Raw genomic sequence first — 109,135 nt, 5'->3', positions numbered from 1 at the left:
GCCGATGTTGAGAAAAGCGGCGCCGGGTCGCCGCACTCCAAAAAAGAACAGGATCTATTAAAAGTTTTTTGTGGATTTTCGAACGAGGACGGCGCCTAGGTAGCTGATCCAGAAGCCCGTTGCAAAGCCAAGTAAAAATTTTAAGCTGGGGTAGAGAGTAGTGCCCATCTCTCCGAACCAGACCCCCAGAAAAACAACGATCAGCTGGGCAAGTCCTATCCATAGGATCTTCTGCTGCTTCTCGCCAAGAAGAAGTCCGCAGCCTATCCCCAGAGAGTGGCAAGCGAGATAGAGAGCCCCCAGCTGCCCAATGGCAAGAAGCAGAAGCGGAAATGCGAAGATCGCCACCTTCCACTTCTTCTCTGCAAGCGGAAAGAGCTTCCAGTAGATAAGCAGAAGTCCCGCCCCGACAGCTAGGCCACCTAGAATGTCTGTGAAGAAGTGCACTCCGAGGTAGACTCTTGAAAAGCAGAGCATAAGAGCAAAGATAAGCGCACTCCATCGAAAGAGCTGGTTTTTGCACTCGATGAACGCAATGCCAGCATAGAGCACCGCCGTCTGCGCAGCACCGCTTGGAAATCCCGGAGTCGAAAAACAGAGAACACCCACTGATGGATCGAGCTGACACGGCCTTGGAAGATCGAAAAACCCCTTCAACACCTTGCTCACCACCGCGCTTAGAATTAGAATGTAGGCCATCTTAATCCCCACGCGCCGGCTTACCAGATACCAGATAGTCGCAATAAGCACGAAGACGAACGCGTGAGAGTCCACATAGTTCCAGCAGATGAAAAACTGATCCATCCAGGGCGATCTCATCCACTCTTGCAGCTTGTGAATCCACTGCAGCTCTTCAGCGTACATATTTGATCTGCCACCCCTCTCGCATCACCGTCTTTACCCTCTCATACTCCAGCCTGATTTCCTCATCAATAGCTGTGAGCCTCACCAACCGGTCTCCCATTCTAATCCAGGGGTCGACCCCTCTGAATTTTCTCTTCACATGTAGATCGGCCTCTCCCCTCTCTACTAGAGTAAAGTGGCTTTCTGCAGTTGCGATCTGTGCCATCATTTTTTGGATGTGGGGATCTTCGGCATTTTGAAGCTTCTCCCAGACTTGATCATCTGTACCGAAAGAGATCTCCTCCGAGGAGAGAATCTTCTCGGCTAAAGCTCTGTTCAGTGCATCTGCAAGCCAGAGCGAGGTTAGGTAGCTACGCGCCGATCCCCAGCAGCTGTGCGTCATTAAAAGCGAAAAGAGAGCCACCTTTCGCATCAGGGCTGGCTTTGTCGATATCCACCTTCCTTCAGAAAACTCTAGATCCTCAACGATCTCAAGAGCCTCCTCCTTCGTTATCATCCCGCGCAAATAGGCCCCTTGGATGTTGTAGTCGATGCGGTCAGCGCATAGGTTAGGAAGCTCCTGTTCCAAAGCTTGAAAGCCCCCATGCTTATGGTGGATTTGCGAAATAGTAAGACCATGCCTCTCCAGAATCTCCCCTACTCCATACCTCTTTAAAAACCATTCATGAACGCTATCTTGATAGGCGTCCTTTTGCGATTCGAAGTTAAATAGAAAATCTCCGACATGTGAAAAGACAGTGTGTGAGGCGTCGTGGAGAAGACCTGCGATCTGCTCTTCGAATGAGGCGCCCTTTAGACGCAAGATCGCAAAAACTCCCACGCTATGATCGTAGCGTGAGTACTCCTCTCTGTGGGTTGTGTAGTAGGAGTCTCCATACTGGTGCACGGCCTTTAGCCGCTGCACCGCCGGGCTATTCAGAAGCTCTAGAATGAGGGGCTCTTCTACCTCAATTGGACCGTAAAAGGTCTCAATCTGCTGGCTCAAAAGAGTCAGCTGAGCAAAGAGTGTGAGTGCGAAAAAAATTTTCCGAAACATGTTATTTGCTAAACCAGGAGCTTCTCATGCTCTGGCTATATGTTTTTGCCAGATCATACTCTTGAAACTCTTTTTCTCGCTGGATGAAAGCGGGATGGTGGATTCTTCTCGTATGCCTCCTGCTCTTAAGCGGAGGAAGAACGTGATGCAGCATCTCGTGATAGATCACGTAGGAGATGAAGTGTTCTGGGATGTGCGCTTGATCGAGACGCCTGTGGATGTGAATGCGCTTGTCGCGCTGATTGTAAGAGCCGAACATCACGCGCCGCCTTGGCATCGAGCTCTTATCTCCCACCCAGGTGATCGCAAGATCGAGCTTTCCCTCAAAATAGTGCGCGTTTAGCCTGTCGTAGATCTCTTTGAGGTTATAGCACTCGCCCTGAGGCGAGGAGAGCGCGCGGCTCCGGCTCTTCTTCACTCCTACAAACGCTCGAAAAAATCTCTTAATCGACATCAGTTTATTCTGCTGCGGACTTTTCGAAAGAACTCATCGACATCGATCTCCGCTTGAGGGTCGATCAGAAATGTTGCGCTTGAAAGGTCGTGCTGGCTTGTATAGGCGTTCGGAACAGCAAAGGTGATAAGACCTGCACTGACAGCTGCAAGCACGCCTGTGCGGCTATCTTCAAATGCCACGCAGCGCGAAGGCTTAAGGCCGAGAAGCCCTGCTGTATGCAGGTAGATGTAGGGCTTAGGCTTATTCACGCCTTCTGGATCGGAAATATGCGAAAGATCATCCTCGCCTGAAACGATCGCTTCAAAGGCGTGTGTGAGCCCCAGATGCTCGAGGTTGTTTAGCAGCTCTCGTTTAGGTGCTGCAGAGGCCACCGCAAGCTTGATCTGAAGCTCCTCTCTTCTTTCGATGAGCACACGCAGAAAGCGAACCGTGCGCTCGATTAAGGGGATTCCGCTTTTATGAAACTCTTGATAGGCCTGGTGCTTGTCGTGGTAGATCGCCTCGGGAGAGTCCGTCGGCAGCTTCTCCTGCAGCTTGCGAGAGACGTGAATCGCATTATTGCCCGCAAATGGCGCATACTCCTCTTTCGAGAAGGGCATCCCCCGTTTATGCACAGCCTTCTGCCAGCTTAAAAAGTGAGCATGCTCCGTGTCGACCAGCGTCCCATCGCAGTCAAAAATAATTCCTAAAATATTCTCTTTCAAGCGACCTCTTTTTTAAGAGCAAATCATGAATCGAATTAGGCTAATTCTCAATAGATTTTTGGTCAAAAATAAATTATCACCCATGAAAAATTTAATATATCTCATCCCGTAGAGTTCAGCCCTATTAAGCTCGTAATATTTTCTATTTTATTCTCTCTGAAATACAGATTTTTGTTATAATTTAGGACCACTTTAAATTGAGGATCGTTGCATGGCAGTATCACTTACAGCGGAGTACCTGTACCAAGGTTCTAAATTTTTAAGTAGCGATCCCGTGACTGCAGCTACCTCTGTTTTAAGAGGAGAAGAGCCTCCTCTTGAGTGTCCAGAGCTCTTTCTGGGCATAGGCCGTGGAATCTACGGCCTTGGCACGGTGATCATCGCCCCCACGGGCCTCGCCTATCACATCTGCATGGCAGCCTACAGAGGAATCGAGAGTCTCTGTCAGGAAGATGATAAGGCCGCTGAAACGCTTAGAAACCACTCCTGGCAGCACCTCAGCGCAGCAGGAATGGACGCCCTCGCTTGCGGCATGGTTCTTCTTGGTCTCATCGTTATCCTCGCAGTAGCCGAATTCTTCTTCTCGGGTGAGCCTATTTTTGTAGCTCCCATGTTTCTGTTCTTTGCTGAACTCTACCTGGTCGATAACGAGAAGCCCCACGAGTGGGCTCTTCCTTTTAACTACATGCTCAGCGCAGCCGCTTGGGTGAAGCTTCTCTCTGATGTGAAGATCAATGGGGTAAGCGACCAAGAGCGCTATTCGGCAGAGTTTGCCTACTCTAAAGCTGTTTCTAAGGGATGGGCTATTGATACTCCGCTTTCTGAGAAGGAGATTCAAGACTACAATGAAGAGGTGCAACGCATCGCTAGATCCTACGAAGCAGAAGATCTTTTTTCAAAAGCTATAGAGCTCTCTCTCTTCTATCCGACACTGCTCAGCCGTTACAATAAGCTCACTCCTGAATACCAGCAGAGATTTACGGCGTTTGCTGCAAAAAAAGATGAGATTATGCAGCTGAAGGCAGCTGTAATAGCCCTGACTCTGTCCAGTACCGAGCAAAATCGTAATGGTCTATCGAAGGAGGAGTATCTCATCCGTGAGTTCACAAGAAGATATAAATCCATTCATGACGCACTTCCGCCTGTAGGCGCGCCGGCTCCTGCTCTTCCTGCAGCTGCGGCAGCTGCTGCTGCGGCCGCACCAGGCGGACCAGCTTAAAAAATTTAAACAAAACTAAGGAGATTACCCATGTCAATAGAAGCCCTTTCACAACACTACCTTAACTATGGCGTGGAGGTAATTGGCAAAGAAGAAACCACAGAGAAAGAGGTCACTCGCGGCGTCTACGCCCTGGGCCTCTGCGCTGTTGCCCCTGCCGGATTCCTCTATCACATCTCTGCTGCTGCATACTATGCGCTTCAGACGCTATGCGAAAACAATGCATCCGCTGCAGAGAGTCTAGGAGCAAGAGCAGTTGACCATCTTGCCGCAGGTGCTCACGACCTTTTAGCTGCTGCTCTCACTGCAGTCACACTCATTTTTATCGTGAGAGTCTCTCTTGCAATCTTCCTACTCGATCCTGTCCATCTGATAATGCCTGCAGCGATTATTCTAATGCCTCTCTTTGCGGACTTGGATCACGAATATCTCTCCATCCAGCTGCTTTTTGCATTAAAGCCAACGATGGCGCTTCTTGCGCTCGATTCAGAGCCCCAGCTCTACTTCGGCAAGATTCTATATGCAGCGTGTGTGCACGATAAAATCGCAGTAGAGGAGATTCCTCCTTCTCACAGAGGGTCTCTACTGAAGGTTTTACACTCTCTATCTATGGAGATGGGAAGTGATGTTGATAAGGGCAGAGGAACTGCTCAAGAAGTCTTTGTTAGAAAGATTCCAGAGCTCCACAGAGCTCTCCTCCAGCACAATGCCTTAGCAAACGGCGGAAAAGCGGCACTTGAAGCACAATACGGCCAGGCTCTACCAGCTCTAACTTAAGGAAGCACCCATGACACCAGCTTCTTTTACAGCCCAGTATCTGCATTTTGGTGCAAGGATGATGGAGCCTCCGCGCGAGGAGGTGGCCGAAGGGCAGGCTCCTTTTAGTTGCGAAGAGGGGCTTCTAGCGATGGCTAGGGGAGCCTACTCCCTCGGTGTGTGCGTCGCGGCACCAGCGGGCATCCTCTACCATATCTCTTGCGTGGCCTATATCGCACTTGAGCAGCTCTGTGCACCCGAGCCAGCTGCTCTCTCCACAAAAAAGCATGAGCATCTGCTCGCAGCGGGATATGATCTTATCGGTCTCTTGACTCTTACGATCAGCGCGCTGCTAATCGGCACAGTTGCACTTGCACTCTTAGCTGAAGAACCACTGCTACTGCTCTATCCCCTTCTCGTCATGCTAGGCATAGTTGCAATGGATGCCAATCCTGAGACGCGACCTCTGCTGCAATATAGCTGCCTGCCCTACGGCTACGCCACAAACCCACTTCAAACAGTTGAAATGCTTGACCTTTCTCCTACATAACAGCTCTATGAGTTTTTCTTTTTTGGAGTGCGGCGACTCGGCGCCGCTTTTCTCGGGCGACTCGGCGCCGCTGTTCTCGAGATCGACCTGGCGATCTCTCTTAACTTCTAACAAAATCGACAAGTCGATTTTAAGAAAAAGCGGCGCCGAGTCGCCGCACTCCAAAAAAGAACCTATCTACAAGGAATTAATATGGTTACGGCGATCGGTTCTGCGAATGACTTCATCTGGGAGGCGTTCGAGGAGAGCTTAACACCTCTTCCTGCGGACTCGGTTGATTCGAGGGTGTGGCATGCGCTCCCCTCTCTCCTTCTTCTACCTGCAGGTCTGGTCACGGGCTGCCTTGTTATCATCATCAAAGCTGCAAACTATGCACTTAGCTTCTTCGTTGCGGAAGAGGCGCAAGACCCCAGTCAGAACTTTTCGGCAGTTGCAAGAGATGCGCGCCTCTGGGATCAGCTTGGAGATCTTGAAGGGCAGATTGCGCTCGGCCATGACGATCCTACATTTTTGTATGGCACAGCCACCTGCACCTATCAAGACTCGGGAAGTGAAAACTGTCCCGCCTCTCAGTGGGCTAAGTGGGAGAGAAGCTGCATTCCCGACGAGAGCAACCGCTCTGGAAAGAGCAGCGATTTTTTCAGCCTCTATCAGACGCCTGCAGGACGCAAAGAGATCACAGACCGCCTGCACAAGCTGGGCGTTAACTCCTACCGCTTTTCAATCGAGTGGAGCCATATCCAGCCTGACCAGAACATCTTCAATATGCATGCGCTGCAGATCTATATCGACCTCTGCAAGCATCTGCGCGATGAGGGAATCGCCCCCATGGTCACACTCCACCACTTTTCCGAGCCGCAGTGGTTCCACGATTTTGGAAGCTTTGAAAGAGAGGAGAACATCCAGCTCTTTGTAGATTATGCAGTGCCAGTATTTACCCATCTTGCTCAGCCTTACAAAGGCAGACCCCTTGTCGAGCACTTCTGCACGATCAATGAGCCGAATATCGAGGCCTTCTCGCGCTACGTGCGTGGCTCCTACTCCCCTGGAGTGGTCATGGACTTCGAAAGAGCTGGCATCTTCCTTAAAGGTGCGCTAAAAGCCCACTGCGCCGTATACGACGCACTAAAAAGAATAGAGCCCAATGTGCAGATCGGCATCGTGCACCAGCGCCTCTCATTTAAGCCCACAAATCCGCTACTATTTTTAGTAACGCGCTACTTAAATCGCCTGATCAACGAGAGCGTTTTAAACTTCTTTAAAACGGGCGACTTTGAATTCAAGTTCCCGCTAATCTGCAACATTGTGGAGAAGAACCTCCATCCGCCGACCGATTTTGTCGGCCTGCAGTACTACGTGCGTCCAAAGATTGGCATGCTTGGGCCCACGAGCGACGGCGAGGCGATGACAGCGATGCCCTTTCATGAAGATCCAGAGGGGCTCTACGAGGCTGCACTAGAGGTCTATGACGCCTTCAAGAAGCCGATCATCATCACAGAGATGGGCATCTCCACTCATGACAACGCTCAGCGCTCCAGATTTAACCAGAGAGCCCTCTACACAGCAGAGAGGGTGCAGCAGGCGATTGGAAAGGAGAAGCTCAGAGGCTACCTCACCTGGTCGATTGGCAATAACTTCGAATGGGATATGGGAATGCAGCCTCAGGCGTTCGGGGCCTATCCTGTAACAGGTGGAAGCATCGCTGCAGATCCAAAACCCGGCATGGATACCTTCATCCGTGCCACTCAGGCCTGGAGAAGAAGCCTCCTGGCAGCAGACGCCGCTGCTTAATTGTGCTCGACCTCGAGGATGATAGAGTAGTGATCGCTTATATCCAGTGTGTTGACGAGGCGAGCTGATAGATTTAGAGGGTGTTCGGCTAAAGATCTCTCATCCACCAGTGCGTAATCGACAGCCTGTCCAGATGGCACGGGCCTCTCACGGCCCATCACCCGTGCTGTGTGTAGATCGGTGCAGGTGTCATGATCCTCTGGCTGCGTAAGAGGATTGAAATAGTTCTCTTGAAGCCCGGATGCGAGATACTCGCTCCCCACATCCAGTGTGCGGTGGATGTTTAAGTCACCGAGAAGGAAGCAGGGCTTGTTTGAGAGCTGCTTTAGTTCGGGAATCTTCTGAGTGATGAGTGCAAGCTGCGCCCTACGCATCTCTGGATTATTTCCAGCTTCCATGTGAGTTGTAATAACCCAGCTTTTAGGTGTCTCAACGCAGAAAAACCCGCGCTTAATTCCATTCTGATCGGGGAATTCGACAAAGATAGGCTCTCTAAGGATGGGCTGTTTCGACGCCAAGAAGAGGCAGCTCTCCATCCGCCCCGTGTTCGGGCCGATCTGCGTGTAGAAGTGGGCGTAATCGCCTTTCAACTTCTCAATCAAGGCGCGCGCAGGACCAAAAGAGACCTCCTGCATCACAACAAGATCTGAATTCATATATTTTAAGAAATCTGCAACCTGCTCAACTCGTTCAGAAGCGGGTCTTACTCCTCCAAATGGAATGGGAAGGCCTCCCCAGAACATGCACGCATTCAGCGTGAGAAGACGGTACTTATTTTTTGGAGCTTCCCCTTCACTCTCGCCTTTGATGTAGGTGCAGGGCGAGCTCTTGAAGCAGTTAGCAACGAGCTCTAACGCAACTCCGCAGAATGTTAAGGCAAGGGTTAGAGGGGCAAAGAGTACCGTGAGTGCCACACGGGCGACGCGGACGAGCATCTCGATCTCTTCACTCTCAAAATTTCCAAATTCTCCTGGAAGTATGGCTGAGTAGGCGTGGAGAACTTGTTCTGAGGAGTAGTGCATCCCCCACTGAAGCTTAAGAGCAACCCAGCTGAGCGCCTGCCCGACCTGATCGTTCCAAGAGATGAGCATAGGGTTAAATGTAACTGGCAGTGCAGCGGGGATTGGTTCTGACATTCAATAACTCCACATAATTATGGAGAAATTATAGCAGATCGAAAAATAAAAAAATGTGGATTAAAAATTTTACTTAAAGAGAAGCTTTCCAGGCGCTGATCATCTCGACAAAGGGCTGAACCCCAGGCTTATACTCTTCACTAAGGGTGCGCTCTTTTGTAAGTGAGAAGGCGCCAAATCGGGGCTTCCAGCCGAGGAACCACTCGAAGTTATCGCTAAACGACCAGATGATGTAGCCCAGCATGTTTTCAGGGCCAATCTTCTCTCTTGCCTGTTCGGCTGAGTAGAGCGCGCGGGAGAGGTATCTCGCCCTCTGTTCGTCGCACTCTGTGGAGATCCCATTCTCGGAGACGATCACAGGTGCATTAAACGCTTCGTGAACTGAGACGATCGCTTCAAAGAGGCCTTCGGGATCTTCGTAGATGCCTTGCATCGTCGTCTGCGGCTTGTTAAGAGAGAGTACCCCCTTGAGTCCCAAGTAGACCCTACCGTAGAACTGCACGCCTGCAAAGTCCGCCTTTGGCTTCAGCGTTTCTGCACACTCTTCAACGACGTTGCAGAGAAGCGGAATTTTGCACTCGAATCTTCCCGTCTTAAAAAAGTTGAGTACCGCCTCGTGAAACTTGTTGAGAGACGAAGTGACGGGCTTCATAAAAAAGCTCTGGGGAGAGAACTGGAGGTACTGGTGGGTGATACCGATCTTAATCCCCTCTCGCTTCTCTTCTCTTGCGATCTCTTTTAAGTCGGCATAAACGCAGCAGTGTGCTTTCAAGAGATTTAAGAGGAAGCGGGCGGCTCTGGAAAAGCGGCAGTAGAGGCCTGGAGAGAAGTAGCCGACGACGTAGCGGCAATTTGCCTCAATGCTAGGCTCGTTGATCGTGCAAAAGAGCTGAACCAGCGGAGCTCCCTTATACTCCTGAACGAGCTCTTTAAACGCCCATTTGCAGAAGGTCCGGAAGTATTCGATATTCTCCTCTTTTTCAAAGCTGTCCATCTCGTGGAACCAGCGGGGCTCTGAAAAGTGGTGGAGCGTGATGAGTGGTTGAATCTCATGGTCGCGTAAGGCCTTACAAAACTCGACGTAGGTTTGCAGCTTCTCGTGATTGAACTTTCCCTGTTCGGGCTCTAAGTGGGACCATTCGATGCTAAAGCGGTAGGTGTTTACGGTTAAAAGCTTCAGGCGTTTGATCACCTCTTGGGGAGCGGTGCGGTAGAGCTCAAAGAGGTTTACTGCAGCACCCGATCGATTATTCACAGGTAGGCAGCGGCTCTCCCAATCGCTCCACTGCGACTCTGGACAGTGCGTTGCGCCTGAGTCTTGGAACATGCTTGTTGCTACCCCGAATAGAAAGTGGGGATTGCCGTGGCCGAGAGGGGGCGCGTTTTTAAAATCTCCAAAGCTATGCCATAGAGTTGGATCTTCTAAAACTTTATGAAAGTCGCCAAATTGTTGTTTAGTCATATATAAATATTAATTTTAAAATAACACTCTATGTGCAAAGTTTCAAGCATTCACTCTCTTTAAACCTAGCAGCCAGCTGCTCCCCTGCGCAAAGCAGGAGCTTAAATAGAAGCGGCACTAGAATCAGAAAAGCCATTGAGACCAGCGGATGAATTCCATGCATCCAGAGAGAGTTGAAATCGTGGCCTGGTGATTTATCAAAAAAAGCGGACGCGGCGTAGATAAGACTCTGCACCAGACTAAAAAGGGCCATCATATGCAGGTAGGTGCTAAGTTCCGGATGCGACTCTTGTGTGAAGTGGGCTGCACTTAAAAGAGCAAGAGTGGCAGTGAATGTAGCCGCAGTCCCAGCGCCGCTTACCAATAGACGGGATAGATCTATTCCGTAGTACCTTCCCAATTGTGACAGTTTGTAGCTCCAATGGAAGGTAACGGCGTGGTCCCAGTAGATGCGGATCTCGGGTCTTGAGTCTTGAAAAAGGGCCTGCGCGGCAGTCGCATGTCCCTGTTCATGAATAAGGGTCATCGCAGTCATCTCAAAAAGGGTAGCGAAGCCGACGGCCGATAGGCAGTGCAACACCTTTTGCGTGAACTGATTGGTCTCTAGATCGAACTGCGCCTCTTGTGTGCCAAGCTTCTTAAGCCTCTCATTCTCGTGAGTCAAATAGACCACAGCAGATCGGATACCTAGGTTGATTAGAGCGACAAGTCCGAAGATCTTCGTGTAGGTGCTAGGCAGGGACGTTGGGACCATAAATGGAGCCGCAACACCTATGCTAGCCAGCATTAGAGCGATCTCCTGCAAGCCCGTAACGACCACCTGGGCATAATCAAGCGCCCGAACCATCTGCTGCTTCCGGGCCAGCTCTACAGCAGCCTCAGGAGCAGCCTCAGGAGCAGCCTCAGGAGCAGCCTCAGGAGCAGCCTCAGGACCTTGCAGCTTCTGGCACTCTTGATTCAAATAAAGTTTTACACCATGCATTAACGCATTTACAAAGACCATGGTAACGAGGGCTGCCCCGTAGGAGACGAGGGTAGAGGAGGGAAGCACGATCAGGCAGGAGAGGAGCGCAAGGCCCCCTAGGCCTAGTGCCAGCTCTTTGAGGCTCCTGAGAGCCACCTGGGTGACTAAACTACCCTCTTCTGAAGGCCTTTCTGGCACGCCAGCTGGTATAACTACTGGTGCAACTGGAGGCTCTAAACTTAATGCGGTCATAGAATTCTCATATTTAAACTTAAATTATACGCAAATTAAAGTTTAAATACAATTAATAGTTAAAATTTTAATTTAACTATTAATTCTACCAGGTAAAGTCTAGGCGCACATTACCCTTTTGACCAAAAAAGTGGTTTCCAATCTCCGCAGTATACTGCATCGTGAACGCAAAGTGCGGCAGCGAGAAGCTAAGGCCAGCGCTCGGCGCAAAGAGGTTCCAAGTGTGATCCCAGCCCACGACTTTAAATGGAATCGTCTGGTCTACAAATGTTGAGGTGTACTTATCGCGGTGTAGCGGCACATCAGCGATCCATGCAAGCGCAACAAGCGGCGTGATGCAGTAGGGCTTATCTCTATCGCCTACGCGGTAGCGGAAGCTCATGCCCGTCTCACTTCTAAACGTTCTACTGTTATATTCAGAGACGTTCAAGTTAAGGCCGCCCGCTTTCTTCTCAGTGAATCTATTCTCATGGAGGTAGAGATAGTCGAGGTTCACGTAGGGAGAGGCAACAAAGCGAGAGCGGCCCCAGAAGAGTCCCGCTGAGAGCTGGCCCGCGATATTGTAACCATTAAAGCGGGATACAGCGTGTCGATTGATGGTTAAAAAGTTGATTCCACGCGTTACGTGGTATCTATCGCTACCGGCGAGCAGCGTTGCTCCAAGATAAGCCTTTGACGTCTTGTAGTCGGTGTAGATCGCGCCGTAGTAGCTATTTACATTTGCATGACCGCGGTTCTCTTTCCACTTTAACCTGCTATGGTCATAAGCTCCCCCAACTCCGACAACCCAGTTGCTTGCGACTTTCGCATCGAATCCGCCAGCCACACCACCTATTGTTGCATGGAAGCCGGTCTGCTGTCCTAGATTATCCACTTCAAATACGTTTCCGAAGGGCTCTACCCAGATATCGAAGGGTTTGAATTCGCTACATTTTCTATTGGGTCTATTGTGGAAGATAGAGACGAGTTCGGCCCCCACCTCAGTATTGAGCTCTTCCATAGAGCTATACTGCGATGGCTCCATCTCAGTTAAGGCGTCATTCACAACAGCATCGCTCTGACCTGCGAGAGAGTTTATCACGTTGGCCAGATCGGTATCGGGTGCGAGATCTCCAGAGGCGTTTATCGCGTTGATATTATTCGCAACACTTATCGTGTTGGATCCTGAGAACATGACACCGTTAAAAATGTTTCCCTGACCTGCAGTTGTTAGCGTGATCTGCACGGAATTGGCTAGAATGCGTCGAGTTAACATAAAGTTCGGATTGGTGATCACGAGTGAGGAGAAGTCACCAACTACGCCGCCTCCAGCTGTAATAATCGTATAGGTTTGCGTTTGAGCATAGGTGCCTGATAATGGAATCACCTCAAGTTCACCACCTAGAGTTGCAACGCCAGAGGCTGCTATCAGATCGGTTGTAAGGGGTGTGACCTCGTTTTCAAGCACAGATGAGCCCGTGAGCGTTAAGGGACCACTCACAGTCAACGTGCCGATCGAATTACCAGGCGTTAATGTTCCATTATTTGTTACACCGCCAACGCTACCCGTACCGCTTAAAATTCCACTCACACCTATCGTCACGGCGCTTGTAAGCGAGCCCTGCACATTTAATTCTCCTGCTGAGACTGTTGTTACGCCTGTATAGGTACTAGCTCCAGTTAAAGAGAGTGTACCCGTTCCAACTTTTGTAACTGTCCCTCCAGCTCCTCCACTTATGCCGCCATCTTGCAACGCTCCATTAAATATAGTTAAAGGTGTTGCTGTTCCGAGCGTGAGGTTTTTGCTTCCAAGGCTCACTGTGCCGGAGCTGGTCAGATCCCCTATTTGAGAAGAAGTTGTAACTCCGCTGATATCGAAAAAGCCTGGACTTGTCACGGCCAGAGGAGCTGCACTGTTCAAACTACCGCTGCCAGAAAGAGCAAGCTTACCAGCATTGATTGTGGTTCCTCCTGTGAAGGTATTTGCACCCGTAAGCACAACGTTTCCAGAGCCTGTTTTGGTGATGCTTCCACCAGTTCCTGCAGTGATTCCTGCATCTTGAATGACACCGCCGAAGGTCGTAGATGCCGTTGCTGTGCCGAAGGTAAGGGCTTTACTTCCAAGGCTGACACTTCCCAATCCACTTAGGTCACCCACTTGGGTAGAGGTTGTAACGCCGCTGACATCAAAGAAAGTAGAAGCTGCAACGGAGACCGGGCCCGAAGAAAGTAAGCTTCCGCTTCCAGAGAGAGCGAGCTTGCCTGCGCTAATTGTGGTTCCGCCAGTAAATGTGTTGGCTCCTGAGAAAACGGCATTTCCAGATCCTGCTTTGGTGATGCTTCCACCAGCTCCTCCACTAATGCCACCATCTGCAATTGCCCCACTAAAGGTGGTGGATGCAGTCGCAGTTCCGAAGGTAAGAGCTTTGCTTCCGAGGCTGACAGTTCCCGCGCCGCTGAGGTCACCGACTTGGGTAGTTCCTGGGGTAATTCCGCTGACATCAAAAAAGCTCGAGCTACCGACAGCCATAGCTCCGGTAGTTGCGATACTACCACTGCCAGAGAGAACAAACTTACCTGCATTGATTGTGGTTCCACCTGTATAGGTGTTTGCACCAGTAAGCACCGCGTTTCCAGATCCTGCTTTGGTGATGCTTCCACCTGTTCCTGCAGTAACTCCTGCATCTTGAATGACACCACTAAAAGTCGTGGACGCCGTTGCAGTACCAAATGTAAGAGCTTTGCTTCCAAGGCTGACAGTTCCCGCGCCGCTGAGGTCACCCACTTGAGTTGAACTTGTAATGCCGCTGACATCAAAGAAGGTTGATCCTGCAACAGAAACCGCACCCGCACTACTTAAGCTTCCGCTGCCTGAGAGCAGAAGTTTTCCTGCGCTGATTGTGGTTCCGCCTGTAAATGTATTGGCTCCTGAGAAAACGGCATTCCCAGATCCTGCTTTCGTGATGCTTCCAGCGGTTCCTCCGCTAATGCCACCATCTGCAATTGCCCCACTAAAGGTGGTGGATGCTGTCGCAGTGCCGAAGGTAAGAGCTTTGCTTCCGAGGCTGACTGTTCCTGCGCCGCTTAGGTCACCCACTTGGGTAGAGGCTGTGACACCACTGATATCGAAAAAGCTTGAGCCTGCAACCGAGACTGGTCCAGTAGAAAGAAGGCTTCCACTTCCAGACAGAGCGAGCTTGCCTGCGTTGATTGTAGTTCCGCCTGTAAATGTGTTTGCCCCTGTAAGCACGGCGTTTCCAGACCCTGCTTTGGTAATACTTCCGCCAGTTCCTGCGGTGATTCCGGCGTCTTGAATAACACCATCGAAGGTAGTGGATGCTGTTGCGGTACCGAAGGTAAGAGCTTTGCTTCCAAGGCTGACTGTTCCTAATCCGCTTAGGTCACCCACTTGAGTAGAAGTTGTGACGCCGCTGACGTCAAAGAAGGTTGATCCTGCAACAGAAACCGCACCTGCGCTATTTAAGCTCCCACTTCCAGATAGAACGAGCTTGCCTGTGCTGATTGTAGTTCCACCTGTAAATGTATTTGCTCCGGTAAGCACAGCATTGCCAGACCCTGCTTTGGTGATGCTTCCTCCAGTTCCTGCTGTGATGCCGGCATCTTGAATGACACCATCGAAGGTCGTAGATGCTGTTGCGGTACCGAAGGTAAGAGCTTTACTTCCAAGGCTGACACTTCCCAATCCGCTTAAGTCACCGATTTGAGTTGAACTTGTTACGCCGGTGATATCAAAGAAACTTGAGCTAGCAACGGAGACTGCTCCAGTAGAAAGGAGGCTGCCACTTCCAGAAAGAGCCAGCTTGCCTGCGCTGATTGTAGTTCCGCCAGTAAATGTGTTAGTTCCAGAGAACACAGCATTTCCAGAGCCTGCTTTGGTGATGCTTCCACCAGCTCCTCCGCTAATGCCACCATCTGCAATCGCGCCACTAAAGGTGGTGGATGCTGTCGCAGTTCCGAAGGTAAGAGCTTTGCTTCCGAGGCTGACTGTTCCTGCCCCGCTTAGGTCACCCACTTGGGTAGAGGTTGTGACACCACTGATATCGAAAAAGCTTGAGCCTGCAACCGAGACTGGTCCAGTAGAAAGAAGGCTTCCACTTCCAGACAGAGCGAGCTTGCCTGCGTTGATTGTAGTTCCGCCTGTGAACGTGTTTGCCCCTGTAAGCACGGCGTTTCCAGAGCCTGTTTTGGTGATGCTTCCACCAGTTCCTGCAGTGATTCCTGCATCTTGAATGACACCGTCGAAGGTCGTAGATGCTGTTGCTGTGCCGAAGGTAAGAGCTTTACTTCCAAGGCTCACAGTTCCCAATCCGCTTAGGTCACCCACTTGAGTAGAAGTTGTGACGCCGCTGATATCGAAGAAAGTTGAGGCTGCAACAGAGACCGGGCCTGAAGAGAGGAGGCTTCCGCTTCCAGAGAGAGCGAGCTTGCCTGCGCTAATTGTGGTTCCGCCAGTAAATGTATTGGCTCCTGAGAAAACGGCATTTCCAGATCCTGCTTTCGTGATGCTTCCGGCGGTTCCTCCGCTAATGCCACCATCTGCAATTGCCCCACTAAAGGTGGTGGATGCTGTCGCAGTTCCGAAGGTAAGAGCTTTGCTTCCGAGGCTGACAGTTCCCGCGCCGCTTAGGTCACCAACTTGAGTAGAGGTTGTGACACCACTGATATCGAAAAAGCTTGAGCTGGCAACAGAAACTGCACCAGCGCTATTTAAGCTGCCACTTCCAGATAGGGCGAGCTTCCCTGCATTGATTGTAGTTCCGCCTGTAAAGGTGCTTGCACCGGTAAGTACCGCGTTTCCAGATCCTGCTTTTGTGATGCTTCCACCTGTTCCTGCAGTAACTCCTGCATCTTGAATGACACCGTCGAAGGTCGTAGATACTGTTGCTGTGCCGAAGGTAAGAGCTTTACTTCCAAGGCTAACAGTTCCCGCACCGCTGAGGTCACCCACTTGAGTTGAACTTGTAATGCCGCTGACATCAAAGAAGGTCGATCCTGCAACAGAAACCGCACCAGCGCTATTTAAGCTTCCGCTGCCTGAGAGCAGAAGTTTTCCTGCGCTGATTGTGGTTCCGCCTGTAAATGTATTCGCTCCCGAAAAAACGGCGTTTCCAGATCCTGCTTTGGAGATGCTAGCTCCTGTGCCCCCGCTAATCCCTCCATCTGCTAGCGCTCCGGAAAATGTTGCTGTTGCGGTAGCAGTGCCAAAGGTAAAGCCTTTACTGCCGAGATTTCCGGTTCCTGAGCCAGTCAAGTCCCCTACTTGTGTTGAACTAGCAGTAAGCCCGCTGATATCAAAGACGCCTGGCGACGTAATTGTTAATGCTCCACCCGTATTAAGACCTGCAGCTAATGTAAGCGCAAGAGTTCCGCTATTAATCGTTGTACCACCAGCATAGGTGGTCGATGCGGTAGTGAGAGCGAGAGTTCCTGTAGTTGTACCATCATTGACCTGCAAGGACGCCCCGGCCAAACCGTCAAGCGTTCCTGTTTCAGTCAAAGTCTTTCCAGCGGTAACGCTCACTGTGCTAGCAGCACCAATCGTAATATTTTTTGCTGTTGAAAAAGTTCCATCTGCAATGAGCGCCTTTGAAGCCGCAATGGTGATTCCCGTCCCCGTTCCAAGCTGGTTATCAGCGCTGACTTGCAGAGATCCCCCGTTGATGAGCGTATTTCCATTATAACTACTTGCAGTAGAGAGAGTGAGTTTTCCAGCGCCATTCTTATTAAAGCTGCTTCCAGGAGTTAGACCAAGGCTCTTTGTAAAGATCGTATCGCTAGAAAAGGAGAGGTTACTAGATGTTGTGCTCTGAGCATAGAGATCTTCTCCTTTTGCTTGTCCAGCTACACCATTCGGAGAACCTCCGGATCCCGCACTTACAGAGCTCGAAGCAAAAGTAACTCCATCGATAGTAAGAGAGCCTCCCGTGCGCAGAAAGATCGCTCCGCCAAGACCCGCACCACCACCGCCGCCTCCTCCAACACCACTACCTTCAGCTCCTCCATTTCCGCCTTCTGTGCCTCCTGTTCCACTGGCACCGCCACCCCCGCCGCCAAAAACGCTTGTTCCACCAAATACATTCGATCCAGAAGCGCCTCCGCCTCCGCCTCCACCAAAACCTCCGCTGCCAGTAGCCACACCACCATTACTAAAACCACCGGCGCCACCGCCTCCGCCAAAATCACCGCCAGCTCCGCCGCCTGATGCAGCTCCTAGAGAAGCCCCGCCACCGCCAGCAAAAGCACCGCCTACCCCTCCTTTCCCCGCACCAGGAGATAGACCATTGTTTGTTCCCGAACCACCACCACCTCCACCAAAGCCCCCAGTTCCGCCCGAGTTAATAGCGCCGGAGCCTGAGCCTCCGCCCGAACCGCCGCCGCCACCGCCTGTAGCGTTTACTCCTGCACCAGTGGTAGCTGCACCTCCATTTGCCGATGCAAAATTATTTCCCCCAGCTCCGCTAGTTGTACCGCTGCTAGCAGCACCGGACGTCAACGTACCGCCGCCGCCACCACCAGAGTTGCCAGATGCACTGCCTCCTTTCGAAGCGGTGACGTCTAGCTTTGGAATCCAGTTTCCACCGCCGCCGCCGCCTCCGCCTTCGACACTACCCGATCCCCCGATGCTGCCAAATCCGCCACCGCCACCGCCTCCCCCGTTGTTTCCACCTGATGCCGAGCCTCCATTACCACCGCGGTAGCCTCCTCCACCCCCTGAGCCCGGGGCATTACCGCCATAACTTTGTCCAGTACCTCCTGCTCCGCCCGCCGCTGCACAGCTTGTAAACGAGCTATTAGAAACTGTGACAGAGGCTCCCGCATCTACGAAGAGACCACCACCCGCTCCCATACCGCCGCCGCCGCCATCGCCGTTTGAGCCACCATTACCGCCCGAAATTTTACAGTTCTGAACGTGAAGGCCATCGATACCCACAGTGATGCTAGTGCTAGTGTTGCTGTAGCTAAAAACGGGTGTTACAAAAAAGGCTTGAAAGCTCGAAGCTCCATCGATCGTGTTGCCATTACCTGTGATTGTGATCGAGGAAGAGGTTGCAGGAACCGCGTTTGTCGCAAGAATTGGAAGGTGATCTGACAGGGTGATCGTGGGAAGACTTGGATTAAAAGTAATCGTAACAACAGGATCGGTGTTAACTCGAACAACTTGATCCAATACGTAGCGCAGCGATCCCGTATTTCCTGAACCATCAGTGATGGTGTCGCCACCTCTATCAACAGTAAAGGCATTTACTGCATGAACAGCGGGCATTGCAAAGAGTGAGAGGTACGCATAGCCGAAAGCCCTAACCCAGTTCTCTCTTCTCATATCTTCATCTCCAAAAAAACTTATGGTTAAAACCGCTTATTAACAAATCAAGATAAGAGATCAAGGAGAACTTTTAAGGATCTATCGCTAAAGAAGCCCGCCGAGGAAAAATGGACGATAATGGACGATAATGGACGATAATGGACGAGGAACGGACGGGAAATGGACAGGCGGGCAAGAGAGAGGGAAAGAATTTCTTTCTTTGGCGCGTGTCCGTTTCTCGTCCATTAACGTCCATTAACCTTTTTCCGAGCGCCTCTTCTAAGGGCTCCCCACTTTTTTTTGCGAGGAAGTGGAGAGATGAGTTATAAGGGGCAGCATGAAACTGCCAACTTTTAAACTTGAGAAGTACTTCGATAGGCATGAGTTCCATGCCCCCTACATCCTTTGTGGATCCGATAATGAGCCGCTGAAGATGAGGGAGCTGCTTGCCATGGCAGACGAGGAGTCTCTGGAGCTGTGGGAGAGTTTAAGCTTGGGCTACACGCCCGTGCCTGGCGCCCCGCTCCTGCGCAAAGAGATTGCGAAACTCTACCAGAACATCGGAGAGCGCGAGATCGGGACCTTCGCAGGCGCAGAGGAGGCGATCTTTGCTGCGATGAGCGTGATTGTGCGTCCTGGCGACCATGTGATCGTTCCCACTCCCTGCTACCAGTCTCTTAGCACGCTGCCGAAGGAGCTGGGCGCAGAGGTCTCTCTTCTTCCTCTCAAAGAGCGCAGCGGCGGGTGGGTCTTTGAAGTGGAAGATCTCATTAAACTTGTCACTCCAAAAACGCGTCTGATTGTCATCAACTTTCCCCACAACCCGACGGGCGTGCATATCGACCGCAAGACTCTGGAGAGGATCGTCGAGTGCGCAAAGAGCACAGGCGCCTATCTCCTCTCCGACGAGGTCTACCGCTTCTCCGAACACCGCTCCCCTACTTCACTCATCGCAGCTGCCGATCTCTACGAGAAGGCGATAAGCCTCGGCGTCATGTCCAAGACCTTTGGCCTCGCGGGCCTGCGCATCGGCTGGCTCGCCACAAAAGATAGCGAGCTTCTCGAGGAGTGTCTGGATTATAAGTTCTACCTCTCGATCTGCAACAGCGGCCCCAGCGAGATTCTCGCACTCATGGCTCTGCGCGCAAAAGAGAGGATTCTGGAGAGAAATTTAAATATCATCCGAAGAAATTTAGAGCTTCTCGACCGCTTCTTTGAGAAGTATCCAAAGCTCTTCGCCTGGAAGAGGCCCACAGCTGGATCTACAGCTTTTCCCAAGCTACTGGCACAGATGCCGATCCGCGAGTTCACAGACGATCTCGTGAGCCGAGAGGGCGTCATGCTTCTGCCTGGTTCTGTTTATGAAATTTCTGGAAACTACTTCCGTCTGGGATTTGGAAGAAAGGATATGCCCGAGGCGTTAAACCGCTTGGAGCGGTACGTTAAGCACCGCTTCCAAGACAGATCTGACTACTAGAGATTAGACAGCATTAGGATTGTGCAAGATTCCCATGTCGAAGAGCATCGCGGCGATGAAGCCCGGTTCAACTTTCCCGAGGCCTCCATCGTCTCTTCTCCTTTGAACAGGCATACCGAAAATCTTTGCATCATCCGTGAGCTCCGCTTTAAGAAGCTCTTTGGTTTTGGCTAGAGTTCTCTCCGAACCTTCCCAATCTTGCTGGCTGGCCCAACCTCTCCACTCATTGAGGTCTATCGCTTCCTGCTTATCGATCCAGTCGAGCCACCACTGAGTGATGTCGGGAAATGGAAGTTCAGGTGTGCCGCTGGTCTCCTGAAGCGTCTCAACCATTGATGAGAGCGTATGACCGCGCATCATCCCGGGATCCTCACCCCAGAAAATCGTTTGAATTAAAGGCGCAAGAGTCAGAGAGACTCCCATTTTCATTAATGGGTCGATCACTGCTAGCTGATCGTTATCTGCCCCTGCTTTTCTTAAGCCCAGATCGCCCCCGTACATGTTTATCACGATATTCTTATTATGTCTGTCATGCCAATCAACAACGTTTCCCATAAGACCTATCATGGGGTTCGGGATCTGGTCATTACCCTGTAGGTTCATCATCACGGCGTAGAGCCCTTCGAAATCCCTGTTGCGTTGACTCTGCAAGCTGGTTAGGACCTTCTTCCTTACGCTAAATAGATCGCTTTCACCTACACAGCGAACGAATGCAGCTTCTGCGGCATCAAAAATACCGGGGCCGCAATACTCTCCACCTTCAACGGCAATGAGAAGAAGAAGATCCATGCGCTCCTCTTCCGGCTTTCTTGCAATCTCATGCACAACAGTTTTTAGATAGTCTTCGAGTAGATCGTAACTTAGAGGCTCTCCGTTCAAAATCTTGTGACCTTTGACTCCATCTACGCACGAGGCAAGACACTTTTTAACATGCTCTACTAGCTTTGCATCTGAGAGGAGATACTCTCCCGTGCTCTCATCTCTCTTCATCGGATCCGTATTGCGTCCAAGGTAGCGTTGATCGGCTCCCAGCTTCTGGCGCATGAGCTGGATGTTCTCTTCAGACCAGTTGATGCGGTCAAACTCAGCTTTTAACCCTGCGATATCCACATTAGGAACATTGTCTAAGGAGGTTTTGCAGTGAACATACTTTCTGTTCATATGAAGATTCCGAGGAGGCATAAAAACGTATCTTTCCAAGCCAAAATCCCATTCCATCCTAGATCTTTGTACGATGTCTTTGAGAGTGCTTGGGGTTAGCAGCCCTTCCGTGAGGTTGGGATCTGGCATCTTCACTTCGCTCCAGGAGAAGTACTTCTGGATGAAGAAACAGACTAGATTGAACCCGGCAAAGCAGGTGTCAAAAACTTGACCCGACATAAGACCCGTTGCAATCATGATAGGAGCGCTAATGAGGTGAACAACTTGTCTTACATACTCAGGAAGAACTCCATTTCGATCGAGGAATCCAACGCCTAAAACAACAGCAGCTGTGACTCCAAAAACCATGCTGCCAAAGTAGATCTGAACAACAGAAGAGACCATCGCTGCGACGTGGCAGAGAGTGCCGAGGTAGTCCTGGGCAAAGACGATGATCGCTTTAAGCGTCTCGTCGCTGACCCCGAACATCTCACTTGTCGCAAGAGCGAGTAGAATGGGAGTGAGATAGATCGCATAGCAAAGAGCTTGAGGAACCGCCTCATGGCCCGTTATTTGTAGCGCCTTATCGACAAACCCTAACGCCTGCCCCGCTTGGCCCATCTGCAGCATCGCAGTGAAGTAGCCGTTTCCGCCCGCGTGCACCGAGTCCTCGAGCCTCTTGGTCTCGGTCATCATGATCCCAGAACCTAGACCATTTAAGAATGGAACGATGTCTGCTACTCCTAACCCTGCTGTACTCATTGAATTTCTCTTATTTTAACTTGTATGCTTCATCTCGCCATTACCGCCACCGCTCGCAGCAGCACCGCTGCTGTTCCACTGCTCACCAATAAGACCTATCACCGTAAGAGCGGCAACCATAGTGTCTATATATAAGCCCGATACAAGACCGGTTCCGATCATGAGAGGAAGAGCGACATATTCAACGCCCTCTTTTACACACTCGGGAAGGAGATCGTATTCGTATAGAACTCCCACTGATAGAGTCGCAAAAGCTACAGCTCCGAAAATCATGTTTCCAAAAATGATCTGGACAACAGAGGAGACAAGCGCTGCAACATGGAAGAGAATACTAATGTTTTGCTCCACAAAATTGGCAATTGCAGTGAGCGCTTCACTTTCGATTCCAAATTGTGGAAGCTGATCCCTTGCCAGCACAAGCAGAATAGGGGTGAGGCAGATGACGGCATGAACTAATTGAGGAAGTGGCCCCCGCCCTACTACGCGCAGAGCACCTTCAGTAAATTCTATTGCCTTCACCTGTTGAATGAGCTGCACGAAGAGAGTATCCCAGCCCGAGCCACTTTTCTTATATCCATCAACCTCTGCTACTCTCAACGTAGCCATTATTACGCCCGATTCGAGACCGCTTAGAGCTGCTCCTAAACTTGCTGCACTCATTGAATTTCCCCTATTTTAACTCTCAAGTTCCCGTTAAACGCGAGTCTTCACCAGCGCCGCCCATAACACGTCCGGAGTGCGTACGCGTACCTGGTTTACGCCTCTGAGTCACAAGAAGATCATCTACGGCATCCTCCATCGCGGCAAAGGCACCATCAAGGGAACCATCTCCTCCGGTTACTTTTTCAACTCCAGATCTACGTCTGACAGTCGTAAGAAGCTCACCAGAGTCTGCTTTTGCAGCTGCTAAATCTTCCAATGTGTCAAAATGACCAGTCTCCTCAGCTCCTTCTTCAACTTGAACATCGCCTTCATCGCCTTCATCGCCTTCAACGCCTGCAGCGCCGTCGTCATCATGGACGCCTAAAGCCGCTCGAGCTCTCTCTAAATCCACTCGACCTCTTGGATGCTCTCTTCCTTCGCTGCCGCTGCAGCACTCTTGAATTGCTGCGAAAGCCCCTTGAGCGAGAGGAGTCCAACAATCCGCGGTAAGAGCTGCAAGTGCAATAGCACCAATGATAGTGTCTATCCAGAGGCCCGATACGAGGGTGGTTACAAGGAAGAGAGGAACAGCAACATCTCCGGCGATCTCTTTTACAGACTCTGGGAGGAGGTTGTGCTCATAGAGAAGCCCCACCCCTAGAACTGCGAGAGCTGCCACTCCAAACAGAGCGCTGCCAAAGAGGATCTGGACAAGAGATGAGACAAGCGCTGCCACGTGGCAGAGGGTGCTAATGTTCTTTTCTACAAAATCGACAATCTCTTTGATTATTTCACTTTCAAGGCCACACACTTCGGGAAGGATATCTCTTGCCGCGAGAAGGAGAATAGGAGAGAGGTAGATCACAACGTGAGCGAGCTGAGAAAACGGCTCCCGACCCACGACCTTCATGGCACCTTCAACAAACTCTAGAGCTTTTGCTTGCTGCAAAAACTGGAACCCAATGGTGAACGGAGTTGTCTGGCCCTCTTTTCTGAATTCATCAGTCTCCGCTAGCTTCACTACCGGCATCCACACACCAGAACCGAGACCACCTACAACTGCTCCTAGACTTGATACGCTCATTTGAAACTCCCTTGTTTTAAAGCAAAAAGTGTAACAGAAAAATGTTTTCGAGAAAAACAAAAAAGCTCTTTTATTCAATTTAAAAATCTAGTTTTTTACTTTTATTAATTAATAAAAAATTCAATATTTACATTTCTGAATTTCTAAAAAAATGTATTGCATGCTTTTTTCTTATTCATTATCACTGCGTTTTTATAGGTGTAACTATGATGATTGGCGTTTTCACTCTCTATCTGTTGGCGATGGCCTTCATCGTTGTAAAGAAAAGAGGAGTTGCAATCTTTAGCATCACAGCAGGGCTGCTCTTTGCGATTCTTACCCTCTGGTATCACGCAACATCAACGTTGAATATTAATCTATGAACTCAGCGCTCATGAGGCCGCAGGCGTTAAGTCGCCTGATCTCTTCTCTTCTGGTGATCGTCCACTGCGGGATTATTACTGCCGCATTCGTCTATCAGTACACTACGAATCAGGCCCCCTGCCCTCTCTGCTTTTTGCAGCGAGTGGCGATGATTGGAATTGCAGTGGGCCAGCTGCTGAACTTCCGCTTTGGCATCAAGATGTCCCACCATGCGATCTCCCTCTTCCACTGCGTCTTCGGTGCGGGGGTCTCGCTCAGGCAGATCAGCTTGCACGTCTGTCCAGGGTCTCCTACCTTTGGAACGCCTGTACTGGGGTATGGCCTCTACACCTGGGCGCTCATCTCTTTCGTCTGCTCTATCATCGCGATTGGCGGCCTGATGCTGCTCTACAATCCATCATGGAAACCCTTTCATTCTAAAGCACTTACACTCATGGAGAGGTTCGCCTTTCTCTTCACTCTTGCAATCATCATCGCAGATATCGTCAGCATCGGTATGATCTGCGGATTCACCCCCTGCCCCGACAACCCTTAAGCAAGCCCTCAGAAAAGCACTCGAAAGAAGAAATGGGCGAAAATGACCACACGCCAAAGAGAGAAATTCTTTCCCTCTCTCTTGCCCGCCTGTCCACTCCGTGTCCATTTCCTGTCCGTTCCTCGTCCATTAAAGTCCATTTTCTTCGGCGGGCTGCAGCACTTCTAAGAATCAAAATATTATTTAATAATTTAAATTAAAATTATTTCGACTATTTGAATAATTGTTTTATTTTGATAAAATTATTGTTTTATCAAACTAAATAAATGGTTATTTAATATGGCAGTTATTGCAGCACCTACAATTACATTTGTTCCTCCTCAACACGGGATTGGAGAGCACAAGATCGGTCACCACTGGGTTGATCTTCCAGGAGTCGAAAAGGCTTGGCACACTGCAAAGGCCCTGTTCAAAATCCTGGCTACTGCCGCTCTTGCCGGCACAGCCACCTTTTATGCGGTCCCAATTGCTGGCGTTGCTACAACTGTCGCTTTTACCACTGCTGGGCTGACTGCCGCGCTTGGCCTCGCGCTTCTAGCCTATACATTCTACCGCATCTACCATGTAGACCAGAACGCTCCTATCCCCTTTTTGGATGGGACTACGCCACTTGGCGCATGGGCAGATAACTCGGTATTCATCACGGAGAGCTCTACAGAAACGATGGAGATGAAGTCTCGTCTAATTGCAAGCGCACAGCACTCGATTGAGATCTCGGGCAGCTACTGCGGCGGGGCGATATTCGACCGCATGCTCATCCAGATTCAAGAGAAGCTTGAGCAGAATCCGGCTCTACAGGTCAAGATCATCGCAAACGACGATCTTCTCACACCTTCTAACTACGAGAAAATTAGAGACCTAGCAGCGAGATACCCCAACAACTTCTTCCTGCTTGAAACAAAGCAGCAGTACCTTCTACTGCCATCGCTTAGAACGATTTCAAACCACACCAAAATGGTGATTGTGGATGGAGTGAGATGCATCACCGGCGGAACGGGAATACAGGACGTACTCTCCAGAGAAGGTGGAGATAATGTAGGCCAAGGAGCTTCGCTTCCGGAGAGAGTTCTCGGAAGAGGCGCGCGCGATATGGATGCACTGGTCACGGGCCCTGCGGCTGAGACCCTGCGCCATGAGTACTACCAGCTTCTCGCCAAGTGGCAGTCACTTACCCCCGAAAGAAGACAATATGGAAATTTAGCCGCTCAAAGAGGCTACGAGAGGATTCCAGCCAACGTGAAACAGGCATCTCTCGAACAGCACGATGAGATTTTTCAAGATAAAGCCCGAGATAGGATCGTCACCTCGCCTACAGCTGTGATTACAGGATCCTACGAGCATGGAGATGCTCACGGCTGCCGCATGGCTTATCAGCAGATGATTCGCAGCGCTAAGAAATCGATTGCAATTGCTCACATGTGCCTCAACCAGCCTGAAGTGATTAGAGAACTTGAAGGCGCAGCAGCGCGAGGAATAGAGATCACGATCATTACAAATGGAAGTGCTACGCACTCCCCTCTCAGCTCCCGCTTCTTGGCTCCTGCCAACCGTTCAGCGCTTGAAAGGCTGATGCGATTTGGCAACGTGAAGTGTTACGAGTACACGCAAGAGTCGACCCTCTACCACAAGAAGGTCATGGTCATCGACGAGCAGCTCACAACAATGGGCAGTTACAACATCAGCTTCTGCGCTGAGACGGAAGATGAAGACATGGTCGTTTTTGATTCAGCGGAAGTGGCTGAGCAGACCCTTCGAGTTCTTCAAGAAGACGCGCTGCGCTCAAGAAGAGTGGGCCCTTCAACAACTTTCTACTACTACTTAAATGAATTTTTGAAAATGCTGACGCTTCAGGCCTCGGCCCACATCTCTCAATAGATTTATTAATCTCCGAGCAGTTATAATGTTTGGAGATTAATAAAGGATTTTTTATGGCACATGAAGTTAAGGGTCCTGCAGTTTCCTCTGTCCCACACCATGCACAGTTAGCAGGTGGTAGCGGATCCGCAGCGGGAGCGCCGGCAGGCGTTGGAGCAGCTCCTACTCGCCTTGCCACCGCAAACGAGGCTGAAGCGACATGCTCCTGTTTAGAGGCTCTCCTCCCCGACTGCATCATGGAGTGCATCAGAGGGCTCATCGCCTGGTTTACAAATCTTCTTTCAGAGGCCTCCCCCTACCCCGCGCTACTCCCCTTGTCTGCACTGGAACAAGAGGCGATCGCCTTCGCAGAGGCTGAACTCCAAGCTGCTGGCCCTGAAACACTATGCACCATTGTCGGGAAGCCCGCATATGTTCCCATCGGTAATAGCGGCATGAGAGACGATCCTTTAACTCTAAAAATTCACCAGCTACTTACCTTGTATGGAAATGCTCTCACTGCATTTGAAAGCCCTCTTGCAGGTCGAAGCGTCACAGATGAGGCCTCAAAAGCGGCTTGGAAAAAATGTATCTATCTCGCCTATGCAATAGGCTACTTCACTCTGCAAGATCTTCCAAGCTTCATCAATTGGCATTATGAGTGGAGCAAGGGCACCACCTTTCCCGTGGAAAAGCGTTATACATCTACCGGTATGATCACAGATGTTCGAAGCTACCAGAAAATAGCACTCTCTCTTGTTGGGCAGATGTACCAGCGCATGAGAGGCCATCTCACTTGGGACAGACCGAGCACCTCTTTCATCTACCCTCAAGAAGTTCCTGAAGAACACGCTGCTCGCTTCTATCAAGAGGGAACGCTTGAAAATAGCTGCAGGGAGCTGCACAATAATTTGTGCAAGCAGATAATGCAGTTTATCTCGCCAGCTGAAGTGGATGAGTGGCACCGGTACCATCTCGATCTTCTCAAAGAAGACCACCAGGACTTACCCTTCCGGGCCGATATAAAACTCCTCGCAAAGGAGCACGACCCTTTCTCCTTGATGTCTTACAGAAACAACTACCTCTCAGCATCGCTAACAGCTGCAATGTTAAACCCGCAGCTCGCACCTCTGGGCATGCAGATCCGCGTCCCCGGCAGCGAAGGACTACTCAGCCAGTAGATCTATCGCTTCTTTTAGCTTCGAGACGGTCTCTTTCATCTCCTGAGGGTCGATGGGCCCTTGCATATTTACAAAATACATGCGCCAGAAGAACTTAAGCGTAGAATCATCCCCCTTCATACGCGGGATGTAGTGAAAGTGCACGTGGGGAACGCTCTGTCCCACCTCCTCTCCATTCTTTTGCAGTAGCAGATAGGAAGAGGTCCCAAAGACCTTTGAAACAGCGAGATTCACCTTTCTGATGGTCTGAGCGATATGCAGACACTCCTGGTCGGTAAGCCCCTCAAAGCGCGGCACATGCCGTTTGGGAATGATCAGGCAGTGGCCCGGAAAGATCGGCTTATGCGTGTAAAGCGCAAGGACTAGCTCATCTTCATAGAAGGTCTGAGCGTCCAGCACCTTCGGATCACAGAAGGCGCAGTAAGCCTCCTCCTGCACCGGAGAAGAGGCACAGGCCGGCCCTACCAGAGCAAACAGCAGCGCTACTAAACTAATCATCCTTCTCATTGGCAAACCACCCGTTCAAGTTGCATGAAATTATGCAGCAAAACTTCAGATAACGCAAATTCTCTTCTCATCTGCTATTTAGGCTTCCATCGAGAGCATTAAAAAGAAATCTTGTTAAGTTAGTAAGTTTCAAATATTTTGTTCTATTCTTCAAATTTACCAAAAGCCCTATCAGGTAGCCTCCTCATGCGAAAAAAAACAAGCCTAACTCGAAATGGCACCTTCACTCTTTTTCTCCTCACTTTGTCGGCTTTTAATAGTCAGGTCTTTGCCGATTTTGCATATGTGACCAACAATAACGACACAGTTTCTGTGATCGACACGAGTTCTAGCACTGTCATTGCAACAATTCCCGTTGGCCAAAATCCGGTTGGTGTTGCGATTACCCCCAATGGCCAATTTGCATATGTGGTCAATAATAGCGACCAAGACGTCTCTGTAATCAATACGAACACCAACACAATCGTTGCAACAATTCCCGTTGGCCAGGGCCCAATAGGAGTTGCGATTATCCCCAACGGACAATTTGCGTACGTAGTTAACAATGCTACCTTTTTTGAAAGCGTCTCTGTAATTGACACGAGCACTAATACGATCGTTGCAACGATCCCAGTGGGCACCGCTCCATTTCAAGATGCAGCTAACCCAAATGGACTATTCGTATATGTGGTTAACAGCGTGGATGGCACCGTGTCTGTGATTAATACGTCAACAAATACAGTAGTAGCGACAGCCTCTGTCGGTGGCAACCCCTACGGAATTGCGGTTACTCCCAATGGGCTTTTTGCATATGTGACCAATTATGGTATCAATCTCGTAAATGTGTTGGATACGAACACCAACATGGTCGTTGCTACAATTTCTGTGGGCATTAATCCTCAAGGAGTTGCAATTACTCCCAATGGACAATTTGCTTATGTAACAAATTTTAACAACACGTCCGTATCTGTGATCGATACGAGCAGTAATATGGTCATTGCTACAGTTCCTGTTGGCTCTTTTCCGGGAGGAGTTGCGATTACCCCCGATGGGCAATTTGCATATGTGGCAGATAGTAAAATTACCATAATCAATACCAGCACCAACACCGTCGTCGGATCAATCACAGTTGGTTTGCTTCCTCAAGAAATTGCATTTAGAGAAGGCACCTCTCTGTTGCCTCCTAACAATCTTTCAGGACATCAGAAAAAAAATGACTTTGGCTTGTTATTCGAGCGGTTCAATCTTCTACAGTGGGAGGCAAGCCCATCTGCTTCGCAGGTTGCAGGTTATTTTGTTTATCGCAATGGCGTCAAGATCGCGACATTGAGCGCCTCTACATTTGAATATGAAGACCATAACAGAAAAAAGGGTGTGACAACTAGCTACTCAGTGACTGCGTTTAACAGCTCAAACAGCGAGAGCGCAGCGACCACCATCCAAATTAATTAAAAGCGTTGCTAACTTATTAGCATTCAAACTATACAACGCATTTCAACTCGCTCTTCAGGAGAGTGTTAGCAATGAGCAAAAAGATAAGCCTCGCTTTAAATCGTTCCTTCTCTCTTTTTCTCCTCACTTTGTCGGTTTTTAATAGTCAGGTCTTTGCCGATTTTGCGTATGTGACCAACAATGACGACACCGTTTCTGTGATCGACACGAGTTCCAACACTGTTGTTGCAACTATTCCTGTCGGCAATGCCCCTCAAGGAGTTGCGGTCACTCCCAATGGGCAGTTTGTATATGTCTCCAATGGTGGCGATGATAACGTCTCTGTGATCGATACGAGCTCCAACACCATAGTCGCGACGGTTCCCGTTGGTTTCAGTCCAGTAGGAGTTGCGATTACTCCGAACGGCCAATTTGTCTATGTAGTCAACAACCTCAGTTTTAGTCACAATGTCTCTGTTATCAATACAGCGACTAACACCGTCATTGCGACAGTTCCAATCGGCACTGCCCCATTTGGAGATGCGGCTAATCCCAACGGACTTTTTGTCTATGCCGCAAACAGCGTGGACAATACTGTGTCTGTAATCAATACAAGCACGAACGCAGTAGTTGCCACAACTGCTGTTGGGAGTGGTCCAATAGGAGTTGCAGTGACTCCGAATGGTCTATTTGCTTATGTAACTGATATTGGCGATGCTACAGTGAGTGTGATCGACACAAGCACGAATGCAGTTACGGCAATAATTTCTGTTGGCACTAGCCCGAGAGGTGTTGCAGTCACACCAAATGGGCAGTTTGCTTATGTGACAAATAATGGCAGCGCGTCCATATCTGTGATCAATACGAGCAGTAATACAGTCGTCGCTACAATTTCTTCCGTAGGTAGTTCTCCTCAGGGAATTGCATTTACACCAGATGGCCTGCTGGCCTATGTAGTGATTAGAGGAGATGACACCGTCATTACAATCGATACTAGCACGAACACTATCGTTGGATCCCCAATTGCAGTTGGCTTGTTCCCTCAAGAGATTGCGATTAGAGAAGGCACCTCTCTGTCGCCTCCTAACAATCTTTCAGGGCACCAGAAAAAAAATGACTTTGGCTTGTTATTCGAGCGGTTCAATCTTCTGCAATGGGAAGCAAGTGCATCTGGTTCGCAGGTTGCAGGTTATTTTGTTTATCGCAATGGCGTCAAAATCGCGACATTGAGCGCCTCTACATTCGAATATGAAGACCACAACAGAAAAAAAGGTGTGACAACCAGCTACTCAGTGACTGCATTTAATGCCTCCAACAGCGAGAGCCCAGCGGCTACCATCCAAATTAATTAAAAAAATTGGAACTATGAAAAAATATTCAACAGTACGTACAGGGCTTTTTATCTCCGCCCTACTCTCAGCTGCTCTTACAGAAGGATTCTGCGACAGTTCAGGTTCAGCAGATAACCTTTCAAAAGCCTCCTCCTCTATCCCCCCTCTCGTAGAAGCCAAAGTGGGCTACTTCTTTTTTGCAGATAGCAAAATGCGCAAAATCTACGATCGCGGGGGATTGGATCTTCAACTTAGCGGATCTTATCCCGTGTGGAGATGGCTGCAGGTCTATGGCAGCATCGAGTACCTAGAGCGCCATGGCAGGTCATTAAACGACCATCAGAGGACGTCGATCTGGGAGATCCCCTTGAGTTTAGGACTCAAACCCGTTCTTAAGATCTGCCCACAAGTACACGCCTACTTCACTGTAGGCCCTAGATATTTCTTTGTGCACCAAGATAACACCTCCTCTTACGTTGACAGAGATGTAAACAGCAATGGCTTGGGAGGCTTTGTAAACACGGGATTTAACTTCTTCCCGATTCCTCATCTACTCCTGGACGTCTTCGGAGAGTACTCCTATAAACGAATCCACGCCCACTCTTCAAAAAGAAATGTTTATACTAGAGAGATTCAAGTTGGGGGCTTCGCTTTTGGCGTAGGCATAGGTTACGCCTTCTAAGAGGGTGTCTACAAAGGCAGCAACATGCTTTTTTAGTCTTTCCGGCAGACTTTAAATTCTCTTTCTTGGTCTACTTTCTCAAGTATGTCCTGCAAAATAGAATTTAAATTCTACCAAAAACTCTTAAAAAATCAAAGTTTCTGACTTCGTAGATACCCTCTAAATACCTTTCATTTTTCTAGAGGAGCCGCTAACATCTCCGCCTAAAAATGGAGATTTTATGACCTCAACAGCAGTTTCTAGAGCAGCAAAAGTTCGGTGTGTAGCAGTAGAGAGAACACCACAAACAGGATTGGGCAGACTGCCCGATGCTCTCGTGGTTCTATTTTTCCAATATCTAAGCCCGACCAGAGACACAGGATGCGCAGCAAGGGCCTGCTTTTTTTGGAGCAATAAACGCGCAGGAATCACTCTGCTTGCTCTGAGGCGCCAGTTTGAGAGCTCTGTACCAGAACCATTTGCAACAGTGGTTGCACTTAGCGATCGCATAAAAGCCAGATGGCCTTACCTGAAAACCATATCCAGATCGAGCATGTTTGACAATGCTTCGTACGGTAGAGAGTTCATGCATTTAATCCCTCTTCTAAATCCTAAAGCGGTCTCCTTTGAGCGCAATGTTGATGAATCAATAGGAGAGCTGATAAGTGAAGACATGATAGTGCCTACAACCCTTGAATTTTGCACCTTCCCGAGCAAGATCACTTCAAAAACCGTTACTTCTTTAACACTAAACTTAGAAGACACGGAAACGCTAGGCAGAAAAGAGTGCGCTATATTGAGAAAGAACTTCCCGAATTTAACCGCTCTTGCCATCAACTGCATCAAGGTGAAGATAGATGTAAGAGCTCTTCTCAAAGAACTTCCAGCTTTGACAGCTCTTAAATTACATAATTTTAATTTTTCACAGCAGACAGGCGGCGCTTTTAACAAATTTAGCACCCTAGTTCCATCTTCTGTGGCGGTACAACACCAAAGGCTTAGAGAGCTAAGCTTTGATGACTGCACTGTGGATTTTGGTCTGCTTTCTGCTCATCTAGCGCTTGCTCCAAACCTTGAGAGAATTACACTTGGGAAGTGCTCTGTTACTGGAGCGGTTGCACCTGCTGCTGCACCAGCTGTAGCGAGCATGGTAATGAATGCACCTAAACAGGTCCATGATGTGAGCGTGATCATCCCCCCAGCTGGCTGGCAGCTTAATACCAGCTACTCCGTCGGAAAGGTCTCACGATCTCGATCATTTTTTTCGACCGAGGAGATCGTTCGCATTGAAGGAGAAGTTACCATGCGCAGAACAACTGGCGCTTAGACCGGCTGAGAAGTAGCGCCGGGCGTTAAGCCAAGTATCTCAAGCTTTGGGTTTTCTCTTTCCATGGCACCCTTAAGACCTATCGGGTCGGGAATGTGCGCGTAGCTGGTAAGATCCATTTTACGAAGCGCTTGGCATGCCCTAGCAATTGGAAGGAGATGTTCTGGGCCGAGACCAGTAAGGCTCAAATTTAGATCCGTTATTCTAGATCCTCTTTTCGCTATCTCTCTGGCGATTAACCTCTCCTCATTTTCTGACACAGGCAGCATAGATAGCTCTAAGGAAGTTAGGCTTGGTAGCGCAAAAATGGTTTTTACAGCTTTGCGGGTAATGTTCACACAATGTACGAACGAAACTTCTGTAAGAGTAGGGATTTTTGAAAGAGTTTTAGCCGCTTCTTCAGAGATGTTAGAACAAGAAAAAAAAGTGATACTCCGCAATCTTTTTAAGCTCGTGAAATCGCGCAGCGACTTATCGCGCAGCGCATTGCAATGAAAAAAGCTGAGAGTTCGAAGGTTAGGGCACGCCTCAGGAATACGGGAAAATGTTCTATTTAATGGAGACTCTTGAATTGCGAGAGAGAGAAGCTGCGACGCCCTCTGCGTGCTAAAGACCCCATCCAGCATCGCCCTACTTGGGTCGCATAATTTCACCTTGCGCACGTTTGACATTAGATCTAGGATTTGAGTGTAGCTTCTCTGTATCTTTAAAGAGCGCTTAGAAAACATAGTGCACGCGTAAAGAGTCTCATCTGTTTGCTTCGCTCCAGTCAACGCCTGTCTATTGAAAACTTCTGTCCGCACAGCATAAAACGCTTGGCACACAGACAGTGTCTTATCCTGGCTCAACGCTTTTATGCCGATAAGACCAAGTGTGTGTATCAGAAGAGAAGATGGAAGAGCAGTGCACCGATCGGCAGGAGAGCTTTCAACATCACCGGAACAACGCATCTTTTTTAAGCTTGAAACTGCCGACATAAAAACGCCTTTGAAATATGAAAAATTCAAAGAGTTTACTCTAAGCAACTACTTACTTTGAAGAACTATTCCCAAATAAACTTGTTTTTGTAAGCAGATATTTTTGACAACACGACAACAACCACTTATATATTATGCTGCAAGAGAAGATCTTCAACGACTTCTAAACAGATCTCGGGGATTTTTCTCTCTTGATCAACGCAATCTTTAATGTCTAAAACAGCTCTTTTTATCTCGTCAGGCAGCTCTTCTGATAAAGCGTTATCTCCAGGCCAAGAGGCGTCGCGCGTAGCTCTATCGGGCCAGCGGGAATATGCTACCCATAGGCCATCAGATGTGCGGTGCAAGCAAGAGCCTATTGCACCCCTGTGCTCAACAAAATAAGAAGCGATCTTGTTCCACAAGTTCTGATACTCCTTTTCGCGACCAGCCTTCAAATACCCTTGATAAATCACTGCGAACATACGCCTCCGGATTGAGATAGGCTCATTTTCCACAAAACGCCTCATTTAAAAAAGTGTCTAAAAATAAAAAAAATACTACTCTCACCAGAAAATAACGTTCTGCAGGAATAGGCATGACCTCCTTTTTAACTAGAGCAGCTCTAGGATCTCTAATCTGTTTTACCATCCCGGCTTTTGCGGACTCTGCCCAGGAAGATTGCCCTAGCGGCAAAAAACACTACCGCTTATCAGCCAGACACATTGAGGGTGGTGGAGTAGGTTACAGGCAGGGTTACACCACTCTTGAAACCTTTCTAGCTCCTGATCCTGAGCGCTGGTCTGTAATGCCCTTCTTGGATGCAAGAGGCCACGTCTTTGATAATGGAAAATGGGCAGCAAATGCGGGCACTGGGATTAGAGGGGTTTATGGATGCAGAGCCTATGGCCTAAACGCCTTTTACGACTACAGAAACACAAAAAGGCAGCGCTACAATCAGATCGGGGTAGGATTAGAAACTCTGGGAACGCTCTGGGACTTCCGGATGAACGGCTACCTGCCTGTGGGCAGAAAAATCACATCTCCCTATCACACAAAATTCGACCGTTTTTCCGATCACCACATGATTCTCTCTAGAAAATATCAGTTCGCTATGAAAGGAGCCGACGCGGAGGTGGGGTTTCACTTTGGCAAGACTCGTCTGTTTGACTTCTACACAGCAGCCGGCCCCTACTACTACATCGGAGAGGTGGGTGGCAATACTTGGGGTGGGAAGGCGCGCATTAGCGGCACCTTCAAAGATTACGTTACTTTAGAACTCAGCGACTCTTACGACAGGAGATTCCACAACAACTTCCAGGGACAGATTACTCTTTCGATTCCCTTCGGAAAAAAATCTAGCGTAAACAAAAAGGGGTGTAGAAACACATGCGAGCTTGCAAGTGCGCTTGTCTCTAGAATGGTTCAACCTGTTGGAAGAGAAGAGATCATCGTTGTTGGGCGTGAAAAAAAGGATGCTGTAGCCACCGATCCCGCAACTGGAGAGCCTCTCTTTTTTGTATTCGTTGAAAACACAAGCAGCTCGGACGGCACCTACGAAAGTCCCTACCCCACACTTGCTCTAGCACAGGCCAATTCGAAGCCTGGAGATATCATCTACGTATTCCCTGGCAATGGCACCACGACAGGGATGGATTCTGGGATCTTATTAAAAGCTGATCAGAAGTTTTGGGGTTCGGGAGTTGGCCATTCGATACAAACTTCTCAAGGCACGATCTCCATCCCCGCCCAAAGCAGCTCCTCGCCGATTATTACGAATACTAATATCGATACAGATGGTAATGCGATTACTCTAGCGTCTAATAACGTCATAAGCGGTTTCACCATCTCGTCTTCAATGAACGATGCCATTTTTGGGCCTGATTCTCAAAACTTAGAGGTCTCTTCTTGTACATTTGAAAACACGAATACTTTTGCGATCGAGGCTACCTTTTCTAACGACGCCTCGATATCTGTAATGAACAATCAGTTTTTGAACAATACCAACGGAATTCATCTGGTTCTAAACGGCGCATCCACGCTGGCCATTTCGAGCAACACTTTTCAGGGACAGACTTCGATATCTGAGCCGCCCATCGCAGTTGCCCTTGATTCGGCTCCGACTTCAGCCACTTTTGAAAATAACGTCTTTAACGATAATGAGACCGGCTCTGTAAATATCTCTTACAATGGAACAGCTGCTACCGAGCTCACCTTTATCAAGAACACCTTCACCAACAACAGGACGGGATCCGCATCAACCCTTGGATCAAATATTGTGCTCAATGCAAATGGGAACACTGTCACCAGTTGCAACATAGATCTAGTAGAAAACACCTTCTCTGGAAACAGTGCGGATTCCCTATACATACACACGAGTGGGGCGATTACAGATTTGAACGTCGCAGCCTCTGGAAACACCATGTCAAATAATGGTGCTTCTGCACTAGTTTTTGCAAGCGGGTGCACAAACTTCTCTCTAAATGCGACTAATAACACCTTAACAGAGCTCAATGACAACGGAATCTCGATTATAGGTGGGACTCCTTTCCAAACTGCAAATATTACGATAAGCAGCAACACCATCACTGATATTGGCAACAGCCAAAATGCAATTGCTCTCTCTCAAGCAGGCTCTACTCTAAATTTTACTGCAGAGAACAACACAATTGAGAGATGTGAAGGATCGGGAATCCTCTGCTTTTCTGATGAATTCACAAATATGACCGCGAATATCACAAATAACGTGATCAGCAATTGCCAAAATGGAGGGGGGAATGCAGCCTCAGGTATCAGTCTGGATACCTATGTTAACCTTCGCTCTACAATCGCAAACAACACCCTCTTAAGTAATGCAAGCCCAAGCATTGCCCTGGGCCTTTTTACCACTGGAGATCCCACTGTTTGTTTGACACTGACAGGCAACAGCACCAGTATTGACCCTGGTTATTCTCTTAGCAATCCAGGAACCGGTGCTTTTAATTTAAGCCCATGCAACGTCGATACAGTAAACATAGGAACGATTACGGAGGTAGGCGTTATAACCGCTGTCGACTCCTGCCCCAGCGGGGCCCTATGCCCTCCATAAAAATAGATCTTAAAAGTCTAAGCGCAGGTCGGCAGTGAGCCCCTGCAGGACCAGATCTGAGTTCTGTGTGCCAGAGGCATCTGAGAAGACTTGAAATTGACTCATCCAGTCTTCGATCTCGTAGCCCAACTTCAGAGCGAAGTGAGAGCGGTTCTTGTCAAAATTAAACTCCCAACCGAAGCCCATTAATGCTTGAAACATAAGCGCACCAAAGTTTCGAGCTTTCATAGGAATGGAAGTCTGGGTTAAAAGCACATCGACAAACTCATCGCGCAGCGTCCAGCGCCCCCACATGTAGGCTGCTGAGAAGTTGCTGATGATGCTGAAAGCGTGCCTGTTCACGCTTCCGAGAATCCACTTCCCATTGACGCCTCCTTTCGGGCCTCCTCCTCGGAAGTTGTTCTTCACATTCTCGTCAGCGAAATATAAAGTGCCAAGTCCCAGAAAATTCGGAGTTGTCCATTTCATGTGAATTTTCTGACTGATCCAGCCCCCTTTCACACCAATGAAGGGTCGCAGAGACAGGAATCTACTAACGAGGAAACTCCTGCCCAAATCCCAGTCGAACATGTTGTAGTGCACATCAAAGCGCACTTTCCCAGTTTTAAAAGGCTCTAATAAAGAGAGTCTAGCAGCTAGGAACGCCGATGTGACTGCCCCTTTCACATGATCCCTTGCCTGCGTCTGAAACCAGGTATAGGCGATCTGGGTGTCCCACTGGTCGTGGTGCATATTATAACCCAGGCCAACACGAAAGCCGGGATCCCAACCGAAGGAGATTGTCTTATAAGTGGTTCGTTCAAAATTGTGATTTGGTGCGATCGTGAATGACCAGTCGATCGTTTCACTGGTATGCCAGTAGAGCGCATCTACAAAAACATCGATGTTTCTATCCTGCTTTATCGGCCGATCGGAGAGGTTCGGCAGACCGCTATCCATTCTTTGCATCTGGAGACCAGTAGAGTCAGCAAAGAGCTCTCCCCCTGTCCACATTACAAGAACAATAACTACTCGCAGTAAAGCACTTCTCATTTTCCTCTTACTCATCTAGAGAGCGTTAAAAATCGAACCGACAATTGAGAGTCACCCCTTGAAGAGTCAAATCGCCATGCAATCGCACCAGCTGAGATGTAGCAACTCGAAGCTGATTCACCCAGAGCTGCATTTCGTAACCTACTCGTGTGGAAAAATGCGATCTTCCCTTCTTAATATCAACATCCCACCCCGTTCCTAGAAATCCCCTTAACATTAGAGCGCCAAGCGTTGAATTTCGGGTATGCACAGAAACTCTTTTCCCAGTTGTTTCTTTGTAAACATCACTGCAGCTCCAGGTTCCCCATAAAGTAGCTATGGAAAAATCTCCAAAAAGGCTGGGGAAATGCGTGCCAAAATTACGCAATTTCCACTTGGTATTTACTCCGCCAACGGGTCCTATGCCCCAGAAGTTATTTTTCACCTGCTCCTTAGCAGAGCTACTTGTGAAAGCATTGGCAATAATCAGATTCTTATAATTCACATGAATGGACTGGTCGATCCATCCCCCTTTAAGGCCGATAAAGGGACGTAGAGATAGTCCCTTGCTCACCCAAAAGGTGCGGCCCAACTCCCAATCGAACATATTGAAGAGAATAGACCAGCGTATCTTTGCGCTTTCTGCAAAGTTACTGCCAAGATCCGCTGCAAAAAATTCGGGGTGAATCTCTTCAGTTATTAAGATTTTACCTGCAATTGAAATGAATTCTGGAAGAAGGTGTATCTCCTTATGGGCTTCTGTGCGAAACCAGGTCCAATTGAGCTGTGTATCCCACTGATCATACTCTAGATTGCGCCCAGCACCCACTCGAAAGCCGAAATCCCAATTGAAGTTGATATCGGGCACACCAAAGGAGCTCGTGTTTTTTCCAATCTTGAGAACGTCTGCCCAAATTGCGGAAGCCTCTTCCGAAGCGTACCATGCAAAGGCGTCGGCAGATAGATCCCAGCTTCCAGCGGTGCGTGATGAAACGTTCGGCAGACCACGCGCTAGCTCTTGTTTCTGCCCATCTGAACTAATCGTATCAGATGCATCAACTCGCATTTGAAGTAGCAACATCGACGCAGTCAAAATGAAGAGTAGAAACTTTTTCATGCTTCTCTATGCGACGCAAGTTAAATTAAAAATCAAAGCGAAACTCAAGCGTTCCCCCTTGCAAAGTCAATACGTTATCCAGCCTGCCGGTATCAAAAAAGTAGAGTTGAAGCTGGTTTAGCCAGAACTGCATCTCATATCCCAATTTCGCTGAAAAATGAGACCGGTCGCGATTGAAGGTAGCATCCCATCCAAATCCCAAAAATGTCCTCAAAGTGACGGCGGCACTATTGATATGAGAGAGTTTGACAACGACTTCCTGTTCGATATTGTTTTTATAAACATCCCCCAACGTCCAGTGCCCCCACATGATAGCTCCAGAGAGGTCTCCAAACAGGTTAAAGGAGTGTTTTTGTCGAACAAAAAGATCCCACTTTGTATTGAGACCAGCACTTGGACCAATCCCCCAAAAGTTGTTCTTTAGATTCTCTCTTCCCTCTTTAAAAAATTCTGCGCCTGAACGGTTTGAATTGTGCCACTTTGTGTGAATCGACTGATGAATCCATCCTCCCTTCAGACCAATAAATGGGCGTAGAGATAGCGCTCGACTGACTCGAAAATTTCTACCAAGTTCCCAGTCAAACATGCTGAAATGAATCTTCCACTCCATGCTCGCCTTCTGATAGGCTATCCCCGAGATTCCTGCTCCATTCTGATTATCAACATAGAAATTGCCGAGATACGCTGAGAAAACAGTGCCAGGGGTGCTGGAAACATGATCGCTCCCTCGCGTGCGAAACCAGGTGTAATAGAGCTGCGTATCCCACTGGTCGTGCTTCATGCCATAACCAAGGCCTGCACGAAAACCGGCATCCCAATCAAAACGGACGTCCCTTACATCGCACTTAGTTTTTGCACCGCTGGCGGTAATCACCTGAGCCCAGTTTTCAGAGCCGCTCTCTTTTGCGCACCAGACAAGGAGGTCGGCAAAAACATCCAGACTCGTAGACTCGGGATGAAAGCGAGCGGAGATGTTTGGAAGGCCGTTGCTACTCTCTTGCGTTGCTTGAACAGCAGCCTGTGAATCGGCAGCACTTAGACTTGAGATGCCAGCAAGAAGTGCGATCATCCCTAAAAAAAACCGCATGATCCGCCACCGATCCCTTTTTAGAACAAAGCGGAACATTTAAACTTAAATTTTGAGTTGATGTCAACCCAGATGCTTGAGATCCTAGAACCCAGGAATAAAAGAGGATAGAAAATGGAAAGTAGAGAGGCCTATTGGACTATTTGCCCAAAATGCTATGGACGCGGAAAAAAAACCTATAGGCTTCGCAAGAAATCGAGAATTCGCTTCCAAATAGCAATTAATGAATATGAAAAAACTCGGGGTGAAGGAAGGGCTTCGGATCGTCCTAAACTTACTCAATATTTATGCGATAATTGCAGTGGATCTGGTTTGATTCCTACTTCTAGTCATCCCCTAGCAGATTCAGAAAATTATCCACACGTGGCAATTATTGGTGCAGGTATAGGAGGCGTGGCGCTGGCTGTTGCTTGTTTGCATCGTGGGATTCCATTTACCCTTTACGAACGCGATAGCAGCTTTGATGCACGAGCTCAGGGTTACGGACTTACCTTACAACAAGCAAGTAACGCAATAAAAGGATTAGGTCTCTTCTTTTTAAAAGATGGGGTTAATTCTACACGCCACGTGGTGCATACTACAGATGGAAAAGAAATTAGTGAATGGGGAGCAAGGACGCATTTAAACATTAAAAAGTCTCCAAAGCGTAAAAATGTGCACATCCCTCGACAGGCACTGCGCCTGGCTTTGCTTGAGCAATTAAGCAAGCATAATGCCGTGCATTGGGGGCACCGCTTAGTTAGCTTTAAGCAATGTGAAGATAAAAGCGTCGAGCTAAGCTTTCAAGTTCACAAAGAGATGAAGAGTGTTAAGGCTGATCTGGTGGTGGGTGCCGATGGTATTCGTAGCGTTGTGCGCAGCTTGCTAATTGGTGAGGATATTACTCCCTTACGTTACCTGGGTTACCTGGTGATTTTGGGTATCTGTTCTCTAGAGGCTCTTAAGGGTATTGAGAGTTCTCTACTCGACTCAGCCACCGTCTTTCAAACCGTCAATGGCCATGAGCGAATCTACGTGATGCCTTACTCGTTAGATTCGGTAATGTGGCAATTTAGTTTCCCCATGCCGGAAGAAGAAGCCAAAACCTTAAGCGCTCGAGGAGCTCAAGCACTTAAAGAAGAAGCGTGTCGTAGAGCACAGTGGCATAAGCCCATTCCTCAAATTTTATCAGCAACCCTTCCGGCACAAATCTCAGGTTATCCCGTGTATGACCGAGAAGTGCTCAAGTCGGAATTATTGGAAAAAGCCGGGGCAGTTACCTTGATTGGAGATGCCGCTCACCCCATGAGTCCATTCAAAGGACAAGGTGCAAATCAAGCACTGCTAGATGCACTTGCACTGGCTCGCAAAATTTCAATCGCGTGTACTCTCTTCCCTAAATGGAGAGAGAGCGGATTAAGAGAAGTTGTACTCACTGAATTTGAAGAAGAGATGTTAGCGCGTAGTGCCTCTAAAGTGAAGGATTCAGCCGAGGCTGTGAAACTTCTACACTCCAAAAGTGTACTACGTGAAGGTGACGGACCTAAAGGACGCTCTTTACGAGGTAACGATTCGAACTAAAATTAGCGACGAATTAAATCTTTATGCGTCATAGATAATGAAGTAGATTCTCTTCGGCTTAAGGATAAAAGAGAATATGAATCCCGCCTAGACTCAGCCCTGAAGAGCCGAGATTGCGGCGAGGGACCGTTCAACTAAAAGCTTGAAAAGGTTGGGGTAGGGGAAGAAAAAAGGCACTAGAGGTTGCCCCCTAGCGCCTAGACTCCGGATGTAGGATTCGAACCTACGACCAACGGATTAACAGTCCGCTGCTCTACCACTGAGCTAATCCGGAATACGGGGGGAATTTTAGAAAAGAATGTGAATTAAAGGCAATGTTTTCATAAATGGGCAGGAAGGGCTCCTCGCCGCAATCCCGGCCGTTTAGAGAGCCGGGGCTAAGCGGGATTCATATTCGCTAAAAAATAAATCGAAGAGGTGTTAACTTGAGCCCCATGGATGAGATCTACGGGTACATTGAAAGCATTATCTTTAGCAATAGCGAGCAGGGCTTTACTGTCGCTAGGCTGAAGGAGCCGAAGAAGCAGGATCTAACCACAATCGTCGGCTGCCTGCCCGCTCTGCAACCCGGAGAGACGATCCGCTGCAAGGGGTCTTGGAAGCGCCATTCAAAGTTTGGTCAGCAGTTTGAAATTGTTAGTTTCGACCTTCAGGCTCCCTCCGATGTGATCGGCATTCAGAAGTATCTCGAATCGGGAATGATCAAGGGAATCGGCCCCGCCTATGCAGAGCGTATTGTCAAAAAATTTGGAGCTTCAACCCTTCAGATCATCGAGGAGTCTCCCAAGAGGCTGAACGAAGTTGAAGGACTTGGAGAGAAGCGAATTGAGAATATTCTCGTCTGCTGGGGCCAGCAGAAGACGATCCGCAATGTCATGATCTTCTTAAGAGGGCATGGGGTGAGTCCCGCCTATGCTCATAAAATTTTTAAAGCCTACGGCGAGCAGAGCATCGACAAGGTGATGCAGAACCCGTACGCACTGGCAAAAGAGATCCACGGGATCGGGTTTAAGAGCGCAGATTCGATTGCAAAAGGGGTTGGCGTGCCTCAGAACGCGCCTCAGAGAATCGATGCAGGCATCGAGCACGTTCTCTGGGAGCTATCCGGGGAGGGCCACGTCTGTATGCCAGAAAGCGAGCTTGTACCCGCTGCCGGCGCAATTCTCGAGGTCGATCCTGCGCTCATCACAGAGAGGCTAACGACCCTTGTGAAAAATGGGTATATTATCCAGGAGAACTCTCATCTCTGGGTCAAGCCTCTCTATTTAGCAGAGATCGGCATCGCAAGAGAGATCGCGCGTCTTTCTCAAACTCCCTCCCCACTACGCAGTGTAGACCTTCCCAAAGCGATTGAGTGGGTCCAGACGCAGCTACGCATCGATCTGGCTCCGGAACAGCGCGAGGCGGTCTGCTCGGGGTTAAAAGAGAAGCTGATGATCATCACGGGCGGACCAGGAACTGGTAAGAGCACGATCACAAAAGCAATCTTAACGATCACGTCTAAACTAACCAGTCGAATCCTCCTTGCTGCACCCACAGGACGCGCTGCAAAGCGCCTTGCAGAGATCACAAGACACCGCGCCTCAACGATCCACAGCTTGCTAGAGATGGACTTCACCCAAGGGGGCTTTAAACGCGGGAAGGATAATCAGCTCGAGTGCGACCTTCTTATCGTCGACGAAGCGAGCATGATCGACACCTTTCTCATGCACAACTTGCTGAAAGCGGTTCCAAGCAATGCACGCGTGATTCTGGTTGGAGATGTGGATCAGCTTCCCAGTGTGGGTCCAGGAAACGTATTAAAAGATCTGATCCGCTCGGCATTTATTCCGCTGATTGAGCTCAAGCAGATCTTCCGCCAGGCTGCGGGCTCTACAATCGTTACAAATGCCCACAAAATCAATCAGGGCGTCTTTCCAGAGATCTATCCAAAGCCCAATAGCGACTTTCTCTTTTTTGACATCGAAGAGCCGGAGAAAATTCTAGAAGAGATTGTGGAACTGGTCTCAACGCGTCTGCCGCGTAGCCACAGGTTTCACAGATTTGATGAGATTCAGGTTCTGGCGCCGATGAAAAAAGGTGTAATTGGCACAGAGAACTTGAACATGGTTTTGCAGCAGGCTCTCAATCCCTCCCCCTCCCCTCTTATACGCATGGGAAAGAGCTTCCATGTTGGCGATAAGGTGATGCAGATGCGAAATAACTATCAGAAAGAGGTCTATAACGGCGACATTGGCAGAATCTCTGCAATCGACATGACTGAGCAGCAGGTAAAAGTGATCTTTGATGAGAAGTCCGTTATGTATGAATTCTCAGAGCTCGATGAGATCGTTCTCGCCTACGCAGCTTCGATACACAAGTATCAAGGAAGCGAGTGCCCCTGCATCGTGATGCCGATCCACACCTGCCATTTTAAACTGCTAAATCGCAACCTTCTCTACACCGGAATTACGCGCGGCAAGCGCCTCGTAGTCCTTGTGGGAACTAAGAAGGCGCTTGCGATTGCTGTTAACAATGAAGAGGTAAAAAAGCGCTACACCGGACTCACAGAAGCTGTCCTGCGCTCCATGTAAGACAGAGTGGGAATTACACAGAGATCGCAGAGACACAGAGAGGGAGGAGAAGAAAAAAAATGCCGCAAAGGGGCAGAGCATTCATCTTTTCTGCGGTGAGCAGAAAAGATGATCTTCTCTTCTTTCTCTGTGTCTCTGTGATCTCTGTGTAAAAATCTTTACCGTTTTGAATTAGTAGATCTATTTAGGTGACGGGGGTGCCTGGAAGAGCGTTCTGGAAGGCGGGCAGCTCGATCCCAAGCGAGGTGTCAGCTGCGAGGAGCATTCCTTGGCTCTCGACGCCCATTAAGGCAGCGGGCTTCAGATTCGCGACGATAACCACCTTTTTACCGATGAGAAGATTCAGATCTTCCATCTTCTCTCCGATACCTGCCACGATCGTGCGTTTTTCAAAGCCGAGATCTACAGAGAGTTTAAGAAGCTTCTTGCTTTTGGGAATGCGCTCTACGGCAAGGATCTGACCTACGCGGAGGTCGAGCTTGCGTACCTCATCAAAAGAGACCTGCTCTTTTAATGGAACTGCAGGAGCTGGCGGTGTGGCTGAAGAGGTAAGTGTTTCCAATTTTTCAATCTCCTTCTGAATGAGCTCATCTTCCACCTTGGCAAAGAGGTGGACGGGAGGAGGAAGGGCTCTGCCTTCTGGAATCTCCTCTGCAATGAGCGTTTTCCAATTTTTTGATGTAAGGGGCTTCGTATAGCCGAGAAGCGTCCAGAGACGCTCTGCTGTTTCGGGAATTAAAGGGAACGAAACAACAGCAAGTGCCTTCAAACACTCTAGACAGCAGGCGATAGCATTTAGCATCTCTTGCTTGCGCGTAGGATCTTTATTTGCCTGCCAAGGTTTTTTCGCATCGAAGTAGACGTTGCCAGCTTGTGCAAGCTCCATGACGAGAGAGCTTGCCTTTCTCAGGTGGAAGGTCTCGTAAGCTTCTGCAATCTCTTTCACGAGGTGCTGAATCTTCTCCAAGAAGCTACTATCGATCTCTTGGAGATCCTTTTTCTCAGGAACCTTTGCTTCGCAGTTGTTTGCTGCAAACACGAGAACGCGGCTAGCCAAATTGCCATACTTTCCTAGCAGCTCGCTGTTGCAGCGAAGTTGGAAATCTTTCCAAGTGAACTCTGAATCTTGCGATTCAGGCGCATTGGCAGCAATCGCGTAGCGGATCTGGTCAGGGGTAAATTTCTGAAAAAATGTCTCAAGATCGATATACCAGCCTTCGGACTTGCTAAACTGCTTGCCCTCGAGATTGAAAAACTCATTCGCTGGCAGCTGATCGACCAGCTTATAGGGCACATCTTGACCCATAACCATCGCAGGAAAGAAGACAGCATGAAACGGAATGTTATCCTTTCCGATAAACTGGACGTACTGAGTGTCGATATCGAGCCAGTAGTTTTTCCATGCATTGGGATCTCCCCTCTTCTCGGCCCACTCCTTCGTAGCAGAGATGTAGCCAATAGGCGCATCGAACCAGACGTAAAAAACTTTTCCTTCACTTCCTGGAAGCGGCACGGGAATTCCCCAGTCCGAGTCGCGGGTGATGGCGCGAGGCTTTAAATCATCGACGTAGGACTTTGCGAAGTTGAGAACGTTAGGCTTCCAGTTTTTTGTCTGCAGCCACTCGCCGAGGCGCTCTTTGAAGAGGTCGAAGCGGAGGAACCAGTGCTTCGTCGGTTTGAGTGTTAGAGCTTTTCCTGAGATCTTCGATTTTGGCTCGATCAGGTCGGTTGCTTCATAGCTCGCACCGCACTTCTGGCACTCATCTCCCCTCGCCTCTTTAAAACCGCACTTGGGACAGGTTCCTATCACGTACCTGTCGGCCAGAAATCGCTTATCCTCTTCGGAATAGAGCTGAGAGGTGACCCTCTCCTCAATGAAGTTGTTTTTTAGTAGATCGAGAAAAAACTGTTGAGTCGTCTCAACGTGACCCGGCCAGGTTGTGCGCGAATAGTGGTCGAAGGAGAAGTTGAGCTGCTTAAAAAAGTTCTCATTGATCTTGTGGAAGAGATCCACGTGTTCTTTGGGAGTTCTTCCAGCCATTTGAGCGCTGAGTGTAATTGCCACGCCATGCTCATCTGAGCCGCAGATATAGAGAACATCGCTTCCCATCAGCCGCTGAAAACGAGCGTAGCAGTCTGCTGGAAGATAGGCCCCTGCAATGTGACCGAAATGCAGCGGTCCATTCGCATAAGGAAGCGCAGAGGTAATGAGAACCTTCTTCGCCATTAATTAGCCTTCGTCAGAATCGTGCGATGCTGCGCGCTCTTTTGCATCCTGCTCTTTCATCTCTTCTAGAAAGTTCTCTTTAGGATTAAAGCGAATCTCTTCTAAAAGATCATCGATGTAGAGCTCTCTTCCCGACTTAACATAGTAGCGTGCAATTTGAATCGCATGTCTTGCAAGTTCGAAATTGCTCTTGAATAGTCCTTTTAACTTCTCGTTTGTCAGAAGGTCTTTCATTTGATTTTCCTCTCTTTATTTTGTGATTCTATGTTCTTCTGCAATGACGATACTTCTCAAAATGTCATATGCAATGTTTAAATTCTGATTGACGATATGGTAGTCGTAATTTACAGCCTGCTTAAGCTCTTCTTCCGCCCATGAGAGCCTGCGCTTCATCGACTCTTCATCTTCCGTCTTTCGGTTGATAAGGCGCGTTTTTAATTCGTCTAAAGAAGGTGGGCTAATAAAGATGTAGATCGCCTCAAACTTTCTCTTCTTTAGCTGCATAGCGCCTTGAGTATCGATAACCAGAAAGACGTGTCGCCCCGCTTCTTGCTGCTTAACAACAAAGGCCTTCGATGTGCCGTAATGGTAGCCAAACACTTCTGCATGCTCTAAAAAATCGCCGCTCTTGATTCTCTCTTTAAACTCCTGATCGGTAAGGAAATGGTAGTCTTCTCCTGCGAGTTCACCAGCTCTCGGCGGCCTAGTTGTGCAGGAGATACTCTCTGTAATAACAGGAAACTCTTCGCGCAGCATACGCACAAGCGTTGTCTTACCAGTTCCTGCAGGCGCACTGAGAACAAAGACTTTTCCTTTCGATAGATTTCCTAAAACTCTTTCAGCCATTCTTTTTTACTCGATGTTCTGCAGCTGTTCGCGAATCTTTTCACACTCGCTCTTCATGAGCACTGTTAAATAAGAGAGCTCGGTTTCAAGCGACTTCGCCGATAGCGTATTAATCTCTCGATGGATCTCCTGAGTGAGAAAATCGAGCGTTCTACCTATGCTTTTTTCGCCAGATTTTAAGTAGTGACGAAACTGAGCAATGTGCGAGTCTAAACGCGTGAGCTCTTCTGTAACATCGCCCTTTTCAGCAAAGAAAGAGAGCTCCCTAAAGAGCCTCTCTTCATTTTCTGGAGTCTGCGGCAATAGAGAGAGAGAGCTTATTCTCTCAAGTAACTTCTTTCTAAAATTATCCATCATCTGCGGAGCAGCTAGCTTAGCTTTCTGAGCTGCATCTTCGATGATTTTAAGTCTTCCGAGCAGGTCGTCGTGGAGGTGCTTTCCCTCTCGAACCTTCATCTCCATCATCTCTTTTAAAGCAGAACCAACAGCATCTTTTAGTGAAGCTTTTAGCTCCTCATCTTGCTCTGGCTGCTCAAGCGTACTACTCTGCGGCGCTCTGTCGAGAAGAAAAGGCAGATCGACTTCAGCTAAAGGATCGTAACCGAGCTCTTCTGCAACCTTCTCCCACATCCCCTTAAACTGCTTGAGAGTTTTGATGGAGGGTGCGATGCTCTTTTCGTTTAATGTGTGTACGATGCGGACATTCACTTGCCCGCGCTGGATCTGGTCTGCGATCCATTTTCTTACGTCGAGGTCGAAGCGTAGAAACTCTTTGGGCATCATGAGATGCATGTCGAGCATCTTCCGATTGACGGAGTGGATCTCAACTGCCCAGGAGCCCAATGGATTATCTTTTGTGGCACGGCCATAGGCCGTCATGCTTCTGACCATTGAAGTGCAAAAATTCCTTATCTAGACTCTTGAAGTAGCCTCCTAGAATAGGAGATTAAATGATTGGATGTCAAGAACCTATCCTAGCCCTTCTCCTCTCGGGAAGTGAAAGGGTGAAAGCTCATTCTGTGGAGGGGCGAGGGGCCATGGGCTGCGATGGCGGAAAGGTGAGCGGCAGTTCCATAGCCCTTATGCTTTATAAACCCATATTGGGGATACTTAGCATCATACTCTCTCATCATCTGATCTCTTGTCACCTTAGCAATGATCGACGCAGCAGCGATGGAAAAGACACGAGAGTCTCCATGCACCACAGCTAGCCCTGGGATCTGAGTCTTAGGAAGATGCGGGCCATCTACGAGGATAAAATCTGGTTTTTCGGGAAGGTTATCAATGGCGATCTGCATGGCCAGAAGTGAGGCCTGCAAAATATTAATCTGATCGATGGTAGGGGCGTCTACAACGCCGATGCCAAAAGAAATTTGCGGATTTTCTGTAAGAATTTTGAATAGTTCTGCGCGTTTTTCTGGAGTCAATTTTTTACTATCATTGACACCATCAATCACGAGACCCTTCGGAAGGATACAGGCCGAGGCTACGACGGGTCCTGCAAGAGGACCTCGTCCAGCCTCGTCCACACCAGCGATGAACTGGTAGCCTTTTTGGCGCGCAGTCTCTTCAAAAGCTGTATGCTTTTTGTAAGAGATCGCGACCATTTTTATGTCGTAGCAGTTGTTGTCGCTTTCGCTTTAACAGGTCCGATCTGCTCTTTAACTTTAGAAGCTTTGCCTGAAGTGCCGCGGAGATAGTAGAGCTTGCTCTTGCGCACTTTACCAATCTTGACCACCTCAATCTTAGAAATTCTAGGGCTGTGAAGCATGAAGACTCTCTCCATACCAGCTCCATATGAGAAGCGATAGAGGGCTACGGTCTCAGAAAGGCCGCTGCCACGCTTTGCGATAACAGTGCCGCTGAAGAGCTGAATACGCTCTTTTTCACCCTCTGCAATGCGCATATGGACGTTAATTGTGTCGCCCACGCGGAATGAAGGGATGTTCTCTTTTAGCTGAGCTTCCTCAACAGCTTGAATAACTTGATTCTGTTTCATTTGGATCCTCTTAATCTAAACTCTAGTTCTGGTCGTACTCTTCTAGTTTTTTCGAGAGCCTTCTGTTTTCGCCATTTTTCGATGTCAGCGTGGTTGCCGCCTCGTAGCACCTCGGGCACCTGCAGCCCTTCAAACTCAACTGGCCGCGTGTATTGCGGTCCATCAAAAATCCCATCCTGGAAAGAGTCCTGCTGCGCAGCCTCCTCATGCCCCAAAACACCTGGAACAAAGCGAGAGATCGCATCGACGAGCACGATGGCAGCTATACACCCATTCGTTAAAACATAGTCTCCTATGCTTATCTCCTCATCGATCTCCTTCTCAATCACCCTCTCATCGACGCCTTCATAGTGGCCGCAGACGAGAATTAGATGCTCTTCCTTCGCAAGCTCTTGACACTTTTCCGCAGTGAGCTTTTTTCCTTGCGGAGAGAGGAGAATCACTCGAGCTCTCTCTCCTCTTCTGCTGCGAATCGCACGCGTCAGTGGTTCCGGCATCAGAACCATTCCTGGTCCGCCGCCGAAGGGGCGGTCATCAACCTTGCGATGCTTATCTTCAGCAAAATCGCGTATGTCCACCTGCTCTATCTCTATCAGCTCTTTCTCTTGCGCGCGTTTCAGCATACTCACGCTGAATGGCCCTTCGAAATACCCAGGAAAGAGAGATAAAATAGTAAACTTCACAAAAACGAGGGCCTTAAGCCTTCTTAGCTTCTCTTCTTTGCGCAGCGCGCTTAGTGCGAGTTGCCATGCGTTTTTCGTGGTAGTTCTTTACAACCTCTGGAGCGCTCTTCGCAACGAGAGTCATCGCCTGATGAGAGATCTCAGCGCCTTTATCTAACCAGTAGGCAACGCGCTCAGCATTAACGCTCAAATTGTTCTGATTCTCAAATGGGTTGTACCAGCCGAGATTCTCCAGATACTTACCATCGCGCTTAGAGCGGCCATCGATAAGCACCAGACGGTATGTCTGACGGTTCTTCTTCCCCTGTTGACGCAAACGGATCTTTACTGCCATAAAAAATTCTCCTTCATATCCTTCATAGATTTGCCCTTCATCATTCCGGGCATCTCTTTACACAACTGTTTCAAACGTTTAAAACTCTTAATCATCCGGTTTACATCGTCGATCGATGTCCCGCTCCCCTTTGCGATGCGCCTGCGTCTGCTCGGTGCGAGTTCAACCTTCTCTTCTCTCTCATCTTGAGTCATCGATAGGATCATGGCCTCTGTCTTCTTGAACTCTTTTTCAGAGTCCTCCATGTCCACATCCGACTCAGAAAAACCAGGAAGCATCTTGAAGAGGCTCTTAAAGGAGCCCATCTTCTTAATTACTCCCATCTGCTTCATGTAGTCGCCGTAGGTGAATGTCGCTTTTTTGAGCTTCTTTTCGAGGTTCTTATTCTCTTCCTCATCGAAATGCTCTTCAGCGCGCTTAACCAAGTTAATCACATCGCCCATGCCGAGAATACGGTCGGCCATCGAGCTGGGATTAAAGACCTGGAAATCAGCTATCTTTTCACCAACACCTTCAAACTTTAAGGGCTTCTGCGTCACCTCTCTAATCGAAAGAGCAGCCCCCGCTCTTGCGCTTCCATCTAGCATCGTTAAGATCGAGCCTGTGATCGAAACGCGCTTATCAAACTCTGCAGCCACCTTAACGGCATCTTGTCCAGTCGCAGCACTCGCTACAAAGAGCACCTCATGCGGAGAGACTTGAGCCTTAATTCGCTCTAGCTCTTCCATGAGAGCCTCATCGAGATGCAGACGGCCGGCTGTGTCGACAATCAGCACATCGTAATCTTTCGCCTTCGCCTCTTGCAGAGCCGCTTTCGCGACTCTTACAGGGTCCAGCTCCCCATCAATTGAAAAGACTGGCACTTCAATCTGCGCACCAAGTCGCTTCAACTGCTCAATTGCAGCTGGCCTCTGAAGGTCGCACGCTGCAAGCAGCGGCTTCTTGTTAAACTCCTTCTTCTTGAGGTAAGCCGCTAGCTTAGCGCACTGCGTCGTCTTCCCGCTTCCCTGTAGCCCGCAGAGAAGGATCACAGCTGGGCTTCCCTTGAGTTCAAGAGGAGCCTCATCAGACCCCATGAGAGCGGCTAGCTCATCATGTACCACTTTAATAAACTGCTGGTCGGGAGAGACCGATTTAATAACGTCATCTCCCAACGACTTCTCTTTTACTCGCTTAACAAACTGACTCGCAACCGCGTAGCTGACGTCTGCATCGAGAAGAGCAAGCCTAACTTCACGTACTGCATCAGCAACATTCTCCTCTGTGAGCTTCTTCTTGCCCACGATCGAAGAGAAGACCTGCTGAAATTTTTCAGTAAGAGAACCAAACATCCAATTTATTGACCTTCAGCCGACTTACAAAATAAAACGGAAATTGTAATGGAAAAAATCATTGGAATTCAAGGAAAAAGAAGCGGTCGTGCCCAGCCCAGTCCTTCTCAACTCTTTTATTTTTCCAACAAGGGGCGTTAAACAGGCTTAAAACTCCCTCTGCCTGATCTTTTCCGATCTCAAAAAAAACTTGAGCTTTAGGGTTTAAAAAATCGGGTAGCTCTTTTGAAAGCCTCTCGTAAAACTCAAAACCGGTTGTGCCAGAAGTGAGCGCCATCTTCGGTTCAAACTCTTTAACTTCTCGATCCAGCCTTAAATACTCATCTGAGCTGATATAAGGGGGATTGCAGATCACAAAATCCGCCCTCTTCCCTGAAAAAGGTTTTAATAGATCCCCCTGAAGCAGGGTAACGTCCACCTGATTTCTCTCCGCATTCGCCATTGCCACTTCAAGTGCTTGTTCAGAAAAATCCGAAAGGAGCACATTGAGATGTGGAAGCCGTTTTTTGAGAGCGACCCCTAAACAGCCAGACCCCGTACAAATGTCCCAAACAGATCCCCCCTCAGCAGCTGAATGAGCAATCAGATCTACGGCTTTTGAAAGAAGGATTTCCGTTTCCTGCCTTGGAATCAGAACATCTGGCGTGAGTTTGAATGTACAACCAAAAAATTCAATTTGAGAGAGCAGGTATTCTAGAGGCTCCCCTTTTGCTCGCCTTTTTAGCTGCGCCCGGAAGGGCTCAAGCTCCGAATCGAGAAGAGGGCGGTCGAATTGCATGTAGAGATCGAGGCGCTTTACACCTAAAACATCGGCCAGCAGCTCTTCCGCATGGAGGCGGGCACTAGAAATTTTTTGTTCCTTTAGATAACCAGCAGAGAGGGTAAGAATCTCACCTAGAGTTTTCATGCCTCAACTTCTTCGGCGAGTTTCTGCTGATGGAAGTAGGCGACTAGAGCTTGTGTAAAATCTTCTAGATCTCCCTCGATGACCCTGTCGAGCTTATAAAGGGTAAGCTCAATTCGATGGTCGGTCACGCGATTCTGCGGGAAGTTGTATGTGCGGATGCGCTCGGACCTATCACCCGAGCCTACTTGAGTAGAGCGAAGAGAGGCCATCTCCTGCTGAGCTTTGCGCTGCTTCTCTTCTGAAATTTTAGCAGTTAAAAGACGCATCGCTTTGTCTTTGTTTTTATGCTGACTTCTCTCCTCCTGGCAATAGACGACAGTGCCAGTTGGAATGTGGGTGATTCGAACGGCAGAGTCTGTTGTATTTACGTGCTGCCCGCCCGCACCGGAGGAGCGGTAGGTATCGATTTTTAACTCTCTCTCGTCCAGAACAATCTTCTCTTCTTCATCCGGCTCCATAAGCACAGCCACAGTTACAGCAGAGGTATGCACGCGGCCTTGAGCTTCCGTTTCAGGTACTCGCTGTACACGATGCGTTCCCGCCTCGTACTGCATGAGCCTGAAGACATTTAGACCCGAGATGCTCATGATATACTCTTTGAACCCGCCCCTCTCGGAAGGAGTGCATGAGAGCAGCTCATACCGCCAACCTTTTGCGTCGGCATACGCTTTATACATGCGCACACAGTTGCCTACAAAAAGCGCAGCCTCATCACCGCCCGTTCCAGCACGGATCTCCAAAATAATATTGCGACTGTCGCGGGGATCTGGCGGAACAAGGAGTGTTTCAAGCTGGGTGCGCGCTCCTGTCAAAGCGGCTTCTAGGGCGGCGATCTCTTCACGGATAACTTCCTGAAATCCAGGATCCTTCTCTTCGCGTGCAAGAAGAAGACTCTCTTCAAGCTGCTTCTGAAGTTTTTCACAGTGATTTAATGCGGATTTTACTTCGGATAAGTAGGAGTGTTCTTGAGTAAGCGCGCGGTACTGCTTCTGATCTGCAAGCACCTCGCTGTGTCCAAGAAGTTCCTCTACCTCTGAAAGGCGCTGAAGAAGCTTTTGAGTGCGCTGTAGAGGTAGAGTCATTTGAGAACTTGAGTTAGCTCACTACTCTTTTGTTTTAGCCTTTTTTGCAGCAGGCTTAGCAGCAGCTGGCGCTGCTTTTTTCTTCTCTGCAACAGGTTTTTTAGCTTCAGCTTTTTTTGCTGCTGCTTTTTCTACTACTGGCTCTGCAACTTCTTTCTTCTCTGGCTTCTTAGCGCTGTAACGCTTGTTGAACTTATCAACGCGACCTTCAGAGTCAACAAACTGCTTGCTGCCAGTAAAGAAAGGGTGTGAAGCAGAAGAAACAGGAAGGCGAACAACTGGATACTCTTTTCCTTCGAACGACTCTTTCTCTTTCGTCTGTATTGTGCTTCCGCAGACGAACTTGTAACCTGTAGATGAGTCTACAAATAAGACGTCTTGATAGGGAGGGTGACCTTGTTTTTTCATAATAAACCTAGTTACTGAAGTTAAAGATGACGACGATTAAAGCGAAACTTTTGATTAAGGTCAAGACACTCTCTATGCTTCGCCTATTTTACCTAGCGGAGTAATAAAATTTTCTTTTGCCCGGGTTGCTAAAGATTCACGAAATTGCTACTCTTCCGTGCCTATGAGTTATTCAAATCCGTATAAAATGGGACCTTCCAGAGCGCCTCGCCCCCTAAAGATTTTAGTGCTCACCACTTTCCTGGTTAGCATGTTTGCAGCGCTCTTTGACGGCATCTTTCCGCGCGTCTTCGATCTCCCCCCACCAGAGCAGCTTCTAGGACTCTCTCTTTGGGGAGTCGACCACCTATTTCTCTGGCAGTTTTTCACCTATATCTTTGTTCATCCTATCTCAAACGGGCTCTCTTTCTCCTTCTTACTCTCCCTCGCCTTCAGCCTATATCTAGTTTGGGCGATTGGAACCTCTATTATAGAAAGGCGCGGCATAGGCGCATTTTTAAGCCTCTACCTCTCATCTGCTGTTTTTGTGGGGCTTTTTGTCTTCTGGCTGCAGAGCTACATGCACCCCACCATCCCGTTTGCAGGCAACACTGCTACGATCTACGCGATTCTCTTAGCCTGGATCATGCTCTACCCAGAAGCTCAACTCCTCTTTCTGCTCGCGCTTCCCATTAAAGCTAAATGGCTTGTTCTGATAATTTTGGCAGCAAACCTATTAATCGACATCTCTGTTGGAGAGTGGTTGAATGGACTCGCCTACTTAGGCGGCGCCCTTTTTGGTTATTTATATAGCCTTACTCTCTGGGGAGTGAAAGGTCCTTTTGCGGCTCTACACCCGATCGAAGAGACCTTTTTAAAACTCTTTGGAAGAGACAAGAGAAGAGCCGCCTCACAAGGATATAGCAGCAGGGCCAAGATCTACGATTTCAAGACGGGAAAAGCAATTTTAAACGATGAGGAGTTTTTAGAAGAGATGCTCTCAAAGATCTCTCTTTTAGGAAAAGGGAGCCTCACCTGGAGAGAGCGCTTCCGCCTCAGACGCATCTCTAAGAAAAAAAAGAAGAGCTAACCTTCTGACTGCTTCGCGAGATAGGCCATCCTGGCAGTGAGAAGCCCCTCCAGAATCCCCTCTTCATATCGAAAATGCGGGTGATTTTCCAGAGCAGGAAAATCATTGGGCTGCAGGAGATCATCTTGGATCACATGCGGAACGATTCTTTTGGCACAGGAGAGCATCTTCTCTTGCTGAGAGAGGATAAGCTGATCGAATAGCTCCTCCTGCTGAGAATTCTCTTTGCGCCGCTTTTGAAAAAAGCTCCTCATCAACGCAGCAGACTCCTCTTGAAGAACCCCCGAGTGGACTTTAATCTCATGAGTGGGGTGCTTCCTGCTTAAAAGATCGATAAAACTTCCATCAGCTCCGTGGCGCAGATCTTTTGCACCCCAGACCAGAGTTTCTATCCGAGAAAGAAGAAGCGCTCCTGCACACATTGCACAAGGCTCCAGCGTGGAGTAGAGAGTCGCCCCTTCAAGCCTCCAGTTCTTCAGATAATGTGCCCCACGTTTAATACAGAGCATCTCAGCGTGCGCTGAAGCATCTCTCTGAGACTCCACCTCATTATGAGCTCTTGCAATGATCTTTCCGTCGTGAACGAGCACAGCGCCAACAGGCACCTCCCCTTTTTCAAAAGCTTTTTCCGCCTCTTTTAAGGCCTCTTTCATAAAAGATTTCATCTCGTCCATCTTGGCTTCTCCGCTCTCGATAAGAAAAGGGCTGAGTTTAAAATTTCTTCCATTAAAACTCCTCAAGAAAACACGTGCAAAAGAGGGGTTTTGTGAGTGTCAAATCTGTTTTGCGATTGATCGATTAATCCGAGATATGATATAACTCTGGTAAAGTTTTTTATCTTCTCAACTCTCAATATCAAGGGAGATACTATAAATGTCTTTAGACAAAGGGACCAAAGAGGAAATCACCAAGAAGTTTCAACTTCATGAGAAGGATACCGGGTCTGCCGACGTGCAGATCGCGATTCTTACAGAAAGAATTGCAGAGCTTACAGAACACTTAAAATTGGCTCCAAAGGACCATAGTTCGCGTTTATCCCTCTTAAAGCTAGTGGGACAGCGTAGGAAGCTTTTAGACTATCTCAACTCGACAGATACAAAGCGCTATCAAACTTTAATTGTACGCTTAAATCTTCGTAAGTAGAGATACCAATAATTTTTCTTTTCCCCATATCCACCATCTTGTTATAGTCATACTCCCTTTGCACTGCAAAGGGAGTTTTTATTTTTAATTCAAGAGGATGAAAGGTCCATTTTTGCAAAACACTCCTTTGTTATTCAAAAATGGTCAGTTCATCCTCATTTAAATTTTTCCTATGGAGGATACCAAAATGTTTAAAACTCACACTAAGACCATTTCTGTAGGTGGAAAGAACCTCACCTTCGAAACTGGAAAGATCGCACGCCAAGCTAATGGCGCTGTCATGCTCACCTGCGGAGAGACGATGCTCCTGGCAACAGCATGCGCAAATGCGCAGGCTTCTCCAGACATCGACTTCTTCCCTCTGCGCGTCGACTACCAGGAGAAGTTCTCTTCTGCAGGCAAGACCCTCGGTGGATTTATCAAGAGAGAAGGCCGCCCAACAGAACATGAGATTCTCACCTGCCGCCTGATCGATCGCCCTATCAGACCAATGTTTCCAGATGGCTACTATAACGAGGTTCAGATCTTAGCTTACGTTCTCTCTTACGACAACGTCAACGCTACAGAGCCTCTTGCAATTTGCGCCGCCTCCGCTGCCCTCGTTATCTCTGACATTCCTCTCATCAAACCAGTTGGTGCCGTGCGCGTGGGTCTCGTCGATGACATCTTCGTCATCAACCCGACTCTAGAAGAGCAGAAGCGTTCGAAACTCGACCTCATTTTGGCAGGTACAGATGACGCTATTCTGATGATCGAAGGCTATGCGGACTTCCTAACAGAAGAGCAGTTTCTCGATGCGATCGAAGAGGGCCACCAAGCCATCCAGAAGATCTGTGAAGGACTATCGGACTGGCAGAAGGAGATTGGCAAGCAGAAGTGGAATGGAGAGCTCAGAGTTACGCCGAAAGAGCTCCTCGAGCAGATCGACTCTAAAATAGCCGCTCCCCTTCAAGAAGCATTTAAGATCAAAAATAAGCAGGATCGCGAAGAGAAGATTGGCGAGATTAAACAGTCTGTTCTAGATGCTCTCATGCCGAACGGCGAAGTCGATAAGTACTCTAAACTCGACATCATGGCTGCATTCAAGAAGACGCAAGCCCACCACATGAGACAGATGGTTCTCAAAGAGAACCGCCGAAGCGACGGTAGACACTGCGAAGAGATTCGCGCGATCAGTGCAGAAACAGGCTTGCTCCCACGTACACACGGAAGCGCCCTCTTTACACGCGGCGAGACTCAGGCACTGGCTGTAGCCACACTCGGCAGCGAAAGCATGGGCCAGAGATACGAGTCTCTGGAAGGCGAAAGCTCTCGCAAGTTCTACCTTCAATACTCCTTCCCTCCCTTCTCCGTAGGAGAGGTTGGACGCGTGGGCTCTCCAGGAAGAAGAGAGATCGGTCACGGCAAGCTCGCAGAACGCGCGCTCTACATGACCATCCCTAAACACGAAGGATTCCCCTACGTAATCCGCCTAGAATCCAATATCACAGAGTCTAACGGCTCTTCGTCGATGGCTTCTGTGTGCGGAGGCTGCCTCGCACTTATGGATGCAGGTATCCCCGTCCAGCGCCCTATCTCTGGCATTGCAATGGGACTTATCCTAGAAGGCGAGAAGTATGCAATTCTCTCTGACATTCTTGGAGAGGAAGATGCACTCGGCGACATGGATTTTAAAATTGCTGGCGACGCCCACGGTATTACAGCCTTCCAGCTCGACATCAAGATCGAGGGAATCAACAAGCAGATCATGAAGGCAGCTGTTGCACAAGCTAAACAAGGCAGGCTGCACATCCTCCAGAAGATGCTTGAAGTGTGCCCGAAATCCAAAGAGCACCTCTCTGCTTACGCTCCTCACATCGAAACAATGCAGATCAAGCCAAGCAAGATCGGCACTGTTATCGGGCCGGGCGGCAAGCAGATCCGTGCGATCGTCGAAGAGACAGGAGCGCAGGTCGATATCAATGACAGCGGGCTTGTCAGCATCTCTGCGACATCGAAAGAGTCTATGGAGAAGGCGAAGAAGATCATCCACGGCTTAACAGCAGAAGCAGAGGTCGGCAAGACCTATGTCGGACGCGTCGTAACGATCGTAGAGTTCGGCTGCTTTGTTGAGATCTTCCCGGGCAAAGAAGGCCTCTGCCACATCTCTGAACTCTCCCACTCTCGCATCGCATCTCCTCGAGATGTGTGCAAAGAGGGCGATATGATGGAAGTGAAGGTTCTCGACGTTAACGAGCGTGGACAGATCAAGTTGAGCCGCAAAGCTCTCCTCCCTCCACCCGCCCGTCAAGAGCGCGCAGACGCCCCCGCCCACAAGTAGTAAGCGCCCACAAGCGTCTATTCACAAAAGCCATCCTGCAAAGGATGGCTTTTTTATTACACTGGCGCTCGGAAAAAGAAATGGACGAGGTGGACAGGAGATGGACTAAGTGGACAAAGAGTGGACGCGCGCAGAGGAAGGAATTCTTTTCTTCTCTCTTGCCCGCTTGTCCACTTCGTCCACCTCCTGTCCATCTCGTCCACTTCTGTCCATTTTCCCTAGCGGGCCCAGGGATTTCGCTGCGCTCAATCAGGGAAAGAGATAGAATTTAATAGTAAAAGATTTACTTAACACACCAGTTTAACCAGTGCAAACAAACAGATAAAATAGTAAAATAGTATACTTATCTAACAAATAAATTGGGTTTTATGACGAATGCAATAGGTAGGTTCTCACTTTTACCTGCGGAAGATTGCGGTTCAATAATAAGTAGTTTTTTAACGGATGAGGAGCGAGCTACTACTGCACCTGTCTGCCGAGGCATGCAGGCGTTTTTTGGCACAGTTGATAGCGTATTTTTACGGCATCGCTTTTTAGAGGTTAGCGGCGCACTAACTCCGACAGAGTCAGCGAGTCCAAGCTTCGACACCAGCAAAGAGTATCGTTTTTCTCAACAAATCCGAAAGCTTCCAGAAATGCTAGAAATAGGAAGTTTTGCTGTTTTGGATGGCAATACTGTGAAAATTCAAAGGCTTGATCGCGCTGGATTCTTCACGCAGCTCGCCTACTATTCTGGCTATTATCAAGAGAGCTTAGCTCAAGGCTTTACAGCCCTGAGCGCTGAAAGAGTGTCCCAAACAGATGAGTTTCTAGCCGCTCCCGCCCCCACAACGCTCATCAGCCTAAGAAACACCTGCATCCGTGTACAGAACTTCTCAAAAGAGATGATGAGTATGTTCGCGGCTCATGTAAAGGGTCAAGACTCTCTCGACAAGGCCAGAAGTGAGCTCTGGTTTTTAGCACGCTATATCTGCCAATTTGTCCAATGGCTCATGCAACTGATCATGGGCACCGCTGACGCCAAGACCGAGATCCTTACTTGCTACATCGAATTGACTGGAACCGACTTAAAGGTCGGAAAATTAGAAAACCTAAGTAAAGGAAGATTTCAAGGTGCGCCGGAAGCTCATATATGGGGAGTTCGCATCGGTGAAACCCCTCTTACAGTACCTGGGCATGAGCGGACTCTGGGAATCTATGCTTATCCAGAGACCATTTATCGGAACGCACAACGCAAATTCACCGGCGAAATCAGTTTTGCTCTCTCCGAAGATGGACAGGGCAATTTTGGGTATCTTAAGCTAAACCGCTATTGGAATAGAGGCTCAAGCCTCTTCTTTGATGAAGGTTCCTTTGGGGTCGAACAGCACAATGAACGAAATCTCACAAATAGAAGGTTAGACACTAGAGTTCCTAAGTTTGCTTCTGATCAACGAAGTGCTTTTGGAGATCGACACATCATGCGCAAGCTCATCCAGCTCTTAGTTGAGATCTCCCATCGAGAAGGAGGAGAGAAGCTGACATTAATAAACATATACGATCAAGCTTACTCGTTTACTGCGGCGGGGTTCGACACCTCCTCCCATATAAAGCCAAGGCTGTTGGAAAAAATCCAGAAGGCTAGAGCAGAGGGTAAAAAATTTCCTGACCCGGATGAGGAAGGGACCTTCGAGTTGTGGCTAGATAAGCCCAAAAGCGGCACCATGCTCGACGTGGAGGTCGATTTCGGAGAGGGCCCAACCACATGGGGAAAAATTATCCAAGCTGCGCCTATGCTTCCAGGCGAAGGCCGCATCCTTCCTCGCTACTGGAAAAAAGACCTATTCCCTTATGAAGCGTCACCCAAACCAGCTGCCACAAGCTAATCCCTGATTTATTCCTTCTTTGATTGAGCGCAGCGAAATCCCTGGAGTGCGGCGCTCTGCGCCGCCTTTAATTATTTTAAAATCTCATTGACACTTCTGCTCGAAAAAAAGTCAGGGCGGCGCAAAGCGCCGCACTCCAGGGATTTCGCTGCGCTCAATCAAAGATTAGCCTTAAAACAAGAAGGCCATCCTTGCGGATGGCCTTTTTGTTAGATCTGCTGGGGAGTGGGGCTATCTGGGAAGCCCTTGATGGGAGTTGGTGGTGGAGGTGGAAGCTTGCGCTGCAGATCTTCGATGCTCTTCAGGCGCTTCTTCTTCTTCTCCGAATCCCACTTCTCGTTGATGATGTCTAGGACGTCATCGCGATCTAGGGTCTCAAACTCCATAAGGAGCTGAGTCATGAGTTCTACCTTTTCACGGTGTGCAGTTACGATCTCTACAGCTTTAACGTGCGCTTCATCCATGAGTTTTTTAACCTCTTCATCGATGAACTTAGCAGTAGCTTCCGAGTAGTTCTTCTCGTGGTAGGATTGTGCTCCGAGATACTGTCCACCCTCTGCGCGCTCGTCGTAGGCAATTGTACCTAGAGTCTCGCTCATTCCCCACTCGCAGACCATGCTGCGAACAAGGCGTGTTGCTTGAGAGATATCCATCTGCGCACCTGAAGACATATCTCCAACGAAGATCTCTTCTGCTGCACGGCCGCCCATGAGAACTGCGAGCTGATCGAGGAGCTCTTTTCTCCAGTAGCTGAGGCGATTCTTTCTCGGCATGAAGTGGGTAGCACCGAGCGACATTCCGCGAGGAATGATGGTGACCTTATCGACGGGATCTCCATGCTTAACAACGAGGGCAACGATTGCGTGGCCAGACTCGTGGTAGGCTGTTGTTTTGCGCTCAGCGAGGTCGACCTCTAAGCTGCGGCGCTCTTTTCCGTAGCGAACCTTATCGCACGCTTCTGCCACATCTTGCGCTGTAACGGCATTTCTTCCTTTTCTAGCTGCAAGGAGTGCTGACTCGTTCAAGATGTTGCCGAGATCCGCGCCAGATGCTCCGGGCGTATTTCTTGCGATATCCATCAGCTCTACGCCAGAGTCTAGCTTAATCTTCTTCGCATGTACTTTCAGGATCTCGAAACGGCCTTTTAGGTCGGGTAGATCGATCACAACGCGTCTGTCAAAACGGCCTGGGCGCAGAAGCGCTTTATCCAGCACGTCAGGGCGGTTTGTTGCGGCAATTAGGATCACACCTTCGTTAGTATCAAAACCATCCATCTCGACAAGGAGCTGGTTGAGTGTCTGCTCGCGCTCATCATGACCGCCGCCAATTCCGGCTCCGCGGTGGCGTCCTACAGCGTCGATCTCATCCATGAAGATGATGCAAGGAGCGTTCTTCTTTGCTTGGTCAAAAAGGTCGCGGATACGGCTTGCGCCCACGCCGACGAACATCTCAACGAAGTCCGATCCGGAGATCGAGAAGAAGGGGCGATCCGCCTCTCCTGCGACTGCCTTCGCAATCAGTGTTTTACCAGTTCCTGGAGCTCCAATGCAGAGCACCCCTTTAGGAATGCGAGCGCCGAGCGCTGTGAATTTGGTTGGGTCCTTTAAAAAGTCGACAATCTCTTGAAGCTCTTCCTTTGCTTCATCGCAGCCTGCGACGTCTTTAAAGGTGATCTTATTGCGCTCTTTTGTGAGTAGTCTTGCTGGCGATTTTCCAAAGTTCATCGCTCCGCCGCTTGCTCCCTTCATCTGACGAGAGAAGCCGAAGTAGATGAGCAGCACGATCACGAGTAGAGGAAGGATCGGAAGCAGGTAGCTGAGATAGTTAGGAGATGGCTCTTCGCTCTTGAAAGTTCTCTCGAGAACGGTGTTTCGAGGCTGATCTGGAGCTTTAAACACTCCGCTCTTATTTGCAGCGAAGTTCTCCCACTCCTGTTTAGCTTGCAGGAACCAGTGGTTGTAGACTTCAGGATCTTGCTTCTCCAGGGCGCGTGTTGAGAGCTCCTGGTTATTAAAGAACCAGATCACGCTTGCAACCTGCTGTCTTGATTTTTCGAGCTGAGCAGTGTTTTTTTCAAGCTCATCGACAACAACGGCGTAGCTCTGGATCTCTGTTTTATAACCACGGACGCTGCGCAGGTCGTTCAGACGGATTCCCTGATCTTCCTGATCCAGAGTTGAAACGATGCTGGCAAGAGTGGTTAGTGCCCCTTTATAAACTGCGAGCTTGTCGCTATCCGCAGAAGCGACCTTCTGCTCTAATTCGCGGAGGCTCTGTTTGATCGTCTCGCTGCCGATCCCCAGGTTAGGAGAGCGAAAGCCTTGGATGAGGATCAGAAGGTCTTTGCCGAAGGCGTCAGCATCAGAGCTTGAAAGTGTAGCGTAGCGCTTTTCTAGGTCTTTAAGGTTGACGATGCTCTTATCAGAGCGGGACTTGATTACCACTGCATTGTCGCGCTGATCTGCATCGTAGATAGGATCGACAACTTTGTATCCGCCTTTAGGAATAGGTAGACCACTGAGATGTAAAAACCAGTCTGCAGAGTCGATTACGCTCTGTTTACCAGTTGTCATCTCTGTTTCGAGGGTAGATTTTTTCTCTGCTAACTCGTGGTTTTGATAGAGAAGATCCAGGTAACGGAAGCGGGCTTTTGCTTCGTCTGTAAGGCGATCTTTAAATTTACCAATAAAAGTAACGAGATTGTCGTTTAGGGCAATCTTACGACTATCCTCTTTCTGGATTAGATCCAGGTTCACCAGGTGTTCAGTCTGATGACTAAAAGCTACCTTCGCACTCTTCTCAGACGAGAGATTCTGGATTGAGAACACGGCGAGGATCGCTGCTACTAAAAAGATGAAGAAGCCGCCGGGTAGACCCTTTTTAGAATCCGACTTTTTATTATCGTTGCCCATATGGATTTTCTATATTTTAAGGTTAAAAATAATACCTGCCCTTGCGGGAAGGGAAATAATCAGTCCAGGAAAAGCGCTTGTGTAACTTTGTAAGGAAATCACTTCTCAACAATTTACGTAAAGAAATTTCCCCAGAATAGCGACGATAAATTCTCCAGGGAATTCATCGAAACTACTCTCACTATACGCACAGCGAGCGTTGCAAGACTCACCGTTCTCCATTTGTGATAGTAGCACCTTTGTTTTTTCTGTGCACGTTAATTATTAGTTAATTTAAATTTTAATGATATTTGTAACAAAGACCCACTGTTTGTTAATTGTTTCTTGCGCCCTGTTAAGAACTCATGAACCACAACCCCCTCCTTAATAACAACCGGAACTAGCTGCCTTAAAAAAGATGGAACTTTGTGCTCCTGCCACCACTCCTTTATAGGAGAAGCGCCTGGAAAAGGAAGCGCGGTTTGAGGAGGCTGAAGCTCATAACTGTTCTCTGGAAGAGTAACACGCGTCTCCCCTGTCCATAAATCCTTCCAGGAGAAGTTCTTAAAATCGGTATTTACGGCGGGTTCGTAGGAGATCTGCCAGTCTAAATTTGACCAGGATAGATCCCTACTGACCACAAAAAGGATACCTCTATCCACGATGACCTGCCGCTCTTTGGCAATGAAGCAGCGACTGGCAGCTCCGCTATTAAGCGCTTCAAGGAGAGAGTCGTAGCTCTCATGAGAGAGCAGAAGCCCTTCAGCATCTAGAAATTTTTTCAGAAGAGCTTCTTTTCTGATCGATGAGAGGGTCTTATCAACCTCGAGATAGCTCCCTAACGGTCCGCGACGGATGCTTTTAAGCTGCTCTACACTCTCCCTTTCTAATTCAGCCGCAACCTCCTGCAGTGTCTTTCCAAATCTGATGAGGTTATTTGAGATCTCTTTACCGAAGGTCTTGGCGAGCTGAGGAAAGATCTCCGACCGCATTCTCCCTCGGAGAAATCGAGGGTCGAGATTGGTCTTGTCTTGAAAGGCGGTGAACCCCTTAGCATCGAGCCACGCCTGAAGCTCTTTTTTAGGAGAGAAGAGAAGCGGCCTCCAAACCCTCATCCCCTCTAATAGAGTGACAGGATGCATCCCCCCCAAATGCAGTAGGTGGGCACCCTCAAAAATCCTCTTTAAAATCGTCTCGGCCTGATCATCGGCCTGGTGGGCCAGAAGAAGCGCTTCGGCATCGATCTCTCTATAAATCTTTGAAAAAAACTTGAGCCTCGTCTCCCGTCCCTCAGCCTCCATATTACTTGTGCCATGCTCGTCTAAGGTATGCAGATGAAAAGGCAGCTTTAGAGACCTTGCCATCTCCCCGAGGAGAGCCGCCTCCTCACCACTCTCAGATCTCCATCCATGGTCGATGTGGGCAAGGTGCAAATTAACGCCGCATTCGAGGAGAAGGTAGAGAAGAGCGAGCGAGTCTGGCCCTCCCGATAGCCCGAGCAGGAGAGGCCCCCTCCCCTCATAGTTTCTCTCTAGAAATTCTTTTACCGAAGAGACAAGAGGATCTATCATCTATCTTCCAATTTAGCTTAGGTAACTAAGATAGCAGAAATATCCATTCATTCTCTACAATGGTCTCTTAATTTTAAGGGTGAAATGGTCCATGCCAATTCTATGGCGCTACCTTCTTAAGAGCTACCTGCAGGTGCTTGCTCTCTCTGTAAGCAGCTTCATCGCCCTTCTTCTGGTTACGCGCTTCCAGGAGATCGCCCGCTTTGCGACTTCAGGGGCAGGGATTCTGCCAGTTCTTCTCTTCACTCTCTATCAGATCCCCTACATCCTTCCCGTTGCAATCCCGGTAGCCTGTCTCATCGCTTCGATGCTTCTCTATCAGAGACTTAGCCACACACACGAGCTAACAGCTCTACGGAGCACAGGTTTTGGACTATCTCCGATCATCTTCCCTCTTCTCATTGCAGGCTCTCTACTCTCTCTCGTTAATTTCTCCCTAGCCTCTGAGATCGCACCTCGCTGCCGAGTTCTTTCAAGAGAGCTTATCTACGAGGTAACGGCCAAGAACCCCCTCTTCCTTCTGCAGAAAGAGACACTCGTCAGAATGAAGGACACCTACATCGACATGAAAGCGCTAAAATCGGGCAGGCAGGCGGAAGATGTGGTCTTTATCGCTAACAACGCCTCGTCAAAGCGCCTCGCGATGATGGTCGCAAAAGAGCTCGTCCTAGAAGATGAGATGTTTACGGGAAAGAACGTTTCGATCATTTCGAGCGTCGATCCGAAAGGCGACGACCGTTTTGACCATCTCATCATTGAGAATCAGAAGACGATGTGCACCAAGGCCTCTAACTTCGCCCAGTTTGTAAGCAGTTTTGAGTGGCATTCGAACTTCGACTACTACCCTCTCAAATCGATCCTAATTAGCGAGCGCATCGAGAAGCCAGAGCAGCGTTTTCTTTCAGGAAGAGCTGTGATTGAAATTACACGACGAGCCTCGCTTGGTCTTGCTGCCTTTACCTTTACTTTCATTGGAGTCGCATTTGGAATGGAGATAGGAAGGCGCGAGTCTAAGAAAGGGCTCTTCTGGGCGATCGGCCTGGCCGCCCTATTCATGATCTCCTTTATCGCGGCAAAGTCTTTTAAAGATGCTCCTCTCATCGCCTGCCTAGTCTATCTCCTGCCCCATCCGCTAATCGTTCTGGCTTCTCTGCGGTCGCTGAAGAGAGTTTCGGAGGGTCGTGAATGAAGCTATTCATGTTTGATAAGATCTGGGAGCGCTACTTTTTAAGAGAGATCGTCAAAGTCTTTTCTCTATTTCTCTTTGGCTTCTTCTTCCTCTACGCGGCGATCGACTACTCTCTGCACATGCAGGACTTCTTAAGAGACCAGAAGCTGCAGATTTCGGATCTCTTTATCTACTACGGATTTCAATTTATCAAGCGTGCACCTCTTCTCCTGCCTCTCGCAATTCTGATCTCAACGATTAAGGTGCTCACCTCGCTGAATGCACACAGAGAACTGGTCGCCCTTCAATCCTCAGGCCTATCTTTTAAAAACCTAATGCGCCCCTTTCTATTTGTCGGGGTACTTTGCACACTTTTTAATATCGTCTCGTCAGAGTTTCTCCTGCCCAAATCTCTAACCTATCTCGACAGGTTCTATGACAAGCACATCAAGCACTCGAAGCAGGATCGAAAGAGCAATCCTATTCATGTTCTAACACTGAAAGATAGCTCTAAAATCGTCTATCAGACCTACGACAAGCAGAAAGGCCTCTTTTTCGATGTGATCTGGCTAAAATCTTCCAATGAGATCTGGCGCATGCGCTACCTAACCGCAAATCCAGACCAACCTGAAGGCAGATTCATCGACCACCTCGTCCGCTCTCCCCAAGGAGCTTTTGAAAAGAGAGGGAGCTTTGAGAGCCGCGTATTCAAAGAGATTAGCTGGGATAAGGACCCTCCTCGAAAAGGATTCATCCCGCTGGAAAACAGAAGTTTAAGCGAGCTCTACACCATGGGCTTTAAGCAGAAGACCAGCTCCTACATGAAGATGGAGCTGCTTACGCACCTCTGCTATAAGATCGCCATCCCCTTCCTCTCCCTTGTTGTCATCTTAGCCGCCTCTCCCTTCTGCGTGCGCTATGCGAGAAGAGCCTCGCTCTTCCTACTCTATGCGCTTGCTCTCTTCGGCTATATCGCCTTTTTCACGCTTATGGACGCGGCAATTATTTTTGGAGAGAACCGAACTCTTCTACCTCCGATTGCAATCTTTGCTCCCTTCCTGCTCTGCAGCGCCCCCTTTATCTGGAACTTCTCTAGGAAATAGTTATGAACACATCCTCATCTTCTTGGAAAATTAAACAGCTCCTGCTCTGGCACCTTCTCGTTGGCCTTATGGTGGGATCTTTCCTACTTCCTGCAACAGCTGTCTATTGGAAACATCTCGATGTTGGCTTCTTTAAATTTATCAATGGAAGCTTAAGAGGAAATAGCAGCTGGCAGACCTTTTGGGCTCTGGCTAACCACAAACTCGCAGACTGGGTAGAAGATCTCTTTATCTTGGGATTCTACACCGTATACATACGAAAGGCGCATAAAGAGCTCCGCCTTAAAAAAGCATCCGAACTCGTCTTCTGCCTCTTCTACATCGCAGCGATTCTCTACTTTGTGAACCGCCTTCTCTTCCGAAAGACCTGGCAGATTCCGAGAGAGAGCCCAACTCTCGTCGTGGAGGGAAGCGTGCGCCTTTCAGATCACATCTCCTGGCTGCATATTAAAGACGACTCTACGAAGAGCTTCCCGGGCGACCACGCGACAACAGCCCTGCTCTTTGCAGCGAGCTACGTCTACCTCGCTCGCTGGAGACTGGGACTATTTGCCGCTTTCTATGCAGCATTCCTATGCATGCCACGATTGATTACCGGAGCGCACTGGCTCTCCGATGTGATCATCGGCGCAGGATCTATTACGATTATTTTTATGAGCTGGGCCTTCTGCACTCCGCTTGCAAGAAGCGTCAGCAGCAAGATAGAGAGCTTTCTACGCCTTTTCTCGATACGCAAAAAGAAAGAGGGAGATCAGAAAAAAAGCAGTCAAGCTTAACATCGCTGGGGTAACAAATCCAAAATGAGCGATCGTTTCTTGGGCGCAGCTCACACGGCTTGTGCAGAGCTTATGCGTTACTGTCTCGGGAAGCTTCTGAAGGAGCAGATGATAGAGAGCGATGAAAGCCCCTACAATTGCCAGCGGCATAGCGTAGATAATAACACCGCGATCTTGTCGATAGGTCCCAATACCCAGTATGATTGCGAGAGGAAATAGAAAGACGCGCTGCATCCAGCAGAGCGAGCAGAGCTCAAGATTGAGCCTTTCGCTCCAGTAGAAGCTCCACATCACTCCCACCAGAGAGATGAACCAGGCAAAATACAGGCCGTTATTTCTTATTATCCTCATCGATCTATCTCCTTTTCTATTGCCGATGCGATCGAACCTACTGAGTAGCTAATCGTCGCCTTTCCATTGATAAATACGGCGGGTGTTGCGATCTCTCCATTCATCAACTTATCTGCAATCTTTAGATTCTCTTGAAGCTGTTTTTTTATATGCTCCGCATCCGCAATTGCAATATTTTCTGCATCCGGTGGAGGAAGATCTGTGTATAGCTGGTTCACAAAAGAAAAGAAAGAGTCTGGCCTCTTCTCATAGAGTGAAAGAGCCTGAAGCGCCAGCGGCTCCGAGTGGTCTAAAAATGAGAGGAGCAGAAGCGCGCACTGCACTTTCCCTGTGTCGATGAACTTCTCTTTTATCTTCGGCAGAATCTCCAGATGAAAAGAGCGGCAGGAAGTGCATCGCAAATCCTCAAAAACAACCATCTGGACTGGAGCTTGATCGCTTCCAAGCAGCGGACAGCCTTGCGTAGCAACCCTTCCTGAAAAAGAGGAGCTTTTGTTATGAAGTAAATAGTCTCCTCCTGCGATAAGCAGAAAGAGACCGAGCGTTGACAGGACCAGGATTTTCGGCGACATATTGATACAAAGCTAATCAGTGCAAGAAATCCTTGCAAGATGCAATCTTTTTAAGAGGAAAAGAATGGATACATACACGAAATTCCACGAGCTGTCTAAAACCGTGGCTCTACTTCATTCGATTCATCAGCTTTTAGAATGGGATCAAGAGATCTATATGCCGCCAGGTGCGATAGAAGCGCGGGCGCTTCAAGTCGAACTCATCGCGGGGCTATCGCACAAGCAGAAGACCTCTCCAGCCTATGCAAAAGCATTGGGAAAGCTGATCGACTTAGCCTCAGGAGAGATCCTAGATAAAACTCTTCCTCCAGAAAAGATGGCAGCACTAAGAGAGTGGAGACGCGACTATTTAAACGAGAAGAAACTGCCTCAGGCTTTTGTTAAAAATTTTGCAAAGATCACCTCTGCAGGCGTGCACGCTTGGGCAGAAGCGCGAAAGCAGAACAACTTCTCTCTCTTTGCTCCTCACCTTGAGAAGATCGTGAAGATCTCTCGAAAGAAGGCGGAGCTTCTCGGGTATAAAGCCCACCCTTATGACGCACTTCTCGACCTATATGAACCAGGAATGACGAGCGCCCAGCTCTCTCCCCTCTTTGCAAGACTAAAATCCTCTTTAACTCAGCTTGTGAAGGAAATTAAAGCAAGACCCGCTCCCAGAGAGGATTTTTTGCACGGCAGCTTCTCGCCTGAAAAGCAGAATGAGTTCTCCCAGATTCTTCTCAAAGCGATGGGATTTGATAAAGAGACCAGCAGGCTCGACCTCTCGGTTCACCCCTTTTGCGTAAGTCTGCATCCAAAAGACACGCGAATGTCCACTCGCCTCCATCCCGACTATCTGATGTCGAACATCTTCTCTGTGATCCACGAAGGAGGCCACGGCCTCTATAATCGCGGTTTTAAAGTTGAGAACTTCGGCTCGCCCCTAGGAGAGAGCGCTTCGCTGGGAATGGATGAGAGCCAGTCTCGCTGGTGGGAGACGCGCATTGGAAGAAGCGAAGCTTTCTGGAAACACTTCTTCCCTCAGCTTCAGAACCTCTTTCCCGAGAAGTTAAAAGAGATCTCACTGCACGACTTTCACCGCGCAATAAACAGCGTAGAAGCCTCTCTGATTCGCGTGGAAGCCGATGAGGTGACCTACTCTCTCCATGTGATCGTTCGCTTCGAACTCGAGATGGCGCTGCTAGATGGCTCATTAAAAGTGAAAGATCTACCAAAAGCTTGGAACCGTAAGATGCAAGAGTATCTCGGGATCACCCCTTCTAGCGATGCGGAGGGCTGCCTTCAGGATATCCACTGGTCGATGGGTGGCATCGGCTACTTCCCCACCTACACCCTCGGCAACCTCTATGCAAGCCAGATTTTTGCTGCGTTTGAAAAGAAGTATCCTGAGTGGAAGGAGCGGGTCTCTAAGGGAGATCTAGGCTTTATCCGCGAGTGGCTTACAGAAAATCTCCATCAGTATGGCCGCCAGTTCTCCGCCGAAGAGATCCTCATACGCTTAACTGGAGGGCCTCTCACAGAAAAACCCTTCGTCACTTATCTGGAAGAAAAATACCACCGGCTTTACGATATTGCTCGATGAAAAAGCTCCCTTTGTTCTTCCTTCTGCTCGTTCCTTTTATTCTTCTATGCCTCTTCGCGTTCAACTACCTCTGGAACATGCGGAGCATGAGCCTCTCCTCCCAGAACATTCTTCACATCTTCCCTGAGGCCATCGAAAGCAGGAGTGCAGTGAGCCAAGAAGAGCTAAAAAGGATCTTTTCTCAAGAGTTTGAACCCCTCGGCGAGGGAGCTCAATGCTTCGCCTGCGTCAGCCAAGATGGCAAGTATGTGATTAAATTATTTAAAGCGCGCCACATGAGAAAGAAGAAGTGGTTAAGAGATGGCCCCCTCTTCTCCTCTTTTGTTTCTCCAGAAAAGAGAGCTCATTCGCAAGCAAGATGGCTACAAAAGTTTCATGAGACCTGCGGACGCTACGCCCTCGCTTTTGATGAGCTGCGCAATGAAACCGGCCTTCTGCATCTCCATTTTTCCAACCGAGAAACAGTTAAATCGCAGCTAAAGCTGAAAAATCGCGGAGAGATCGATCTGGACCAGGTCCCCTTTCTCCTTCAGGAAAAGGGAGATCTCGTTCCAGACAGAATCGCCTACTTGTGCAAAACTTCCGGCGACCAGTCTGCAATCGATGCGCTCCTCGATCTTCACAAGATGCTTGTTGGACGGGCAGAGAAGGGGTTTACAGATCCTAGACAGTGTTTTAGCGTGAACTTTGCCTTTGCAGGCAAGAACCCGCTCCAAATCGATGTGGGTAAGATTGTAAAAAAAGAGGAACTACTTCTCGATTCAACGGAGGAGATCGCGCGCGTTACGGCAAATCTTCAGGATTGGATAGAGCGACATAATCCGGAGCTAGCTGCTCCCTTTCAGGAGTCCCTTCATTAAGCTCTCTTTTAAGCTCTTCGAGGGAGCGTTCAGGAGCTACTTGGGTCGTAGACCAAGCAACATAATTCGGAGCCAGCGACTCCCCCGCACGAACCACTCCAGAACGCGGTGTAATATGAAAAGTGTGGAAGCTGCGAAGCACGGCTTTTATAGCTAGAAGCAGCAGCGGGATCGCCACTGTAAAATAGATGGCCACCTTTAAGGCGCTGACCCACCATGCAGAGCGCATCTCGCGCAGTTCAACACTCTCGCTTACGCCTCCCGACTTCAAAAAGATCAGATCGGGTTGAATGACCGCTCTTTCTGAACTGAGTGTTAATAGACTATCTACGAGCTCCATGAAAAATTCGGAAAATGTCTTATTGGCAAAAGGGGTATTCGGTTCAAAACAGACGGCTTTCCAAAAGCTCAACTTGTCATAAACAACAATATTGCGGATTGCGAGCTGACCTGAGGTAATTTGAGAGACGGTCTGTTGTAGTTCAGCAGGACTCCCTCTTCTCTCTTGGTAGAGAGTTAGCTCTCTAGGTTTTACGACCATTGCATGAGGGGCAAGAAGAGCTAACTGATCTGGCGTCTCCCACAATGCTCTCCGGCTAGGACTAAAGTCATAAGGAGCCTGGCCATCCGGCCTGAGTGTACAAATGCTTAATCCGCGTATTACTGACATAGTTATCCAATATTTATTTTTGTATAATTATAACATTAATTGGATATTGTTACAATTTTTGAATAAATTATATTAAATATTTTAATTGTCATTCTAAAAGACTTCTTTTTTGGAGTGCGGCGACTCGGCGCCGCTTTTTCTTAAAATCGACTTGTCGATTTTTTCCTAACAGCTACACTTTCTATTAGCCTTGTTTAAAATTAAGAGAGATCGCCAGGTCGATCTCGAGAAAAGCGGCGCCGAGTCGCCGCACTCCAAAAAATAAAAAGTCTCTGTGGGAAACCCACAGAGACTTTTGTAAATAAGGCTAAGAGTTGGATTAACGCTTAGAGTATTGGAAGCGCTTACGAGCTCCACAGAGACCATACTTCTTACGCTCTCTCTTACGAGGGTCGCGAGTTAAGAAGCCTACGCTCTTAAGGTCTGGTCTGCGTGTTTCGTCTTCGAGGACGAGCGCACGTGAGATGCCAAGGCGAGTTGCCACAGCTTGGCCGCTAATTCCGCCGCCTTTAACGCGGACGATGATATCATAGCGGGCTGCTGCATCGAACTTTTCTAGCGGAGATGTGATGAGTTTTCTCTGGAGTTCTTCAACGAAGTACTCTTCAAATTTGCGGCCATTGACGTCGATCTTGCCTGTGCCTGGGCGGAGTCTTACGGAAGCAACTGCTGTCTTTCTACGTCCTGTACCGAGATTTTCTTTGGTCATACTTGCATTACTCATAATTCTTTAGATGTTCACTACAATAGGCTGTTGAGCTTCCATGCCGTGGCTTACTCCAGCAAAAATGCGCAGTTTTTTCATTTGCGCTTCGCTGAGACGAGTCTTTGGCATCATGCCTTTAATAGCATGTCTGAGGATATAGTCTGGCTTTTTCGCTTTCATTTCGCGAAAAGGCACTTCACGAAGACCGCTCATAGCACCAGTGTGGTAGCGATAGATCTTCTGAGCGTCTTTTGCACCAGTGACTTCGATCTTCTCAGCATTGATGATGATAACACCATCTCCGCAATCGACGTGAGGAGTAAAGTCTGGCTTATGCTTTCCTCTGAGGATGTTTGCAACTTCTGTTGCAAATCTGCCTAGAGTTTTACCTGAAGCATCCAAGAGAATCCACTTGCGCGCTGCAAGGGCTTCTTCTTTAGTGAGGAGCTTCGTCATATTCATCATCTTCTGTTGCATGGCTGCCTTACAAAATTTTTAAGAAAGCACGATGATACTTCTCCTCTCCATTTTTGCAAAGTCTTTTGTCCGTCTTGCTAAAAGTGTTACACCTCGGCTACACTGCGTACCCTAACTTTAAAAAAATATTTACTTTTTTATGAGACAGTTAAATACATTTTTTGTACGCACCTACGGCTGTCAGATGAATGAGCTCGACTCTGAACTGATGATCGGCCAGCTCGAAAAACGAGGCTTGAAGCGGACCCAAATCGAAGATGAAGCAGATCTATTAATTTTTAATACCTGTTCTATCAGAGACCTAGCCGAAAGAAAAGCGATGGGAAAGCTAGGCCAACTTGGAAGGTCTCCTCATAAGAGGTCTATTATCGGGGTGACCGGCTGCATGGCGATGGCAAAAAAAGAGTCGCTCTTTCGCAAGCTCCCCCACGTCGACTTTGTCATTGGAACCAACAACATCAGCGATCTGAACTCGGTTCTCGACGAGGTGATCCAGACGGGGCGCCAGACGATCCGCACCCAGGATGAGTTTGAAGAGAACCTCGACTACCTCGTCGCCACACGAGACGACCCGATTAAAGCGCTAGTTTCAATTATTCGCGGATGCGACAAGTTCTGCACCTACTGCGTCGTCCCCTATACAAGGGGCCAAGAGGTCTCCCGCCCCCCTGAAAGCATTGAAGAGGAGTGCAGAAAGCTGGCCGGTGCGGGTTATAAGGAGATTACGCTGCTCGGGCAGAACGTAAACAGCTATGGAAAGGACAAGCCCGAGTGGAACTGCCTCTTTCACGACCTTCTCTATAGATTAGATAAGATCCCTGGAATCGAGCGCATCCGCTTCATGACGAGCCACCCTGTAGATATCACAGTTCAGCTTATGGAGGCGATCCGCGATCTCCCCTCTCTTTGCGACTTCGTCCACTTCCCCCTTCAAGCCGGATCCAACCGCATCCTTAAAAAAATGCATAGGATCTATACCGCTGAGCAGTACCTAGAGAAGGTCTCCCTTCTTCGTCAGATCGTTCCAAACGTAGTGCTAGGAACAGATATCATCGTGGGCTTTCCCACAGAAACCGAAGAAGAGTTCTCTATGACCTATGAGCTCTTCAAACAGATTCGCTACTCGGTCGCATTCATCTTCGCCTACAGCGCACGGAAAGGCACCCCAGCCTTTCGCTGGAAAGATGATATTCCCGAAGAGGTGAAGCAGGAGCGCCTCCAGCGCCTTCTTACCCTTCAGCAGGAGTTTGCAGCCGAAGAGCGGCAGCAGATGATCGGACAGACGGTGGAGGTACTCGTAGAGAAGAGAAGCAGAGGGGAGACACATCTTAAAGGGCGCACCCGCTGCTGGAAAACGGTACTATTTACGGGAGATGACTCGATGATAGGAACTCTTCAAAAGGTCAAAGTACATGGCTACAACCACCAGACACTTCTTGCAGAGCCTTTAAATGCAAAAAGGGATGTTCCCCATGGGAACATCCCTCTGATACTTTGAAGAGAGTAGAGACTACTTCTTGCAGAGTTTCGCGATCACAAGGCCACCGAAGAACCAGCCGATAATCACATCCAGCATTGCTACGACTGTGAATCCGAGTGTGGTTCCGCCCCAGATCATATCTGGCACGTAGATCATGATTGCAGCAACAAGCGCGACCATTGTGATGAAAGCGACCTGTCTTCTGTAGCTCATCGCCTTAGTCATTGTGAACAACCAGGTGATCAGGTAAGCGAGCACGATCTGAACGATTAGAGTGAAGATCATAGCAGCAGCGCCGCCCATCTTCATTCCATTTTTCTGTACAACAGCAAACACAACTGGGCCAGTTTTCATCATCTCTTTGCCCATCATCATGTTATCTTTCATCTCTTCTTTATTCATCGCCACGTTGTGCTTGAATGAAGGGAGGATATAAACGCCGCTGACTGGAGTGTTCTCTTGAATCACCTCTGCGACTCTCTTCTCATTGTTAAACTTGTCCATTGTCATGTGGTGCCAAGGAAGAATCATCCAAGAGATTGTTCCCCATAAAAACACCACGACACCTGCTAATAAAGCGCATCTTAAGATTGGTTTCTGCATAAAGCCTCCTTTATTGGGCCTATAGTTGTGCGAGCTCACCGTAAAACACCCCCCTAAAAAACGCAAGCCCTTAACTTATTGGTTATCTGCTCAATAGCCATATTTTATTACTATTCGATATGTGTAAGCAGAATAGACATGTCGGGTAGGCCAGGGGAAAGCTTCGCTTTCTCTCGGGGCCTCCTTCGAGATAACTGTTTTTCTTTTTTGGAGTGCGGCGACCTGGCGCCGCTTTTCTTAACATCGACTTGGCGATGTTTCTTTAAGGAGATATCGACAGGTCGATATCGAGAAAAGCGGCGCCAGGTCGCCGCACTCCAAAAAAGAATCCCTAAAAATTATCATCTACGATCGGACTTTGTTAAAATAAAAATTATTATATTGCGCGAATTCCACTGCATTGAATTTTTGTTTATATTGTTTTATAGTTACGGATCGATTAAAATTTAAAGCACTAATATTTATAATTAGGTGTTATTATGACGACTCGAGCTTTGAATGCTGTTTCTGGAGGGCTCTCTTCTGCTTTGACGTGGGTTCGTCCACTGAGCGAGAAGTCAGATAAGGCAAAAGAGGTCTACCTATTTGATAGAGTCTCCCTCTTTTTAGATCACCACTCTATGCTGAAAGTTGCACAAGTCTGCACAACATGGAGAACTCGGGATGCAGTGAAGGATGCGCGCAGCGGAATCCTTATCTCCAAAACCCCACAAGATGTTCAAAGTCAAATCCTCTCCTTTGTAGACTTTGGTTCTATGCCTCTATCAAAGCGGCTAGCGAAGTATAATAAGTATCTCGATCAATTTGTGACACCTGCTCACGTAACGCGCTTAGACGAAGCGCATGCTCTTACAGAGCGGCTCTATCCGCTTAATAATATTTCTCTCCTCGGAAAATTTTCTTATCAAGAACTTAAGCAGCGAAGAGAAGATTTTTTTAAAAGACTTGTAGAGATCATAGCCCCCATCCAAGAAGAGCTTCGAGGTGCTAGATGTTTCCGAGAGCTTGTCGACTCGGGCTGCTATTTAAAAGTCCTTCGGGTTTTCTTTTTTCACAGGCCTCAAGTCCTACTAAACTACGCAACCGACGCAGCGCGAGCCGATGGTCGTAAAGGAACTATTCTTCATTGTGCCGCTGGCCCAAAGGATCTGTATATTTCTATTCCCTTTGTCGCTTTTGTTCTCGATATGGATCGGACTCATCAATTAGGCCTCTCGAGATTTTGTAATGTTGACCGTCTTACCCCGCTGGAGTATGGGCGTAACAATATTAGAGGCACATACGGACAACGTCTGGAGAATTGGAAGCGGGCGAAGGCGCTGCTCGTTCGGCATGACGCTGAAGTAGACGCCCCGTTTCGAGCGGCTCAACTAGCAGCGCTTCCGCCTCCAGCACCTGCTATTCCCGCTGCTCCGGCAGCCGCCGCTGCTGCTGCCGCGGTGGTAGTAGATGAAGCTCCGGAGGAAGAGGTTGCTCAGCCTGCTGCTGCGGAACCTACAGACATCTGGTCGGTGTTTTGCAGAATGGTGAGCGACCTCTTCACATGGCTCATGAGCTGGTTCTAAAGCAGGTTTTTGAAGTCGTGTTCGGTGAGGAGGCGGATGCCGAGCTCTCTGGCTTTGTCGAGCTTGGAGCCAGCCTCTTCGCCTGCTAAGACGAAGTCTGTGGTCTTGGTAACAGAACCGGAGACCTTTCCTCCTCTCTCTTTGATCAGGGCAGAGGCCTGCGATCTTGTAAACTCCTGAAGACTGCCCGTGAGAACAAAGGTCTTTCCATAGAAGGCGTGGCCCTTGTGCTTGGAGACGTTGATCTGTTGAGGCGTAACGCCTCTTTTGAGGAGCGCTTCGATCTCGTGAAGATGGGCTTTTTCTTGAAAGTAGGAGACGATCTCTTTTGCCGTCTTCTCGCCTATTCCTCCAAGCGAGAGGAGCTCCTCTTCGGTTACCTTCTCAAGAGCTTCGATCGAGCCGGCAAACGAGGCGAGAAGTTCAGCTGTTTCGATGCCGATGTGTTTAATTCCAAGCGCAAAGATAAAGCGGGGAAGGCTCACTTTCTTCGACTTCTCGATGCTCGTTAGAAGATTCTGGATCGACTTCTCTTTGAATCCCTCCAGCTGAGCGAGGTCGGTTTCAGTTAAGTCGTAGATATCGGAGAAGGTTGAAATGAGTTCCTGCTCCACAAGCTGCTCTACGACTCTCTCTCCCATGTGGTCGATATCCATCGCATCCTTGCTCACAAAATGCGCAACGCGCCGGACGCGCTGCTCTCCGCAGAACTTGTTGGGACAGCGGAAGGCGACCTCTCCCTCAATGTGAATCACCTTTGTTCCGCAGGAGGGGCACTCTTTTGGCATCTTCCATGCGTGCGAATGAGCAGGCCTCTTTTTCATCACGACTTCAACCACCTTCGGAATCACATCTCCGCCCTTCTCGATAATGACGGTGTCGCCGATGCGAATATCTTTGCGCTCGACCTCTTCCTGATTGTGCAGAGTGGCGCGCGCGATCGTGCTACCTGCAAGCGAGACCGGCTCGAGCTCGGCTACAGGTGTGAGAACTCCGGTTCTACCCACCTGGACGGTGATATCGCGGATGCGGGTCTCAGCCTGCTCTGCAGCGAACTTGTAGGCGATTGCAAACCGTGGAGACTTACCCGTAGTCCCGAGCAGGTCGTGCAAGCGAAGCTCGTTAACTTTGATGACGATGCCATCGATATCGAATGGAAGCGCTCTGCGCTTCTTCTCGATCTTCTCTGCAAACGCCACAATCTCTTCTATATCTTTGCAGAGCTTGATCTCATCTTTTGAGAAGACGGGAAGACCGAACTCCTCCATGTAAGCGTGAGACTTGATCTGCTGGTCGATAGCATTAGAGGAGTCTTCAGCAACGGCATAAAATACGGCAGAGAGCCTGCGGTGGGAGACCCCTTGAGAGTCGAGAAGTTTAAGAGATCCCGCTGCAGCGTTGCGCGGATTCGCCCAGAGCTCTTCTCCTGCATCTTTCTTGCTCTCATTCAATTTTTCGAAGACCTTATGCGGCATGAAGACCTCGCCGCGCACTTCAAGTACTTCTGGAATGTTTCGCCCTTTGAGTTCCAGCGGCACAGAGCGGATCGTCTTCATGTTGGCCGTGATCTCATCGCCTTTCCATCCATCTCCTCTTGTGAGCGCGCGCACAAGCTTCCCATTCTCGTAACGGACAGTGACTGCAACGCCATCCATCTTAAGCTCGCTGCAGAAGTTGACGTGCCTGCCCTCGAGCAGTTTGTGCACTCTTTTGATAAAGTCTGCGATCTCATCTTTCGAGTAGCTATTGGCAAGCGAGAGCATCGGAATTGTATGCTCTACCTGTTTAAAGCCCTTGGTGAGGGCTGGGCTAATTCGCTGTGTGGGAGAGGAGGGCATCACCCACTCGGGATGCTCTTTTTCTATCTCTTGGAGCTCGCGAAAAAGCCTGTCATACTCCTGGTCGGTAATGACGGGGCGAGCCTCTACATAATAGAGACGGTCGTGATGGCTGATCTCTTCGATCAGCTTCAGGTAGTGATTCTTAGACAAACCTAACCTCGAAGATCATCGTAGCAAGCGGAGCGAGCTGGATAGTAAGAGCTTTTGGAGCTCCCGCCTCATCTTTTACGATTGCCACATGGGCGTTTATTTTGCCCGATCCCCCATATTCTTCTCTATCGGTATTGAAGATCTCCTGCACCTCTTTTACATTTTGGAGGCGTACGAGATACTCGGGAAAGTAGTTGGGTGAGAAGTTGTGGACGCAGACGAGGTAGGAGCTCGTCCCTTTACGGATGTAGCTTAACACCGAATTCCTGCGGTCTGAGAAGTCGATCCACTCGAATCCCCTTCCATCGTAATCAAACTCCCAGAGAGCGGGTCTAGCATGATAGAGGTGGTTTAACTCTTTGACGCAGAGCTGCAGGCTCTTGTGCCTGTCGTAGCGCAGGAGAAACCAGTGGAGCTCCTCTTTGCAGTTCCACTCATTCCACTGGCCGATCTCTCCTCCCATGAAGAGGAGCTTCTTGCCCGGATGGCAGATCATGTAGCTATAGAGAAGGCGGACATTTGCAAACTTCTGCCAGTCATCTCCTGGCATCTTGGCGAGAAGGCTCCCCTTTCCATGCACGACCTCATCGTGAGAGAGGACGAGCAGAAACTGTTCTGAGAAGGCGTACAAGAGCCCAAAAGAGAGCTCGTTGTGGTGGTAGGGGCGAAAGATCGGGTCTTTATGAAAGTAGCGGAGCGTATCGTTCATCCAGCCCATGTTCCACTTAATATCGAAGCCTAAACCACCCCATTCGACAGGATGGGTGACTCCTCCGAAAGAGGTCGACTCTTCAGCAAATACAAGAGCTCCCGGATGCCTCTCATGAACGATAGAGTTTAGATGCTTCATGAACTCGATCGCTTCAAGATTATCTCGGCCTCCGTAGATATTCGGGACCCACTCTCCCTCACTTCTTCCGTAGTCAAGATAGAGCATCGATGCGACAGCATCCACGCGCACACCGTCGATATGCATCTTATCGAACCAGAAGAGAGCGCTCACTAAAAGAAAGTTGGAAACCTCGACGCGTCCATAATTAAAAATGGAGGTGTTCCAGTGGGGGTGAAATCCCTGCTTAGGATCGACGTGCTCAAAAAGGCAGGTGCCATCGAAGTTTGCAAGAGCGTGATCATCGGACGGAAAGTGGGCCGGCACCCAATCGACGATCACACCAATTTCTTGCTGGTGCATGTAGTCCACGAAGTATTGAAAATCGGAGGGAGTTCCATAGCGGCTTGTTGGAGCAAAAAAACCGGTGACCTGGTATCCCCACGACTCGTCGAGTGGATGCTCTGCAATCGGCATCAGCTCGACATGCGAAAACCCCATCTCTTTGCAATAAGCTGCAAGCTCGTGAGCGATCTGTCTGTAATTTAAAAAGTTGCCAGAACTCCTCTTCCAAGAGCCGAGATGAACCTCATAGATATTAAGAGGAGCAGCTACCCCTTTCTTCTCTGCACGGGCTCTCATCCAGCTCTCATCCTTCCACTCATGTCGATTCACATCGCAGACAATCGAAGCCGTCTTGGGCCTCAGCTCGCTCATGAAGGCGAAGGGGTCGCTTTTTAGTTTAACGCGCCCTTCTTGGGTGCAGATCTCGAACTTATACTTTTCGCCCTCTTGCACGCCCGGAACAAAGAGCTCCCAGATGCCGCAGGCTCCCATCGACCGCATCGGATTTACTCTTCCATCCCAGTGGTTGAAATCTCCTACGAGCGAAACCCTTTTTGCGGAGGGCGCCCAGACGGCGAACCTAGTTCCTGCAACTCCCTGATGCACGAGAATCTTAGCTCCGAGACTCTCGTAGAGCTTGTAGTGAACGCCCTTGGCAAAGAGGTGTGCGTCCACCTCTCCGAAGGTAGGCCAGAAGGCGTAGGGGTCGTAGGCGAGAAGTCCGCTGTGGTGGTAGACCTGGTAGTCGTGCAGAGTCGTATGAGCGGGTACCTGATATTCAAACACCCCTTCTTCTTTTACTTTTTTAGCCTCGACAATGGAGCCAAAAACCTCTAGATGAATCTTTTCGGCTTCTGGTCGAAAGAGACGAATAACCTTCGACTTCTCGTCAACCGGGTGTAAACCAAGAAGATGGTGTGGATCGTGCATATGAACCTTTTTTTCTCTTTATGAGCTGGTTGAGCATTTAATTCCAAATTCGATTTGACACATGCAGCTAGAAGTGTTTATCTTGGATCAAATTCACAAGAGAAGATCTCATGTCAAAAATACGCCCCCTCTCCCTCTTTACGCTCGCGATGATTAACGTCGCAACAATTGGAAGCGTGAAAAACTGGCCGATCACTGCTGAATATGGACTCGCATCTGTATTCTTTCTGGTCGTAGCCTCACTCCTCTTCTTTATCCCCACTGCGCTCGTTGCAGCAGAGCTCGCAACCGGTTGGCCTGAACATGGAGGGATCTTTCTCTGGGTAAAGGAGGCCTTTGGCCACCGTGTAGGATTTTTAGCGATCTGGCTTCAGTGGATTCAGAACGTGGTCTGGTATCCCACCATCCTCGCATTTATTTCAGGGACTCTCGCCTATGCATTCAACCCTGCACTTGCAGACAATAAGGTCTATACACTCGTTGTAGTTCTCGCCGTCTTCTGGGCAGCGACCATTGCGAACTTGCAAGGCATGCGCATCTCTGGCTGGATTAGCTCCGCAGGAACGATCCTCGGAACCTTCATTCCTGGCGGACTCATCATCGTTCTCGGTGTTCTCTGGCTATTCCTGGGCAAGCCTCTTCAGATCTCGCTTACAATGGATAACTTGATCCCAGACATGAGCAGCATCAAGCAGATCGTCTTCTTCTCAGGGATCGTTTTGAGTTTGATGGGGATGGAGATGCCGGCCGTGCACGCGAAAGAGGTGCAGGACCCGCAAAAGACCTTTCCAAAAGCGATTCTTCTCTCGATCGTGATTATTCTTGGCCTTTCGATTCCTGGCGTCCTTGCAATCGCCTTCGTTGTCCCACAATCTGAGATCAACCTTCTCGCAGGCTCTATCCAGGCCTTCGCCTCATTCGTAAAGGCGTTTGATATGTCCTGGATGATTCCGATCATGGCCGTCTTAATTGGAGCAGGCGCGATCGCCTCTCTTAGCACCTGGCTTGTCGGACCTAGCAAGGGACTTCTCACTGCCGCGCAAACAGGAGACCTTCCTCCCTTCTTCCGCAAGCAGAACAAGCACCACATGCCCTCAGGCCTACTCATATTTCAGGGGATCATCGTTACGGTGATTACATTCCTCTTCCTCTTTATGCCTACCTTGAATGCGGCATTCTGGTTCATCAGCGCGATCGTAGCTCAGCTCTACCTCGTGATGTACTTCCTGATGTTCGCAGCTGCAATCAAGCTGCGCTACACAAAGCCCGACGTGAAAAGAGCTTATACAATTCCAGGAAAGAAGTTTGGCATCTGGGCCGTCTGCGGCATCGGCTTCCTCACCTCCGTTGCAACGATGGTCATCGGCTTCTTCCCCCCAGACCAGATCCAAGTTGGAAACATCTACCTCTACCTAAGCGCACTCGCCGGAGGCGTCGTCTTCTTCTGCCTAGGACCCTACATCATCCTTCTCTTCAAATCCCCCAAGTGGGTCCACCCCCGCAAACCCGAATAGGCGTGGCAGGCATTTAATATCTCTTTGCAGGACCCAAGATTAAATAAAAAAATTTAATTAGTCTGAAATATTTTTTAAAAAATACAAAATATTGATCAAAAATGGTAATATTGAAACCTAACTTTAGTAAACTCAAGGAGATTTTATAATGTCATTACAACCAATAACAGCAGGCACCAGCTTAACTCAGACGGTGATGGAGAAATTCGGACGTATAGATAAGGATGGAGACGTAATAATGTCAGAATCCTCTACGGCCTCTTCTACCGGGTCCAGCGCCATCTCTGCACAGCAGGGCACAGACGCGAGTTATGAGACAAAATCAGGCGGTGCTGGAGCAGGAGCCGGGGCTGCAAGTACGGCTGCATCAAGAGTGCTGAGCACTCCAAGCGCTTCGGGAAGTGCTGCTGGAGCAGGAGCTGGAGCATCCACCAGCATAACTGAAAAAGATTTTGTGACGGTGATGGAGAAATTAAGACGTAATACTGCACAAATTCCTCTGAACACAAAGGCTATAGTTGCGTTAGTAGCCAAAGAATTGGGAAGACCAACCCAAGATGTTCTCACTTTCATGGAAAGCAAACAACATCAAGGGTATTCTAAGCTGGAAGAGAGACTTCCACCTGGTATAACTGCAGACGCTTTTATAAAGGCGTCGCAAGAAGCGGCTCAAGAAATTGAAGCAGCAGGACACCTTGCATTAAGTGAAGATAAAATAGTAGCAAGCTTGGCTCAGAAGCTCAATGTAACCGTTGAGTATGCCATGCAAGTGTTGCTGATGGTAGGTAAGGATTAATTTGAGAATTACTAGACCGCTAGACAAATAAACGGAGCTCTAGTCTGCAAAGACTAGAGCTCTTTTTCTTTCTTTCGCTTGTCCACCTCTTTGATTGAGCAAAGCGAAATCCCTGGAGTGCGGCGCTCTGCGCCGCCTTTGTTTTTAAGAGATAATTTAAAGAACTCCTTCCTGAAGAAGGGAGATTCTCTTCAGCTAAGGATAAAAGAGAATGTGAGTCCCGCCTAGACTCGACCCTGAAGAGGCGAGATTGCGGCGAGGGGCCGTTCAAGATATCCATCTAAGTAATGTAGAGCCATTGCTTGTGAATGCAAAGCCAGAGCCCAGAATGAGGCAAAGAATCCAGTTGGTATATTTTTTCTGCTGAGAGACAGCCTTCTTTACTCCTGATTTGCCTTCGATCAAGACATCCAACTTGTGAAGAACAAAGAACAGTAGAAGAACAAGGACTGTCCCAAAATATATAACGCTATCGTTTTTGTGCCCAATGTCAACGAGAGAATACGTCAAGTCTCCTGCAATAAAAAACCCAGCGTTTATTAAACCCGCTTTAAATTTTTCCATCTGTAAGCTCCCTGACTTAATCTCATATATCATCCCAATTATCAACCAGATCAGGATCATTCCATATGATATCTCTATCGTTCAAGTATTGCACGGATGATCTTTGGGCTACTGTCCCGCCATCACTTTACCGGCGTTGCTAAGCAGATCAGCGTTGTGGGGAAATTAGGGCGGCGCAGAGCACCGCACTCCAGGGATCTCGCTACGCTCCATCAAAGAGAACGAAGATCTAGGAAAGGCTCAGGCTTTTGATTTTTTTGGAGTGCGTGCGACCTGGCGCCGCTTTTCTTGAAATCGACTTGTCGATTTTCTTTATTAGGAGAGATCGGAAATCGACTTGTCGATTTTCTTTATTAGGAGAGATCGACAGGTCGATCTCGAGAAGAGCGGCGCCAGGTCGCACGCACTCCAAAAAAGAAGGGTTATTTTTCGAAGCGGTCGAGGAAGATCTTCTCGTGAGGACGAAGGCGGATCTTCTCTCCAGCGGCGATGGTCTCACCGCGGCCGCGTTCGCTGTGGCGGAGGCGGAAGCGCCTCAGGGGTTTTTGGAGATTGAGAGTGATCTCCTGCTCTTGCGAGGAGCGGAAGACTACTTTGTGGAGAAGTTTTTTGGACCACTCGAAGTCGATCTGGTCGCCGTTTGCTCTTCTGATTCCCACGAAACGGCCAGCAAAAAACTCAGGAGGCAGGTGGGGTAGAAGGGAGATTTCGCTGCCCTCTTCTTGAAAGAAGAGAGAGCGAATTAGGAGCGCTCCCTTTTTCAAAAACTGGAGAGGGGTAACGTTTGCAGGGATCTTCTCTTCGATGGGAAGGATCCCCTGGTGAAGATCATCTTGGAGGCGTGGGAGCATCACACTTGAGAAGCCCGCTAAAAAAGCTCTCTGAAAAGAAGCTCCAATCTCTTCTCGCTTTCCCGAGGCGAGTATCTTCTGGCACTCATCGAGAAGAAGAAGTGTTCCTCCTGTCTGCTTGCTCTCTTTAATCTCAGGGAGCGCAAGTCCGAGGCGCATCCAGACGGGGGCGATCTCTTGCAAGTCGAGTCTGCGAGAGACTAGATCCCAGTCCTGCGCCTTATGAGTCCCTAAAGAGAGTCTCTCCTGTGGGAGCTGAACGATGGGGTGCTCATAGTCGAGGGGAAGCAGTAGCAGCGTTCCTCTCTTTATCTGCTCGGCCTTCCTTGAATCGGAAGAGTGGCAGGTAATTACATCTCCGGGAATGCGCTCAAAGTGGATCTCAATTCCGGCAAACACCCTCTGGATGCTTAAACGGAAGTACCCCTTTACGCTCTCACCGAAGAGGTAGACCTTGCCTCTTTCGAGATCTTGCTCAAGCGTGAAATTTTTGACAGGGCCCCGAATGTCCATCTGCAGCGAAAAGGTCTTAGCAGATTGCAAGCTCTTAAATTCGAGAAGGGTTGGATAGGCTTGTATCTGCCATAAACTTTTGGGTATAAGGCAGGAGGCGCCAGGAAGGTGGGAGTAGGGGTGAAAACGCGCAGCAATTTTAATCACGGCTTCCTATTAATCCTTGTGGATGGTTTTGAACGCAGCGGACTGTAACGAGATCGTTCGCTCGTAGCCCGGCAGAAGGAACGAAGACGGGAAGAAAATTCTCTGTGTGCCCCTCGAGATAACCGGGAAGGGTCTCACGGTCGCTCTCCAGAAGGACCTGCACCTCTTTTCCAATGTAATTCTCTCTCAACTCAAAAGCATGCTTCTCAGCGAGTCTTAAAACCCTCTGTTTGCGCTCTTGAATCACATCAGGGGGAACTTTGTTCGTAAAGAGGGCGGCTCTAGTGCGGGCTCTCTCGCTGTAAGGGAACATATGCACCTTTGCGAACTTCACCTCTTCCATCACCTCAAGAGTCTCTTCGAAGTCTTTTTCTGTCTCCCCAGGAAAACCTACGATGATGTCGGTTGTAAAAGTAAAGTCTGGGCGCGCCTTCCTAAGCTTTTCTACGCACTGGATAAAATCTTGCCGCGTGTACTTGCGATTCATGCGTTTCAAGACGACGTTTGAACCCGACTGCAGAACAACGTGCATGGAGGGACAGGTCCTCTTTCCACCGATGACGGCTTGCAAAAGCTCGTCGTCGACCTCATCGGGGTCGATCGAAGAGATGCGCACCCTCTTAATTCCCTCTACAGCGTCCACAGAACTTACAAGCGTTGAAAGGCGCACGCGCTCTTCTCCCTCAGCGGGGGCGCCATCAAAATCGCCGATGTTGATGCCGGTGAGCACAACCTCTTTGTAGCCATTCTGAATAAGCCCATTCACCTCTCTCATGATATCTTCAAGCCTGCGAGAGCGCGACCTGCCCCTGACGTAGGGGATGATGCAGTAGGTACAGAAGGAGTTGCACCCATCCTGAACTTTTACAAAGGCGCGTGTGTGAGCGGGAAAGTGGCTGATCTCAAACTCGGGAAGCTCCTGGTCTGGAAGAGCCAGCGAGAGCAGCGACTCTTTCTGCTTGTTGGAGACGACCAGATCGACGTTGGGGATCTGACCAATCTCTTGGGGCAGGCGCTCGGCTAAACAGCCTGTGACGACTAGCTTAGCATCGGGGTGGAGGCGCGAAAGCTGCCTGATCTGGTGGCGGCTAGAGCTATCTGCCGACTCTGTGACAGTGCAGGTGTTGACGATGCACAGCTCCGCCTCCTCCCCTTCCTTGGCCTCTTCATAGCCGAGCTTCTGAAGCTGGGAGACATAGGCCGCAGCTTCATACTGGTTGGTGCGGCAGCCGAGGGCGACCACCTTAAATCTTTTCTTATCAATCATGCCCAAAAATTATGCCAAGACGAGCATTGTTGCACAACCTCTTCAACTCTTTGACGCATGTAAAAAGATTTCTTTGGACAAAAGAGCGTGCATGAATAAGATGAGATTGAAATTACCCCCCAATTCATATGTCACTTTTTGCAGTAGTTCTATCGCTCTTCTTCGTCTTAAATGCCCTCGGCAACATCCCGCTCTTTCTCGGACTCATCGGACGGTATGACGTAAAGCGCCAGAGAAAGATTATTTTAAGGGAGTTCTTAATCGCCCTTTTCATCCTTCTTCTATTCAACTTCTGCGGAAATACGATCCTAGATCTTTTGGGCATCTCCGAGCCGATCATTGGCATCGCGGGGGGCATTCTGCTCTTTATCATCGCTCTGGGGATGATCTTCCCTAAAGACGAGAAGCATGAGAGACCTCGACAAGAGCCTCTGATCGTTCCCCTCGCTATCCCCTTAGTGGCGGGACCGGGTTCGATTGCGACTGTAATGGTCTATTCTGAAAACTTCGGATCGGTCTGGCTGATGAGCGTCGCCATTATTCTGGCGTGGCTCCCCTGCCTGCTGCTGGTCCTCGCCTCTTCCAATATTAAACACCTGCTGGGCGAAAGAGGGCTCTCCGCGTGTGAGAGGTTGGGAGGCATGCTTATCAGCCTCGTTGCCGTGCAGATGTTCGCCAGCGGGTCGATAAAGTTTGTGCTCAAGACCTGCAGCAGCGCAGCTTCCTAACTCTGCCTCTTCTATTTAATTACAAATAAGCAGCTAATTCATATAATTACTGCTATTATTTTTAATTAAAAAGAATTATGACACTATCACCCGCAGGCTACAGAGCAGTACAAAATAAGCTGCACGACGTTCTCCAAGCGGCAGCGGACGAAGCGCCGAGAGATCAGCTCGTGAAGCTCTATAAAAAGCCAACGCATGATGGCCTCTCCTATCTGCCCATTCACTTGCAGAGCAGGGTTCTTGAGCTCTTCTCTGAAACTACCGATCTTCAAGCGAGAGTTAAAGCTGCTTTCAACCAGTACTACCATGAGGAAATTCTAGAACCGGCAGTTGTGGTGCCGGCAGATTGTAGATGGAAAGAGTTCTCCCAAGTTTTTCAACTCGCAGCCGCAGCTGGCTTAACAGAAGAAGATTTGAAATGCGTGATACCTGCTGTCATCAATGGAAGACGCTGCATTTTCGTTGGAGATACTCATCAAGATCCGCGCTATGTGAAGTTGAGAAATAACCTCTTTGTACTAGCCATGCGCCGAGATCTACCCGTAATCTCTGAACCGATTGCTCGCGAAGATGCATATGAAGAGCTAAATAGAAAGATGCTAGGAGCGAAAGATGCCTGGATATTTGGCATTGAAGATCCCGTAATAGGGCTCTTGAATCGACTAGTTATAAATACAGCTAAATCGGCGGTAGAGGAAGCGACAAGCTCTCGTTCATCAGTGGTGAGTTTCCTGGAAGAAATTTTAAGTTCTATAATGCTCGATCCACTCTTTGTAAAACTATGGCAAGAGCTTGCAAGAGAGGAGGAGGCCGCGGATCTACACCCAACATTAAGAAAGAGAAGCTGCTCTTCACTCGCAGCAGGTGTTTTGAGAAGAATCTCACCCTACATAAGATTCGACCTGCTCTTTCCAGAATTATCTCAAGAGATCCCAAAGGCCGTTTCCAGGAATCGTCTCTTTAGAAGAATAGACGCTGTAAAAGACGAGCTTTTGAAGATAAAAAAGGAAGATCAGTTTCAAGCAGCCCTTGCGAAAGAATTTAAAGGCAGATACTCGTTCAAAGAGGTTAAAGAGCTATTCATGAAACTCTCTCATGCTTTTCTTAATAAATATGAGAAGCAGTTCACGCAGGACGAGTGTCAAGCCATGCGAAGTGTTCTACTTGACCCCACAAACGCGCATCACTACTCGAAATTTTCTGCGCTTATCACGAGACAGAAACGAGAGGTTCATTTTGCACAGGTTTTATGTAGATCTGAGCTGCCTGTCCCTTCCAATAAAGTCAGGGTGGTTGTGATGGGAAGTAGTCACGTCGAGAGCGTTATTAAGATCATTAGAGCTCCATCTTCAGATGAGTCTAAGAGAGAACTAGTAAGAGATTGAGGGGTTTCCTAGAAAGCCCTTCTCTCGAAGCGAGACGAAGGTGTTGTGGCCGACGATGAGATGGTCGTCAAGGCCGATCCCCATCACGCGGCTAGATTGGATGAGAACTCTAGTCAGCTTATAGTCGCTCTCTGAAGGCGTGGGATCGCCACTCGGGTGGTTGTGCGCGAGAATCAGGCTGTGGGCCTTATGCTTAACCGCAGGATAGAAGACCTCCCTTGGATGGACGAGAACTTCAGAGAGGGTTCCCACTGAGACCTTCTCATGGTGGATCAGCCTCCCCTTCACATCTCGAAGAAGAACAAGCAGCACCTCCTGCTTCTGCATGGCGATCTCCTCTTTTGCATAAACAAAGGCCTCGCCTGCTGTGCGGATGAATGGTTTTGAAGCTGTAGAGATGCCGATCGCTTTTTGTGCGATGGCAAAAGCGGCTTTAAGCTGAATCGCCTTCGCCTCTCCAATTCCCTTCACCTCTTGAAGCTCCTCTAGCGAGGCGTCCAGAAGGCCGCTGAGTCCGCCAAATTTTAAGGTTAGCTCGTTAGATAGAGTGAGTACGGATTTATCGCGCGTGCCTGTGCCTAAAAGAATGGCCAGAAGTTCGGAAAGGGAGAGGGCCTGCCCGCCATGGCGCACCAGCCTCTCACGCGGCCTCTCCTCTAAATCTAGATCGCGCATCTGCTTATTCATGGGCCTATTCTATGCGAAAAGGTTGCACTTTGTACTCAAGGCGGGCTGGAATCTCTATCTCTAGAAGAATGTCATTCTCCTCATACTCGCTGCTAATGACGCGCCCCTCTTTCATCAGCTCGCTCACAAGAGCGTAGTGGCTCTGAGGGATCTTCAACTTGAGCTTCTTGCGCAAGTTGGAGATCTCCTGTGTCATGATCTCAAGGAGCTGATCGAAGCCCACCTGATGAAGCGCCGAGATCTGGACCGTTTTGGGGTATTTGATGCGCAGCTTCTGAAGGAGAACGGGATTGTTGCACTGGTCGATCTTGTTAAGCACTGTGATTACAGGGTGATCTAGAGCATTCAGCTCTTTTAACACTTTGAAGGTGGCCTCTGTTTGATCTTCCGCAGTAGGAGAGCTCGCGTCGATGAGATGGAGTAGAATATCCGTGTGCACAGCCTCTTCAAGCGTGCTTTTAAAAGCGGCGACGAGTGTGTGAGGAATTTTTCTAATGAAGCCCACCGTATCGATGAGCAGGATCTCCTGCTTGTTGGGCAGTGTGAACTTACGCGTCGTCGTATCAAGCGTTGCAAAGAGCTTATCTTCTACGAGCACTTCGGCGTTTGTAAGCGCTTTCAAAAGAGTCGACTTGCCCGCATTCGTATATCCGACAATCGCAAACGTGGGAATGCCCGAGCGCACTCTTGCACTGCGCTGCGTCTCTCTATGCGATGCGACATCTTTGAGCTCCTTCTCAAGACGGACGATTCTATGATCGAGCATTCTTCGATCGAGTTCGATCTGCTTCTCACCAGGGCCCTTTGTTGCACCGCCAGCACCCGAGACTTGTCTTTCTAAGTGGGTCCACAACCTTTTAAGCCGAGGAATCTGGTAGCGGATCTTAGCAAGTTCCACCTGCAGGCGCGCCTCTCGCGTTTGAGCTCGCTGCGCAAAGACCTCGATGATAAGTTCTGTTCGATCGAGAACGGGCCTTTGAAAGATCTTTTCAAGATTGCGCTGCTGCTGCGGGCTGATCTCATCGTCGAAAAGGATGACGTCGGCATGAAGCTCATCTGCACGCAGAAGCAGCTCTTCAAGCTTTCCAGAACCGAGAAAAGTTGCAGCATCGATTTTTTTGATGGGACAGGCGATCTTATCTAAAGCCTGCAGTCCAAAGGTCTCACAGAGCCTCTCGAGCTCTGCTAAATACTCTTCGGGTTCGCTGCGCACACTTCCCGATCTAAAAGAGGCGATAAGAAGAGCAGTGCTGTAGCGCTTTAAATTAGGAAGGTCGGAATCGGGCGGCTTGTTTTCTTTCGGTTTCATAAACTGTGTTAAAATGAGATTTGGAGGCCATCATAGCTTAAGCGGACATTGTGTGGGAGCTTTTGGCTCACCTCTTCATGGTCTAAATCATGAGAGATGTGAGTCAGCCAGGTCTGTTTGGCCCCAACTTTTTTAGAAAAAGCGACCGCCTCCTCTATGCTAAAATGCATGTGGGTAGGCTCGCTGCGTAGAGCGCTTAAGATGAGTAGATCGACTCCCTTTAGCGAGTGGAAGAGCCCCTCTTCATACTTGCGAATATCAGAAACGTAGGCCATGCTCCCTAGCCGAAATCCCGTTACCTTCATATCGGCCTGGATATAGCTCATGTACTGCCACTTCACACCTTCAAACTCGACCTCTCCATCCTCTTTCTCAAGCACAAAAAAATCGAGCTGAGCAGAGATCCCATGGCCATCTTTCATCGGCTTCATCATGTAGTAGTAGCGCACCTTCAACTCGTCGAATGTCTCTTGTGAAAGCAGGCAGGGCATCCGTTTTTTCTGCAGAAAATAGTAGGCGCGCAGATCATCGATCCCTCCGATATGGTCGTAGTGAGAGTGAGTTAACAGGACCCCATCTAAGTGCTCGATCTTATACTTCAAGGCCTGCTCGCGGAAGTCGGGACCAACATCGATAATAAAGGTCTTGCCCTCGGCCTTGATCAGCAGCGAAGGTCTTAAACGCTTGTTGCAGGCAGATGTCGAGGTGCACACCTTGCACCGGCAGCCAATAACCGGCACGCCAGCAGAGGCCCCCGTTCCTAAAAAAAGCAGTTCATTATTCATAAAAATTGTGGGTAAATTTCACTCTCACTATCTGCTAAAATCGCCTTTGCAAGCATCTTACCTGCAAATGCGTGGTAGAGAAGACCTCTGGAACCCATCGCTGTGCAGACCCAGACGCGCTCCTTCAGCTTACGGATTATGGGCAGGTAGTGGCCTTTTCTCGCAACACGTATCCCCGCACGGCACCCGTCGATCTCAAACAGCGAGACCTGCGGAAAAAAAGAGCCCACTCTCGTGAGTATCTCCTGCTTTGCCACTTCTAGGTCGGGAAGAGAAGAGGTGTAGCCCCTCTCGTAGGTTGCACCCAGCATGCAGCGCCCCTCCCCTTCACCAAGGCCAATGTACCCCTTTCCAATCAGGCTTCTCTGTAAATTAATAACAGAAGTGTCGTAGTGGCAGGTGAGAAGCTGCCCCTTGATCAGCTGCACTTTTAGCGGCTCGCACTCAGAAAAGAGCTTTATTCCTGCTCCTGCCGCAATGACGATCTGATCATACTCTTTTAGCTCTTCTAGATTTTCCACTCTTTTCACGTGAAGAGCTGCCCCGCGCTCCTGACTCATGCGAAAGAGCCCTTCTAAATAGCGCGGCATGTTGACCGTTCTACCGCTCTTAATCAGAAAGGAGCCGCTGCTCTCTTCGATATCTTCACATCTAGAAAAAGCTACCCTTAGTCTCTGCGTCTCCTCTTCATCTCGTCCCACGCGGACGACCCCTTCAAGACCAACCGTCGATCCCGGAATGCGATCGAGAAGAGCGCGTGTGAGCGAGAGCGCCTCCATAGCCATGAGACTCCGCTTTCCCTCTTCTCCGGGATAGGGGTGCACAAGACCACAAGAGACTCCGGACGCACCGCCGCCGATCCCCTTCTCGTCGAAGAGGTCGATCTTTACGTCCTGACTATCCAGAAGTGCTGAGGCGACTGCCAGCCCGCAAAGGCCAGCGCCTATAATGGCTATTTTCATAAAGTGGTAAATCTTTCAGAATGGTAGTAACGAGGGTGTTTTATGAGAAGCTATTTCGCGTCAGCAGTTCTGCTCTGTTCAAGCCTACTTTCATTCACGGTTCCACCTGAATCTGCAAACAAGATCGCAGAGAAGATCTGGATGAACGAGTGCGGAGGAAAGGTCGATGGGCTCACCAGCTGGAAAAAGGGCGAAAATTTCGGCTCTTTTGGTATCGGCCACTTCATCTGGTATCCCGTCGGAAAGAAGGAGCGCTTTGAAGAGACCTTCCCCGAGCTTCTAAAGTTTTTAATCAGCCAAGGAGTTGTTATCCCCGCTTGGGTCGAAAAAGCTCAAGGCTGTCCATGGCATAGCCGCGAAGAGTTCTACCTCAACCTCAAAAGCCCCGAGATGCTAGAGCTTCGCCAGCTTCTTGTAGAGACTAAGGACCTCCAAGCCATCTTTATTGCAAATCGCTTAGAAAAGACCTTCCCGCAGATGGTCGAGTGCCTCCCCGAGAGCGAAAGAGCGCAGGTAACTGCGACCTTCAAACGCCTCGCTCAAACACCCAAAGGCCTCTACGCACTCATCGACTATCTAAATTTTAAAGGCTCCGGAGTCTCCCCTGCCGAAAGATATAACCAGCAAGGCTGGGGACTCCTTCAGGTCCTCCAGAAGATCCCTCCCTCCTCCAAAAACGTCGTCGCAGACTTTGCCGCTGCCGCCAAAGAGCTCCTCACCCAGCGCGTCCAGAACTCTCCCCCCGACCGCCGCGAAGCCCAATGGCTCAAAGGCTGGCTCAACCGCGTCAGCACCTACCTCGAACCCTTCTAATACACACAAAAAAGCGTATTTTTTCTTAGCGAAAAATTACGCTTCTTGTTTTTTAAGTTTGTAATTGTCTGAAGAGACATGTCGGGTAGGCTGCTCGAGGCGCTCATCCCACGCTTGCCAGCGCGGGTCCCTTTCGCGTCCAGTCGCAGTTGTAGATAATGAGAGGAGAGAGAAGATCGGGCGCGGGCACGCACACGGGCAAGTTCACGAAAGAAAGAAAGGGAGGGGACACGGAAGAGGGAAAAAAGAAGAGCGTGCCCGATTCTCCTCTCCCGCCTTTCTTTCGTGAACGTGTGCGTGCCCGTGCCGGTGCCCGATCCCCTTCTTTCGTATGCAGCGCAAGAGGGTCGCAGGGAGGCCCCGAGCGAAAGCGTAGCTTTCTCCTGGCCTACCCGACATGTCTATTCAACTAATTACAAACGTAAAAACATTGCGTAGTTTTCGCTTGGGAAAACTACGCGTTAGGTTTAGGGGGAGCGGGGCTTGTAGAGGTATTTGGGGCGGACGATGGGGGTGCCCTTGCCGCCGCGGGCTTCGCAGCGCTCGTAGACGATCTGGATGGCGATGCCGACGATGCGGGAGAGGCCGAAGAGAACGGTGTAGTATTCTGGATAGGGGAAGCCGGCTGCGGTAAGGACTGTACCTGACATGGCATCGACGTTTGGGTGGGGATCTGAGATCTTGGGATTCTCTGCGAGGACCTTCGACCCTTCTGTGCGCAGAAGAAGCGCGATCTTGACGAGTGGATGGCTCGAGAAGTGCTTCTGGGCGTACTCGTAGAAGACGGTGGCTCTTGCATCTTCAACGCGCAGGACTGCGTGTCCGAAGCCGAATACGAGCTGGTTCTTCTCCAGGCGCTGACGAATGAGGTTCTCAACCTGCTTTGCAGTTGCATTCTCGCCGAGCTCCTTGAGCACGAGCTGAACGAACTCGAGGCAGTCCTGATTGGCTCTTCCGTGGCGAGGACCAGCTAAGGCGCACATCGCCGACGAGATCGACCCATACATATCTTCCAGACTTGAAGCGACGGCCTTGCCCACAAATGTAGAGAGGTTTCCACCTCCATGGTCGTAGTGGAGGATGTTGAAGAGTTTGAAGGGATTGAGAAGCTCTTTTGCATTGGCTTTAGGAGCGCGCACCATCTGGGTGAAATTCTCCATGTAGCCCAGATTGCTCTGAGGGGTAGGAGTCTCTCCCCAGCCCGCATGGTGGTTAATTACAGCTGCAACGAGGTGTGGTGCTTTTGCAATTAGGTTGAGGCAGTCTTGACGGTAGTCCCCTGCGCTCTCAAACATTCCTAGAATCTGGAGTGCGCAAGAGAAGATCTCCATCGGATGCCCTTTGCGAGGAAGAGCGTAGATGTGCTGAATGACCTCTTTGGAGCAGGTCGCTCGTTTTTGCAAGTCTGCCGAGAAGTCTGCGACCTCTTTCTCTGAGCCCTCGCGTCCGTAGTAGAGAAGATAGATCACTCTCTGCGGCTCCCAAGAGGCGACCTCTGCGACTCGCTTGTCGATGTAGAAGAGCCCCTTTTCAGGATCGACGTGAGATGTGGTGCAGTAGCCTACTGGCACTCCCCGGAGCCCAGTCTCCAGCTTATCTTTTGTAACTTGAAAGAGAACTTCTTCAGACATTTTTGGCCTCTATTTTCCTTGAAGGAGGAGCGGCATTACAAGCTCGCGCTCTTCGAGCAGTTCTTTTTCTGTGAGTGCGATTCTCTCTTTCAGAAGAGAGTCCCAAGCGAGATCTTTAACGATCTCTACGCGGCCTTCTCCAAGAGATCTGCATGGGAAGGAGAAGACGAGCCCCTCTTTCACCCCGTAGGTGTTGCCATCTGAGAGAAATGCTGCAGAAAACCAGAGACCTTTAGGTGTGGGACGGTAGAGCAGACGCACGGTATCTAGAATCGCATTTGCCGCAGATGCAGCCGACGATTTGCCGCGCGCTGCAATCACTTCGGCGCCTCGCTTCTGCACTCTTGGGATGAACTCCTGGTCGAGCCACTTCCGATCTTTAATCACTTCAGTAGCGGGTTTGCCTGAAATAGTGGCGTGTACAAAATCTGGGACCTGAGTTGCTGAATGGTTCCCCCAGATGGTCACACGCTCAACCGCATCCACACCGACCCCTGCCTTTTTTGCCAGCATCGCTGTTGCTCTATTCTGATCGAGCACGGTCATTGCAAAAAAGCGTGTTGAATCCTTTTTTGGGGCGTTCTTAAGTGTGATCAGGCAGTTAGTATTGCATGGGTTTCCCACGACGAGCACGACGAGATCTTTTGCTGCTACATCATTTAAAGCCTTGCCCTGGCTAATAAAAATTTTGCCATTCTCGTTGAGAAGGTCCTTTCTCTCCATCCCAGGGCCGCGGGGCTTCGCACCGACGAGAAGAGCGCAGTTTACCCCTTCGAAAACTTTGAAGGGATCGCTGCCGATGTTGATCTCTTTCAAAAGAGGAAAGGCGCAATCCTCAAGCTCCATCACCACGCCCTGAAGCGCCGGTATTGAGCTCTCTATTTCCAAGATATGAAGTGCGATCGGCTGATCCGCACCAAAGACCTCTCCCGAGGCGATTCTAAAGAGTAGGCTATAGGCGATCTGCCCCGCCCCGCCTGTGACTGCAATTCGCTTTAAAGGTTTCACTATGAGTATCTCCGCTATATTCCGGATTCTAGGAATGCCCCTCATATTTCGCAAGGAAATGCAAAGAAAAAATTTCAGTATGCTTTTTTAAAAATTGATCTTTAGCAGCAAGACGTGGTATCATCTATACCTATATGTCAATTATCCTAGTCGTCTTCATGTACGCCACCTGGTCGAGCGTCTTTTCCCTGGGAAAAGTGGCTCTCCAGCACTCGCCGCCGATCTTCCTCACGGGGTTCAGAATGGCTCTTGCAGGCGTGCTGATTCTGGCATATCTTGCTATCGCTAAGCGCACATCGCTAAAGATAACCCTCAAACAGCTACTCTCCCTCTCGATCCTCGCCTTCTTTAGCATCTATCTAACAAATATTTTAGAATTCTGGGGCCTCCAGTACCTCTCAGCCGCAAAGACCTGCTTCCTCTATAGCCTCTCCCCCTTCTTTGCCGCCCTCTTCTCTTATATCCACTTTAAAGAGAAGATGAACCGCACCAAATGGCTCGGCCTCCTCATCGGCTTTGTCGGGTTTCTTCCCGTTCTTCTCTCGCAAACAGGTGCTGAAGATCTCTTGAACGCCTTCGCCTTCTTCTCCTGGCCAACCCTTGCCATCATGGGCGCTGCTCTCTGCTCCGTCTACGGCTGGGTCCTGCTTAGACTCGTCGTTAAAGATTCGGCCGTCTCTCCTCTTATGGCCAACGGAACAAGCATGCTCCTCGGCGGAGGAATCGCGCTCGTTCACTCCCTCTTCACAGATAGCTGGACTCCCCTTCCGATTGCAGAGGGCGGCACAAGCGTATTCCTAAAAACCACTCTTGCGATGACCGTTATCTCCAACCTTCTCTGCTACAACCTCTACGGCTACCTCCTAAAGCGCTTCACAGCGACCTTCCTCTCTTTCGTAGGTCTCTTAAGCCCCATCTTCGCCTCACTCACCGCTTCCATCTTCTTCGGAGAGCCTATCTCCTGGACGATCTTCCTCTCTACAGCCGTCGTCTCCGTCGGCCTCTTTCTCGTCTATCAAGCTGAGCTCAAACAGGGCTATACCCAAACAGCTTAACCTCTGCCTCTTGCGGCTTTTTTTAGTTAATTACAAAAACGCTTCAATAGATTACAATTGTCTCTATTATTTTTTAAAATAACGGAGCTTTATGACATCCATATCACAAGTTAGACTCGATATTAGAGCCGTACAAGTTAAATTGAGTGCGGTTTTAGAAGTGGCAGCAGACGAGGCGCCAAAAGCTAAGTTAGAAGCGCTCTTAAAAAAGGCAACAGACGACGGACAGTCGTATCTGCCTATCTTCCTGCAAAGCAGGATCGTCGATCTCTTCAATGGCGATCTAAGCGACCTACAAGCAAAAGTTAAGACGAAATTCGAAGAGTATTACGGCGCAAAAGTTTTAGAGGCTGCTCCTGAAGCCGCGGCTCCCGCAAAAGAGGCCTTAACTGCAAAAGCTGGCGATCAGATTGAAGTGGTTACAAGTTGCAATTGGAGAGAGTATCGAACACTTCTTCTGAATGCAAAAAAAGCTGGCTTGAATGAAAAAGAGTTGAGCGATCTCGTACCGGTTATCATCAATGGCAAACGCTTTATACTGGTGGGAGAAACGCATGAAGAGATGCGTCACACTCAATTATCTGCGACAATATTTGCTTCCATGTTACAACGAGATGTTGTCCTTATACGTGAAGGTGTAGCGCGCGACCCGCTGCATGAAACGCACTTCAGAAAGTGTTTAGACCGTGGAGATCTCTGGCTATTTGGTTTAGAAGATCCTGTCACTTGCTGTTTGGCGCAGCTCGTTAAATATACGGCTGAGTCGTCAGAGGCAGGGAAGATAAGCCCCTCTTCCTCACCATTCGATTCTCTAGCATCAATTTTTGACCTCTTAGCAACCGACCCATTCTTTATCAGATTATGGGAAGAGTTTGGAAAAGAGGAAGGAAAATCGATTTCTTCTGAATGCCCAATCTACAGCAAGATCGACAGCATTAAAAATCAGCTTTTTCTTGCAAACGTTGCCAGACAGATAGCGCTTCTAGAGAAATTTGAAGGGAACCATTCACACAAAGAGGTAACAGAGCTGCTGAAAAAACTCACCTCTTTCGCCCTTGATAAGTATCGACAACACTTCACAAGGGATGAGTACTGGGCAATGTGGGGCTTTCTCCAATGCGGTGTCTTTACCAAAACATATCATGATTATTTTGAAAAATTTGCTGATCTTGTTGCTCGTCGCAAAAGAGATGCTCACTTTGCAAAGGTGCTCTGCTCATCTGAGCTGCCGGTCCCTTCCGACAAGGTCCGAGTAGTTACAGTGGGATATGACCACGTAAAAGGAATCATCAATATGATAAAAGGCTCTTCTTCAGCAGAGTCCAAGGCTGCATCTAAGACTGAATCCAAAGCAGAGTCCAAGGGCGACGGCAAAGCGTAGAGAGATCGCCTGGTCGATCTCGAGAAGAGCGGCGCCGGGTCGCCGCACTCCATAAAAGATTAATTTAATTAATTATAACTCTTCTGGGTGGTAAGCTGTCCGCACTTTTTGGAGATCTTCGCCTATGACAACCGCTTCTGCAACGTCTTCTGTTAAAGAGTATTCGATGGAGGAGTATGCCGCTCTGTTTCCCATGAAACTGACTCGGCAAGCTGTATATAAAACTGTGGTCGAAGTGACAACAGGAGCAAAAGAGCCCCACACGTCGGTCGCAGCGCTGTTTGAAGTTCAAGAGCTTGGGCGAAGAGGCCGAAGAGAGCGCTACCTTCCGAAAGATCTACAAAACGAGATCATTGAAATCTGCAAATCTTCAAAACCGGATGAGCTGAAAACTAGAATTGCAGAGGCTTTCAATAGATATGCCAGAGGAGAAATCGTGCTAAATCTGATAAAGAAAATAGCACGCGATGCGGGTTTCGATCCCGAAGCTTTAAGAAACATTCACTTTCATGAGATTCGCGGGCAGCCATTTGTTCTGGTTGGAGAGGTACACGGAACGGAGTCTCATGAAAAATTTGAGGTAATGGTTAAGGCTCTCGCATTAAGATCAACATCACTGGTCGATATCAGTGAAAGCCTCTGCCGTAGCACTATTTATGAAAAGCAGTTTAGAGAAAAAAATGGTGTGAAAGCAGACAGCTGGATCTTCGGGTTGGATGAGCCTGTTCACAAACCTATTTCAAAACTTATATTCCATTGCATCCATCTGCATACAGGCTCCTTCGTTGTTGAGAACCTGCCTCTTTTCACCTACTCCTCAGCAGTTCAAGAGGTAGTTAGAGACTTCTTCTCTGTGCTTTTGCTCAATGTTAGTTACGATACACCAGAGCTTGTAGATTTATTGGGTGTGATCCACGGTATGGATACGCCTCTCTCCAAGGTATTTTTTCAAGCCGCTCGCCTAGGCCTCCAGGACGAAGCAGCTTTTAAAAAGAGTCTCGCGGCACTACTAGTAGGCATCAAGTTCTTCTCTCCCAAAGATGTGAGAGAGTTTGCACTTCAGCTGGTTATAGCTTTAGTGAAAAAACACGCATCGATCTACTCTACGAAAGAGCTCGCTGTAATAAACAATTTATTGAGTGAGCCCAAATCAAGAGAGTTATACGAAGCCTTTGACTCTCTGCTTCTCTTGGAAAGACGAAATATTTTCTTTGCAAAGGCTCTGCGCTCCCTTGCAGACGGAGCTCTTCGAGAGATTCCTCTTTCCATTACAAGGGTGGTTGTTATGGGCAGAAAGCATCTAGACCCTGTTCTGAAACTCCTGCGCGCTCCCGAAGCTGCAGAATCCAAAGTAGAGTCCAAAGCAGAGTCCAAGGCCGACAGCAAAGCGAGCTAGGGAACTCAACTTAAAAGTTGCAGCTCTACTTTTTTGAATTTCATAATTTTTCCTTCAGATCTATTTTATTCATTTTAATTACTAAAATTAGTAAAATAGATCTCTTTTTAAATAAAAGGTTATTATGACAACACTCTCCGTCGTCTCAAAATCTCATGCCGATGCTCTATATAGATACTCCCTGGATAGCCAGCCCCTTGAAAAACTCTTTAAGTACACCATGAAGCATCTCGGCGATCTACCTCTTGCATTCACAAAACAACTTCTCGCTCTGTGCAGAGAACAAAATAACTCGGCAACAGAAACAAGAAAAAAGATCCAGGCGCTGCTTACGACGCACTGTGTTGATCGTAAAAATGTTAAAATCATTCGAGCAGCGCTTGGACGCATGATTTCTCACCCGCCAGCACAGGCTAGAGCTCCTGGACCCGTTTTTCCACAAATAGCACCCCAGCCGCAGAGCACCGCGCCAGCCGCCCTCGAAGCAAAATCTTCGGTAGAGCCCGCAGCAGAAGCAGCAAAACCATCAGAAGTCCCAAAACTACCTGCGGTAAGCGGCGCCCTGCAGAAAGAGGCTCAGAATCTACCGTCTATGGCGCATACGTTGGGTCTTAGACTGCAAAGCAGACCTTTTGAGATTGAAGCAACCAGACGATGCATATCCTTCTTCTCAATAGACGATGGAAGCGACTATGCAGCCGTTAGTGAGTTTCGCGCCTTTGCCCAGAAGATGGCCAGCGAGAAAAACCAAGAGATCATTTTTGATTTACAGCATCCTCAAGAGGCCTGGGTAGAACATGTCGTCTACCACTACGTGAGGCTATTTGATATTGCCAATCCTCGTATGCTAACACCCGATACACTAATTGGTTCTGGCCTCCTCCAACACGTGGCCCGCTTTCTTAACACGTTATTCAACAACACCGAATATCTCGAGCTGCAGGCTGAAGTATTAATGCAGAGCGATATCTCAGTAGATCGATCTATCTACATGTGTATTAAAAAGATGCAAGATAATGTGCACAATATACCGAGTCATCAGCGACTAAAAATAGTGTATGAAGAGGTAGATAAACACTCCATTCCAGATCTAGTCGATTTTATGGAGAGGCTTGCAGATTCTGCGGTGAAAAAATTCGGCGGCAGATTCTCTTATGAGGCACACAAAGCGGCTCGAGAAGGGCTCTCTTCTAAGCACGGGAAGGCAGATAAGTTCCGGAATTTCCTAGAAATCGCACAGAAGCAGATGCTTGAGCATGTAGCTTGCCTCCTCGTCCCGGATCTTAGACCCGCTTACACATCCGAACGAACACTCGTCGTCTTAATTCAACGAAACGTTGACTCCGTATTAGAGGCGATTCATCGCCGCGTATCTCAGCTCAAGTTGCAGCAGAAAGACGAAACAAGTCAGGTTGAGACTAAAGCAGAGTCCAAGGACGAGACCAAAACAACTTCTTAAAAATAAAAGGTTATTATGACAACACTTCCCGTACGCTATGCAAAGTCTCCTGTCGATGAGCTCGTTAGATGCTCTCTGGAGAGCAAACCTATTGTAAAACTCTATGAGTACACAACGGCACATCTTGCAGAGCTGCCTCCTGCGCTCACCAAGCAGCTTCTTGCGCTATGCAGAAGGAAAGGAGAGACTCCAGCAGAGAGCAGAAAGCAGATCTACTCTGTATTAACCACATATTATGGCGATCTTAAGGATGTGATTGAGAGAATCATGTTCGCAAAGTTTGGATGCAAGGTTCCTCGCAGGCCGACGCAAGCTAGAGCCGCTGGACCCGCTTTTAGACAAGCAGCATTAAAGCTACCCGTTATGCAAAGAGCTGTACAGCAGCAGAGCGCTATACCTGCCGCGCCGGCAGGGAGATCAGCGGGATCGGCAGCAGGAGCCGCGGGAGCGGGAGTAGCAAAGCCATCTGCAGTGCCAAAACTACCTGCGGCAAGAGGTGCTGCTCCGCAGATGGTGCCTGAGCAAAGATGGCCCGTACATGCGGCTGTGAAGTCTGTCGCGCTGGGATTGGGCCTTAAACTATCTCTCCGGCCCGTACAGATTGAAGCAACTGGACAGAGAGCGCTCTTTTTACCATTAAATGGTGAAGATGGCGAAGCTGCCACAAAGCTACGCGCCTTTATCAACGGCATGGTCACTAGAAAGCAGGCTACCGTTATTGATGAGCAGTCGATCCAGGATAAGAGCCAGATGAGTGAGCGTATTGCTGCACATCTAGTTAGAGATCTTGCGCCTGTACACAGGCAGCCGGTAGCAGTCGTCATAATAAGTAAAGATCGTCTAGAAGCCGTGGTAAAGGCGATCCAATACCGCATCTTACAACTCGACTCTCAAGAGAACGTCTCGAGCGGGTTGGGGCTGGAAAGAAAGTCTGAGGGTAGATCATGACCTCTACCGGCACTGTTTCTCGCCTTCAGACTTCCGAAAATCACGCACATATACAGGCTCTTATCGCTTGCACATACAAGAGAAATCCGTCGCAAGCTCTTCAAGAGTATGTGTCAGAACATATTGTCTCTTTACCTTCACAAATTGGAGTTGGGATACGAGATCTGTGCCAAACAACTGCGCAGGAAGATCTCCGCGTTGGACTTCAGAGAGTTTTAGAACCCCACTATGGAGATTTATCACACATCTTTCAAAGAGGAGCTCTCTCTCTACCCACTCTAACAGCTAAACCTTCTTTACAAAATAGAGCCTCTTCGCCAGTTGAAAGCGCAGGCCTTGGGTTACTACCTCGAGCGCGAGTTGGCTTCGTCTCTTCTAGTCAACAGAGCAGAAGCCTGCATGATGCGGGAGCAGGAGCTGCAGCTGCAGGAAGAGCAGCGCTGCCGCCTCCTCAAGCTCAAATCTCCCTGCCTGCTGCCTCAAGTAGACCAGGAGCGCCTTCAGCAGATCAAGGCGCAGGCCTTGGTTTACTCTACGTCTCTTCTAGCCAACAGAGCAGAAGCATGCATGGTGCGGGAGCAGGAGCTGCAGGTGCAGGAAGAGCAGCGCCGCCGCCTCCTCAAGCTCAAATCTCTCTGCCCGCTGCCTCAAGTAGACCGAGCGCGCCGTCTCCGAAACGCGCTAGCGCAAGGCCTCTTCTGCAAAGCACTCAAGCTCGAACTCTTCCAGCTTTCGGTGCTGGAATTCAACTCATTGCTCCTGCGACACCTCCGCTCATCGCAACAAAGCCGGAAGAGTGGCCCGAATATACGATTGTAAAAGAGATGCTGGGAAGGTCTTCAGATGGCCATCTCATGCGTCCAGTTTTCGTGCAGCAAAATAGCCAGAGAATCATCCTCGTGGCGCTAAATCCCCGCGGCCCGAGAGAGTGCGCTCTTCGAATCAGTTTTTACCAAACATCACAGAAAAATGGATGGATGCTTTTCGATGAAAATCTGGTCTTAAACTCGCGGCGAGAAGGTGGGCTACAAACTACCTACGGCGTTGAAGATATGGATGACCGGATCTTCGGAATAGCAGATCCGGAAGATCGATGGGCTGCTCTAGTCTTTGGAACCTATGCCAACCTTGTTAATGCGAGCAAAAATCGCGAATATATTCTTTTTTCTATTCTCTCTCGCTTCTGCCGAGAGCTACTTGATAATGACCTGTATCACGAGGTTAGACGCAACTACCCCATCAAAACAGGGCCCTTTATTATCTCCTGTGTAGACCAAACGATCTATAATTTTATTCGCACCCTAGAGATCGATCACACTAGCATTAAAGAAGATGCTTTAGCAGAAGAGATTTCAAAACACACCGCTGAAGAGTGGGAGGAGTTCCTAGGCACCCTGTGCGATCTTACCTCGAAACGGTATGAGAGCAGATGCCCTCCAAAGGTATTAACTATATTGCAACAGTGGCAGGCACCAAAAGCACGAGATTGGAAGGCCGTACTGGCTAAAGACTTTATCTCCTGCATCCAAAAACAACGAGACGAATGTTCTGCTAGACTCATCGTTAAAGATCTGGCCGATGCACGTCAAAAACCGGTCCATATTGTACTCATGGATTTGGGCCGTTCAAGGCACATACAAAATGCGATTCAAGAGCGCGCTGCAGCTCTTGCTAGTCGAGAAGGAACAGAAAGAAAATCCGAGCGCAAATCATGACCGCAATTCCAGCTGCAGAGCCAAACACAGGACAACAATAATAACTTTCGGGAGTAGTGATGACAACAACAGCTATTGATGAGATCTCTGTCGAAGAGTTTCTGGCCAAATTCCGTATAACTGAGCAGTCCAAAATGAAGGCAGTCATTGCCGCGACTAAGGGTTCCGATCCGCATACAGGACTCCAGAAGTTATTCGACTTTCAAAAAATTGCAACAGGCACCATGCGCTGCCACTATCTTCCTCAAAAGATGCAGCGAGAGCTTCTAGACCTCTGCAAGTCTTGCGACCGCAGTATACCGACATTTTTCTCCAGAAAAATTGGGCTTGTCTTCCAGAAATATTATGGCGACAAGATTAAGCTGCCAACCCTCGTCCAAAAAGTAAACAAGTGCAGCTGGCCAGCTTATGAAGCTGTTCTTTCTCACGCTCGAAAGTGGGGATTCCTCGTACAGGACGTTCAAGCGAGTATTATCCCTTTGATGGCTGGAAGAGTTAAAGTGGTTCTCCTTGCCCATGAGAGTGATGAGAGATCCCTGAGATTGACTTCAGTCATTAAGAGACTTCCTTCGACGATGGCATGTGCTGTCTTCATGCAAAATCTTCCTATGGAGGCTGCGTCTGAAGGAAGAGCTAGAGCCGGTGTTGGCCTTAAAAAAGATGACCTCCTTTTTGGCCTTGAATCTCCACAAAGACAGTGCCTCGAGTTCTTTCAAACGCTCTACTTTGAAGCCCTTTGTCTCAAGAATAAAATGCCCGCTAATTTGAAACCGTCCGGACTATCCAGAGCATTTTTCGAGCTGCTCTACTCAAATCGAGACTTTCGCGCGGTATGGGATGGGTTTAAGCCCGCCTCAAATGAGTGCTTTGCTATTTACCAGCAGTGCGATGCTCTAGTGAAAAAATCGAGTAAGTCCAGCGATATCGATCCGCTAGATTTTAGCTCAGCTAATGGAGTAGAACTTCTTCGCTCGCTATTTGAGGCTGCGATCCAAAAATACAGAAGAGAGCTTCCTCCAGATGAGCTTCAAGACTTTTGCGATTTTCTTAAGACCCCTACCTTGGCAATAAGAGAGATGTACTGCACTTTAGATACCAGTCGAAAATCGGATGAGCTTGCAAGAAATCTACTCAACGCCACCGTAGAACTTAACATCCAGAGAATAGCTCTTATAAAAGCTGGGTACCTCTCCACAGTTAAAAGGGGTATAGAAAAGGTTCTGGAAGAGCAGTTCAATGCATGGAACAATCCCAAACCAAAGCTAGAGTCCAAAGTAGAGTCAAAGGCTGAATCGAAGGGAGACGCAAAAGCGGCCTCATCCGCTGGCGCTGCAGAGCCAAGCACAAGCTAAACAATAATAATTTTTTGGAGTAGTGATGACAACAACAGCTGTTAATGAGATCTCCGTCGAAGATTTTCTGACCAAATTCCATGTGACTGAGCAGTCCAAAATGAAGGCAGTCATTGCCGCAACAAGCGACGCTGACCCGTATACAGGACTCCAGAAGTTATTCGGCTTTCAAAGGATGGCAACAGGAACCATGCGCTGTCACTATCTTCCTCAAAAGATGCAGCGAGAGCTCCTAGACATCTGCAAATCTTGCGACCACAGCGTGCCAATATTCTTCGCCAGAAAAATCGGGCTTGTCTTTCAGAGGTACTATCCTGGAAAAATTAAACTGCCGACTCTTATTCGAAGCATGAAAGAGTGCAGCTGGGATGTCTATAGAGCAGCAATTAATATCGCCCGGAAGTGTGGCTTGGATAATGAGGCGATAAAAACCATCGTGCCACTCAGAGCAGGGAGATTCAATGTAGTAATCGTCGCAAAAAATTTAGACGATAAATCTACAAAAATGGTCCAAATTCTCGAAGGCACAGCTAGAGATAAGACACATGCTGTTTTCCTTCAAACATGGGCTCGCAATCCTGAAAGTGAAGAGCGAGCTAGGGTATTCATGGGCTTAGAAAAAGACGCCTACCTTTTTGGGCTCGAATCTCCTGTAAGAAAGTGTGTGGAAGTTTTCTGTACCACCTACTTCGAAGCTGTCTGTCATTCGAACCAGGAACCTTCTGCTTTCACATTAGTGGACCTATCTCGCGTCTTCTTTCAACAGCTCTATCTGAATGCAGAGTGTCGAAAGCTATGGGAGATGCTCCCTAATCTCGAAAATGAGTTTTTTAATCTCGAGATCTTTCGCGTCTATTTTCAACTCGATGGCTACCTAAAGAAAATCAAATCTCCGAGCGACATTCCCGAGTTAGACCTCTCCAACAAGGTTGCTATAAAACTCTTACGCGCCCTATTCGAATTTTCAATCAAAACATATGGAGAAGCCTTTACTAAAGATGAGCTCGAGGCGTTCAAAAATTTTCTTAATAATCCCACGCTCTCTTTTCGACAACTATGCTCCGCTATGCAAGAAGAGCGAAGACCGGAAGAGATGGCAAAAAGCTTTCTAAGTCCGGCTGTAGAGCCAAATCTCTTCAGAATAACAGTCGTGGGAAGAGATCATTTTTCTTCTTTGAAAAAAGCCATGGGCAGGGTTCTGGAAGGAGAGTTTGATGAGTGGAACAGCCCCAAACCAAAGCTAGAGTCTAAAGTAGAATCGAAAGCTGAATCGAAGGGAGACGGAAAAGCGGCCTCATCCGCTGGCGCTGCCGCTGCTCCTAAAAAAACATTCATGCATCCCGCCGTTCAAGCTCTTCTCCTAACTGAAATTGCTAAGGCTGAGGCCGCAAAGAACGCGGGGTCCAAAAGCTGATGACCACAACTTCTCTTCCGCTAGAAACTAGACAACTCGTTCGAGAAGCCATGCAGGCGGTAATTGGTGCTGCCTCCGGGGCTAAGCCCTCTGAGAGCATCGATAAATTTTTCAAATCTGAACTTGGAAAGACCTATAATAAGTGGCTTGTTCCAAGCGCGATTCAAGAAAGGGTATCGGCGCTCTGCGCAGGTGCAGATCCAACTAATCTTAGCGAAAAAATCGAAAACGTTTTCGTTCAATTTTATGGGGATCTAAACATCTCGGGCACGCAGAAAGGCTGCGAATTTCCGCCAAATGTTTTGGCAACTACTCTACTAAACTCCACTGTCGATAAGAGTGTGTTAAAAGCTGAGATGCCAGAATTTTTCGGGGTGTGTCAGGTGGCACAAACGGCAAAGTGCAGCCCGGAAGAGCTAAATAACATTCAACATGCGACGGTTGGGGGTAGAAGGCTAGTTCTTATAGGAAAAGAGCATGGAGTGGTCACAAAAGCCGCGAACCTTCTGCACAACACTCTTTCTATGTTAGCAAGCCAAAAAAGGTTCGCACTGTTAAAGGCCAGTGTCGTTCGCGATGGGGCCGCAGAAAGCGCTCATCGAAAACTCCTAAAGCACGATGACACCTCATGGGTTTTTGGACTTGACACTCCTCAAAATCAGACCGTTACTACCTTTCTATCCGTTTACCATACTTTGCAAGTGCAGCGACTCTGTGAAGCAGAAACAGGCCCTGGCCTCTTAACCAGAGTAGTCCCACATAGATCCCTCGCGCAACTTGTCGACAATGTGATGAATGAACAGCTACTCAACTTAGGTATCCTTCGTCATCCTAAAAAAGAGAGTGAGGATCTAGAGCAACTCAAGCTCAATGAATCTGCATGGATTTCTGCAACTCACTCCCTCTCAGCAGGATCTCTTGCGGCCTTGTCAGGCTACTACAACTACATATCAAAATCGCAGCTCGCAGAAAAAGCGAAAGAAGAGATAGACGCTCTACCACGCTTTAAACAGAGAGTAGTGGCACTTGCGGAAATTCTCCAGGGGTTTTTTAATCAGCTTGCTGACGATCAAGAGTGTAGGGAGTTATGGAATGAGATGGGAGAGGCCAGGGCGTTTCCCAATGAGTGCGCAAAGATCTATGAGAAATTTTCAATGCTTCTTATCGCTTCAGCTGCTACTCCTTCCTGGGACAAGACGGTAGCTATTCAGAAAATCGTCGATAGCTGCTCTGGAGAAGGAATCCTCTTCCTCTTCTATGCCCTCTCTGAGTTCGCCTTAAAAAAGCATGAGAAAAACTATACGCGAGATGAACAGGCTGTAATAAGAAAAATGCTCATTGTTCCTGGCGAGACCTACAACCCCGATCACATGCCAGAACTCTTCTCTCTTTTGAATAAAAAGCGCATATCGATTTTTGCAAAAACCCTGCTCGGGCCTCTTCCGGGTGTTCCCGAAACGGCGGGCAGGGTGGCAGTATTGGAACCAAAATTTCTAGCAGAGCTTACACGAGAGTTGCATCGCGCATATGGCGACATGCCAAAAAAAGAAGAGCGCAAAGCCGAATCGAAGTCTTCTTAGCCTGCACTATCCATGCGCTCGCGCAAAGAGGTTATCGAGCTCTCTAGTGCCAGCCGGCACTTCCAGAGAGCTTCTCCCCGCAAGCACTTTCGCTTCTATGCTAGAGCGTGAAAGGGCTGCCTGAGCCGCAGCTTGAGTGGACCTAGATACCTCTTTTAGCTTTCTTTCACTTGTTGAGACAATAGAGGAGTCGAGGTGGTGTGCAGCTGTTAGGTGGGTGCGGCCTGTGATGAAGCTTTTCGTCTTTTCTGCCGAGCTTTTTGCAATTCCAAAAATATTTTCTGCGATAGGGGCCCTCATCTCAGATGCTGCTGTGAGATCTAGATCGCGGATGCGACTCTCCATCTGTGCCGCTTTCTCCATTGTAGGAAGCTCTTTTTCAACAGCTGCCTGCCAATGCTGCGGGTTTACCGCTATCTCAAAAGCTGCCATTGATTCGCTGCGTGAAGAGGAAAAGTGAGCTCGCATATGCATCTCCATTTAGGGTAAGAAAAAATTGGAAGATACTGCTGATGCGTGAAATCTCTCAATCTAAAATATTTTTTAGCATAAAAAGAGTGCGGAGAAGAGCGCTCGGAGAAGAAATGGACATTAACGGACAAAGAACGGACGGGAAAAGGACAAAAAGGACACGCGCTAAAGAGGGAGGGAAAGAAGATTACCTCTTTCTTGTTCGCTTGTCCATTTCGTCCATATTCTTAGAGCGGGCGTTGCGGTTACCAAGATTTGAACTTGGGACCTCGACATTATCAGTGTCGCGCTCTAACCAACTGAGCTATAACCGCGAGAGAAAAATTTGGAGGCTAGGAGATTCGAACTCCTGACCCTCAGAATGCAAATCTGATGCTCTACCAACTGAGCTAAGCCCCCAAAAAAAGATGTTCTGCGTCTTGACAGCAGAGTAGAAGCGACGTGAAGTGAGAGAAGCTTGTCTCAACCTAGAAATACAGGTAGACCTGTTATCTCTTAAAGGAGGTGATCCAGCCCCACCTTCCGGTAGGGCTACCTTGTTACGACTTCATCCCAGTCAT

The 109,135-nt window shown here is 48.8% G+C and carries 91 protein-coding genes, 3 tRNA genes and 1 rRNA gene; 41 read left to right on the top strand and 54 right to left on the bottom strand.

Annotated elements, in window-relative coordinates; all coding sequences use genetic code 11:
- Positions 1–57 precede the first annotated feature (57 nt).
- From HYX48_07800 to HYX48_07785, 4 genes are read right to left on the bottom strand one after another with little or no spacing between them, the layout of a single operon-like run.
- Positions 58–864, bottom strand: a complete 807-nt coding sequence (locus tag HYX48_07800; protein MBI2743802.1) for a phosphatase PAP2 family protein — start codon at positions 862–864, stop codon at positions 58–60.
- A complete protein-coding gene (locus HYX48_07795) occupies positions 854–1,900 on the bottom strand; it encodes a hypothetical protein (GenBank protein MBI2743801.1) in 1,047 nt (348 codons plus the stop codon). Before HYX48_07795 ends, HYX48_07800 begins: the two co-directional genes overlap by 11 nt.
- 1 nt (position 1,901) lies before the next feature.
- Positions 1,902–2,354 (bottom strand): M48 family metallopeptidase, encoded by a 453-nt coding sequence (locus HYX48_07790; protein MBI2743800.1) that lies wholly within the window; start codon positions 2,352–2,354, stop codon positions 1,902–1,904.
- Positions 2,354–3,061, bottom strand: a complete 708-nt coding sequence (locus HYX48_07785) for an HAD family phosphatase (protein ID MBI2743799.1) — start codon at positions 3,059–3,061, stop codon at positions 2,354–2,356. The genes HYX48_07790 and HYX48_07785 overlap by 1 nt, the downstream gene beginning before the upstream one ends.
- Before the next feature lie 211 nt (positions 3,062–3,272).
- Between HYX48_07785 and HYX48_07780 the strand changes: the two genes are divergently transcribed.
- The 4 genes from HYX48_07780 to HYX48_07765 all read left to right on the top strand — a co-directional run bounded on the left by HYX48_07780 (position 3,273) and on the right by HYX48_07765 (position 7,377).
- Entirely contained in the window at positions 3,273–4,280 is a 1,008-nt protein-coding gene (locus HYX48_07780) for a hypothetical protein (protein ID MBI2743798.1), read from the top strand.
- Positions 4,281–4,310: 30 nt separating this feature from the next.
- On the top strand, positions 4,311–5,057 hold the full coding sequence (locus HYX48_07775; protein ID MBI2743797.1) for a hypothetical protein: 747 nt from the start codon (positions 4,311–4,313) through the stop codon (positions 5,055–5,057).
- A 10-nt stretch (positions 5,058–5,067) separates the two neighbouring features.
- Positions 5,068–5,586, top strand: coding sequence for a hypothetical protein (locus tag HYX48_07770; GenBank protein ID MBI2743796.1), 519 nt, complete (start codon positions 5,068–5,070; stop codon positions 5,584–5,586).
- A gap of 192 nt (positions 5,587–5,778) precedes the next feature.
- The gene (locus HYX48_07765; protein ID MBI2743795.1) at positions 5,779–7,377 is read left to right on the top strand and encodes a glycoside hydrolase family 1 protein; all 1,599 of its coding nucleotides are present in this window, start codon (positions 5,779–5,781) and stop codon (positions 7,375–7,377) included.
- Here the strand turns inward: HYX48_07765 and HYX48_07760 are convergent.
- The 4 genes from HYX48_07760 to HYX48_07745 form a co-directional block, all read right to left on the bottom strand.
- Positions 7,374–8,513, bottom strand: a complete 1,140-nt coding sequence (locus tag HYX48_07760) for an endonuclease/exonuclease/phosphatase family protein (GenBank protein ID MBI2743794.1) — start codon at positions 8,511–8,513, stop codon at positions 7,374–7,376. The two genes, HYX48_07765 and HYX48_07760, sit on opposite strands and share 4 nt — an antisense overlap.
- Before the next feature lie 73 nt (positions 8,514–8,586).
- Positions 8,587–9,975, bottom strand: coding sequence for a glycoside hydrolase family 1 protein (locus HYX48_07755; protein ID MBI2743793.1), 1,389 nt, complete (start codon positions 9,973–9,975; stop codon positions 8,587–8,589).
- Positions 9,976–10,003: 28 nt separating this feature from the next.
- Positions 10,004–11,191 carry a hypothetical protein gene (locus HYX48_07750; protein MBI2743792.1) on the bottom strand — a complete coding sequence of 396 codons (1,188 nt, stop codon included), beginning with the start codon at positions 11,189–11,191 and terminating at the stop codon, positions 10,004–10,006.
- 85 nt (positions 11,192–11,276) lie between these two features.
- Positions 11,277–18,512: an autotransporter-associated beta strand repeat-containing protein gene (locus tag HYX48_07745; protein ID MBI2743791.1), complete on the bottom strand. Its 7,236-nt coding sequence runs from the start codon at positions 18,510–18,512 to the stop codon at positions 11,277–11,279.
- Between the two features lie 319 nt (positions 18,513–18,831).
- Here HYX48_07745 and HYX48_07740 point away from each other — a divergent pair, with 319 nt between their 5' ends.
- Positions 18,832–19,971, top strand: coding sequence for an aminotransferase class I/II-fold pyridoxal phosphate-dependent enzyme (locus HYX48_07740; protein ID MBI2743790.1), 1,140 nt, complete (start codon positions 18,832–18,834; stop codon positions 19,969–19,971).
- Between the two features lie 3 nt (positions 19,972–19,974).
- Here the strand turns inward: HYX48_07740 and HYX48_07735 are convergent, their stop codons facing one another.
- Genes HYX48_07735 through HYX48_07725 form a run of 3 tightly spaced genes read right to left on the bottom strand, consistent with a single transcriptional unit; the run spans position 19,975 to position 23,599 of the window.
- The gene (locus HYX48_07735) at positions 19,975–21,873 is read right to left on the bottom strand and encodes a hypothetical protein (GenBank protein MBI2743789.1); all 1,899 of its coding nucleotides are present in this window, start codon (positions 21,871–21,873) and stop codon (positions 19,975–19,977) included.
- Positions 21,874–21,888: 15 nt separating this feature from the next.
- A complete protein-coding gene (locus tag HYX48_07730; GenBank protein ID MBI2743788.1) occupies positions 21,889–22,533 on the bottom strand; it encodes a hypothetical protein in 645 nt (214 codons plus the stop codon).
- Between the two features lie 22 nt (positions 22,534–22,555).
- Positions 22,556–23,599, bottom strand: coding sequence for a hypothetical protein (locus HYX48_07725; GenBank protein ID MBI2743787.1), 1,044 nt, complete (start codon positions 23,597–23,599; stop codon positions 22,556–22,558).
- 206 nt (positions 23,600–23,805) lie between these two features.
- Here HYX48_07725 and HYX48_07720 point away from each other — a divergent pair, with 206 nt between their 5' ends.
- From HYX48_07720 to HYX48_07705, 4 genes are all read left to right on the top strand, one after another.
- Entirely contained in the window at positions 23,806–23,961 is a 156-nt protein-coding gene (locus HYX48_07720; protein ID MBI2743786.1) for a hypothetical protein, read from the top strand.
- On the top strand, positions 23,958–24,497 hold the full coding sequence (locus HYX48_07715; GenBank protein ID MBI2743785.1) for a disulfide bond formation protein B: 540 nt from the start codon (positions 23,958–23,960) through the stop codon (positions 24,495–24,497). Before HYX48_07720 ends, HYX48_07715 begins: the two co-directional genes overlap by 4 nt.
- A gap of 279 nt (positions 24,498–24,776) precedes the next feature.
- Positions 24,777–26,372 (top strand): phosphatidylserine/phosphatidylglycerophosphate/cardiolipin synthase family protein, encoded by a 1,596-nt coding sequence (locus HYX48_07710; GenBank protein MBI2743784.1) that lies wholly within the window; start codon positions 24,777–24,779, stop codon positions 26,370–26,372.
- Positions 26,373–26,425: 53 nt separating this feature from the next.
- Complete coding sequence (locus HYX48_07705; protein MBI2743783.1) at positions 26,426–27,532, top strand: hypothetical protein; 1,107 nt, start codon at positions 26,426–26,428, stop codon at positions 27,530–27,532.
- Here HYX48_07705 and HYX48_07700 read toward each other — a convergent pair.
- Positions 27,518–28,039, bottom strand: a complete 522-nt coding sequence (locus tag HYX48_07700; GenBank protein MBI2743782.1) for an HIT family protein — start codon at positions 28,037–28,039, stop codon at positions 27,518–27,520. The genes HYX48_07705 and HYX48_07700 overlap by 15 nt on opposite strands.
- Positions 28,040–28,225: 186 nt before the next feature.
- Here HYX48_07700 and HYX48_07695 point away from each other — a divergent pair, with 186 nt between their 5' ends.
- The 4 genes from HYX48_07695 (at position 28,226) to HYX48_07680 (ending at position 32,768) form a co-directional block, all read left to right on the top strand.
- A complete protein-coding gene (locus HYX48_07695) occupies positions 28,226–29,470 on the top strand; it encodes a hypothetical protein (protein ID MBI2743781.1) in 1,245 nt (414 codons plus the stop codon).
- Between the two features lie 71 nt (positions 29,471–29,541).
- Positions 29,542–30,801, top strand: coding sequence for a YncE family protein (locus HYX48_07690; protein MBI2743780.1), 1,260 nt, complete (start codon positions 29,542–29,544; stop codon positions 30,799–30,801).
- Between the two features lie 13 nt (positions 30,802–30,814).
- Entirely contained in the window at positions 30,815–31,462 is a 648-nt protein-coding gene (locus HYX48_07685; GenBank protein MBI2743779.1) for a hypothetical protein, read from the top strand.
- A gap of 220 nt (positions 31,463–31,682) precedes the next feature.
- Entirely contained in the window at positions 31,683–32,768 is a 1,086-nt protein-coding gene (locus HYX48_07680; protein MBI2743778.1) for a hypothetical protein, read from the top strand.
- Here the strand turns inward: HYX48_07680 and HYX48_07675 are convergent.
- The gene (locus tag HYX48_07675) at positions 32,765–33,745 is read right to left on the bottom strand and encodes a hypothetical protein (GenBank protein ID MBI2743777.1); all 981 of its coding nucleotides are present in this window, start codon (positions 33,743–33,745) and stop codon (positions 32,765–32,767) included. The genes HYX48_07680 and HYX48_07675 overlap by 4 nt on opposite strands.
- A 125-nt stretch (positions 33,746–33,870) precedes the next feature.
- Positions 33,871–34,209 carry a hypothetical protein gene (locus tag HYX48_07670; GenBank protein MBI2743776.1) on the bottom strand — a complete coding sequence of 113 codons (339 nt, stop codon included), beginning with the start codon at positions 34,207–34,209 and terminating at the stop codon, positions 33,871–33,873.
- A 113-nt stretch (positions 34,210–34,322) separates the two neighbouring features.
- Between HYX48_07670 and HYX48_07665 the strand changes: the two genes are divergently transcribed.
- The gene (locus HYX48_07665) at positions 34,323–36,812 is read left to right on the top strand and encodes a right-handed parallel beta-helix repeat-containing protein (GenBank protein ID MBI2743775.1); all 2,490 of its coding nucleotides are present in this window, start codon (positions 34,323–34,325) and stop codon (positions 36,810–36,812) included.
- Between the two features lie 9 nt (positions 36,813–36,821).
- Here HYX48_07665 and HYX48_07660 read toward each other — a convergent pair whose 3' ends face one another.
- From HYX48_07660 to HYX48_07650, 3 genes are read right to left on the bottom strand one after another with little or no spacing between them, the layout of a single operon-like run.
- Positions 36,822–37,844: a hypothetical protein gene (locus HYX48_07660; GenBank protein MBI2743774.1), complete on the bottom strand. Its 1,023-nt coding sequence runs from the start codon at positions 37,842–37,844 to the stop codon at positions 36,822–36,824.
- Between the two features lie 25 nt (positions 37,845–37,869).
- Complete coding sequence (locus HYX48_07655) at positions 37,870–38,940, bottom strand: hypothetical protein (GenBank protein MBI2743773.1); 1,071 nt, start codon at positions 38,938–38,940, stop codon at positions 37,870–37,872.
- A gap of 25 nt (positions 38,941–38,965) precedes the next feature.
- Positions 38,966–40,027 carry a hypothetical protein gene (locus HYX48_07650; GenBank protein MBI2743772.1) on the bottom strand — a complete coding sequence of 354 codons (1,062 nt, stop codon included), beginning with the start codon at positions 40,025–40,027 and terminating at the stop codon, positions 38,966–38,968.
- 114 nt (positions 40,028–40,141) lie between these two features.
- Between HYX48_07650 and HYX48_07645 the strand changes: the two genes are divergently transcribed.
- Positions 40,142–41,587 (top strand): FAD-dependent monooxygenase, encoded by a 1,446-nt coding sequence (locus HYX48_07645; protein ID MBI2743771.1) that lies wholly within the window; start codon positions 40,142–40,144, stop codon positions 41,585–41,587.
- 202 nt (positions 41,588–41,789) lie between these two features.
- Here the strand turns inward: HYX48_07645 and HYX48_07640 are convergent.
- A tRNA-Asn gene (locus tag HYX48_07640) sits at positions 41,790–41,861 on the bottom strand.
- 160 nt (positions 41,862–42,021) lie between these two features.
- Here HYX48_07640 and HYX48_07635 point away from each other — a divergent pair.
- Entirely contained in the window at positions 42,022–44,160 is a 2,139-nt protein-coding gene (locus HYX48_07635; GenBank protein ID MBI2743770.1) for an ATP-dependent RecD-like DNA helicase, read from the top strand.
- Positions 44,161–44,344: 184 nt separating this feature from the next.
- Here the strand turns inward: HYX48_07635 and metG are convergent, their stop codons facing one another.
- The 12 genes from metG to HYX48_07575 all read right to left on the bottom strand — a co-directional run bounded on the left by metG (position 44,345) and on the right by HYX48_07575 (position 53,977).
- Positions 44,345–46,387 (bottom strand): methionine--tRNA ligase, encoded by a 2,043-nt coding sequence (gene metG, locus HYX48_07630; protein ID MBI2743769.1) that lies wholly within the window; start codon positions 46,385–46,387, stop codon positions 44,345–44,347.
- Between the two features lie 3 nt (positions 46,388–46,390).
- On the bottom strand, positions 46,391–46,621 hold the full coding sequence (locus HYX48_07625) for a hypothetical protein (protein ID MBI2743768.1): 231 nt from the start codon (positions 46,619–46,621) through the stop codon (positions 46,391–46,393).
- A gap of 15 nt (positions 46,622–46,636) precedes the next feature.
- Complete coding sequence (gmk, locus tag HYX48_07620; protein ID MBI2743767.1) at positions 46,637–47,233, bottom strand: guanylate kinase; 597 nt, start codon at positions 47,231–47,233, stop codon at positions 46,637–46,639.
- A 6-nt stretch (positions 47,234–47,239) separates the two neighbouring features.
- Entirely contained in the window at positions 47,240–48,124 is an 885-nt protein-coding gene (locus HYX48_07615; protein ID MBI2743766.1) for a YicC family protein, read from the bottom strand.
- A gap of 83 nt (positions 48,125–48,207) precedes the next feature.
- Positions 48,208–48,840 (bottom strand): ribonuclease HII, encoded by a 633-nt coding sequence (locus tag HYX48_07610; protein ID MBI2743765.1) that lies wholly within the window; start codon positions 48,838–48,840, stop codon positions 48,208–48,210.
- A 2-nt stretch (positions 48,841–48,842) separates the two neighbouring features.
- Positions 48,843–49,232 carry a 50S ribosomal protein L19 gene (gene rplS, locus HYX48_07605; protein ID MBI2743764.1) on the bottom strand — a complete coding sequence of 130 codons (390 nt, stop codon included), beginning with the start codon at positions 49,230–49,232 and terminating at the stop codon, positions 48,843–48,845.
- Positions 49,229–49,915, bottom strand: a complete 687-nt coding sequence (trmD, locus tag HYX48_07600) for a tRNA (guanosine(37)-N1)-methyltransferase TrmD (GenBank protein ID MBI2743763.1) — start codon at positions 49,913–49,915, stop codon at positions 49,229–49,231. Before trmD ends, rplS begins: the two co-directional genes overlap by 4 nt.
- 13 nt (positions 49,916–49,928) lie before the next feature.
- Positions 49,929–50,249 carry a 30S ribosomal protein S16 gene (gene rpsP, locus HYX48_07595; protein ID MBI2743762.1) on the bottom strand — a complete coding sequence of 107 codons (321 nt, stop codon included), beginning with the start codon at positions 50,247–50,249 and terminating at the stop codon, positions 49,929–49,931.
- Positions 50,240–51,580 (bottom strand): signal recognition particle protein, encoded by a 1,341-nt coding sequence (gene ffh, locus HYX48_07590; protein ID MBI2743761.1) that lies wholly within the window; start codon positions 51,578–51,580, stop codon positions 50,240–50,242. The genes rpsP and ffh overlap by 10 nt, the downstream gene beginning before the upstream one ends.
- Positions 51,581–51,638: 58 nt before the next feature.
- Positions 51,639–52,487 (bottom strand): peptide chain release factor N(5)-glutamine methyltransferase, encoded by an 849-nt coding sequence (gene prmC, locus HYX48_07585; protein MBI2743760.1) that lies wholly within the window; start codon positions 52,485–52,487, stop codon positions 51,639–51,641.
- Entirely contained in the window at positions 52,484–53,569 is a 1,086-nt protein-coding gene (gene prfA / locus HYX48_07580; GenBank protein MBI2743759.1) for a peptide chain release factor 1, read from the bottom strand. Before prfA ends, prmC begins: the two co-directional genes overlap by 4 nt.
- Before the next feature lie 21 nt (positions 53,570–53,590).
- On the bottom strand, positions 53,591–53,977 hold the full coding sequence (locus HYX48_07575; GenBank protein ID MBI2743758.1) for a type B 50S ribosomal protein L31: 387 nt from the start codon (positions 53,975–53,977) through the stop codon (positions 53,591–53,593).
- A gap of 226 nt (positions 53,978–54,203) precedes the next feature.
- Between HYX48_07575 and HYX48_07570 the strand changes: the two genes are divergently transcribed.
- A complete protein-coding gene (locus HYX48_07570; protein MBI2743757.1) occupies positions 54,204–55,046 on the top strand; it encodes a rhomboid family intramembrane serine protease in 843 nt (280 codons plus the stop codon).
- Here HYX48_07570 and HYX48_07565 read toward each other — a convergent pair.
- Positions 55,043–55,720: a nucleoside deaminase gene (locus HYX48_07565; GenBank protein ID MBI2743756.1), complete on the bottom strand. Its 678-nt coding sequence runs from the start codon at positions 55,718–55,720 to the stop codon at positions 55,043–55,045. The genes HYX48_07570 and HYX48_07565 overlap by 4 nt on opposite strands.
- 199 nt (positions 55,721–55,919) lie before the next feature.
- Between HYX48_07565 and rpsO the strand changes: the two genes are divergently transcribed.
- The 3 genes from rpsO (at position 55,920) to HYX48_07550 (ending at position 60,374) form a co-directional block, all read left to right on the top strand.
- Positions 55,920–56,189: a 30S ribosomal protein S15 gene (gene rpsO, locus HYX48_07560; protein ID MBI2743755.1), complete on the top strand. Its 270-nt coding sequence runs from the start codon at positions 55,920–55,922 to the stop codon at positions 56,187–56,189.
- 187 nt (positions 56,190–56,376) lie between these two features.
- Positions 56,377–58,509, top strand: coding sequence for a polyribonucleotide nucleotidyltransferase (pnp, locus tag HYX48_07555; GenBank protein MBI2743754.1), 2,133 nt, complete (start codon positions 56,377–56,379; stop codon positions 58,507–58,509).
- A gap of 368 nt (positions 58,510–58,877) precedes the next feature.
- On the top strand, positions 58,878–60,374 hold the full coding sequence (locus tag HYX48_07550) for a hypothetical protein (protein ID MBI2743753.1): 1,497 nt from the start codon (positions 58,878–58,880) through the stop codon (positions 60,372–60,374).
- A 209-nt stretch (positions 60,375–60,583) separates the two neighbouring features.
- On the opposite strand, the gene HYX48_07545 is transcribed toward HYX48_07550, so the two are convergent.
- Both HYX48_07545 and tilS read right to left on the bottom strand, forming a co-directional pair.
- Positions 60,584–63,286, bottom strand: a complete 2,703-nt coding sequence (locus tag HYX48_07545; protein ID MBI2743752.1) for an ATP-dependent zinc metalloprotease FtsH — start codon at positions 63,284–63,286, stop codon at positions 60,584–60,586.
- A 257-nt stretch (positions 63,287–63,543) separates the two neighbouring features.
- Positions 63,544–64,836, bottom strand: coding sequence for a tRNA lysidine(34) synthetase TilS (gene tilS, locus HYX48_07540; GenBank protein MBI2743751.1), 1,293 nt, complete (start codon positions 64,834–64,836; stop codon positions 63,544–63,546).
- Positions 64,837–64,927: 91 nt separating this feature from the next.
- Here tilS and HYX48_07535 point away from each other — a divergent pair, with 91 nt between their 5' ends.
- From HYX48_07535 to HYX48_07525, 3 genes are read left to right on the top strand one after another with little or no spacing between them, the layout of a single operon-like run.
- Entirely contained in the window at positions 64,928–66,025 is a 1,098-nt protein-coding gene (locus HYX48_07535; protein MBI2743750.1) for an LptF/LptG family permease, read from the top strand.
- Positions 66,022–67,107, top strand: coding sequence for an LptF/LptG family permease (locus tag HYX48_07530; protein ID MBI2743749.1), 1,086 nt, complete (start codon positions 66,022–66,024; stop codon positions 67,105–67,107). Before HYX48_07535 ends, HYX48_07530 begins: the two co-directional genes overlap by 4 nt.
- Before the next feature lie 2 nt (positions 67,108–67,109).
- Complete coding sequence (locus HYX48_07525) at positions 67,110–67,883, top strand: phosphatase PAP2 family protein (protein MBI2743748.1); 774 nt, start codon at positions 67,110–67,112, stop codon at positions 67,881–67,883.
- Here HYX48_07525 and HYX48_07520 read toward each other — a convergent pair.
- Both HYX48_07520 and HYX48_07515 read right to left on the bottom strand, forming a co-directional pair.
- Positions 67,821–68,234: a disulfide bond formation protein B gene (locus HYX48_07520; protein ID MBI2743747.1), complete on the bottom strand. Its 414-nt coding sequence runs from the start codon at positions 68,232–68,234 to the stop codon at positions 67,821–67,823. The two genes, HYX48_07525 and HYX48_07520, sit on opposite strands and share 63 nt — an antisense overlap.
- Positions 68,231–68,806 (bottom strand): thioredoxin domain-containing protein, encoded by a 576-nt coding sequence (locus HYX48_07515; GenBank protein ID MBI2743746.1) that lies wholly within the window; start codon positions 68,804–68,806, stop codon positions 68,231–68,233. The genes HYX48_07520 and HYX48_07515 overlap by 4 nt, the downstream gene beginning before the upstream one ends.
- 64 nt (positions 68,807–68,870) lie before the next feature.
- Between HYX48_07515 and HYX48_07510 the strand changes: the two genes are divergently transcribed.
- Positions 68,871–70,388 carry a carboxypeptidase M32 gene (locus tag HYX48_07510; GenBank protein ID MBI2743745.1) on the top strand — a complete coding sequence of 506 codons (1,518 nt, stop codon included), beginning with the start codon at positions 68,871–68,873 and terminating at the stop codon, positions 70,386–70,388.
- Complete coding sequence (locus HYX48_07505) at positions 70,385–71,248, top strand: hypothetical protein (GenBank protein MBI2743744.1); 864 nt, start codon at positions 70,385–70,387, stop codon at positions 71,246–71,248. Before HYX48_07510 ends, HYX48_07505 begins: the two co-directional genes overlap by 4 nt.
- On the opposite strand, the gene HYX48_07500 is transcribed toward HYX48_07505, so the two are convergent.
- The 3 genes from HYX48_07500 to rplM all read right to left on the bottom strand — a co-directional run bounded on the left by HYX48_07500 (position 71,172) and on the right by rplM (position 73,101).
- Positions 71,172–71,918: a hypothetical protein gene (locus HYX48_07500; protein ID MBI2743743.1), complete on the bottom strand. Its 747-nt coding sequence runs from the start codon at positions 71,916–71,918 to the stop codon at positions 71,172–71,174. The two genes, HYX48_07505 and HYX48_07500, sit on opposite strands and share 77 nt — an antisense overlap.
- Positions 71,919–72,237: 319 nt before the next feature.
- On the bottom strand, positions 72,238–72,627 hold the full coding sequence (gene rpsI / locus HYX48_07495) for a 30S ribosomal protein S9 (protein MBI2743742.1): 390 nt from the start codon (positions 72,625–72,627) through the stop codon (positions 72,238–72,240).
- 21 nt (positions 72,628–72,648) lie between these two features.
- Positions 72,649–73,101, bottom strand: a complete 453-nt coding sequence (gene rplM / locus HYX48_07490; protein ID MBI2743741.1) for a 50S ribosomal protein L13 — start codon at positions 73,099–73,101, stop codon at positions 72,649–72,651.
- Between the two features lie 139 nt (positions 73,102–73,240).
- On the opposite strand from rplM, the gene miaB reads away from it, so the two are divergent.
- The gene (gene miaB, locus HYX48_07485; GenBank protein ID MBI2743740.1) at positions 73,241–74,599 is read left to right on the top strand and encodes a tRNA (N6-isopentenyl adenosine(37)-C2)-methylthiotransferase MiaB; all 1,359 of its coding nucleotides are present in this window, start codon (positions 73,241–73,243) and stop codon (positions 74,597–74,599) included.
- Positions 74,600–74,611: 12 nt separating this feature from the next.
- Here the strand turns inward: miaB and HYX48_07480 are convergent, their stop codons facing one another.
- On the bottom strand, positions 74,612–75,184 hold the full coding sequence (locus HYX48_07480; GenBank protein MBI2743739.1) for a hypothetical protein: 573 nt from the start codon (positions 75,182–75,184) through the stop codon (positions 74,612–74,614).
- Positions 75,185–75,663: 479 nt separating this feature from the next.
- Between HYX48_07480 and HYX48_07475 the strand changes: the two genes are divergently transcribed.
- On the top strand, positions 75,664–76,749 hold the full coding sequence (locus HYX48_07475) for a hypothetical protein (GenBank protein MBI2743738.1): 1,086 nt from the start codon (positions 75,664–75,666) through the stop codon (positions 76,747–76,749).
- Here the strand turns inward: HYX48_07475 and ligA are convergent.
- Together ligA and glgB are read right to left on the bottom strand one after the other, a co-directional pair.
- The gene (ligA, locus tag HYX48_07470) at positions 76,746–78,740 is read right to left on the bottom strand and encodes an NAD-dependent DNA ligase LigA (protein ID MBI2743737.1); all 1,995 of its coding nucleotides are present in this window, start codon (positions 78,738–78,740) and stop codon (positions 76,746–76,748) included. The genes HYX48_07475 and ligA overlap by 4 nt on opposite strands.
- On the bottom strand, positions 78,733–80,844 hold the full coding sequence (gene glgB / locus HYX48_07465) for a 1,4-alpha-glucan branching protein GlgB (protein MBI2743736.1): 2,112 nt from the start codon (positions 80,842–80,844) through the stop codon (positions 78,733–78,735). Before glgB ends, ligA begins: the two co-directional genes overlap by 8 nt.
- A 110-nt stretch (positions 80,845–80,954) precedes the next feature.
- Here glgB and HYX48_07460 point away from each other — a divergent pair, with 110 nt between their 5' ends.
- Positions 80,955–82,358 carry an amino acid permease gene (locus HYX48_07460; protein MBI2743735.1) on the top strand — a complete coding sequence of 468 codons (1,404 nt, stop codon included), beginning with the start codon at positions 80,955–80,957 and terminating at the stop codon, positions 82,356–82,358.
- A gap of 148 nt (positions 82,359–82,506) precedes the next feature.
- Complete coding sequence (locus tag HYX48_07455; protein ID MBI2743734.1) at positions 82,507–83,154, top strand: hypothetical protein; 648 nt, start codon at positions 82,507–82,509, stop codon at positions 83,152–83,154.
- Positions 83,155–83,421: 267 nt separating this feature from the next.
- Here HYX48_07455 and HYX48_07450 read toward each other — a convergent pair whose 3' ends face one another.
- From HYX48_07450 to mtaB, 3 genes are all read right to left on the bottom strand, one after another.
- Positions 83,422–83,718: a hypothetical protein gene (locus HYX48_07450; protein MBI2743733.1), complete on the bottom strand. Its 297-nt coding sequence runs from the start codon at positions 83,716–83,718 to the stop codon at positions 83,422–83,424.
- Positions 83,719–84,140: 422 nt separating this feature from the next.
- Complete coding sequence (locus HYX48_07445) at positions 84,141–85,229, bottom strand: hypothetical protein (protein ID MBI2743732.1); 1,089 nt, start codon at positions 85,227–85,229, stop codon at positions 84,141–84,143.
- Positions 85,222–86,496: a tRNA (N(6)-L-threonylcarbamoyladenosine(37)-C(2))-methylthiotransferase MtaB gene (mtaB, locus tag HYX48_07440; protein ID MBI2743731.1), complete on the bottom strand. Its 1,275-nt coding sequence runs from the start codon at positions 86,494–86,496 to the stop codon at positions 85,222–85,224. Before mtaB ends, HYX48_07445 begins: the two co-directional genes overlap by 8 nt.
- A gap of 128 nt (positions 86,497–86,624) precedes the next feature.
- Here mtaB and HYX48_07435 point away from each other — a divergent pair, with 128 nt between their 5' ends.
- Together HYX48_07435 and HYX48_07430 are read left to right on the top strand one after the other, a co-directional pair.
- A complete protein-coding gene (locus HYX48_07435; protein ID MBI2743730.1) occupies positions 86,625–87,224 on the top strand; it encodes an NAAT family transporter in 600 nt (199 codons plus the stop codon).
- 77 nt (positions 87,225–87,301) lie between these two features.
- A complete protein-coding gene (locus HYX48_07430; protein ID MBI2743729.1) occupies positions 87,302–88,609 on the top strand; it encodes a hypothetical protein in 1,308 nt (435 codons plus the stop codon).
- On the opposite strand, the gene radC is transcribed toward HYX48_07430, so the two are convergent.
- Genes radC through HYX48_07410 form a run of 4 tightly spaced genes read right to left on the bottom strand, consistent with a single transcriptional unit; the run spans position 88,595 to position 92,352 of the window.
- Complete coding sequence (radC, locus tag HYX48_07425; GenBank protein MBI2743728.1) at positions 88,595–89,296, bottom strand: DNA repair protein RadC; 702 nt, start codon at positions 89,294–89,296, stop codon at positions 88,595–88,597. The two genes, HYX48_07430 and radC, sit on opposite strands and share 15 nt — an antisense overlap.
- Before the next feature lie 4 nt (positions 89,297–89,300).
- Complete coding sequence (gene hflX / locus HYX48_07420; GenBank protein ID MBI2743727.1) at positions 89,301–90,605, bottom strand: GTPase HflX; 1,305 nt, start codon at positions 90,603–90,605, stop codon at positions 89,301–89,303.
- Between the two features lie 8 nt (positions 90,606–90,613).
- Positions 90,614–91,390 (bottom strand): MBL fold metallo-hydrolase, encoded by a 777-nt coding sequence (locus HYX48_07415; protein ID MBI2743726.1) that lies wholly within the window; start codon positions 91,388–91,390, stop codon positions 90,614–90,616.
- Positions 91,387–92,352: an FAD-binding oxidoreductase gene (locus tag HYX48_07410; protein ID MBI2743725.1), complete on the bottom strand. Its 966-nt coding sequence runs from the start codon at positions 92,350–92,352 to the stop codon at positions 91,387–91,389. The genes HYX48_07415 and HYX48_07410 overlap by 4 nt, the downstream gene beginning before the upstream one ends.
- A 42-nt stretch (positions 92,353–92,394) precedes the next feature.
- Here HYX48_07410 and HYX48_07405 point away from each other — a divergent pair, with 42 nt between their 5' ends.
- Positions 92,395–93,165 (top strand): hypothetical protein, encoded by a 771-nt coding sequence (locus HYX48_07405; protein MBI2743724.1) that lies wholly within the window; start codon positions 92,395–92,397, stop codon positions 93,163–93,165.
- Between the two features lie 467 nt (positions 93,166–93,632).
- Here HYX48_07405 and HYX48_07400 read toward each other — a convergent pair whose 3' ends face one another.
- The gene (locus HYX48_07400) at positions 93,633–94,796 is read right to left on the bottom strand and encodes a citrate (Si)-synthase (GenBank protein MBI2743723.1); all 1,164 of its coding nucleotides are present in this window, start codon (positions 94,794–94,796) and stop codon (positions 93,633–93,635) included.
- A gap of 9 nt (positions 94,797–94,805) precedes the next feature.
- Entirely contained in the window at positions 94,806–95,849 is a 1,044-nt protein-coding gene (locus HYX48_07395; GenBank protein ID MBI2743722.1) for a malate dehydrogenase, read from the bottom strand.
- Between the two features lie 89 nt (positions 95,850–95,938).
- Here HYX48_07395 and HYX48_07390 point away from each other — a divergent pair, with 89 nt between their 5' ends.
- The 9 genes from HYX48_07390 to HYX48_07350 all read left to right on the top strand — a co-directional run bounded on the left by HYX48_07390 (position 95,939) and on the right by HYX48_07350 (position 108,104).
- The gene (locus tag HYX48_07390) at positions 95,939–96,859 is read left to right on the top strand and encodes a DMT family transporter (GenBank protein MBI2743721.1); all 921 of its coding nucleotides are present in this window, start codon (positions 95,939–95,941) and stop codon (positions 96,857–96,859) included.
- 91 nt (positions 96,860–96,950) lie between these two features.
- A complete protein-coding gene (locus HYX48_07385; protein ID MBI2743720.1) occupies positions 96,951–98,240 on the top strand; it encodes a hypothetical protein in 1,290 nt (429 codons plus the stop codon).
- A gap of 124 nt (positions 98,241–98,364) precedes the next feature.
- Positions 98,365–99,636, top strand: coding sequence for a hypothetical protein (locus tag HYX48_07380; GenBank protein ID MBI2743719.1), 1,272 nt, complete (start codon positions 98,365–98,367; stop codon positions 99,634–99,636).
- A gap of 124 nt (positions 99,637–99,760) precedes the next feature.
- The gene (locus HYX48_07375) at positions 99,761–101,095 is read left to right on the top strand and encodes a hypothetical protein (protein ID MBI2743718.1); all 1,335 of its coding nucleotides are present in this window, start codon (positions 99,761–99,763) and stop codon (positions 101,093–101,095) included.
- Between the two features lie 15 nt (positions 101,096–101,110).
- A complete protein-coding gene (locus HYX48_07370) occupies positions 101,111–102,043 on the top strand; it encodes a hypothetical protein (protein MBI2743717.1) in 933 nt (310 codons plus the stop codon).
- Positions 102,040–103,758: a hypothetical protein gene (locus HYX48_07365; GenBank protein ID MBI2743716.1), complete on the top strand. Its 1,719-nt coding sequence runs from the start codon at positions 102,040–102,042 to the stop codon at positions 103,756–103,758. Before HYX48_07370 ends, HYX48_07365 begins: the two co-directional genes overlap by 4 nt.
- A 59-nt stretch (positions 103,759–103,817) precedes the next feature.
- Positions 103,818–105,110 (top strand): hypothetical protein, encoded by a 1,293-nt coding sequence (locus HYX48_07360; protein ID MBI2743715.1) that lies wholly within the window; start codon positions 103,818–103,820, stop codon positions 105,108–105,110.
- A gap of 25 nt (positions 105,111–105,135) precedes the next feature.
- The gene (locus HYX48_07355; protein ID MBI2743714.1) at positions 105,136–106,524 is read left to right on the top strand and encodes a hypothetical protein; all 1,389 of its coding nucleotides are present in this window, start codon (positions 105,136–105,138) and stop codon (positions 106,522–106,524) included.
- Positions 106,524–108,104 carry a hypothetical protein gene (locus tag HYX48_07350; GenBank protein MBI2743713.1) on the top strand — a complete coding sequence of 527 codons (1,581 nt, stop codon included), beginning with the start codon at positions 106,524–106,526 and terminating at the stop codon, positions 108,102–108,104. Before HYX48_07355 ends, HYX48_07350 begins: the two co-directional genes overlap by 1 nt.
- 6 nt (positions 108,105–108,110) lie before the next feature.
- Here HYX48_07350 and HYX48_07345 read toward each other — a convergent pair whose 3' ends face one another.
- The 4 genes from HYX48_07345 to HYX48_07330 all read right to left on the bottom strand — a co-directional run.
- Positions 108,111–108,572: a hypothetical protein gene (locus tag HYX48_07345; GenBank protein ID MBI2743712.1), complete on the bottom strand. Its 462-nt coding sequence runs from the start codon at positions 108,570–108,572 to the stop codon at positions 108,111–108,113.
- A 243-nt stretch (positions 108,573–108,815) separates the two neighbouring features.
- A tRNA-Ile gene (locus tag HYX48_07340) sits at positions 108,816–108,889 on the bottom strand.
- 12 nt (positions 108,890–108,901) lie between these two features.
- Positions 108,902–108,974: transfer RNA gene (locus HYX48_07335), tRNA-Ala, on the bottom strand.
- Positions 108,975–109,071: 97 nt separating this feature from the next.
- A 16S ribosomal RNA gene (locus HYX48_07330) occupies positions 109,072–109,135 on the bottom strand; the annotation flags it as partial.

The sequence above is a fragment of the Chlamydiales bacterium genome (assembly GCA_016185065.1).
Classification (GTDB): domain Bacteria; phylum Chlamydiota; class Chlamydiia; order Chlamydiales; family Rhabdochlamydiaceae.
Note: the sequence above shows the minus strand (reverse complement) of the source record. Positions and strands in the feature narration are given on the sequence as shown.

Coding starts and splice junctions, on each gene's coding strand:
- HYX48_07800 (MBI2743802.1), bottom strand. CDS start 864: ATGTACGCTGAAGAGCTGCAGTGGATTCACAAGCTGCAAGAGTGGATG.
- HYX48_07795 (MBI2743801.1), bottom strand. CDS start 1,900: ATGTTTCGGAAAATTTTTTTCGCACTCACACTCTTTGCTCAGCTGACT.
- HYX48_07790 (MBI2743800.1), bottom strand. CDS start 2,354: ATGTCGATTAAGAGATTTTTTCGAGCGTTTGTAGGAGTGAAGAAGAGC.
- HYX48_07780 (MBI2743798.1), top strand. CDS start 3,273: ATGGCAGTATCACTTACAGCGGAGTACCTGTACCAAGGTTCTAAATTT.
- HYX48_07775 (MBI2743797.1), top strand. CDS start 4,311: ATGTCAATAGAAGCCCTTTCACAACACTACCTTAACTATGGCGTGGAG.
- HYX48_07770 (MBI2743796.1), top strand. CDS start 5,068: ATGACACCAGCTTCTTTTACAGCCCAGTATCTGCATTTTGGTGCAAGG.
- HYX48_07765 (MBI2743795.1), top strand. CDS start 5,779: ATGGTTACGGCGATCGGTTCTGCGAATGACTTCATCTGGGAGGCGTTC.
- HYX48_07760 (MBI2743794.1), bottom strand. CDS start 8,513: ATGTCAGAACCAATCCCCGCTGCACTGCCAGTTACATTTAACCCTATG.
- HYX48_07755 (MBI2743793.1), bottom strand. CDS start 9,975: ATGACTAAACAACAATTTGGCGACTTTCATAAAGTTTTAGAAGATCCA.
- HYX48_07750 (MBI2743792.1), bottom strand. CDS start 11,191: ATGACCGCATTAAGTTTAGAGCCTCCAGTTGCACCAGTAGTTATACCA.
- HYX48_07745 (MBI2743791.1), bottom strand. CDS start 18,512: ATGAGAAGAGAGAACTGGGTTAGGGCTTTCGGCTATGCGTACCTCTCA.
- HYX48_07740 (MBI2743790.1), top strand. CDS start 18,832: ATGAAACTGCCAACTTTTAAACTTGAGAAGTACTTCGATAGGCATGAG.
- HYX48_07735 (MBI2743789.1), bottom strand. CDS start 21,873: ATGAGTACAGCAGGGTTAGGAGTAGCAGACATCGTTCCATTCTTAAAT.
- HYX48_07730 (MBI2743788.1), bottom strand. CDS start 22,533: ATGAGTGCAGCAAGTTTAGGAGCAGCTCTAAGCGGTCTCGAATCGGGC.
- HYX48_07725 (MBI2743787.1), bottom strand. CDS start 23,599: ATGAGCGTATCAAGTCTAGGAGCAGTTGTAGGTGGTCTCGGTTCTGGT.
- HYX48_07720 (MBI2743786.1), top strand. CDS start 23,806: ATGATGATTGGCGTTTTCACTCTCTATCTGTTGGCGATGGCCTTCATC.
- HYX48_07715 (MBI2743785.1), top strand. CDS start 23,958: ATGAACTCAGCGCTCATGAGGCCGCAGGCGTTAAGTCGCCTGATCTCT.
- HYX48_07710 (MBI2743784.1), top strand. CDS start 24,777: ATGGCAGTTATTGCAGCACCTACAATTACATTTGTTCCTCCTCAACAC.
- HYX48_07705 (MBI2743783.1), top strand. CDS start 26,426: ATGGCACATGAAGTTAAGGGTCCTGCAGTTTCCTCTGTCCCACACCAT.
- HYX48_07700 (MBI2743782.1), bottom strand. CDS start 28,039: ATGAGAAGGATGATTAGTTTAGTAGCGCTGCTGTTTGCTCTGGTAGGG.
- HYX48_07695 (MBI2743781.1), top strand. CDS start 28,226: ATGCGAAAAAAAACAAGCCTAACTCGAAATGGCACCTTCACTCTTTTT.
- HYX48_07690 (MBI2743780.1), top strand. CDS start 29,542: ATGAGCAAAAAGATAAGCCTCGCTTTAAATCGTTCCTTCTCTCTTTTT.
- HYX48_07685 (MBI2743779.1), top strand. CDS start 30,815: ATGAAAAAATATTCAACAGTACGTACAGGGCTTTTTATCTCCGCCCTA.
- HYX48_07680 (MBI2743778.1), top strand. CDS start 31,683: ATGACCTCAACAGCAGTTTCTAGAGCAGCAAAAGTTCGGTGTGTAGCA.
- HYX48_07675 (MBI2743777.1), bottom strand. CDS start 33,745: ATGTCGGCAGTTTCAAGCTTAAAAAAGATGCGTTGTTCCGGTGATGTT.
- HYX48_07670 (MBI2743776.1), bottom strand. CDS start 34,209: ATGTTCGCAGTGATTTATCAAGGGTATTTGAAGGCTGGTCGCGAAAAG.
- HYX48_07665 (MBI2743775.1), top strand. CDS start 34,323: ATGACCTCCTTTTTAACTAGAGCAGCTCTAGGATCTCTAATCTGTTTT.
- HYX48_07660 (MBI2743774.1), bottom strand. CDS start 37,844: ATGAGAAGTGCTTTACTGCGAGTAGTTATTGTTCTTGTAATGTGGACA.
- HYX48_07655 (MBI2743773.1), bottom strand. CDS start 38,940: ATGAAAAAGTTTCTACTCTTCATTTTGACTGCGTCGATGTTGCTACTT.
- HYX48_07650 (MBI2743772.1), bottom strand. CDS start 40,027: ATGCGGTTTTTTTTAGGGATGATCGCACTTCTTGCTGGCATCTCAAGT.
- HYX48_07645 (MBI2743771.1), top strand. CDS start 40,142: ATGGAAAGTAGAGAGGCCTATTGGACTATTTGCCCAAAATGCTATGGA.
- HYX48_07635 (MBI2743770.1), top strand. CDS start 42,022: ATGGATGAGATCTACGGGTACATTGAAAGCATTATCTTTAGCAATAGC.
- metG (MBI2743769.1), bottom strand. CDS start 46,387: ATGGCGAAGAAGGTTCTCATTACCTCTGCGCTTCCTTATGCGAATGGA.
- HYX48_07625 (MBI2743768.1), bottom strand. CDS start 46,621: ATGAAAGACCTTCTGACAAACGAGAAGTTAAAAGGACTATTCAAGAGC.
- gmk (MBI2743767.1), bottom strand. CDS start 47,233: ATGGCTGAAAGAGTTTTAGGAAATCTATCGAAAGGAAAAGTCTTTGTT.
- HYX48_07615 (MBI2743766.1), bottom strand. CDS start 48,124: ATGGTCAGAAGCATGACGGCCTATGGCCGTGCCACAAAAGATAATCCA.
- HYX48_07610 (MBI2743765.1), bottom strand. CDS start 48,840: ATGGTCGCGATCTCTTACAAAAAGCATACAGCTTTTGAAGAGACTGCG.
- rplS (MBI2743764.1), bottom strand. CDS start 49,232: ATGAAACAGAATCAAGTTATTCAAGCTGTTGAGGAAGCTCAGCTAAAA.
- rpsP (MBI2743762.1), bottom strand. CDS start 50,249: ATGGCAGTAAAGATCCGTTTGCGTCAACAGGGGAAGAAGAACCGTCAG.
- ffh (MBI2743761.1), bottom strand. CDS start 51,580: ATGTTTGGTTCTCTTACTGAAAAATTTCAGCAGGTCTTCTCTTCGATC.
- prmC (MBI2743760.1), bottom strand. CDS start 52,487: ATGAAAACTCTAGGTGAGATTCTTACCCTCTCTGCTGGTTATCTAAAG.
- prfA (MBI2743759.1), bottom strand. CDS start 53,569: ATGACTCTACCTCTACAGCGCACTCAAAAGCTTCTTCAGCGCCTTTCA.
- HYX48_07575 (MBI2743758.1), bottom strand. CDS start 53,977: ATGAAAAAACAAGGTCACCCTCCCTATCAAGACGTCTTATTTGTAGAC.
- HYX48_07565 (MBI2743756.1), bottom strand. CDS start 55,720: ATGGACGAGATGAAATCTTTTATGAAAGAGGCCTTAAAAGAGGCGGAA.
- rpsO (MBI2743755.1), top strand. CDS start 55,920: ATGTCTTTAGACAAAGGGACCAAAGAGGAAATCACCAAGAAGTTTCAA.
- pnp (MBI2743754.1), top strand. CDS start 56,377: ATGTTTAAAACTCACACTAAGACCATTTCTGTAGGTGGAAAGAACCTC.
- HYX48_07550 (MBI2743753.1), top strand. CDS start 58,878: ATGACGAATGCAATAGGTAGGTTCTCACTTTTACCTGCGGAAGATTGC.
- HYX48_07545 (MBI2743752.1), bottom strand. CDS start 63,286: ATGGGCAACGATAATAAAAAGTCGGATTCTAAAAAGGGTCTACCCGGC.
- tilS (MBI2743751.1), bottom strand. CDS start 64,836: ATGATAGATCCTCTTGTCTCTTCGGTAAAAGAATTTCTAGAGAGAAAC.
- HYX48_07535 (MBI2743750.1), top strand. CDS start 64,928: ATGCCAATTCTATGGCGCTACCTTCTTAAGAGCTACCTGCAGGTGCTT.
- HYX48_07530 (MBI2743749.1), top strand. CDS start 66,022: ATGAAGCTATTCATGTTTGATAAGATCTGGGAGCGCTACTTTTTAAGA.
- HYX48_07525 (MBI2743748.1), top strand. CDS start 67,110: ATGAACACATCCTCATCTTCTTGGAAAATTAAACAGCTCCTGCTCTGG.
- HYX48_07520 (MBI2743747.1), bottom strand. CDS start 68,234: ATGAGGATAATAAGAAATAACGGCCTGTATTTTGCCTGGTTCATCTCT.
- HYX48_07515 (MBI2743746.1), bottom strand. CDS start 68,806: ATGTCGCCGAAAATCCTGGTCCTGTCAACGCTCGGTCTCTTTCTGCTT.
- HYX48_07510 (MBI2743745.1), top strand. CDS start 68,871: ATGGATACATACACGAAATTCCACGAGCTGTCTAAAACCGTGGCTCTA.
- HYX48_07505 (MBI2743744.1), top strand. CDS start 70,385: ATGAAAAAGCTCCCTTTGTTCTTCCTTCTGCTCGTTCCTTTTATTCTT.
- HYX48_07500 (MBI2743743.1), bottom strand. CDS start 71,918: ATGTCAGTAATACGCGGATTAAGCATTTGTACACTCAGGCCGGATGGC.
- rpsI (MBI2743742.1), bottom strand. CDS start 72,627: ATGACCAAAGAAAATCTCGGTACAGGACGTAGAAAGACAGCAGTTGCT.
- rplM (MBI2743741.1), bottom strand. CDS start 73,101: ATGCAACAGAAGATGATGAATATGACGAAGCTCCTCACTAAAGAAGAA.
- miaB (MBI2743740.1), top strand. CDS start 73,241: ATGAGACAGTTAAATACATTTTTTGTACGCACCTACGGCTGTCAGATG.
- HYX48_07480 (MBI2743739.1), bottom strand. CDS start 75,184: ATGCAGAAACCAATCTTAAGATGCGCTTTATTAGCAGGTGTCGTGGTG.
- HYX48_07475 (MBI2743738.1), top strand. CDS start 75,664: ATGACGACTCGAGCTTTGAATGCTGTTTCTGGAGGGCTCTCTTCTGCT.
- glgB (MBI2743736.1), bottom strand. CDS start 80,844: ATGCACGATCCACACCATCTTCTTGGTTTACACCCGGTTGACGAGAAG.
- HYX48_07460 (MBI2743735.1), top strand. CDS start 80,955: ATGTCAAAAATACGCCCCCTCTCCCTCTTTACGCTCGCGATGATTAAC.
- HYX48_07455 (MBI2743734.1), top strand. CDS start 82,507: ATGTCATTACAACCAATAACAGCAGGCACCAGCTTAACTCAGACGGTG.
- HYX48_07450 (MBI2743733.1), bottom strand. CDS start 83,718: ATGGAAAAATTTAAAGCGGGTTTAATAAACGCTGGGTTTTTTATTGCA.
- mtaB (MBI2743731.1), bottom strand. CDS start 86,496: ATGATTGATAAGAAAAGATTTAAGGTGGTCGCCCTCGGCTGCCGCACC.
- HYX48_07435 (MBI2743730.1), top strand. CDS start 86,625: ATGTCACTTTTTGCAGTAGTTCTATCGCTCTTCTTCGTCTTAAATGCC.
- HYX48_07430 (MBI2743729.1), top strand. CDS start 87,302: ATGACACTATCACCCGCAGGCTACAGAGCAGTACAAAATAAGCTGCAC.
- radC (MBI2743728.1), bottom strand. CDS start 89,296: ATGAATAAGCAGATGCGCGATCTAGATTTAGAGGAGAGGCCGCGTGAG.
- hflX (MBI2743727.1), bottom strand. CDS start 90,605: ATGAAACCGAAAGAAAACAAGCCGCCCGATTCCGACCTTCCTAATTTA.
- HYX48_07415 (MBI2743726.1), bottom strand. CDS start 91,390: ATGAATAATGAACTGCTTTTTTTAGGAACGGGGGCCTCTGCTGGCGTG.
- HYX48_07410 (MBI2743725.1), bottom strand. CDS start 92,352: ATGAAAATAGCCATTATAGGCGCTGGCCTTTGCGGGCTGGCAGTCGCC.
- HYX48_07405 (MBI2743724.1), top strand. CDS start 92,395: ATGAGAAGCTATTTCGCGTCAGCAGTTCTGCTCTGTTCAAGCCTACTT.
- HYX48_07400 (MBI2743723.1), bottom strand. CDS start 94,796: ATGTCTGAAGAAGTTCTCTTTCAAGTTACAAAAGATAAGCTGGAGACT.
- HYX48_07395 (MBI2743722.1), bottom strand. CDS start 95,849: ATGAGGGGCATTCCTAGAATCCGGAATATAGCGGAGATACTCATAGTG.
- HYX48_07390 (MBI2743721.1), top strand. CDS start 95,939: ATGTCAATTATCCTAGTCGTCTTCATGTACGCCACCTGGTCGAGCGTC.
- HYX48_07385 (MBI2743720.1), top strand. CDS start 96,951: ATGACATCCATATCACAAGTTAGACTCGATATTAGAGCCGTACAAGTT.
- HYX48_07380 (MBI2743719.1), top strand. CDS start 98,365: ATGACAACCGCTTCTGCAACGTCTTCTGTTAAAGAGTATTCGATGGAG.
- HYX48_07375 (MBI2743718.1), top strand. CDS start 99,761: ATGACAACACTCTCCGTCGTCTCAAAATCTCATGCCGATGCTCTATAT.
- HYX48_07370 (MBI2743717.1), top strand. CDS start 101,111: ATGACAACACTTCCCGTACGCTATGCAAAGTCTCCTGTCGATGAGCTC.
- HYX48_07365 (MBI2743716.1), top strand. CDS start 102,040: ATGACCTCTACCGGCACTGTTTCTCGCCTTCAGACTTCCGAAAATCAC.
- HYX48_07360 (MBI2743715.1), top strand. CDS start 103,818: ATGACAACAACAGCTATTGATGAGATCTCTGTCGAAGAGTTTCTGGCC.
- HYX48_07355 (MBI2743714.1), top strand. CDS start 105,136: ATGACAACAACAGCTGTTAATGAGATCTCCGTCGAAGATTTTCTGACC.
- HYX48_07350 (MBI2743713.1), top strand. CDS start 106,524: ATGACCACAACTTCTCTTCCGCTAGAAACTAGACAACTCGTTCGAGAA.
- HYX48_07345 (MBI2743712.1), bottom strand. CDS start 108,572: ATGCGAGCTCACTTTTCCTCTTCACGCAGCGAATCAATGGCAGCTTTT.